At 44.5% G+C, this 115,343-nt stretch carries 99 protein-coding genes and 1 riboswitch (2 of these 100 cut by a window edge); of the genes, 18 read left to right on the top strand and 81 right to left on the bottom strand.

The window, feature by feature from the left end; all coding sequences use genetic code 11:
* From ACFP56_RS12560 to ACFP56_RS12530, 7 genes are all read right to left on the bottom strand, one after another.
* Positions 1-1,521, bottom strand: the 5' portion of a protein-coding gene (locus tag ACFP56_RS12560) for a beta-galactosidase (RefSeq protein ID WP_379234946.1). Its footprint begins 495 nt before the window's first position; 1,521 of the gene's 2,016 nt are visible here — the first part of the coding sequence; its start codon is at positions 1,519-1,521; its stop codon lies beyond the left edge, outside the window.
* A 69-nt stretch (positions 1,522-1,590) separates the two neighbouring features.
* Positions 1,591-2,418 (bottom strand): carbohydrate ABC transporter permease, encoded by an 828-nt coding sequence (locus ACFP56_RS12555; RefSeq protein ID WP_379234944.1) that lies wholly within the window; start codon positions 2,416-2,418, stop codon positions 1,591-1,593.
* The gene (locus ACFP56_RS12550) at positions 2,415-3,299 is read right to left on the bottom strand and encodes a carbohydrate ABC transporter permease (RefSeq protein WP_379234942.1); all 885 of its coding nucleotides are present in this window, start codon (positions 3,297-3,299) and stop codon (positions 2,415-2,417) included. The genes ACFP56_RS12555 and ACFP56_RS12550 overlap by 4 nt, the downstream gene beginning before the upstream one ends.
* An 88-nt stretch (positions 3,300-3,387) precedes the next feature.
* The gene (locus ACFP56_RS12545) at positions 3,388-4,686 is read right to left on the bottom strand and encodes an ABC transporter substrate-binding protein (RefSeq protein WP_379234940.1); all 1,299 of its coding nucleotides are present in this window, start codon (positions 4,684-4,686) and stop codon (positions 3,388-3,390) included.
* A 97-nt stretch (positions 4,687-4,783) separates the two neighbouring features.
* The gene (locus tag ACFP56_RS12540; RefSeq protein WP_379234937.1) at positions 4,784-5,812 is read right to left on the bottom strand and encodes a response regulator; all 1,029 of its coding nucleotides are present in this window, start codon (positions 5,810-5,812) and stop codon (positions 4,784-4,786) included.
* Positions 5,809-7,605, bottom strand: coding sequence for a sensor histidine kinase (locus tag ACFP56_RS12535; protein ID WP_379234935.1), 1,797 nt, complete (start codon positions 7,603-7,605; stop codon positions 5,809-5,811). The genes ACFP56_RS12540 and ACFP56_RS12535 overlap by 4 nt, the downstream gene beginning before the upstream one ends.
* 256 nt (positions 7,606-7,861) lie before the next feature.
* The gene (locus ACFP56_RS12530) at positions 7,862-9,205 is read right to left on the bottom strand and encodes a glycoside hydrolase family 30 protein (protein ID WP_379234933.1); all 1,344 of its coding nucleotides are present in this window, start codon (positions 9,203-9,205) and stop codon (positions 7,862-7,864) included.
* 123 nt (positions 9,206-9,328) lie between these two features.
* Between ACFP56_RS12530 and ACFP56_RS12525 the strand changes: the two genes are divergently transcribed.
* Positions 9,329-10,300 (top strand): helix-turn-helix domain-containing protein, encoded by a 972-nt coding sequence (locus ACFP56_RS12525; protein ID WP_379234930.1) that lies wholly within the window; start codon positions 9,329-9,331, stop codon positions 10,298-10,300.
* 881 nt (positions 10,301-11,181) lie between these two features.
* Here the strand turns inward: ACFP56_RS12525 and ACFP56_RS12520 are convergent.
* The 11 genes from ACFP56_RS12520 to ACFP56_RS12470 form a co-directional block, all read right to left on the bottom strand.
* Positions 11,182-12,759: a glycoside hydrolase family 43 protein gene (locus ACFP56_RS12520; RefSeq protein ID WP_379234928.1), complete on the bottom strand. Its 1,578-nt coding sequence runs from the start codon at positions 12,757-12,759 to the stop codon at positions 11,182-11,184.
* 47 nt (positions 12,760-12,806) lie between these two features.
* Complete coding sequence (locus tag ACFP56_RS12515) at positions 12,807-13,796, bottom strand: endo-1,4-beta-xylanase (RefSeq protein WP_379234926.1); 990 nt, start codon at positions 13,794-13,796, stop codon at positions 12,807-12,809.
* Positions 13,797-13,939: 143 nt separating this feature from the next.
* A complete protein-coding gene (locus ACFP56_RS12510) occupies positions 13,940-16,006 on the bottom strand; it encodes an alpha-glucuronidase family glycosyl hydrolase (RefSeq protein WP_379234924.1) in 2,067 nt (688 codons plus the stop codon).
* Positions 16,007-16,417: 411 nt separating this feature from the next.
* Positions 16,418-17,344 (bottom strand): carbohydrate ABC transporter permease, encoded by a 927-nt coding sequence (locus tag ACFP56_RS12505; RefSeq protein ID WP_379234922.1) that lies wholly within the window; start codon positions 17,342-17,344, stop codon positions 16,418-16,420.
* A 24-nt stretch (positions 17,345-17,368) separates the two neighbouring features.
* On the bottom strand, positions 17,369-18,277 hold the full coding sequence (locus tag ACFP56_RS12500; RefSeq protein ID WP_379235889.1) for an ABC transporter permease: 909 nt from the start codon (positions 18,275-18,277) through the stop codon (positions 17,369-17,371).
* Between the two features lie 159 nt (positions 18,278-18,436).
* Positions 18,437-20,128: an ABC transporter substrate-binding protein gene (locus tag ACFP56_RS12495; RefSeq protein ID WP_379234920.1), complete on the bottom strand. Its 1,692-nt coding sequence runs from the start codon at positions 20,126-20,128 to the stop codon at positions 18,437-18,439.
* 162 nt (positions 20,129-20,290) lie between these two features.
* A complete protein-coding gene (locus ACFP56_RS12490; RefSeq protein ID WP_379234918.1) occupies positions 20,291-22,018 on the bottom strand; it encodes a sensor histidine kinase in 1,728 nt (575 codons plus the stop codon).
* Positions 22,019-22,034: 16 nt separating this feature from the next.
* Complete coding sequence (locus ACFP56_RS12485; RefSeq protein WP_379234915.1) at positions 22,035-23,603, bottom strand: response regulator; 1,569 nt, start codon at positions 23,601-23,603, stop codon at positions 22,035-22,037.
* Positions 23,604-23,858: 255 nt separating this feature from the next.
* Entirely contained in the window at positions 23,859-24,866 is a 1,008-nt protein-coding gene (locus tag ACFP56_RS12480; RefSeq protein ID WP_379234913.1) for a phage lytic cycle repressor MrpR family protein, read from the bottom strand.
* A 300-nt stretch (positions 24,867-25,166) separates the two neighbouring features.
* Positions 25,167-26,648 carry a methyl-accepting chemotaxis protein gene (locus ACFP56_RS12475; protein WP_379234911.1) on the bottom strand — a complete coding sequence of 494 codons (1,482 nt, stop codon included), beginning with the start codon at positions 26,646-26,648 and terminating at the stop codon, positions 25,167-25,169.
* 19 nt (positions 26,649-26,667) lie between these two features.
* Complete coding sequence (locus tag ACFP56_RS12470) at positions 26,668-27,225, bottom strand: hypothetical protein (protein WP_379234909.1); 558 nt, start codon at positions 27,223-27,225, stop codon at positions 26,668-26,670.
* 261 nt (positions 27,226-27,486) lie between these two features.
* On the opposite strand from ACFP56_RS12470, the gene ACFP56_RS12465 reads away from it, so the two are divergent.
* Genes ACFP56_RS12465 through ACFP56_RS12455 form a run of 3 tightly spaced genes read left to right on the top strand, consistent with a single transcriptional unit; the run spans position 27,487 to position 30,012 of the window.
* Complete coding sequence (locus ACFP56_RS12465; RefSeq protein ID WP_379234907.1) at positions 27,487-27,918, top strand: MarR family winged helix-turn-helix transcriptional regulator; 432 nt, start codon at positions 27,487-27,489, stop codon at positions 27,916-27,918.
* A 59-nt stretch (positions 27,919-27,977) separates the two neighbouring features.
* A complete protein-coding gene (locus tag ACFP56_RS12460) occupies positions 27,978-28,919 on the top strand; it encodes a VOC family protein (RefSeq protein ID WP_379234905.1) in 942 nt (313 codons plus the stop codon).
* Between the two features lie 10 nt (positions 28,920-28,929).
* Positions 28,930-30,012, top strand: coding sequence for an LLM class flavin-dependent oxidoreductase (locus ACFP56_RS12455; RefSeq protein WP_379234903.1), 1,083 nt, complete (start codon positions 28,930-28,932; stop codon positions 30,010-30,012).
* A 68-nt stretch (positions 30,013-30,080) separates the two neighbouring features.
* Here the strand turns inward: ACFP56_RS12455 and ACFP56_RS12450 are convergent, their stop codons facing one another.
* The 5 genes from ACFP56_RS12450 to ACFP56_RS12430 form a co-directional block, all read right to left on the bottom strand.
* Entirely contained in the window at positions 30,081-31,190 is a 1,110-nt protein-coding gene (locus ACFP56_RS12450) for a M24 family metallopeptidase (RefSeq protein ID WP_379234901.1), read from the bottom strand.
* 51 nt (positions 31,191-31,241) lie between these two features.
* Positions 31,242-32,114, bottom strand: a complete 873-nt coding sequence (locus ACFP56_RS12445; RefSeq protein ID WP_379234899.1) for a DUF3298 and DUF4163 domain-containing protein — start codon at positions 32,112-32,114, stop codon at positions 31,242-31,244.
* On the bottom strand, positions 32,114-32,623 hold the full coding sequence (locus ACFP56_RS12440) for an RNA polymerase sigma factor (RefSeq protein ID WP_379234896.1): 510 nt from the start codon (positions 32,621-32,623) through the stop codon (positions 32,114-32,116). Before ACFP56_RS12440 ends, ACFP56_RS12445 begins: the two co-directional genes overlap by 1 nt.
* A gap of 255 nt (positions 32,624-32,878) precedes the next feature.
* Complete coding sequence (locus tag ACFP56_RS12435) at positions 32,879-33,934, bottom strand: anthranilate phosphoribosyltransferase (RefSeq protein ID WP_379235887.1); 1,056 nt, start codon at positions 33,932-33,934, stop codon at positions 32,879-32,881.
* A gap of 13 nt (positions 33,935-33,947) precedes the next feature.
* A complete protein-coding gene (locus ACFP56_RS12430; protein ID WP_379234894.1) occupies positions 33,948-34,541 on the bottom strand; it encodes an ANTAR domain-containing response regulator in 594 nt (197 codons plus the stop codon).
* Positions 34,542-34,885: 344 nt separating this feature from the next.
* On the opposite strand from ACFP56_RS12430, the gene nirB reads away from it, so the two are divergent.
* The 4 genes from nirB to ACFP56_RS12410 all read left to right on the top strand — a co-directional run bounded on the left by nirB (position 34,886) and on the right by ACFP56_RS12410 (position 41,114).
* Positions 34,886-37,324 carry a nitrite reductase large subunit NirB gene (gene nirB, locus ACFP56_RS12425; RefSeq protein ID WP_379234892.1) on the top strand — a complete coding sequence of 813 codons (2,439 nt, stop codon included), beginning with the start codon at positions 34,886-34,888 and terminating at the stop codon, positions 37,322-37,324.
* 12 nt (positions 37,325-37,336) lie between these two features.
* On the top strand, positions 37,337-37,651 hold the full coding sequence (gene nirD / locus ACFP56_RS12420) for a nitrite reductase small subunit NirD (protein ID WP_379234890.1): 315 nt from the start codon (positions 37,337-37,339) through the stop codon (positions 37,649-37,651).
* Positions 37,652-37,815: 164 nt separating this feature from the next.
* Positions 37,816-38,601, top strand: coding sequence for a uroporphyrinogen-III C-methyltransferase (gene cobA / locus ACFP56_RS12415; RefSeq protein WP_379235885.1), 786 nt, complete (start codon positions 37,816-37,818; stop codon positions 38,599-38,601).
* A 269-nt stretch (positions 38,602-38,870) separates the two neighbouring features.
* Positions 38,871-41,114, top strand: coding sequence for a cellulase family glycosylhydrolase (locus ACFP56_RS12410; protein ID WP_379234888.1), 2,244 nt, complete (start codon positions 38,871-38,873; stop codon positions 41,112-41,114).
* Positions 41,115-41,213: 99 nt separating this feature from the next.
* On the opposite strand, the gene ACFP56_RS12405 is transcribed toward ACFP56_RS12410, so the two are convergent.
* The 21 genes from ACFP56_RS12405 to ACFP56_RS12305 form a co-directional block, all read right to left on the bottom strand.
* Positions 41,214-43,085 carry a beta-L-arabinofuranosidase domain-containing protein gene (locus ACFP56_RS12405; RefSeq protein WP_379234886.1) on the bottom strand — a complete coding sequence of 624 codons (1,872 nt, stop codon included), beginning with the start codon at positions 43,083-43,085 and terminating at the stop codon, positions 41,214-41,216.
* Positions 43,086-43,325: 240 nt separating this feature from the next.
* Complete coding sequence (locus tag ACFP56_RS12400; protein WP_379234884.1) at positions 43,326-43,634, bottom strand: MTH1187 family thiamine-binding protein; 309 nt, start codon at positions 43,632-43,634, stop codon at positions 43,326-43,328.
* Between the two features lie 143 nt (positions 43,635-43,777).
* A complete protein-coding gene (locus tag ACFP56_RS12395) occupies positions 43,778-45,112 on the bottom strand; it encodes a hemolysin family protein (RefSeq protein ID WP_379234882.1) in 1,335 nt (444 codons plus the stop codon).
* Between the two features lie 488 nt (positions 45,113-45,600).
* Positions 45,601-48,021 (bottom strand): heavy metal translocating P-type ATPase, encoded by a 2,421-nt coding sequence (locus ACFP56_RS12390; RefSeq protein ID WP_379234880.1) that lies wholly within the window; start codon positions 48,019-48,021, stop codon positions 45,601-45,603.
* Positions 48,022-48,134: 113 nt separating this feature from the next.
* Positions 48,135-48,341: a copper chaperone CopZ gene (gene copZ, locus ACFP56_RS12385; protein WP_379234878.1), complete on the bottom strand. Its 207-nt coding sequence runs from the start codon at positions 48,339-48,341 to the stop codon at positions 48,135-48,137.
* Between the two features lie 51 nt (positions 48,342-48,392).
* Complete coding sequence (locus tag ACFP56_RS12380; RefSeq protein ID WP_379234876.1) at positions 48,393-48,758, bottom strand: metal-sensitive transcriptional regulator; 366 nt, start codon at positions 48,756-48,758, stop codon at positions 48,393-48,395.
* A 148-nt stretch (positions 48,759-48,906) separates the two neighbouring features.
* Positions 48,907-49,689, bottom strand: coding sequence for an ABC transporter permease (locus ACFP56_RS12375; RefSeq protein ID WP_379234874.1), 783 nt, complete (start codon positions 49,687-49,689; stop codon positions 48,907-48,909).
* Entirely contained in the window at positions 49,661-50,578 is a 918-nt protein-coding gene (locus tag ACFP56_RS12370; protein WP_379234872.1) for an ABC transporter ATP-binding protein, read from the bottom strand. Before ACFP56_RS12370 ends, ACFP56_RS12375 begins: the two co-directional genes overlap by 29 nt.
* Positions 50,575-50,775: a PLD nuclease N-terminal domain-containing protein gene (locus ACFP56_RS12365; RefSeq protein ID WP_379234870.1), complete on the bottom strand. Its 201-nt coding sequence runs from the start codon at positions 50,773-50,775 to the stop codon at positions 50,575-50,577. Before ACFP56_RS12365 ends, ACFP56_RS12370 begins: the two co-directional genes overlap by 4 nt.
* A gap of 1 nt (position 50,776) precedes the next feature.
* Entirely contained in the window at positions 50,777-51,895 is a 1,119-nt protein-coding gene (locus ACFP56_RS12360) for a helix-turn-helix domain-containing protein (RefSeq protein ID WP_379234868.1), read from the bottom strand.
* A gap of 724 nt (positions 51,896-52,619) precedes the next feature.
* A complete protein-coding gene (locus ACFP56_RS12355) occupies positions 52,620-54,794 on the bottom strand; it encodes a heavy metal translocating P-type ATPase (RefSeq protein ID WP_379234866.1) in 2,175 nt (724 codons plus the stop codon).
* Positions 54,778-55,146, bottom strand: coding sequence for an ArsR/SmtB family transcription factor (locus ACFP56_RS12350; RefSeq protein WP_379234864.1), 369 nt, complete (start codon positions 55,144-55,146; stop codon positions 54,778-54,780). The genes ACFP56_RS12355 and ACFP56_RS12350 overlap by 17 nt, the downstream gene beginning before the upstream one ends.
* A 272-nt stretch (positions 55,147-55,418) precedes the next feature.
* Positions 55,419-56,444, bottom strand: a complete 1,026-nt coding sequence (locus tag ACFP56_RS12345; protein WP_379235883.1) for a LacI family DNA-binding transcriptional regulator — start codon at positions 56,442-56,444, stop codon at positions 55,419-55,421.
* A gap of 204 nt (positions 56,445-56,648) precedes the next feature.
* Positions 56,649-57,380: an ABC transporter permease gene (locus ACFP56_RS12340; RefSeq protein ID WP_379234862.1), complete on the bottom strand. Its 732-nt coding sequence runs from the start codon at positions 57,378-57,380 to the stop codon at positions 56,649-56,651.
* Complete coding sequence (locus tag ACFP56_RS12335) at positions 57,380-58,090, bottom strand: ABC transporter permease (RefSeq protein ID WP_379234860.1); 711 nt, start codon at positions 58,088-58,090, stop codon at positions 57,380-57,382. The genes ACFP56_RS12340 and ACFP56_RS12335 overlap by 1 nt, the downstream gene beginning before the upstream one ends.
* Positions 58,090-58,998, bottom strand: coding sequence for an ABC transporter ATP-binding protein (locus ACFP56_RS12330; protein ID WP_379234858.1), 909 nt, complete (start codon positions 58,996-58,998; stop codon positions 58,090-58,092). Before ACFP56_RS12330 ends, ACFP56_RS12335 begins: the two co-directional genes overlap by 1 nt.
* A 242-nt stretch (positions 58,999-59,240) precedes the next feature.
* On the bottom strand, positions 59,241-60,614 hold the full coding sequence (locus tag ACFP56_RS12325) for a HAMP domain-containing sensor histidine kinase (protein ID WP_379234856.1): 1,374 nt from the start codon (positions 60,612-60,614) through the stop codon (positions 59,241-59,243).
* Positions 60,611-61,279 (bottom strand): response regulator transcription factor, encoded by a 669-nt coding sequence (locus ACFP56_RS12320; protein WP_379234853.1) that lies wholly within the window; start codon positions 61,277-61,279, stop codon positions 60,611-60,613. Before ACFP56_RS12320 ends, ACFP56_RS12325 begins: the two co-directional genes overlap by 4 nt.
* Before the next feature lie 177 nt (positions 61,280-61,456).
* Positions 61,457-62,116 (bottom strand): MBL fold metallo-hydrolase, encoded by a 660-nt coding sequence (locus ACFP56_RS12315; protein ID WP_379234851.1) that lies wholly within the window; start codon positions 62,114-62,116, stop codon positions 61,457-61,459.
* Positions 62,117-62,149: 33 nt separating this feature from the next.
* Positions 62,150-62,593: a MerR family transcriptional regulator gene (locus ACFP56_RS12310; RefSeq protein ID WP_379234849.1), complete on the bottom strand. Its 444-nt coding sequence runs from the start codon at positions 62,591-62,593 to the stop codon at positions 62,150-62,152.
* Positions 62,594-62,784: 191 nt separating this feature from the next.
* A complete protein-coding gene (locus tag ACFP56_RS12305) occupies positions 62,785-63,561 on the bottom strand; it encodes an alpha/beta fold hydrolase (RefSeq protein ID WP_379234847.1) in 777 nt (258 codons plus the stop codon).
* 291 nt (positions 63,562-63,852) lie between these two features.
* On the opposite strand from ACFP56_RS12305, the gene ACFP56_RS12300 reads away from it, so the two are divergent.
* A complete protein-coding gene (locus ACFP56_RS12300; protein WP_379234845.1) occupies positions 63,853-65,442 on the top strand; it encodes an alkaline phosphatase family protein in 1,590 nt (529 codons plus the stop codon).
* Between the two features lie 139 nt (positions 65,443-65,581).
* Here ACFP56_RS12300 and ACFP56_RS12295 read toward each other — a convergent pair whose 3' ends face one another.
* Complete coding sequence (locus ACFP56_RS12295; protein WP_379234843.1) at positions 65,582-66,067, bottom strand: DinB family protein; 486 nt, start codon at positions 66,065-66,067, stop codon at positions 65,582-65,584.
* 129 nt (positions 66,068-66,196) lie between these two features.
* On the opposite strand from ACFP56_RS12295, the gene ACFP56_RS12290 reads away from it, so the two are divergent.
* Complete coding sequence (locus ACFP56_RS12290; protein WP_379234841.1) at positions 66,197-66,787, top strand: CGNR zinc finger domain-containing protein; 591 nt, start codon at positions 66,197-66,199, stop codon at positions 66,785-66,787.
* Positions 66,788-67,017: 230 nt separating this feature from the next.
* Here ACFP56_RS12290 and ACFP56_RS12285 read toward each other — a convergent pair whose 3' ends face one another.
* The 17 genes from ACFP56_RS12285 to ACFP56_RS12205 all read right to left on the bottom strand — a co-directional run bounded on the left by ACFP56_RS12285 (position 67,018) and on the right by ACFP56_RS12205 (position 89,075).
* The gene (locus tag ACFP56_RS12285; RefSeq protein WP_379234839.1) at positions 67,018-68,367 is read right to left on the bottom strand and encodes a glycoside hydrolase family 30 protein; all 1,350 of its coding nucleotides are present in this window, start codon (positions 68,365-68,367) and stop codon (positions 67,018-67,020) included.
* A gap of 34 nt (positions 68,368-68,401) precedes the next feature.
* On the bottom strand, positions 68,402-70,039 hold the full coding sequence (locus tag ACFP56_RS12280) for a sugar ABC transporter substrate-binding protein (protein ID WP_379234837.1): 1,638 nt from the start codon (positions 70,037-70,039) through the stop codon (positions 68,402-68,404).
* A gap of 85 nt (positions 70,040-70,124) precedes the next feature.
* Positions 70,125-70,997, bottom strand: a complete 873-nt coding sequence (locus tag ACFP56_RS12275; RefSeq protein ID WP_379235881.1) for a carbohydrate ABC transporter permease — start codon at positions 70,995-70,997, stop codon at positions 70,125-70,127.
* Positions 70,998-71,032: 35 nt separating this feature from the next.
* Positions 71,033-71,995, bottom strand: coding sequence for an ABC transporter permease (locus ACFP56_RS12270; RefSeq protein ID WP_379234835.1), 963 nt, complete (start codon positions 71,993-71,995; stop codon positions 71,033-71,035).
* Positions 71,996-72,086: 91 nt separating this feature from the next.
* Positions 72,087-73,088 (bottom strand): LacI family DNA-binding transcriptional regulator, encoded by a 1,002-nt coding sequence (locus tag ACFP56_RS12265; protein WP_379234833.1) that lies wholly within the window; start codon positions 73,086-73,088, stop codon positions 72,087-72,089.
* Positions 73,089-73,303: 215 nt separating this feature from the next.
* Entirely contained in the window at positions 73,304-73,750 is a 447-nt protein-coding gene (locus ACFP56_RS12260; protein WP_379234831.1) for a GNAT family N-acetyltransferase, read from the bottom strand.
* A gap of 257 nt (positions 73,751-74,007) precedes the next feature.
* Positions 74,008-75,114 carry a UDP-galactopyranose mutase gene (gene glf, locus ACFP56_RS12255; protein WP_379234829.1) on the bottom strand — a complete coding sequence of 369 codons (1,107 nt, stop codon included), beginning with the start codon at positions 75,112-75,114 and terminating at the stop codon, positions 74,008-74,010.
* Between the two features lie 15 nt (positions 75,115-75,129).
* Complete coding sequence (locus ACFP56_RS12250) at positions 75,130-76,146, bottom strand: glycosyltransferase family 2 protein (protein WP_379234827.1); 1,017 nt, start codon at positions 76,144-76,146, stop codon at positions 75,130-75,132.
* 189 nt (positions 76,147-76,335) lie between these two features.
* Positions 76,336-79,035: a beta-glucosidase gene (locus tag ACFP56_RS12245; RefSeq protein WP_379234825.1), complete on the bottom strand. Its 2,700-nt coding sequence runs from the start codon at positions 79,033-79,035 to the stop codon at positions 76,336-76,338.
* A 37-nt stretch (positions 79,036-79,072) separates the two neighbouring features.
* Positions 79,073-79,699, bottom strand: a complete 627-nt coding sequence (locus ACFP56_RS12240; RefSeq protein WP_379234823.1) for a hypothetical protein — start codon at positions 79,697-79,699, stop codon at positions 79,073-79,075.
* A 12-nt stretch (positions 79,700-79,711) separates the two neighbouring features.
* The gene (locus ACFP56_RS12235) at positions 79,712-82,132 is read right to left on the bottom strand and encodes a beta-glucosidase (protein ID WP_379234821.1); all 2,421 of its coding nucleotides are present in this window, start codon (positions 82,130-82,132) and stop codon (positions 79,712-79,714) included.
* A gap of 189 nt (positions 82,133-82,321) precedes the next feature.
* A complete protein-coding gene (locus ACFP56_RS12230) occupies positions 82,322-83,857 on the bottom strand; it encodes a methyl-accepting chemotaxis protein (RefSeq protein ID WP_379234819.1) in 1,536 nt (511 codons plus the stop codon).
* 192 nt (positions 83,858-84,049) lie between these two features.
* Entirely contained in the window at positions 84,050-85,351 is a 1,302-nt protein-coding gene (locus tag ACFP56_RS12225; protein ID WP_379234817.1) for a GHKL domain-containing protein, read from the bottom strand.
* Complete coding sequence (locus tag ACFP56_RS12220) at positions 85,348-86,058, bottom strand: LytR/AlgR family response regulator transcription factor (protein WP_379234815.1); 711 nt, start codon at positions 86,056-86,058, stop codon at positions 85,348-85,350. The genes ACFP56_RS12225 and ACFP56_RS12220 overlap by 4 nt, the downstream gene beginning before the upstream one ends.
* Positions 86,059-86,180: 122 nt before the next feature.
* Complete coding sequence (locus ACFP56_RS12215; protein ID WP_379234813.1) at positions 86,181-86,618, bottom strand: Hsp20/alpha crystallin family protein; 438 nt, start codon at positions 86,616-86,618, stop codon at positions 86,181-86,183.
* A 147-nt stretch (positions 86,619-86,765) separates the two neighbouring features.
* Positions 86,766-88,241 carry an MFS transporter gene (locus tag ACFP56_RS12210; protein WP_379234811.1) on the bottom strand — a complete coding sequence of 492 codons (1,476 nt, stop codon included), beginning with the start codon at positions 88,239-88,241 and terminating at the stop codon, positions 86,766-86,768.
* 114 nt (positions 88,242-88,355) lie between these two features.
* The gene (locus ACFP56_RS12205) at positions 88,356-89,075 is read right to left on the bottom strand and encodes a hypothetical protein (protein ID WP_379234809.1); all 720 of its coding nucleotides are present in this window, start codon (positions 89,073-89,075) and stop codon (positions 88,356-88,358) included.
* Between the two features lie 463 nt (positions 89,076-89,538).
* Here ACFP56_RS12205 and ACFP56_RS12200 point away from each other — a divergent pair, with 463 nt between their 5' ends.
* Both ACFP56_RS12200 and ACFP56_RS12195 read left to right on the top strand, forming a co-directional pair.
* Positions 89,539-91,020: a catalase gene (locus ACFP56_RS12200; protein WP_379234807.1), complete on the top strand. Its 1,482-nt coding sequence runs from the start codon at positions 89,539-89,541 to the stop codon at positions 91,018-91,020.
* Positions 91,021-91,496: 476 nt separating this feature from the next.
* Positions 91,497-92,228 carry a hypothetical protein gene (locus ACFP56_RS12195; protein WP_379234805.1) on the top strand — a complete coding sequence of 244 codons (732 nt, stop codon included), beginning with the start codon at positions 91,497-91,499 and terminating at the stop codon, positions 92,226-92,228.
* Positions 92,229-92,386: 158 nt separating this feature from the next.
* On the opposite strand, the gene ACFP56_RS12190 is transcribed toward ACFP56_RS12195, so the two are convergent.
* A complete protein-coding gene (locus ACFP56_RS12190; RefSeq protein ID WP_379234803.1) occupies positions 92,387-93,286 on the bottom strand; it encodes a helix-turn-helix transcriptional regulator in 900 nt (299 codons plus the stop codon).
* Positions 93,287-93,369: 83 nt separating this feature from the next.
* Between ACFP56_RS12190 and ACFP56_RS12185 the strand changes: the two genes are divergently transcribed.
* The gene (locus ACFP56_RS12185) at positions 93,370-93,591 is read left to right on the top strand and encodes a hypothetical protein (RefSeq protein WP_379234801.1); all 222 of its coding nucleotides are present in this window, start codon (positions 93,370-93,372) and stop codon (positions 93,589-93,591) included.
* A gap of 23 nt (positions 93,592-93,614) precedes the next feature.
* Here ACFP56_RS12185 and ACFP56_RS12180 read toward each other — a convergent pair whose 3' ends face one another.
* The 7 genes from ACFP56_RS12180 to ACFP56_RS12150 all read right to left on the bottom strand — a co-directional run bounded on the left by ACFP56_RS12180 (position 93,615) and on the right by ACFP56_RS12150 (position 100,219).
* Positions 93,615-93,860, bottom strand: a complete 246-nt coding sequence (locus ACFP56_RS12180) for a hypothetical protein (protein ID WP_379234799.1) — start codon at positions 93,858-93,860, stop codon at positions 93,615-93,617.
* A gap of 212 nt (positions 93,861-94,072) precedes the next feature.
* Positions 94,073-94,669 (bottom strand): helix-turn-helix domain-containing protein, encoded by a 597-nt coding sequence (locus ACFP56_RS12175; RefSeq protein ID WP_379234797.1) that lies wholly within the window; start codon positions 94,667-94,669, stop codon positions 94,073-94,075.
* Positions 94,670-94,817: 148 nt separating this feature from the next.
* On the bottom strand, positions 94,818-95,759 hold the full coding sequence (locus ACFP56_RS12170) for a ring-cleaving dioxygenase (RefSeq protein WP_379234795.1): 942 nt from the start codon (positions 95,757-95,759) through the stop codon (positions 94,818-94,820).
* Positions 95,760-95,795: 36 nt separating this feature from the next.
* Positions 95,796-96,779 carry a ring-cleaving dioxygenase gene (locus ACFP56_RS12165; protein ID WP_379234793.1) on the bottom strand — a complete coding sequence of 328 codons (984 nt, stop codon included), beginning with the start codon at positions 96,777-96,779 and terminating at the stop codon, positions 95,796-95,798.
* A gap of 193 nt (positions 96,780-96,972) precedes the next feature.
* A complete protein-coding gene (locus ACFP56_RS12160; RefSeq protein WP_379234791.1) occupies positions 96,973-97,710 on the bottom strand; it encodes a CPBP family intramembrane glutamic endopeptidase in 738 nt (245 codons plus the stop codon).
* A gap of 54 nt (positions 97,711-97,764) precedes the next feature.
* On the bottom strand, positions 97,765-99,480 hold the full coding sequence (locus tag ACFP56_RS12155; RefSeq protein WP_379234789.1) for an ABC transporter ATP-binding protein: 1,716 nt from the start codon (positions 99,478-99,480) through the stop codon (positions 97,765-97,767).
* On the bottom strand, positions 99,464-100,219 hold the full coding sequence (locus tag ACFP56_RS12150; RefSeq protein WP_379234787.1) for a MerR family transcriptional regulator: 756 nt from the start codon (positions 100,217-100,219) through the stop codon (positions 99,464-99,466). The genes ACFP56_RS12155 and ACFP56_RS12150 overlap by 17 nt, the downstream gene beginning before the upstream one ends.
* Before the next feature lie 227 nt (positions 100,220-100,446).
* Between ACFP56_RS12150 and ACFP56_RS12145 the strand changes: the two genes are divergently transcribed.
* Both ACFP56_RS12145 and ACFP56_RS12140 read left to right on the top strand, forming a co-directional pair.
* Positions 100,447-100,773 (top strand): antibiotic biosynthesis monooxygenase family protein, encoded by a 327-nt coding sequence (locus tag ACFP56_RS12145; RefSeq protein WP_379234785.1) that lies wholly within the window; start codon positions 100,447-100,449, stop codon positions 100,771-100,773.
* A 179-nt stretch (positions 100,774-100,952) separates the two neighbouring features.
* Positions 100,953-101,098: riboswitch (cyclic di-AMP (ydaO/yuaA leader) on the top strand.
* Between the two features lie 97 nt (positions 101,099-101,195).
* Positions 101,196-101,873, top strand: a complete 678-nt coding sequence (locus tag ACFP56_RS12140; protein ID WP_379234783.1) for a potassium channel family protein — start codon at positions 101,196-101,198, stop codon at positions 101,871-101,873.
* Positions 101,874-101,971: 98 nt separating this feature from the next.
* Here the strand turns inward: ACFP56_RS12140 and ACFP56_RS12135 are convergent, their stop codons facing one another.
* From ACFP56_RS12135 to ACFP56_RS12120, 4 genes are all read right to left on the bottom strand, one after another.
* Positions 101,972-103,018, bottom strand: a complete 1,047-nt coding sequence (locus ACFP56_RS12135; protein WP_379234781.1) for a siderophore ABC transporter substrate-binding protein — start codon at positions 103,016-103,018, stop codon at positions 101,972-101,974.
* A gap of 247 nt (positions 103,019-103,265) precedes the next feature.
* Positions 103,266-104,033, bottom strand: a complete 768-nt coding sequence (locus ACFP56_RS12130; RefSeq protein ID WP_379234779.1) for an iron ABC transporter ATP-binding protein — start codon at positions 104,031-104,033, stop codon at positions 103,266-103,268.
* Positions 104,030-104,986: an iron chelate uptake ABC transporter family permease subunit gene (locus ACFP56_RS12125; RefSeq protein ID WP_379234777.1), complete on the bottom strand. Its 957-nt coding sequence runs from the start codon at positions 104,984-104,986 to the stop codon at positions 104,030-104,032. The genes ACFP56_RS12130 and ACFP56_RS12125 overlap by 4 nt, the downstream gene beginning before the upstream one ends.
* Positions 104,973-105,929, bottom strand: a complete 957-nt coding sequence (locus ACFP56_RS12120; RefSeq protein ID WP_379234775.1) for an ABC transporter permease — start codon at positions 105,927-105,929, stop codon at positions 104,973-104,975. Before ACFP56_RS12120 ends, ACFP56_RS12125 begins: the two co-directional genes overlap by 14 nt.
* A gap of 299 nt (positions 105,930-106,228) precedes the next feature.
* On the opposite strand from ACFP56_RS12120, the gene ACFP56_RS12115 reads away from it, so the two are divergent.
* Both ACFP56_RS12115 and ACFP56_RS12110 read left to right on the top strand, forming a co-directional pair.
* Positions 106,229-106,405 carry a hypothetical protein gene (locus ACFP56_RS12115; protein WP_379234773.1) on the top strand — a complete coding sequence of 59 codons (177 nt, stop codon included), beginning with the start codon at positions 106,229-106,231 and terminating at the stop codon, positions 106,403-106,405.
* A 133-nt stretch (positions 106,406-106,538) separates the two neighbouring features.
* Positions 106,539-107,324: a glucose 1-dehydrogenase gene (locus ACFP56_RS12110; RefSeq protein WP_379234771.1), complete on the top strand. Its 786-nt coding sequence runs from the start codon at positions 106,539-106,541 to the stop codon at positions 107,322-107,324.
* 56 nt (positions 107,325-107,380) lie between these two features.
* Here ACFP56_RS12110 and ACFP56_RS12105 read toward each other — a convergent pair whose 3' ends face one another.
* From ACFP56_RS12105 to ACFP56_RS12090, 4 genes are all read right to left on the bottom strand, one after another.
* Positions 107,381-108,274 carry an aldo/keto reductase gene (locus tag ACFP56_RS12105; RefSeq protein ID WP_379234769.1) on the bottom strand — a complete coding sequence of 298 codons (894 nt, stop codon included), beginning with the start codon at positions 108,272-108,274 and terminating at the stop codon, positions 107,381-107,383.
* A gap of 44 nt (positions 108,275-108,318) precedes the next feature.
* Positions 108,319-109,770 (bottom strand): cardiolipin synthase, encoded by a 1,452-nt coding sequence (cls, locus tag ACFP56_RS12100; RefSeq protein ID WP_379234767.1) that lies wholly within the window; start codon positions 109,768-109,770, stop codon positions 108,319-108,321.
* Between the two features lie 60 nt (positions 109,771-109,830).
* Entirely contained in the window at positions 109,831-110,295 is a 465-nt protein-coding gene (locus tag ACFP56_RS12095; RefSeq protein WP_379234765.1) for a heme-degrading domain-containing protein, read from the bottom strand.
* Positions 110,296-110,372: 77 nt separating this feature from the next.
* Positions 110,373-110,825, bottom strand: coding sequence for a MerR family transcriptional regulator (locus tag ACFP56_RS12090; protein ID WP_379234763.1), 453 nt, complete (start codon positions 110,823-110,825; stop codon positions 110,373-110,375).
* A gap of 177 nt (positions 110,826-111,002) precedes the next feature.
* Here ACFP56_RS12090 and ACFP56_RS12085 point away from each other — a divergent pair, with 177 nt between their 5' ends.
* Entirely contained in the window at positions 111,003-111,854 is an 852-nt protein-coding gene (locus ACFP56_RS12085) for an aldo/keto reductase (protein ID WP_379234761.1), read from the top strand.
* A 104-nt stretch (positions 111,855-111,958) separates the two neighbouring features.
* On the opposite strand, the gene ACFP56_RS12080 is transcribed toward ACFP56_RS12085, so the two are convergent.
* The 3 genes from ACFP56_RS12080 to ACFP56_RS12070 all read right to left on the bottom strand — a co-directional run.
* Positions 111,959-112,906: a carbohydrate ABC transporter permease gene (locus ACFP56_RS12080; RefSeq protein WP_379235879.1), complete on the bottom strand. Its 948-nt coding sequence runs from the start codon at positions 112,904-112,906 to the stop codon at positions 111,959-111,961.
* 73 nt (positions 112,907-112,979) lie between these two features.
* Positions 112,980-113,879 carry a carbohydrate ABC transporter permease gene (locus tag ACFP56_RS12075; protein WP_379234759.1) on the bottom strand — a complete coding sequence of 300 codons (900 nt, stop codon included), beginning with the start codon at positions 113,877-113,879 and terminating at the stop codon, positions 112,980-112,982.
* Positions 113,879-115,343: the 3' portion of a DUF5696 domain-containing protein gene (locus ACFP56_RS12070; protein WP_379234757.1), read on the bottom strand. It continues 1,103 nt past the right edge of the window; the window shows 1,465 of its 2,568 coding nt (coding positions 1,104-2,568); its start codon lies off the right edge, out of view — the gene reads right to left on this strand; it ends in the stop codon at positions 113,879-113,881. The genes ACFP56_RS12075 and ACFP56_RS12070 overlap by 1 nt, the downstream gene beginning before the upstream one ends.

Below are 115,343 nucleotides of genomic sequence, written 5' to 3'. Positions count from 1 at the left end.
ATAGTTAACACCGCACGCCTTCTCAATAATGCCCGGCTGCGCAGTCGTGCGCACCTTAACCGCTTCGCTCGCAAAGCCGCTCTTAAAGGAGTACACAACATGTCCGCCCTTTTCAACATACGTGTTAAGCATATGCAGCAGCGAATCACTCGCCGCATATAAGCCAGGGACGACAATGACATCGTAGCGCTCAAGCTCCTGCTCTGTCACATATGGCGATAGCATATCACATTCCACATTCAGCCTGAATAACTCATCATACATCCAGCGTACAATATCGTTGTAATTGCTGCCATCAGGAAACTTGAACCATTCAATCGCCGTTAGCGCTTCGTTGCTCACCAGCATGGCCACTTTGTTACGCTTATGCAAATCAACCAGCTCATTGGACAGACGAGCAAAATCAGCTCCAACTGTTTTCGCTTCATTATAGACGGGATTGGGTTGCAAATCATGCGACAGCAGACCCTTCCAATACGTTTCAAATGAGTTATGAATTGAATGCCAGTGCCAGTAGGAAACCATATTGGCGCCCGAAGCGATATGACTGAAAGCCAGCAACCGCAGCTGTCCAGGATAAGGCGTCCAATGTGGAAAGGCTTGTGCCTGAGTTTCCAATACGAGATAGTTGCTTCCTTTCAATGATCGTGTTACATCGCCGCCGAAGGAAATTTCAATGCCAGTCAGCTCATCCTGAGATGGATGGTAGATGTCCACTCCCGCAATATCAAACGGTGCAGCAGCAGCAAAATGGTCAACTGAAGGCTGTACACCAAAGGAATAGCCGCGCCATTCAAAATCAAAGTTTTGCGTCACAAACTGTCCTTCACCTTTATATTCATTAACGATTGCCACCTGCCAAGCCAGAAACTCGGTAACAAGCTGACGTTGAAACCGTTCAAATTCAGCGCCCAAGCTGCCATTAATCGTTCCGACAACGGAGGGAAAGTCTTCCCAGCTATTGATGCGATTACTCCAATAATCCAAGCCTAGCGCATCGTTCAACGCTTCAATGCTTCCATACTTATGTCGCATATGCTTAATAAAGCGATGCTGCACATTATCGCCAGCCGTTCCGTAATGCTTCGTCTCATTATCAACTTGATAGCCAATGACCGCTGGATGACGGCTTACACGACCAATCAGCTTGCGAATGATACGTTCTGCATAAAACAAATAAACCGGATGAGTGATGTCCATAATTTGCCGCGCACCGTATTTCCCTTGCCCTTGCTTCGTCGTTGCAAGCACATCGGGATGCTCCTTGACCATCCATGTCGGAATAGCATAGGTAGGTGTACCTACAATAACGGAAATGCCCGCTTCATACATCGCATCAAGGACACGGTCAACCGAGCTAAAGTCGAATACGCCGTTTTGCGGCTCATGCGTGCTCCAGGTTGATTCGGCAATACGCACGACATTGATGCCAGCCTCTTTCATCAGTCGAATATCCTCGTGCAACCGTTCATAAGGCATATATTCATCATAGTAGGCTACGCCATAATAAAGCTTCTTCATCTATTTCACCTTCTCTTTTACATTTCAAGTGCTAATCACGTATAGCCTGAGCTTGCTACAAGCACTACACTACCCCTTCACCGCGCCTTCTGTAATCCCTTCCATAATGTATCGCTGGAAAAACGCGTAAATAACTAGAACTGGAATAGCCGTCAGCACAAGTGAAGCTAATATAAGCGCCCACTCCTTGTTATACTCGCCGAACAGCACATTCGTTGACAAAATCAACGTATATTGACTCGTATCTGTAATCATAATGAGCGGCAGCAAAAAGTCATTCCATATCCATAGAAAATCAAGAATTGCGATGGTGACCGTAATGGGAAGCAGCAGCGGAAAAATGATTTTGAAATACATTTTGACCTCTCCGCAGCCATCCATATACGCCGCCTCCTCCAGCTCACGCGGAATTGATTTGACAAAGCCGTGATATAGAAACACCGCCATATTGACGCCCAGCCCAATATAAATGAGCGACAAGCCATAGATGCTGCCCGATGCGTGCAGCAACTTCGCCATGCGCGTAAGCGGAATCATAATCGAGTGAAACGGGACGAGCATGGAGGCAATAAACAATACAAACAAAAATCCGCTCAATCGCCCTGGCGTGCGCGACAGCTTATAGCCTGCCAGCGATGCGCAAAACAGGATGCCAAGTATACCGAGAATCGAAACCGTCGCTGAATTCAGCGAGCTGCTTAGCATGTTAAGTCGAGTGAAAGCTTCAACATAATTGGCAAAGCTGATTGACTGAGGCAGCGCGATAAACGAGCGGAACATCTCTCCGTCGCTCTTAAAGGAGTTGAGCACTGCCATATAGATTGGAAACAGTGAAATGAGCGAGCCAAGTGTTAAAAATAAGTTGACGCCCCAAGAAACCAGTCGTTTCCTTCTCATGATTCAATCTCCTTTCGCTTCGTCAATCTTAGCTGAATCATTGTAAATACAAGCACAATGATAAACAATATGACAGATTTTGCACTCGCATAACCATAACGATAGTTGTTCGAGAATGCTTCCTCGAATATGTTCATCGTAATCACCTGCGTGCTGCGGCCTGGTCCGCCGCCTGTCAAGCCGTAAACAACTTCATATACCTTAAATGCGCCATTTAGCGTCAAAAACATGCAAATGGTTATAGCATGAGTAATCATTGGAAGGGTAACATGCCAAAATTGCTGATATATGTTGGCGCCATCGATGACAGCAGCCTCCTTCAAATGCTGCGGCACGCCCTGCAAGCCTGCCAAATAAATAATCATCATATAGCCGACGCCATTCCACAGTGACACAATCAATATAGCAAGGAATGAAAACTTCGGATCGCCAATCCACGCCTGGCCTAAAAAAGTGAGGATCGTTCGCTCGGCAAGCTGTGGAAACACTTGGGTGAAAATAAACGTCCACATGAACGCGCTAATAATTAAGCTGAGCATATTCGGCATAAAAAACAATGTGCGAAACAGCCCTTTGCTTTTGCTGCGTGATTCGATCAATACAGCGATAAGCAATGCAATAACATTTTGAAAAATAACCATGCACACAACATACTTCAGCGTGAACCAGATAGAATCAAGGAAATAAGGGTCCTCTGTAAAAAGCTCAACAAAATTGTCCAGTCCAACAAATGAATAGCTGGTGTTCAAACCATTCCAGTTCGTCAAGCTGTAATACAAGCCGTTAATTGTTGGAATTAACAAAAATAGAGCATACAATATAAATGCAGGCGCGACAAACGCGAGTAATGAAACATATTTTCTATAGCCTTTCTGTACCATCTGCCTGCTCCTTTCCTATTCGTTCTCAAAAACTTGAGAGTAAGAAAGCCAAAGAAGCATGTTCTCTGGCTTTCTTTCAAAGAATAATTTATTGATTGACTTTATTGAATGACTTCCACGCTTTGTCCAGCGCGTCAAGCACTTCATCCTGCGTCATTTGACCCGCGAAATAGGATTGCAAGCCTTTGCCTACCTCATCCTTCACGGCTTGCGGAATTGAAGGGTCCTGATACGCCTTGCCCGCTTTAACGTATACGGTCGCATCATCTACCCACGGATAGCTTTTATACGTATGAACCGTAGCAGTCGGGTTAAACATTAATGATTCGAACAAGCCGCTGGAATACTCCTCACTCATAACAAAGTTCAGAAACGCTTTGGCTACATCCTTGTTTTTACTACTTTGAGACACAGCAAGAGTAGTAGAAGCACTTAAATTAATTAGCGTTGCATTCGGGTCATCATTAATTGGAAGCGGCGCAACACCGAAATTCATATCAGGATTGGATTTCAGAATCGTCTCCGCATACCAAGGGCCTTGCAGCCACATTGCCGCCTCGCCAGCAGCAAACTTGGCTGCCCCGTCGTCTCCACCAACCTCAAGTGCGCGATCCGTGCCGTATTCATTAATCAAATCCATGACTGTGAACATTTCCTTCATTTCCTGAAAAGAGCCCTCGTCCTTGTTCATGCGATCAATAAAGTCCTCATTTCCTGTTTTCATCAACGCTCCTACTGCAAGCGGCAGAACAAGCTGTGGAATCCATGATTCTTTATAGGATAGCAAAAACGGTGTAACGTCATGTGATTGCAATTGCTCAGCAATCTCTCTTAGCTCTGTAACGGTGTTAGGTACTTCAAGATTGTACTGCTCGAATATATCCTTGTTGTACAGATACCCCCATGACATCGTCTCCAGTGGTACGCCAACCACTTTGCCATCTGTTGTCGTTACGGATTTTCTAACATCCTCCAGCAAGCTGTCAACAAACGGCTGATCAGACAAATCCTCCAAGTATCCTGCCTTGTGGAAGGTTGGCAGCTCATTAATCGCATGCAGCGAGAATACGTCTGGCGCATCGTTTGAAGCCAAGCGCGTTTTCAAAATCTGTGCCGCATTGTCAGTATTTGGAAGTTCTAGCTGTATCGTCACATCCCTATTTTGTTCCTTCATCATGGCAGTAAAATCGGCTGCCAGCTTATCGTATTGCTCCTTAAAGCGCGGCTGAGCAATAAATACCTTTAACGTAACGCTTTTGCCAGTTGATCCTACATTGCTGCCCGTAGGATCGGAATTGCTGCTTGTTCCGCTATTGCTTGTTCCGCAGCCTGCCAATAATGCGGCAACGAGTGTCAGAGACATCATAAGGCTTGTTGTTTTTTTCATTTTTATTGACCTCCCAAATGATTTGGTTACGCTTTCATTATAAGATTGCGCTTACATTTTGGAATTGGACAGAATTAATCACTTGGATTGGATTATTTTAAACCTCGTGCTGCTTTCTCATTTCACCAGGTGCAATCCCAAAGTATTTGCGAAAAACTCGATAGAAATAAGAAATGTCCTCATAGCCAATGGACTCCGCTATTTCCTTGATCGATAGCTTGCCTTCTTCGATTTTCAGTCTCGCCTCTTCCATTCTGAGCTGCATAATATAGTCAGTCACGCTTATGCCAAGCTCCTGCTTGAACTGTTTGCTCAAATACTCCTTGCTAACAAAAAATACGCCCGCAAGCTCCTCAAGCATCAGCGGCTCTTTTGCATGCTGCTCAATATAGCTCTTTACATCGAGCAAATTAAGCTTGGTTTTGTACTTGCGCTGCTCAATCAATTGCTGGAGCAGCTGCATGAAGAACGCTGTCAGCTCATCCCATTCCAGCCTTAGCAAAGCATCTGTCTTGGGCTGTACCGCCAGTGCAAGATTATGCTTCTCGCTCAGCTCCTGTGCAAAGCGCAGCAGTTCGTCCATGAGCTGCTGCCGCAGACTGGCAGGAAGCTGCTGCTTCACCCATTTGGCCTCCATTTGGATAAAAAGCTGCTCTAATTGCTCCGCTTGCAGCTTTTGAAAAGTCTGTTCTATGCTTCGCTTATACGCATCCATGACATAAACAAGCGATACATCGACAACCGCCTGCTGTTGCTGCAGCACCTCACGGCATTTGCGCAGCGCTTCATTCAAGGCGGCACCGTCGATTGGCTTGAGCATATATTCAACAGCATTGCAGCGCAGTGCTTTTCTCGCGTATTCAAAATCATCATAGCCGCTAATAACAATCAACTGCATGTCAGGATAATGCTCTCTAATATATTCCATCAGCTTGCCGCCATCAACGCCCGGCATTTTCATATCTGTTATAACAAGCTGCAGTGAATGCTGCTGTAAATAGGCTATAGCCTCAGCCCCATCATCTGCTTCGCATACGATTTTCATATTAAGCTCTTCCCATGCGCCAAAGCGCTTGACGATTTCACGGTTCCACGGCTCATCATCAACCAGCATGACTGAAATCATTGTAAATCCCCCTTAGCTGATGCAGGTATTTTAACGATCACTTCTGTTCCGTACTGCTCAACGCTGTTCACTTCAATGCCATAGCGGCTGCCAAATTGAATATGAATTCTTGAAGCAATATTGGCGAGTCCGATTTGCTTCCCGCTTGTCCACAGCCCCTTATCGTTGAACACTAAGCGTGCACGCAATTGCGCAAGCTGCTGACTATCCATCCCAATTCCGTTGTCACGTATAGAAATACAAAGCACATCGACTTCAAGCCGCGTGGAAATGTGAAGCTGCCAGCTCCCTTGCTTCGGCTCTAGTCCATGAAAAAATGCATTTTCTACAATCGGCTGCAGCGTTAGCTTGGGCAAGCGAACCTGCAAAAAGCGTTCATCGCATTCCACGCTTATTTTGAGCCGCTCGCCAAATCGCTGCTCCTGGATCATGACATAATTTTGCAAATGCTTCAGCTCAGCCTCCAGCGTCGTCAGCTCATCGGGCTCCCGCAGCACATAACGGAACATGTCACTCAGCGAACGAATCATTTGGTAGCTTTGCTCTGGTGAGCTGCTGTACACCATACTGCCGATCATTTGCATCGTATTTTGAATAAAATGCGGATTAATTTGTGCTTGCAGGGCGCGCAGCTCGGCATTTTTTTTATCCAGCTCCATCTGGTATTCATTCAATATATGCTCTTGAATGCGCGTTTGCATATTATACAGCTTGACCTCCAGCAGTCCGATTTCATCAACTCTTGTGCTGACGGGCTGCTCCTGTCTGCGCATGAAGCTTAAGCCTCGCATGGATTGTGCCAACCGCACAATCGGCTTGGAAATTTGCCAGCCGAGAAATGCTGCGATAACCATCGAAAGCGCTGCGGAGACGAGGCCAACAATAAGTCCGTACTTCATCGTTTGAATCGAGCTTTGGTGAACAAAGCTTTTTGGAATGACCTTTATAAGCGTCAGCTTGATCGCCGAGCTTGTATAGTGAAAAATATAGGCGTCATCCGCTGCAAAATAGAATGGCCCGCCTGTGGACTTCTGCACCTGCTGCACCTGTCTCCATATGTCAGCCGACAGCTCCTCGCCAGTTGACTGATAGAGCAGCTCGCCGCTCTCATTCACGAGCAAAACCGGGTGATTGCTGCCCTGATTAAGCAAATCAAGTGTTTGATCCATCATACTCCAGCGTACATCTAGTGAAAAATAGCCTAGCTTCTGCCGATTTTCAAATCGGTTGATGCTGCGGATCATGCGAAACTTGCCTGAATCCTCCTCATCGGTGTTCAGCATAAAGTCCTTGTCCTGCTCAACAAGCTCGGTGAATACTTCTGGAGCAGTCGTCAGCGAATTGACAGATGCTTCATAAGAATTGTAGCGATACAGCTTTTTCCGTTCATCGACATAGATATCTACTCCAACCATATAATTTCCTGCTGAATAGTACATATTCGTTATCAGGTTCGTAATATTGCGCTGATCATTGTATTGCTCTGAAAGCGACTGATTGTCATAATTCGATAAATAAGCTGACATATCAGGATGAATCAATGCAGAATAAACTAAGCTATTGAGCTGGTCAAACTGCTGATCCAAATAAATACCCGTCCATTTCATATTCGAGAGATTCGTTTGGATCACCTGATCCTCCATTGCCTGCCGCGAATTGTTGGTCGCTAGCAACGTTACGGCTATCGTTGGCGGAATGACAAGACATACCATCGTAATAATAAGCCGTGTCCTGATGCTGCGCTTAAATGGCTGCAACAGGCTTTGGATTATAGCGTGTAACCGCTGTCTCACCACATTACACCCACCCTCCTGTGCGACTTTGACTTTAGTAAAGCAACTATAGCAGACGATGCTCCGCAAGTACATATGTATGCAGCAGCCAGTACATGTAAAATGCTTCCTGGTATAATTCACATTAAAACGTTAAATACAACAAAAAATCCTCCAAATGCCTACTTTACGATGTGCCTCTCTTGTTATCCAAGGCGAGACAAGCTCTAATGTAGAGCGGTTTGAAGGATTAAAAACAGCTGTGCTAGACGTTGTCTTAGGAAAGCACAATCGTATGGAAGGATTCTGGCTCCATCGTACGCTGCAGCAGTCTGCCATTGCCCAGCTCAATTGAAATGATACGTTCATCTTTAAACGGATTGGTTAGCACAATGACGTGAGCACCCTGCTCATTACGGAATGCAAGCGCGTTGCCTGACCAAGACCCCTGCAAGCCTAAGCGTGCTGCACCCGCTCCGACATAATGTGCAAAGTGCTTCATCACATAATATTCCGGATTGAGGCTATATTGCTGATGCTGCGGATCGATTGTGACCATGCTGTTTTGCTTCCAGCCCCATGTGCTCATCCCCGATGGCTCCAGCGCCATATTCCAGTAAATATAGCCGTTTACGCCATTAATAAAGTAATGATGATACAGGTTAAAGACATAGCGAGCATAAAACCACGTGTTTTCTCCATCACCACATTCATTTTCCGTTTGCATGTATTGCAGCTCAGGATAGCTCATTTGCGTACGCTGAATAGCGTACTTGCCTGCCCATTGATAACCGACACCCTTCACGTACTGATAGGCTTCAGGATCGCTTAATACAATATTGGCGTATCCGTTAAAATCCGTTTCCTTCTTCTTCAGCCATTCATCCCAAGCCTCTGGTGCATTGATCGTGCCCAGCCATATCTCACTTGCAATGCTATGCTGCTTAAACGCTGGACCCAAGTAGTCGCGAATAAACACTTTAAGCTGCTCGCCTGTCCAGACGCAGGATGGAAACTTCTGATCGGCGACAACCTCGTTTTGCACATGAATTTGGTGAATCGTAATCCCTTCTGCGGCATAGGCCTGTACGAACCGCACAAAATATAGTGCGTAGGCCTGCAGCACCTCGGGCTCGAAGCGAAGCGTGCCATAGTTGTAAGCTCTCGGAAACTTCATCCACGTTGGCGGGCTCCACGGAGAAGCAAACAGCTTAAGCTGCGGATTGCGCTTTAGTGCCTCCTTAATATATGGAATCAAATACTGCTTGTCCCGTTCAATTGAAAAATGCTCCATCGCATAATCCTCATCCGTCTCATTCAAGCTGTACCAATCAAGCGCATAATCGCTTGCTCCAATCGGAAGACGGCATATGTCAAAACGCTGATCGCTTGTTGGCAAGAACAGCCGATCAAGCAGCTTCTCGCGCTCCTCTTCCGGCAGCTTTTGCAGGGCGATGTAACCCAGCTCATTGAAGCAGCCGCCAAAGCCCAAAAGCTTTTGGTGCTCAATGTCGGTCAAACGGAGCGCGCTGCTTTCTCCCTGTACTACTTGAAAGTCATGCTTTTCCTGCCATTGCTGTTGCTCTGTGCTTGTAATCCATACCACATTATCCATAAACATGATCCTCCTATAATGTTTGAGTAGATTGCCTTAATATAAAATTAGCTATAGTATAATAGAAAGCGCTCTCCAGCAAGAGGGAGTAACTCAAGTAGAATTTACCCAAATCCGAGGTGAATCATAATGGACTCTGCTATAAATGACTATCCCAATCCGTTCAGCCACGCCAGTCCTGCCGCTTACAACAAGCGACCTGTCAATAAAACCAGCAGCGAACAGTCAGCTTACCAGTGGCTGCCAAGCATTGATTGGAACATTAAATTTTACGGTGGGCATGTGCAGCAGGTTGGCAAGGGCTGGTCTGCGCCGTTGGAAGCGCATATTGGCTTTGAAATCTTGCTTGTACTTGCTGGCCGGCAAGCTACAACGATTTACGGCAGGCAGTTCGAGCTTACACAAGGGGACATTATAATCATTCCGTCAGGCATCGAGCACCTGAACCACTGTGAGCATAATGATGGCTTGACCTATTTCTGCGCCCATTTCCATATTGATGATCCACTGTTCCGTATCCAGCTGCTCCGCCAGCAGCAGCTTATTTATCGCAACGGCACAGAGCCGAACAAGCAATTGCAGCTCATCATCAACAAATGGCTGGAGATGTTCAAGACCGAGCATGCTTATACAAGCACTGATCATTTTCAGATGCAGATGGTGCTGTTCGAGCTATGCGTTGCCCTTACTCGTTTAGTCGAGCAGTCCGAAACAAGCACAAGCGGCGGCACACGCTATCTTGCTCCTACAGCGATCCATTATGCGAAAATGATCGCCGAGCGGCTAAAGCTGTATTTCAATCAGCATGCGGCTAGCCAAAACGAGATCAGCCTAGCAGATTTAAAGGTGGAGGCTCTCATCGAATCAATTGGCATTAGCAGCGGCTATGGGCTTGAGGTATTCCGAAGTGTATACGGTATTTCACCACGTAAATATTTATCAGAGCTAAAGCTTCAAGAAGCTAAGGCGTTAATCCAGCAAGCACATTTATCTCTGACAGACATTGCCGAGCGATTAGGCTACAGCCATCTGTCACATTTTAGCCGCCAGTTCAAACGCTGGACCGGAATCAGTCCGCTGGAGTACCGCGAGCAGCTCTAACCGAATCTTATGACTCTACTATTGACAACTGAAATATCGCTTATCAGCAATGATAGGATTACGATAATTAAAAAAACGGGGTGCTCCAAAAGATAAATGGATGCATCCCGTTTTTTGCTGTCTAATTGATAAAATAACAGCACTCCAGCATTTTTACTTTTCGATATGATTTTCACCTGCTGAGCGTTCAGCACGATTAAAATTGTTCATTCATTAAAAAGTTCCCATATAAATCCTTCATTCATTTTAAATAACGTGCCTAGTACACCAAGTGTCCTCAAGCTTATTCTTTCACCGCTTTCGAGCTTATAATTTATTTGATAGGTAGCAAATATTGCTGCATTCGTAAAGTGAGAAGACCTAGATAAGATTCTCTCTCCGTCCTTATAGCATATATTTAATAACTCAACATCAAACTCACAAGTAATTGTATACTCCTGAGAAATCCAGTCGTCAAATTTATCACGTGAAGGTGTCGTTATCAATAGCATTATGAGTATAGAAATTACACCGAACACAATAATCCGTATACCTCGATTAATTCGAATCCCCCCTTACAATGCTACTTTAGAAATTAACCAATAGATCAAAGAATAATCGATACCTTTATTGCCTATCATTTTAACTCTTCAACGCATCCACCATTCCATTCAGTTTCCTCTATTAGAACCACAACACATCTTCTTCCCATTATACCTAAAATTACCAAAAATATGAATAATAGAACCCACTATTCTTGTAAGCCTATAATTGAAATTAGTGCGTTTATTTTAAGCTGCAAACGCAAAAAGCTAGACGAATTTGGTTCGTCTAGCTTCATATCGTATTCTTGTACGCCTATTTAAAAGTATCTAGAGCATCACAGGAATTGGCCTCTACCCCTACATCGCTTCATACTTGAAATATGAAAATTGTGCAGGCGCTGAATTGCCGCTTGCCGTGCCGTGCGCAAACATGCCCAGCGTCACTCCCGTAAAGGAGCCGCCTGAATCTGGGGTGATGTCATTGGCAGGTGCTGTTGCAAGCGTATGCCAGTTCTCTCCATCAACCGTATACAGCAGACTGTATTCCTGCAGAGTTGATTGAATAGCGAATTTAATGCTGCCATTAGTGTTATAGGCTTCGGCATCAATGGCTGCAACAGCAGTTTGCTCCTCTTGTTGATTTCTCATCAACGTCGCTTGAACTGCGAGCTTGCCATCTTGCTTCGTCAAAGCAATGGCATAATAGCTATGATCGCTTAGACGTGCGGCAATACCTGCTGCTTCGCCTTCCTGCTCTGGCTGATAGGAGAGCGCAGTTTCGAATCTCATCTCATGATCCAGCTGTCTGCGGCTTACATAGACCGTATCTTGCCCATCATGAAGCGCTTTCTCATTACCTACCAACGTCAAATACCCATCATTTGAGCTCGTGCTAACTGCGCCTGCTTTAGGCAGCACACGTGAATAGATCCAGTCCATGCTGAGCGGTTCAGACGCTGAGAACGAGATAACTAGCTGCTTTGGCTGCTCCTGCTGTTGAATCAATACATCAGCATCCTGCTTAGTCGGCACGGTTACCTTCATCTCAAGTCCTACATGCCCTTCATTGTTGTCAACCATCGGCCAGCCATCCACCCAAGTAACAGGTGCAAGGAACGTCTCTCGTCCAAGTACGCTTCCACGTTCATTGAACAGGCGTACCCCTAAAAACAGGACCCACCAATTGCCGTCTACATCATCTAGCAGCTCGGCATGACCCGTATACTGAATCGGATGATCCTTAAGCGCATTGTGCGTAAGAATAGGATGCTCCAGCATTTCAAAAGGACCATACGGATTGCTGCTGCGTCCGATAATTTCACGATGCATAGGCCCTGTGCCGCCTGATGCTGTCATCATATAGTACATGCCGTTAATTTTATACAAGTGAGGACCCTCTACCCACGGCCCCTCGTCTCCTTCAAACACTACGACTGGCTCTGTCAGCGCTTCACCCGTTTTCGGATTGATTTCATATTGAATCACATGAGACGTTTCGGCAAAGCCTGACTGCACAGATACATATACCTTCCCATCATCATCGAAAAACAGCGATGGATCAATGCCGCCATGCGGAATACGAATCGGATCACTCCATGGACCTGCTGGATTAGCTGCAGTCACGAAGAAGTTGCCGATCCCATATACGTCGGTTGTAATCATATAAAATAGTCCGTCATGATAACGAAGTACTGGCGCATAGATCCCTTGAGAGCTTTTGCGGCTCAACAAGTTCACTTGACTTTCGCGATGAAGCACATGCCCAATTTGCTCCCAGTTGACTAAGTCCTTACTGTGAAAAATCGGTACGCCAGGGAAATATTCAAACGTGCTTGTTACCATATAGAAGTCCTCACCGACGCGAATTGCGCTCGGATCCGGATAAAAGCCTGACAGCACCGGGTTGCGATACTGCACAGTTTTCGTGTTCGTCATCGTAAACTGCCTCCTATTCAATATGCCTATCCATCTACGCAGCCGATTTACTTTGCGAAATCCGTAATACGATAGAATGATTCCTTCGGCTCATGCTTTTCATCGAACACAAACGGCCAGTTTTTGCGCCCTCTAACCGGGAAATCATCCAGCCAAGTGTAATCCTCTGCTACTCCCCAGAACGTTACCGCTGTAATAACATCCTTGTATTCGCGGAACAACTGGAAAATTTGATCGTAGCGTTCTGCTTGCTTTTCAAGCATTTCCGCAGTTGGTGCCGTTAAATCTGTACGGCGGTCCTCATGATCAAACACCGAAATATCAAGCTCTGTCACTTGAAGCTGCAAGCCTGTTGCTGCATACTTCTCGATTGCTTCACGAATATCTTCGATTGAAGGTCCTTTCAAACTCCAGTGACCTTGCAGACCGATGCCGTGAATCGGAACATCCTGGGCTTGCAGCGATTGAACAAGCTTAATGATCTTGTCGCGCTTGATCGGGTTGCACTCATTGTAATCGTTGTAGAACAGAACCGCATTCGGATCTGCTTCATGCGCGAATTGGAACGCCTTCGCGATAAAGTCCTCGCCTACTTGCTGCAGCCAGCGTGAATCGCGCAGCCAGATGTCGCTCTTGTCTTCAATCACCTCATTGACAACATCCCAGCCATAAATCTTACCTTTATAACGTCCAACAACAGTATCGATATGCGATTTCATACGAGCGAGCAGCTGCTCACGTGTAGCTGGCTGACCATTCGCCCCTTCAAACACCCAATCCGTTGTTTGGTTATGCCAAACAAGGGTATGACCACGCATTTTCTTGCCATTAGCCGTTGCAAAATCCATAAGCTTATCAGCTGCTTCAAATGTGTAGCGGTTCTCCTCTGGATGTACGCTAACAAACTTCATATCGTTTTCCGCCGTAATGCTGTTGAAATGCGTTTGCAGCAGCTTTTCAGAGCCCTTAATGGTAGCTAGGTTTACAGCTGCCCCAATATCAAAATAATCCTTATACACTTCCCATAATCGTTTCATGCAACTTGCTCCTCTCCATAATAAAATAATGATCGCGCGTACATTATAAGGGGGAGCCATCTAGCTGCGAGCTACCCCCTATGATGTTATGAGTTATATGACGGGCTAGAATCTAGCTCGACGATTGCCTAAGCCTTGTGCATTTAATAAATCGTTCGGCCTTGCTCATCTGCAATACCGGATTTGCGATAGAAGTACGTATTGATGATATCTCGCCAATCCTTGCTGTTTTCAAGCTGATGCTGCAAGCGACCAAGAATGTGGTTATAACGCTCCGCATCGACTTCACCTTCTAATTGCTGCCAACGTGAAATCCAGTACTCCACGCGCTCCACACCTTGGAAGTGCGTGTCATAAATATGCTGAATAACCGTTTTGCCTGAGTGCAGCACGTGGGTATATGGCACATGGTGGAAGAACAGCAACAGCTCATCCGGGCAGGTTTCTAAATTTTCATAGACCGCCGCAATGTCGGGCTGATACTGACTTGTATAGCCTGTGCCGCTTGCAACCGTACGATTAACACCGATGCCTTTATGGTCGGCAAAGTGGTATGTTCCCCATTTTGAATACTCATAGCCGTCAATATCCGGACCGTAGTGATAATGCGGTGTTACCATCCAGCCTACACCTAACGGTGAGGTATAGCTTTCATAGATTGACCAAGATTCCATTAGAAAATCTACTAGCATCTGTTGAACGACAGCGGACTCAGAGAATGTCAAACGCGCCCATTCAGCTGCAATATCCTCACTGCTTAGATCAGGATTCCACAGCAGGCGGCCATAGCCATATAGATTCGATTGTGCCAGATGATGTCCTGTCCAGTTAGCATCATCCCCGATATTCGTCACCGCAGTAATGCCTGAGTGCGTATACGGATGAATGTTGCCAGCAGCAATTTCCTTCACCGTACTGCCTTCGCCCTTCACCTTAGTATCAAACTCTAGAACTTCCTTCCATTGCGGAATGAGATAGCATACATGACGCTGCTGACCGGTGTATTCCTGTGTAATCTGGAATTCCATTACCGCATTGGTATTCGGCATCGCGCCAAACAGCGGCGATACAGGCTCACGTACCTGGAAATCCATCGGACCGTTTTTGATCTGCAGGATAACATTATCCAGGAAGCGTCCATCTAGCGGTTTAAAGTGATCGTAAGCTGCACGCGCACGATCCGTAGAACGATCTCGCCAATCCTGATGGCAGTTGTAAACGAAGCAGCGCCAAAACACAAGTCCGCCAAACGGCTTAAGCGCCTCACCCAGCATGTTGGCACCATCTGCATGATCACGGCCATACGTGAATGGACCCGGACGGTTTTCTGAATCGGCCTTCACTACAAATCCTCCGAAATCTGGGATTGCAGCATACACTTCCTTAGCCTTCTGTTTCCACCATTCCTTCACACGCGCATCAAGCGGATCTGCTGTTTCCACCTCTCCAAGCTCAATCGTTGCCGCATAGTTCACACATAAAAACAGCTTAATGCCGTAGCTGCGGAATACAGCAGCAAATTTTGCTACCTGTGGTAGCAGCTTCTCTGTAATGAGAAAGGTTTCAGGACGATGAACATTAACGTTATTAATGGTCATTCCGTTAATCCCGATTGAAGCCATTAATCTTGCATAATCCACGATGCGGGGGCTATCTGCTAGCAGCTCATTCTTGTTGAAGAATATCGAGCGTCCTGCATAGCCGCGCTCAATACTACCGTCCATATTGTCCCAGTGATTGATCATGCGCAGATTGTATTTGGGCTGCTCGGATAGTGATATCGCATCAATCGATTCGCCTTGTGCCATCAATCGCAGCAAGTGAAATACACCATACAGTACCGCTTGCTCGCTAGCTCCCGCAATTGCCAAATAAGACTGTTCATCCTTCGTAATCGTTTTCAAAACATAACCTTCATTATGGCTTAACGCTGCCATAGGGCCAATTAACGATTCATCCAGGTAAGCAGAGCTTCCAACTACGCCAATAGCCAAGAACTGCTTTACTGATGGCTCTATAACCACTTGAGGTGTTATCCCAATCAGCTTCGGCAAAGCAAGCTGCAGTTCATTGATTGCAGATGCAATCGGACTAGCCTGCTTATAACTGCCAGCTGCAATCGTTGCCGTCCATGCCTGATATTGCGCGGCAAGCTGATCATCCTTTACCTTATCATACCTTAACCATGCTTCATACCCGCTTAATTTCATGTCTTTCTTCATCCTCTCTAGCATTAAAAGCTGTGCCGCCCAAACTTCGAACGGACACAGCCTTTAATTAATTTTCGATGAAACTATTCATGCTAATTCAACATTCGATGCCGAATTAACAATTCCTGCTGCTTCTTGATCAAAGTTGTGTTTTGAGCACTGGAAACCTCGCCTGAGTTCAAAACTCGATGCCGAATTGACATTCAGTCATACTTCGTGATCAAAGGTTGAGTCCAGCTTTCAGCACCGAGAAGGTTGGACGAAGCTAGAGCTTGAGAAGCGCAGCGTACGTAATTGGTACGTGAGCTACAATGTTTTCGCAGAAAACATTCCTCGGAAGCACAACCCCTAGCTGAATTCAAAATTCGATGCCGAATAAACTAGCAGTACTACTTCGTGATCAAAGCTGGACTAGCCTTTAACACCACCGACAGTCATCCCCTGCACAAAATACTTCTGCAAGAACGGATACACTATAATGATCGGCAAGCTGGCAACAATCGTCATCGTCGCACGAATCGATGTTGGTGTTACGCTTGTTACATTACCCTGTGCACCTGCAAAGGCATCAGCTGCTGTAGCACCAGAGCTGGCAGCGGTATTCGATGTTGATAATATTTTCATCAATTCATATTGTAATGTGCTTAGCTCTAAACGTGAAGAGTTATATAGAAAAACATCAAACCATGAATTCCATTGTGATACTGCTACGAACAAGGATACCGTTGCAAGTGCTGGAACCGTAAGCGGAAGTACGATTCTCATAAATGTCGTAAATTCGCCCGCACCGTCAATTCTGGCAGATTCCATAATACCTTCCGGCAACCCCTCAATGAAGGAACGAACTACGATCATATTGAACACTCCGATAATACCAGGAATGATATATACCCAGAAGTTGTTTAATAGACCAAGCTCTTTTGTCAGCAAGTAGTTCGGAATAAGTCCACCGTTAAAGTACATCGTAAAGATAAAGGCAATCGTTACAAATTTTCTTAACACATAATCCTGTCTGCTAATCGTGTATGCGAGCATCGCCGTACAAAACACAGACACGAGCGTACCGATGATGGTACGAGCAGCAGAAATGTACGTGGCATGGAAGATTGATGATTCATTAAAAATATATTGATAGTTCGCCCACGTCCACTCTCGTGGCCAAATATAGATACTGCCTCGAATAGAATCATTCGCATCGTTAAAGGAAAGAGCGAACATATTCAAGAACGGATATAATGTAACAATCATTAAGCAAATCATGAAAATGATGTTGAACACATCAAACAATTTATCAGGAACTGACGAATACAATTTACGAGATGATTTGGCTCCACTCATGTTGTTAGCCTCCTTACATGATGATTAGTACAGTCTGCTTTCTCCCAAGCGCTTGGCTACATTATTCGCAACCATTAGGAAGATGAAGCTGACAACGGTCTTAAACATACCAGCAGCTGTCGCTAAACCATAGTTGCCCATGTTCATCCCGTACTTTAAGACAAATATATCAAGGTTCTCGGAGTAATCCACGTTCATACCGTTACCTAGCAGATACTGTGGCTCAAACCCAGACTCCAGAATATGCCCAAGGTTCATGATCAACAGAATTACAATTACAGATTTCATCCCTGGAAGTGTAATGTGTAGAATACGTTGGAAGCGACTTGCGCCATCAATTTCAGCTGCTTCATATTGAGAAGGATCAATCGTTGTAATAGCAGCTAGGTAAATAATCGTATTCCAACCGACGTTCTTCCATACTTCTGTTGCCCCTAGAATACCCCAGAAGTATTCACCCTTACCAAGCCACAGAACAGGTTGATCAATTAGATTAAGCTTTAACATTAATACATTTATAATTCCCTCTGGTGCTAATGCAGTTTGTACAATGTTGGCCGCAACGACCCAAGAAATAAAGTGTGGCAAATAACTAATTGTTTGAACGGTTCTTTTGAATAAAATACTTCGCAATTCATTAAGCAACAGTGCAAGCACAATTGCCGTTACAAAACCAAGCACAAGGTTTATTGAGCTCATGACAAGCGTATTTCTCAATACGCGATAAAACGCTTCTTCCTGAAATAGCATCTTAAAGTTTGCAAGCCCAACCCACTCTTGGTTGAACAAGTCTCTTGCTGGTCTAAACTTTTGAAACGCGATTGTCCAGCCCCATAGCGGAACGTATTTAAACACAAACACCCATAATAGAAACGGCAGAGACATAAGCATAAGCATTTTTTGCTTAGATAACTGTTTGAAAAATGTACCGATACGTGAATTGCCAGTAGTAGCAGCTGCAGTTACGGTTTGTCCTGTATGTTTCCCCACCTTGAAAATCTCCCTTCCGGCAAAAAATGCGTGCTTCTCTCCATTGGTTAGAAGGGAAAAGCGAAGGTTCTCTTCGCTTTTCCTTTACTCTTTATTTACTTCTTACCAGTTACCCGCAACACGCTCTTTTACATGTTTAGTCATGAACTCTTCATAGCCAGCAACATCCAGCTTACTGAATTCTGCAACATATTCATTCCATACTTTATCGAACTCAGACGGAGTTGCGAATACTAATCTTGGATAGTACTTTTGCTGTAGATCGCTAGCTTTTTGTGCATAGATCTGCTCAGGAGAACCTTGAGCTTTGTTGATGCTCCAAGCAGGGTACCAAGGACGCTCATCTGGCTCAGAGAACATGCCTGCAAAAGTTTGAGAACCGTATGCATCAAGAATTGCACGGTCTCCTTCCGTATAACCAGCGTAAGCTACTTCAGGCTGGTTACCTACCGCATAAGAGTTGCCATTTTCAAATACTGAGTTGTTACCATAACGAGGCCAGCTGTACTCGAAGTACTGGAAGCCATAAGAACGCTTGAAGTCATTGTCGTTACGATTAGCAATTTGCTCATCGCTCATCACATAACGGCCATTCTCATCAACAGAGTAAGTTACGCCTTCTTCACCCCATTGAACAAGAACTTGGTTTTCTTCTGTTAGCAGGTTATCCCAGTACTTAATGATACGAACTGGATCCTTTGCACTTACAGAGATACCGATACCGCGGTTGTTAACGAATGCTGGTGGATCGATATATTGGTCTTTTGTATTTTCATCAAATACAACTGGTAGTCCTACATAACGGAAATCATCATTTCCTGCTGTTTTCAAGTTATTCGTAGCATCGCCTACTTGCCAGCCGTAGTTAAAGTAACCTAGTACGCGGCCAGAAGTTAGCTTAGCAAGATATTGGTCCTTGTTCGCTGTAAATGTCTCAGGATCGAATAGACCTTTGCTGTTCAACTCATTAAGAGATTGAAGCCACTGCTTTTCATAGTCCGTTGTTGCATAAACTTTTGCTTCATGTGTGTCCATGTCGACGATGATATCACCATCGTTTGGATAACCAGCAAGGTGCATTGGTGCGTTCGTAATGGTGAAGAAGTTATCTTGAACACCTGCAAATGTAATAAATCCGATTGTATCTTTACCATCTACAGAAGGATATTTCGCTTGATATTGCTCAATGAGATCAAAGTATTGATCAAGCGTTTTCACTTCTGGATAACCGAATTCTTTAAGAACGCGGCGTTGCACCCAGAATGCGCCTTGAGAAACGTTAGGATCGCTAATGTATCCTTGGTTAGCAGAGAAAGGCAGGATGTAGATGTTGCCATCTTCTGCTGTAAACTTGTCAAAATAATCGCCATAAACGCGCTTGATGTTAGGTGCATGCTGTTCAATCAGATCGTTCAATGGAATAAATGCTTCTGCATCTAGCAGCTTTTCGATTTCGCCCTCAGGAACGATAACATCTGGATATTCGCCGCCAGCGATCATTACCCCAGATTTTGTTGCTACATCCCCTACTGCAAACTCCATCTTCCAGTCTACGCCTGTTTGCTCCTGAAGAATTTTACCGATTGTCGTATCACTTGCAAGTACATCCTTACCACTGCCAAAACCAAAGTAAGTAAATGTTACAGGATCCGTGCTAACCTCTGCATCGTTGCCAGAGTTTGCAGCGTTTTTATTTTTCTCTTTTCCTGCATCGTTATTACCACAGCCTGTGATAAGTAATACAGACGCCATCGTTAATGCCAGACTCGTCTTTAACCATTTTTTTGTGGTCATTGCTGTGTCCCCTTCCTAACAATCATTAATTTGTAAGCACTTTCAGTATAAGAGATACAAGGTCTTATCGTTACCCATAAAACTTTAGTTCATTCTTTGTAAAATATAGATGTTTAATTTTTTTAGTCATTAATCTTTACTTTTTTAACGATTCCACTCTAATTACTCATCTCTAATAGGCAATCGCAACGTGATTCGCGTCCCTTGTCCAAGCTCACTGTCAATCTTGTACGTAAAGGCGTCACCATAAACGATTTTTAGACGGGTGTAGACATTTTTCATGCCAACCGACTCTCCCATTGACTCATCCTCAGTAAAATAATGATGGAGTTCGTCAAGCTGCTCCTTACTCATGCCCATTCCGTTATCTGCAATAATAAATACAATCTGATTGGCCTCGCTTGCAATTTGAATCGTTATAAAGCCGATACCTGGATTGTCCTCGATGCCGTGAATACTCGCATTTTCTACAAACGGCAAAAAGGTCATCTTCGGAATAAGCTTCTCCTTCAAGGATTCCTCAACCGTAATTTGGTATTGCAGTTTATTCGCAAAGCGATATTTCTGAATTTCCAAGAAGCTTTCAATGAGATCAATTTCTTCTCGGATCGTAACAAAGCTGCGCTTCCAAGATATCGACTTTCGGAAAATTTTCGCCATATTCTGAATCGTCTTAGCTGTTTCTGTTTCGCCCTTCATCAAGCTGCGCATGCGAATCGTCTCCAGCGCATTAAACAAGAAGTGCGGGTTGATTTGACTATGAAGCGCATGAAGCTGCGCTTGACGCTGTCTGATTTCCAGGTCTTTTTTCTGAATATCTGCAACGTACACATCGTTAATTAAATTTTCAATACGTTCAATCATTCGATTAAATTCGACAGAAAGCTCTCCAATCTCGTCACGCTCTGAATGATACGGAACGGGCTTGAAGTTCTTGCCCTTCACCTTCTTCATATGCTTTAAAATATGCTTGATTCGGGAAGTGATCGAGCGAGATATTAAGAGAATAATAAGGGTGGGAATGAAAAAATTGATCGCTGCAAGCCATACGATGAATTGTCCGGACTGTCTTACCTCGGACAAAATCTTTGCTTCGTCTAAAACACCATACAGCGACCATCCTCCCAGATAGCGATTGTTTTGATATATTTGTTCAAATGTAATCGCCAGTGCTGGCTGTTTAATGCTTTCCTTTTCAAGCGGTTGAGCCGCTTGCTGCGCTGATGAATTATTGCTGTAGCGTACTTGTCCATCTGGGCTTAAAAAATAAATATCCCCATCAAAGGTTGTTATGCTCATCAATTGATTAACATACTCCATATTGAGGTCAATCTTGATAAGATGCTCGTATTTTTGAATGCGCTTGTCCGACAGCTTTTGGATCACGCTAATACTGGACGGGGTAACGTAAAGATTGGGATAGGAATTGTTTAAATGTTCAATACTGCGATACCAGTCCGTTTCATAGATCGACTGATCCAAATTCAAGATATTGCCCGAAGCCAAGATTGTTGGATTGTCGGTCATAATGTGAGCAGAGCTAATTGTTTTATATTCTTTATCAGAACGAATAAATATATTTTTAATGGAGTTTAATGATTCGATATAGCGATCATAGGAAGCATATTCCGTTTCCAAATGCTCCTCAAGCGACTTGTCAATAGAATACAGATAGGAAATGCTCGCAGCATCGTCAATCAACATGCCTAGTTCATTTTTTAGCTGAGTTAATGCTTGCTCGGCATCGACTGTCTTTTGTCGTTTAATATTGTTCGTTGTGACGTTATAGAACACGATATTAGTCAATATGATAGGAATGAACACACATACAATATAAATAAATGTGAGCTTGCCGTTTAGTTTTAAATGATTAAAATGAAATCTGTGCATTGCCTGGATCACCTCTTTATTTTTTACCAAGCATTTTATTTCGGTAATCGGTAGGCGTCATTTTTTCGAGCTTTTCAAACTGCGTCACGAAATAATCCGCATTCTGGAAGCCAACCTTCTCCGCCACCTCATACATGCGCAGGTCCTTCTGCCTTAACAACCGTTTGGCTTCTTCAATTCTGAGCGAAAGTAGATATTCATTAAAATAAACACCATATGTTTTTCGGAACAGCTGACCCAAATACACCGAATTCAAGTAGAACTTTGAAGCTATGCTCTTTAGATTGATATTTTCTGTAAAGTTGGCATCGATATACTTTTTTATCTTTTCAATATTTCCCTTTTTCTGTTCACTGCGCACTTCAGCCAGATAGGCTGCTGCTTCATGAACAAATTGCAGATAGATATGCTGCAGCTGTGAAAGACTGCGATATTTTCGCTGCCATGATAATAGCTCGTCGAGCAGCTTCAGCTCCTCCTCGCTGCCTTCCATCTGTCGTATGATATTAATGATTCCAATCAAGCTGCGTGTAATCGTGTTGGCAACCGCACTGGGAGCGAATCGTTTATCTTGGAACTGGGCGAATATTGCAGCAACCGTGGCTTCATATGCTTCGCTCTGGTTCTCCTCGATTTCATTGATAAGCTTGCTGTGTAACTCCTCATCCACATCAAAATAATATAGAGAGGTTGTCAGCACTTCCTCTGCAAAAATGACCTGTTTGCTTTTCTCAGTGAATTTATAATTCAAACTTTCGTTTGCACTTCGGAAAGAGTGGGCAATATCCTTCAAATGATCGACTGGCTTCCCAACAAATACAGCAACATCGGTTCCTAAATCCTTTACAAGCAAGCCGCGTAAACGAACAAACTGCTCCTGCATGTTTCCACTTGACACATACTGCAGCAAAAATATCGGCAACAAGAGACCATATTGATTTTGGTCACGCACATGAACAGGCAGCGTATGTACATGCTCACCAAAATAATTGGCAACAAACGCTTTCAAAATTGGTGCATAATCGATTGTGCCATCTGTCTGAATATCCTGAACCTCAATCAAAACATACGAATATTCCGCTTCCGCAGGAATTAAGAGAACGCTTGCTAAATGCTCGATATCGAGATCACTATGCTCTGATTGCAGCAGAGTTTGAATAATCGTTTCCTTAATCGGCTTTTCTAAGGTTATCGTGCTGATTCGTTTCTGATTCAACGTCACTGCCAGCTTTTTCAAAGTAGTCTCCAGTTCTTCCTCATCAATTGGCTTCAGAATATAATCCTGAACATTGTAGCGAAGCGCTTTCTGTGCATAGGTAAAATCATGATATCCACTGACAATGATAAAAAGCGGTGGATCCTCGCGCTCCTCCTTAACTCGTTTAATTAATTCCAACCCATCAAGAATTGGCATTCGAATATCTGCAATGACTAGATCCGGCTGCAGCTTATCAATCATTTCGATTGCTTGCTCGCCATTTTCAGCTTCACCGCATATTTCATATTGCAGTGAATTCCAGTCCATTAAATTAATTAGCCCTCTTCTTACAAAAATTTCATCATCAACAATCAAAACCTTGTACATCATTCGGCCTCCCTTGTGCTGACTTAGAACTAACTCAATAGCTACTTACATTGTAGCGATACGATCGACATGATACAAATAATCTGAATCGCTTGCATTGACTGTTACAACAAAATATAACAAAAACTTTCGAATCCTATGCCAGTCTTCGCTACTATAGGGTAAGCAAAACCTTCTGTCAATAATCGTGTCACCGTATAAAAAAAAGAAACTCTCGCCAGCGGCCTCAGAGCTTCTTTTGTAAGATTCTATTCATTATCTAGCCTTCTTCTGGAATAGCAATTCTGGATACAGTCTCATGATCATCTCAATATTGAGAAAATCCTTCATCGACCATTTGAACCTTGCATTAAATCGAGCGCAAACCTCTTCAATCTGAGATCTGCCCAGGAGCCGATCACGTAAATAAATCTGCTTAGCCCAATAAATCATCCCACTGCGCACGATATTTTTTGTAACGAGTACATTCGAAAACTGCTGCAGCTCATTAAGGCTTCGAAACATTTCAATTCGATTATACACAGTGTAGTGCGTCGTATAAGCACGATTGCCTCGATGCTTCGTATTGGAATGCTTAATAATATAATCAGAATTAACTAGATCAGCATGTTCTGAAATCGTGTTTTCGCTGCATTGACCATTCTTTTTAACATACAAGCGCTGTTCATTGGCCATTAATGCTAGATCGCAAAGCTGTTCATCAAACGCGATAACTTCTCGCTTTACACGATTTTGATCATCGGTAATAACCACTTTATTCAAGGTCGGATTAACATGCTCCATCTTTAACGTAATGAGCTCTATCAATTTATCACCCTGAATACCATTCCACAACGCTTCTACTATAAATTTATCCTGAGCATTCACAAGCGTTTTCAATACATATTGCTTTTCTTGAAAAGACATATAGTTTTTAACAGGGATTACTAAGCTATAAATATAGTCTGTGCTGCGCTTATGCCATGGGTTTTCTTCATGGGACGATATCCCTTCCTGAATGGCCCAATCTATATAGGAAGATATGGTTGAATAGATAGATCGTGAGCTTTCCTTCGTTTTAGGCTGCAAAATATCGATAACAAATTGCTTTAGCTGCTCTTCCGTAAAATTACAAAGATCCTTTTGATGTTTGTACTCCAATAAGGCAGATTTTTTGAAAATACGTCCATATACCTCTTTCGTATCCTTATTGCGGTAACGCTCTAAATATCGAGTTTTAGCAGATTCATTATACATTAAAGCATCCATACTATGCCGATGCATCTGATGTCTCCCTTCTAAAGCTGGATATTAATAGACAATAAGAAAAACTAAATTCATTGTATTATAACCATAAAATTACATAAATACAACCATTTATTTCTAGTATAATTACGCATTTATCCTTCTATATATATGAGAGTAATTATAAAAATGTGATTAATTGCTAATTAAAATAATGAATTGTCAAGTTGCTAACAAAAAATATCATTATTATTCGACAATCTCCCACATTTAAAAAAGGAGCGAGATCGAGGATGCATTCATCTCTCAATCTCGCTCCTTTTATTGTATTCAAGCCTTTCACCTACGCTCTACGAGCTGTTTCAGCTCGCTCACAAGCCGATCCAATTGTTCAAATTGACGACTTATTTCGACCATTTGTCCATACTGCTGCTCCATATTCGCATTCACTTCTTGCACAGCCCCCATATTTTGCTGTGTGGCAGCAGAAATACTATTCATTCGATCCGCAAGCATCGCTGATTGCTCGGCAAGACTTTCAGTCGAGATAGCCGCACGCTGCGTATGCTCAGACGCTTGAAGAGAATTGGATTGGGCCTGAATCAGTGCTCCAGACGTTTCCTCTAACGAGGTGCTGCTTCGTATAACGGACTCATTGCCCTGCTCAACGTATTGATAGGCTGTATCAATGCTGCGGTGGATCGCAGCCAGCAGATCACTGATTTGCTCGACAGAACCGCGAGTGTGCTCAGCCAGCTTGCTGACTTCCCCTGAAACAACTGCGAAGCCCCTGCCATGCTCTCCTGCTCGAGCCGCTTCAATTGCAGCATTCAGCGCAAGCAAATGAATTTGAGCCGCGATATCGTTAATTGTCGTTGCAATCTCACGCACATTCTCATTGTTGTGCTTGAGTCGCTCCATCTCTTCCAGCGCCTGCTTGGTAGACTGCTTCAGCTGTTCCATCTCCTCGCTCATACGCCGAATTTGCTCGGTATTCATCGTGCTGAGCACTGAATTTTTCTCGGCGTATTCACCTACAAGCTGGAAGCTGTCGGTTAGCTCTTTTATACTGATATCCATCGTCTGGGTCGCATCATTAACCGCAATAATATGATTGGTCTGCTGTTCAACCGCAGAAGTCATTTCATTAAAGGTGGATGTCACTTCATGTGAAATCGTTGTCGTTGACATCACTTGTTCTTTTTGCTTTGCACTAAATTCGTTCAGAATCAAGATCGACTCCTTCAGTTTATCAAGCAGCTTGTCAGACAGCTCCTTAGATTCGAGCGCTTCCTGTTCTCGCAGCTGAATATTACGCTGCAGACGTTGTGCAAAATAAGAGGAAACACTTAACGCAATTGTTGCAAACAATAGATACATATACAGATACATCAATGAATCATGGGGGAAAATTCTAGTTTGTATCGTTTCATCCATGTACACGTATGTAGTCAAAATTCCACCAAGCACACCAGTAAGAATAATTGGACGATAATCGGAGTAAAGCGTTACTATAGCCATATTTACATAAACTAAAAAATATGTGCTGATGACAGGTTCAGGATCGGACAGCATCAGCACCGCCGTAATACTGATTAGTCCAAAAGGAACGACATATTTCACATAGGGCGCCAGTTTAGAGATGAACGTCATCACGGTCGCTACACCTGTAATGAGTCCGCCAACAATAATAAGCAATAAAATCATAGCCCAAGGCAAACCAATGCTGATATCAGTAATAATACCTAAAGCAAGCAATCCCCAAATAATCCAAAGCAATAATCGATTTCTTCTGTCCAGTTCTGTTAACGTTTTTGTCATTCTTGTTCCGCCTTTTCGTTTATTTGCTAGTTGCGTATACGGTCGTTTTATACCATGGAAATTGTTCAGTATGGCCATTGATGTAACCTACATCCATGACAGCCGGAACAACGTAATCTCCTTTATAAAACATTTTTTTGCCCAATTGCTGCATTGGAACTTTGTACACAATTCGCAATGCTCGCATAAATACAGGCTCAAGCAGCGAAACCATGCAGGTGATGCCATGCTTTGCTGCACTGGCACAAATTGAGGATAGCACCTCATCCGTATACGATCCCTTTCCTCTAAAAGAGCTTAACAAGGCAATCTTATCGCTTTCACCGACATATCCATTTGCCTGAAGCACCCAAGGATGGGTCGCAAAATCGGCGAATTCGTTAATGACGCTGCGCGCATCAGCATAGTACGGCTTTAATTCAGAGGTTCCAATCACCTCATCCTGTTCAGTGAACACGATGTTCCGCTCTATTGCATCGTCACAAAACTCCAGCTCGTATCCCTTCTCACGCCACACCGTTGTCCAGACTCCATTAAATAATGCTAGTTCTACTTCATTTTCGACTGATTTGTACATATTAGCTGCGATCACTCCTACTTAAAACCTAAATAATTGGAAAATTTATTATAATTATGTAACAACAGCCTTATATTTTAAAGAGGCCCGCCGTCCTATTTTCGCATATTTTGACAAGTCCAGAACGTATTTTACACTTTTTTAACAATTTTTCTGCTGATTTTAGTCGATAACGCTTTCATTTTAGTGAATATTTATTTGCTTTTTTATGACTTGAGTAGTAAAGTGATAAAAAAGTTGCAATTACGAAAGAGGTAATGAATGAATAGGATCACACGCGGCTCATTAACCTGGACGAGATTGATGAGATTCAGCAATCAAAGCAATGCTTTATCGAATGACTTTCTCAAAAAATTTCAGCTGACAACGGCACAATTCGATGTACTCGCGCAAATTTATACGCATCAGCCGCTTACACAAAGCGAGCTCGCCGAAAAAACATTGATCACGCAGGGCGGCATCTCGCGCATGCTGGTAAGATTGGAGCAGGAAGGATATATTATTCGAGAAAAGGATTGGAAGACAAAAACGATCAAGCTGAGCGCAAAGGGCGCTGCTGTCATGGAACAGGCGATGCCTGCACAGCTTGCCTTTCAGTCGTCTATCTTCGAAGAAGCTCTTACAGAGGAAGAGCATAAAACACTCTATCGTTTATTAACAAAGCTCCATAAACACAGCTTGGATAAGCTGTGACGGAATGTTTCAACCTAACTCTCGACTAATTAATTGATTAATAGGAGGAGGAAGACACGATGCCACAAATATTAGGTCATCATCATATCTCGATGTTTGCAAAAAACGCGCGGCAAAACAAGCAGTTCTATACAGAGCTGCTTGGCTTAAGGCTTGTCAAAAAAACCGTCAATCAGGATACACCTTCGATGTATCATCTATTTTATGGCGATGAGGTCGGCACGCCTGGAACAGAGCTGACTTTCTTCGAGCTTCCCCAAGCAGGACATACTGTAAGAGGGACTAATGCGATCGACACAATCGGCTTGCTTGTGCCCTCCTCTGATAGTCTCAGCTTCTGGGCAGCTCGTCTATCAGATCATGGCTTACAGCATAGCGGCATTATAGCCTATGGCCCTTACGAAGCCATAAAGTTTGAGGATCCTGACCATCTAACGCTTGTGCTGCTCAGCAATGAGGGTAAAGCAACACCTGAGAGATGGACGCCATGGAACCAATCTCCTGTCCCGAGAGAGCACGCGATACTAGGCATGGGCGCGATCAATATTACCGTTCGCAGCATGGCACTGTCCGTACAGCTGCTGACAGGACTGCTTGGCTATACGATTATTCATCAAACAGAATCACAAACAACGCTGCAGGCGGTAAAAGGAGAGCATTGGGGCGAGATTATCGTAACAGAGCAGCAAGGCGAAGCCGCACGCCCCGGAAAAGGCAGCGTGCATCATCTGGCACTAACGGTTGCCGATAAAGAGGAACTGAACAAGTGGGATAATCTGCTCAAGCATTATGGTATTAGAACAACTGGCGTCATTGATCGCTACTACTTTGCCAGCCTGTATTTCCACGACCCTAATGATATTTTATACGAGTTAGCTACAGATGGCCCTGGCTTTACGATTGACTGCGATTCTTCAGAGCTTGGCACAAGACTTGATCTACCGCCGTTTCTTGAGCAGGATCGCGCAGCTATCGAAGCTAATCTGCAGCCGCTTGATTAAGGAGGCTGCGATGCAACACTATCGAATTGATCCGTCTAAAGGAATGGAATTCGGTCTGTATTCCCTTGGCGACCATATGGTTCATTCTATGATTAGCACACCGATATCGGCGGAACAACGCATTAAGGAACTAATTGATGCAAGCAAGCTTGCCGAAGCTGCGGGCATTGATGTATTTGCACTGGGTGAGAGCCATGAGCTGTATTTCACAACACAAGCTCATACCGTAATTCTAGGTGCTATCGCACAGGCAACAACGAGCATTAAGCTATCCAGCTCCGCGACCGTTCTAAGTGTACATGATCCGGTTAGAGTATATGAGGATTTTGCGACGCTGGATCTAATCTCACATGGACGCGCAGAGATCGTCGCAGGACGCGGCTCGCGCATCGGGGCGCATGAGCTGTTCGGCTTGGATTTGAACGATTACGAGGATATATTTGAAGAAAAGCTGGACCTGCTGCTGAAGCTGAATAACGCAGATCGTCCAGTAAACTGGCACGGAAACTTCCGTCCTCCGCTGCTTCGGGCTCACATATTGCCACAGCCTAAGCACGGTCATCTCCCGATATGGAGAGCAGTTGGCGGTCCGCCTGCCAGTGCAATTAAAGCTGGAAGTGCTGGAATTCCAATGGTGCTCACTACTTTAGGAGGACCTGCCGTCCATTTCCAGCAGTCTGCTATTGCCTACCGCGAAGCAGCAGCGCTAAATGGTCATTCGCCAGAGCAGCTGCCGATTGCGACAGCCAGCTTATTTCATGTTGCTCCAACAACCGAACAGGCTTTTCGCGACTACTACCCATACTTGAATGCAGGCTTTACTGCGATACGGCGCACCGGATATCCGAGACAGCAATTCGAAGCGGCAGTAGATTACAAGGATGCACTCATGATCGGCAGCCCGCAACTCATAATCGAAAAGCTGCTTTATCAATACGAGCTGTATGGACAGCAGCGTTTTATGGCACAAATCGACTTTGGCGGCGTCCCCTTCAAGATGATCATGAATATGATTGAGCTGATTGGGCGGGACATTATTCCCGCTATCAAAAAACATACTCGTCAGTCAAGCAAGGAGGACAGTGATCACTGAACGCATACCAAAAAGAGATTGTTCAGAAAGCCAGTAAAAACTAACGATCTGAACAATCTCTTCTCTAATTAGCCCAATGATATAAGCTGCTTGGGATAACTGGTTAGCACTCTCGCTGTCCCTGCATCAGTAATATACACATCGTCCTCGATACGTACCCCGCCAAGCTCCGGATGATAGATGCCTGGCTCTATCGTATACAGCAGCCCTGCCTGAACAAATGTCTCATTACCCGCTGCTACAGATGGCTGCTCATGCACCTCCATGCCGAGGCCATGCCCAAGTCGATGGGTAAACAACTCGCCGTAGCCTGCTTCTGCAATAATATCCCTTGCAATGCGATCCAGCTCAGCCAGCGATACACCTACACGGCTTGCTGTAATTGCAGCTTCATTGGCAGCAAGCACTGCACTGTAGATGCGCCGCTGCTCTGATGAAGGATCGCCCATTATAAAGGTGCGTGTAATATCCGAGCAGTAACCATCTGCTTGAACACCCATATCGATCAGCACAAAGTCTCCCTGCTTCAGCTTGGCGCTGCTTGCCCTTCCATGCGGAAGCGCCGATCTGGCGCCGAACAGCACCATCGTTTCAAAGGCAGGACGATCCGCACCCAGCTTGCGCATCTGATAGTCAAGCTCTGCTGCCAGCTCGATCTCACTCATTCCAACAGCAGCCAGCTTTGCCGCATGTGCCACAACCTGCTCGACGAGCTGCACCGCATGCTGAACCTTGGCGATTTCATACTCGCTTTTGAACATTCTAAGCGCAGCTATCCCATCCTCAATATCTACACAAGCTGGATGCTGCAGCACCTCGAGCAAGCGCTCATAACGAGCCGCACTAATCACATTTTTCTCCAGACCAAGTTGCGCGGGACGCTGACACGAAGCCTTCAACACCTCATACGGATTCTCGCCATCTGAGATCGGGATGATCATCTCGATCTTGGCCGCTAATTTTGCTGCCTGCTCATCAAGCAGCGGTACAAACAGCAGCTCCTGCTCTGTCTCTGCCTCCATATAAAACGCCATAAAACGCTCATGTGGCTCGGCATAAAAATCTGTAAAGTAATAAATGCTTGAAGGCGAAGTCAGCAGCACCGCCTCAATCTGATGCCGCTTCATATACTGCTTCAGCTTCTCTTTTCGATCTCTCCACAACACATCGTTGTTCACTAAGATCCCTCTTTCCTCTATTCGGTCCTCCGGATCAGTGTTAGCTTAGCGCTACTTAATATATGCATCGCTAACGAGCACATCCGCCAGCACCTCTGAAGGTATTGTAAATTCAACAATCCCCATGTAGCCAGGAGCTACTTCATATTCATTGAATACGATAACCAGCTGCTGCTGATCATTGATATAAAAAGTCTGATCCGCAGAAATATGCTGGAAGGCATCTGTCATCGCTTCATCGTCAGCTTGTTCAATCCAATAAATAAGCGATTCATCCTGCTCCATGCGTGAAATCATCTGCTGCTTAATATTATCGCTGATGACCGCAATATAATCATCATGTTTAAATAAGCTTGGCAATGTAATCAGCCATTCATTCTGCTTGTCAATCGTGTCGATGTGATAGCTCTCAGCGGAAGAACCTGCTGTTTCTACAACGTAACGCGCTAGCGATAGAATTTGCTCATTATTCGTTTTGATTTCATAGCCGCTATCTATGCTGAAATGACCGCCTTTTACATCCTGAAGCTTCGTTTCAGTCAAAAACTGCTCATACAGCGCCTTGCTTTCTGCTGCATATTTTTCATTAAGCGAAGCTTGAAGCTCTGTATTGTTCATATCCTCTAGCGATGGAACCTCGATATGTGCTGAATTCCCACCGTCCTCCACCTTGTACGAGGTGAAGGAGACCACCCTCACGACCTGACCAAGTACTGGCAATTGCTCCATCGATCTCGCAAGCGCAGGGCTCGCATTCACACAACCTACAAACAACAATGCAGCAGCGGCTGCTCCTATAGCTGTTTTCTTCATCACAGAAATCCCTCTATTCTTTTTTAACGCTTGTCTTACGACAAAGTCCAGCTCTGCAGGAACCGGAATTTGATTGTACTCCTTTTTCAACTCATCCAGCTTCTTATCCATTATGAATGACCCCCCGTATATGTTGTTTCCTTCATCATGCCGCGCAGCAGGTCAAGCGCACGATACAATCTCGTTTTCACTGTGTTTTCACTAATGCCAAGCACTTCGGCAATGTCACGCAGCGTCAAATCCTCAAAATATTTAAGTATAATAACGATTCGATACTTGGCAGACAGCTTATGCAGCACCTGCTGGAGATCGATATTAGCGTAGCTGTCTTGACTGCTAGGCATGACACCCTCCAGCATCGATTGATCAAGCAGCAGCTCCCGCTTCTGCTTGCGCAGCCTATCGATGGCTGTATTAATAACAATGCGAATATACCAATTTCTCATATTAGAAGCATCATCCAATCGATGTACCGATCGCAGTGCCTTGTGAATAGAATCCTGAACCACATCAAGCGCATCCTGTTGATTCTTCACATAGCTGTATGCCAACCGATAAAAATGCTCCTTTTCCTGTAAAATTAATGCTGTTAAAGCTTCCTCCCGGGTCTTGCGACTCAATGTATGTCACCTCCTATAGCTGCTTTTCTTTTGCCACGCGGTACTATGAAAGCTAGTGGAAAACGTGCCTTGTTCCGTCCTTCGTATATATAACGTACAGCCGTATGAAAATAGTTTTTGTCATATCCACACTTATTTTTAGTGTTAATATGCTGCAAGATGAACAAAAAAACTCCGCCTACAGCCCAAGCATCAACCAGAACGGTTACATGCGGACTAAAGACAGAGCTCCCTATTGTCTATTTTTTCTATTCATTAATGCTTCGGCTCCAGCTTCGGCTCTTCATTCAAGAGCGCTTGCTTCCACTTCTCATAAAGCTTCCATGCCGACCCATTTTCGATAATTGGCTTGCACACATACAAGCCCTGCTCAATCGAATCGACTCGCTTCGCTGCATAAAGGCGCATTGCTGCATTCAACAGCACTTGATTGGAATAAGCAGCATGCCCTGCGCCCTGCAGCACTTCCTCAGTAACGCGTACCTGTTCTTCAGCCGTCCAACAACCCTGCTCAGGCAGAGCGGTTTCCAGCCCATACAGTTCAGGATCAATCACGTTAAGCTCCGCCTTTCCTGGCTCTACCGCGAAGACACGCGTCGGACGATCAATAAACAAATCCTCTGACCCTTCCACACCTTGCACGATTAGCGCTTGCTTATAGTCCAAATGCTGCAGAAGCTCACTCATGCGGTTGAATACCGTATTGTGAAAAACGCCAAATACAAGATAGGGCGAGCAGCTATAGTCCATCAGTTTTTCCACTGTATTTAATATGGTGCGCATATCAAGCTCCTCGCGAATGCTGCGCAAATTAGCGAGCGGCGGGAACCAGCTTTCGGCTGGTACAACCAGCACCCCCGTAAGCCGCGCAAGCTCGATTACTCGTTCTTTGGGCAGTCGCTCTAAATCCGCCCCCATCGCCAGCAGCATATCATGTAGTGTAATTCCGCGTTTTGGCGGCAAAGTCGCCGAGCCATGAAGGGTAACAGGCAAGCCAGCTTCAGCCAGCACAAATGCCGTAGCTAATGAAGCGTAAAACGACTTCTTCCTGCCATCATATGGCCCGCTGCAATCGATTCCCTGCTGGATTGGAGCGCGATAAGCAAGAGCGCGGCTCGCATCTACAAAAGCTTTAAGCTCAGAAACACTCTCCATTTTGATGCGCTGCGCTACAAAAAATGCACCGATCTGAACGGGAGTTGCTTTTCCTGACAGTATCCAATCCGCTGCTTCGAGCGCTTCCTCATATGTCAAATCACGCGCGCCTCGCTTGCCGCGCCCAACCTCTTTTAATAGTTTTATAAACATGATGGCACCCCTTTCGTCATTTCTCCAGCAGCTGATAAACCTTAACTATAGAAGACGCCACATCAACCAGCCGCTTCCGCTCATTCATGGCTTGTTTTCGCAATAAATCATACGCATCAGCCTCAGAAATTCGTTTTGTTTTGCACAAAATGCCCTTTGCTAGCTCGATCCACTTTCTTTCTTCGATTTTTCCCTCTAGCATTTTCCGTTCTGTAAGCCATTGTTGCCGTTCGAAGCACTGTTTGGAAGCAAAATACAACGCCCAATGCAGCTCCTGTTCATTCATCGCGGGTGTCAGTAAGCCGTCGAGGAGGATATCACTATCACAAAATGCCTTGGAAAGCTCACTCGTATATGCACTGCACCACCACAGCAAAGGTAGCCGCTTCCATTGCATAAGCGGATGAACCCATCGTTTCGTGTCCTCTAAGGGCATATTCAACACGACTGCATCTGCGTCCTGAATGCCTGTTTTCACCTGATCCATTCGCTTGGCACAGCTGACGATATAACCAACTGTTTCTAATGTTTCCTTCGGAAGGATCGGATCGCAAGTAGCTTCATGCTCAGCTTGAATCGGCAAACCAGAGATCAATAAAATCGAACGCATATGGTAGCTCTCCCCCCTCCTGCTCAGCGCTTAACAGTCGCGCCTCAATGTTTATGTCATTATATATAACATATATCTCGTAGTTTTGTCGATAATGACAAAAATCCTATTTTTTACGTTAGATATATTTACATAAACTCGTTTATATAGTATAGTGTGTGTCATAGAAGTTCTCATTTTCTATAACCCTATAATAACGACTCGAATACAATGGCGTATTCGAATGAAGTGGCGATGAAGCCTGCTTCGCATGATGAATTTAGATTACACATGACCTGTGTGTCTGGTTCGCTATGTGAAGCAGGCTTTTCTAGTTTTAGCGTACTGGAGAGGAGAGAGATATAATGAATAACCGAAAGAAGTTAGTGTTAATTGGAAACGGTATGGCAGGTGTTCGGACAATCGAACATTTGCTCAAGATAGCACCCGAAGCATACGACATAACGATTATTGGCGAGGAACCTCATCCAAACTATAACCGCATCATGCTTTCCTCAGTTTTGGCTGGAGGCACAGAGATGAGCGAAATTGTCATAAACGACTGGGAGTGGTACAGAGAGAATCACATTTCGCTCGCCGTAGGCCAAAAAGCAACCACTATTGATACGAAGCAGCGAGTCATCACAACGGATGCAGGGAAGCAATTTTCCTACGACAGCGTCATTCTCGCAACCGGTTCTCATCCGTTTATTCTGCCTATTCCAGGAGCAGATAAAGAAGGTGTCATTGCTTTCCGCAATATTCGTGATTGTGAAATGATGCTGGAGGCATCCAAGCAATGTAAAAAGGCAGTCGTAATCGGCGGAGGCTTGCTTGGACTCGAAGCGGCTAGAGGACTTATTCATCTCGGTATGGAAACGACAGTTGTTCACATCCATGACTATTTGATGGAACGACAGCTGGATGAGCCTGCAGCCAAAATGCTGCAGCGCGAGCTCGAAGCACAAGGCATGACATTTTTACTGAACAAGCATACTGCGGGAATTACAGGACGCAAACGCGTCAAAGGGCTGCAATTTATCGACGGCAGCGAAGTGCAAGCTGATCTTATCGTCATGGCAGTCGGGATTAGACCGAATGTAGAGTTGGCTAAAGCATCAGGCATCGATATCAATCGCGGGATCATCGTCAACGACTTCATGGAAACAAGCATCCCTAATATATACGCAGTAGGCGAATGCGCAGAGCATCGCGGCATCGCTTATGGTCTAGTGGCGCCGCTTTATGAACAAGGTGCAGTATTAGCGAAGCGTCTGGCAGGCGTCGAAACGCAAGGCTATCAGGGCTCCGTTACCTCAACCAAGCTAAAGGTGTCTGGCGTAGATGTGTTCTCTGCTGGCAACTTCACAGAAAACGCTGGCAACAAGGCGCTGCGCATTCAGGATGATCTTGGCAGCACCTATAAAAAAATCGTTATCGAGCAGGGCAAGCTGGTAGGAGCTGTGCTGTTCGGCGATACAACAGATGGAACTGAGCTATTCTCCCTTATCAAGCGAGGAGAAAACGTCGAAGGACGAGAAAAGGAGCTTCTGCTGGGCTTCTCCCTCGATCAAATGAATGGCGGCGACCCACTCGCCAAATACGAAGCAATGCCAGCCGATGAAATTGTATGTGGTTGCAACGGTGTCTCAAAAGCAACGATTGTAGACGCGATTCATACGAAAGGCTGCAGCAGCGTTTCCAGTATTAAAGCATGTACGAAGGCTTCCGCCTCCTGCGGAGGGTGTAAACCGATTGTTGAAGGTTTGCTCAAGGTGTATGCAGGAGATGCAGCTGCTGAGCCTGTTAAGGAAGGCATCTGCGGCTGCACAACCTTGTCTCGCGATGAAATCGTAGCTGAAATCGAGCGCATGAAGCTGCTTTCCATTAAAGAAGCTATGAATGTGCTTGGTTGGGAAGAACCGGAGGGCTGCTCAAAATGCCGTCCTGCATTGAACTATTATATTGGTATGCTGTTCCCGGAGGATTACGTGGACGAGAAAGAATCACGTATTACCAATGAGCGCTTCCATGCGAACATTCAAAAGGACGGAACATTCTCCGTTGTCCCTCGTGTATATGGCGGGGTCACGACACCATCTGATCTTAAAAAGATTGCCGAGGTAGCAGAGAAGTTCAATGTGCCAATGGTGAAATTCACAGGCGGTCAGCGTCTCGATCTATTAGGCGTCAAAAAAGAAGATTTGCCACAAATGTGGGAAGAGCTTGATATGCCTTCCGGTCATGCTTACGGCAAAACGCTTCGTACCGTAAAAACCTGTGTCGGCTCTACCTTCTGCCGATTCGGTACACAGGATTCTATCTCAATGGGTATTCAAATGGAAAAGGCTTTCGAGCGACTAAACACGCCATCTAAGGTAAAGCTTGCCGTGTCTGGATGTCCGCGCAACTGTGCGGAAGCGACGATTAAGGACCTTGGCGTAGTAGCGATTGACGGCGGCTGGGAGATCCATATTGGTGGAAATGGCGGAGTAAAAGTCAGAGCTACCGATCTGCTTTGCGTGGTGAAAACCGAGGATGAAGTAATGGAATGGTCCTCTGCTTTCCTTCAATTGTATCGTGAGCAAGCGGTATGGAATGAACGGACAGCACAATGGATTGAGCGTGTCGGACTGGACTACGTGAAAAAGGCACTCGAGAAAAAAGAAGACCGAATCGCACTTGTAGCACGTATCGAAAAAACATTAAGTCTTACAAGAGATCCTTGGAAGGAAATTATCCATGATAAAGAGCTTCGCAAAAATTTTGAACAGCTTACCGAAATCGAATCGGTTACACGTTAGGAGGTACAGGAGATGGCTACAAAAATTTTCGTTGGAAAACGCTCAGAAATTGATGTAAAGAGCTCACGCAAGCTGCGGATTGAAAATATCGACATCGCCCTCTTTCACCTCTCTGACGGTAGTGTACTAGCGGTTGAAAATAAATGTCCGCATAAGGGCGGATTGCTATCAGAAGGAATGGTTTGCGGCGGAAAGGTGCATTGTCCGCTGCATGACTGGAAAGTTGATCTACGAAGCGGCAAGGTGCAGGAACCAGATGAGGGCTGTGTAACAACATTCACGACAGAGGTCGATGAACAAAGCGGTGATATTTACATTACAATATAACCCGATTCATGATAGATAAAATCACTGCAGTAAATTGTAATTTTCTTCTTCAGTGAGAGTGAATCCCTACAAGAAAAGAGTGAAGTACTATGAAACCAACGATTCGGACCGTACATCGGTCACGCCTAGCGAACGATAGTCTTCATACAGAAGCTGCCGGCGGTATGAAGAGCAGCGGGTCTTCAGGACATGTGTCAATTATCGGAGCAGGACCAGGGGATCCCGAGCTGCTTACGGTGAAAGCGATGCGTGCCATTGAAGCTGCGGATGTCATTATGTATGACCGACTCGTGAACAAGGAGGTGCTGCAATATGCCAAGCCTGACGTTGAGCTTGTCTATTGCGGCAAAGCACCTAGCAAGCACGCTATGACTCAGACCGATATCAATGCTGCGCTTGTTCAGTATGCGTTTCAAGGGAAAAGGATTGTTCGGCTTAAGGGCGGTGATCCCTTTATTTTTGGGCGTGGTGGTGAGGAAGCTTTAGAGCTTGCAGCGGCAGGTATTGCTTATACGATTATTCCCGGCATAACCTCAGCTATTGGAGCAGCAGCGGCAGCTGGCATACCAATGACGCATCGCCATGTTGCGACGTCCTTTGCATGTGTAACTGGCTATCGCAGTCCTGACAATCACAAGCCAGTACGCTGGGATTTGCTTGCACACAGCGTCGATACACTTGCTATATATATGGGCGTTAGCCAGCTTGCTAGTATTCAACAAGAACTGCTGCAAGCTGGCAAAGCTGCCTCCACTCCAATTGCATTCATTGAACAAGGAACGTTGCCTGAGCAACGCATTATAATTGGAACATTAGGGGGAATGAACGAGCTTGCGAATACTAGCAAGCTGATCAACCCCTCGCTTATTATTATTGGTGATGTTGTTCGCATTCGCGAGCAGCTCCATGCAGCGATACTACATGCGCAAGAGCTTCGTCATATTGGCTAGTGCTTATCATACGGGCACATGAATTCGAAACAGGCCCCCACATGCAGCTTGATCAAGCATGTGGGGGCCTGTTCATATCGTTCATTTTGTTTAATATGCTTCACCGCGTTCTTATAGCTAGTTTTTATATGAATTCCCCACTAATTTAGTATGTATTACCAATATTGTGTCTATGGTAAATTTTTATGCAAGCGCTAACAAAGAACCGATCACAGCAGACATCCTTGTATATTCGTAATGCGCTTACGACTATTTAAGGGGGTATAATCTTGAAACATGTAAAGAAATTCATGCTGCTTACCGTTATGCTGCTAGCACTCACAGTACCTGCTGTTAGCTATGCATCTGAAGCTAATGAGGAGCCAGCACCCATTCAGCAATATGTGAACGACATGCAGCCTGGCTGGAATCTTGGCAATACGTTCGATGCTGTAGGTGCAGATGAGACAGCATGGGGCAATCCACGCGTCACACAGCAATTTATTGAAAATCTGGCGGATCAAGGCTTTAAGAGCATCCGCATCCCTGTGACCTTTGATCAAAGAATGTCTACTGCTTCAGACTTTACGATTGACGAGCAGTTTTTAAGCCGTCTGGATCAAGCCATTCAATGGTCGCTTGATGAAGGACTTTATGTCATGATTAATGTCCACCACGATTCCTGGATTTGGCTGGAGTCTGGCATGCAGCAAAATCATGATGAATCACTTGCTCGCTTTGAAGCTATCTGGACGCAGCTGGCAGATCGTTATAAGGACTATACGACAAAGCTCATGTTCGAAAGCATCAATGAGCCGCGCTTCTGGGGCTCCGAAGAAGAAAAGCAAACGTATTTGGATGAGCTGAACACCGCCTTCTATGAAATTGTCAGAAATTCTGGCGGAAATAACGCTGTTCGTCCAATCGTCCTGCCTACACTTGATACAGGAAGTGAGCAGCATAAAATCGACGCATTGTATGATTTCATCGTGAAACTTGATGATCCTAATGTGATTGCGACCATTCATTACTACGGCTTCTGGCCATTCAGCGTGAATATCGCTGGAGTTACAACATTTAATGAAGAGACAAAAAATGATGTCATCACTACCTTCAACAGAGCGTACGACAACTTCGTAGCGAAGGGGATTCCTGTCGTCATCGGCGAATTTGGTTTGCTTGGCTTTGATACGGATCTATATGCTATTCAACAAGGGGAAAAGCTGAAGTTTTTCGAATTCATGATCCATTACGCACAAGAAAAACAATTGACTCATATGCTTTGGGACAATGGTCAACATTTTGGTCGTCAGTCCTACCAGTGGTCTGATCAAGAGCTTTATGACATGATGAAAGCGAGCTGGGCAGGTCGTTCAGCTACAGCTGAAACCGACTCTGTCTTTATTAAAGGCAACAGCGCTATTGAGGATGTAGAGATCGAGCTTCAGCTTCATGGCAATCAGTTTAGCGCATTAACCCACCAAGGCAATGCACTCATTGCTAACGAGAATTATGTGCTAAATAGCAGCGTTCTGACATTGAAAGCAAGCCTGCTTGAGGAGCTTACATCTCAAGGTGAGCTAGGCAGAAATGCAGAGCTGACGATTGAGTTCAACCAAGGTAAAGACTGGAAGCTGTTTATCATTACGTATGACACACCTGTACTAGGCAGCGCAAGCGGCACAACAGAGCAATTCCATATTCCTGTTGCATACAATGGCGATCAGCTGGCTACGATGGAAGCGCTATACGAGGATGGCAGCAATGCAGGCCCGCAGAACTGGACCTCCTTCAAGGAGTTTGCGTATACGTTTAAGCCTGATTACACCAACAACACCTTAACGTTAACGAGCAACTTCTTTAACGAGGTTAATGATGGCAACGTTAAGCTTAAGCTGCATTTCTGGAGCGGAGAGCTGCTTGAATACACGATTACGAAAAATGGAACAGCTGTTATAGGCTCCATAACCCCGCCATATCGCGATATCGCTTCTCACTGGAGCTTTGCGGGTGTCGCTCGCGCAGCTGAGCTAGGCATTGTGACTGGCAATACGGATGGCTCATTCCATCCTGATCAGGCGCTAAGCCGTGCTGATCTCGCAGTTATGATTGGACGCGCACTGCAGCTGCGAGCAGACACTACCAACGAGACATTGTTTGCAGATGAGGCTTCGATCCCAGCCTATGCCAAGTCCTTTATTACACAGCTTGCTCAGCTGCAGATTATTAACGGCTACACGGATGGCTCATTCCGTCCGAAGCAGCACGTTACACGTGCGGAGCTTGCCGTTATTATTGCTCGTGCACTGAAGCTGGAAGGCCCAGCAGCAGCGAGCTATCCGGATCAAGCCAGTATTCCGTCATGGGCTCAAAACGAAATCGCACTGGTTACTGATCTGAAGCTGATGAATGGCAAGGCAAATGGTCATTTTGATGCTACCGCTTCTACAACTCGAGCTGAGGCTGCTACCGTCATGGTTCGCGTCGTTGACTATTTAGCAGCAGCTAGCAATCAACAGGATTCTCAACAATAAGCGGTTGCGCATTAATATTGGGACTATTTAATATAGACTAAAATAATAAGGTTGGACCCGTTTCTCGGTCCAACCTTTTTACGTCCTGCCTATCGACTATTATTGCAGTCTTTTCTTAACTTTAAAGTAGATCTGATAGGGTTCATAGCCAATGTCCCGAATTCGTTTGAAATGGATACCCGGGTCCTGATTGACGGTTTTAAAGAAGTATCGCCAACTCCCCCATTCGCGCTCATTTTCCATTTCAATCTCTGAAGCAATATTATCGCTCTCTGTATAGAGTATTCTTTCCTTCTCACACACACCTGCAAGCACTTCCGGCCCGTAGCGAAAAGCCCCCATGCTTTCATCGTCTGGAAGTGAAATAAACCGAATGCCAATTGGCAAAAGGATACTGATCTTGTCTCCGTCCTTCCATGTTCGCTTCAGCTCATAAAATGTGCTACTATCGGTTATTTTGCCTTGCTGCTCCTCATTGACATAGATCACTGCCTCAGACATAATCCATTCAGGGATTCTTAAGTTCAGCGAAAATGTTATCGGTGATTGAGTACGTACAACGACATCATATTTACGATAGGACGGCATATTTTCATGAGAAGCCGTAATATCATTAATCTCTTGATAGCCTGCTGTATTGGATGAGTTAAGCAAGCTTCCGCTCATCCGATCCTGAGTCTGGATAATTCGAATTTCCTCACCGTCTACTTTGGTTGTCAACTCAGAGTCTACATATTGACAGAGAAATAGTTGATCTTCCGATTGATAGTAAATCCCTCTATTCCATGCAGCATTGGCCTGCACCATCGAACCATGACAGCAAAAAAAGCTATCGGTCTCTGAGCTCCAATCCTTGCTCAGTCCAGCCTTCATCGGCAGGAAATACGTTAGCAGACCTTGTCCTGGATGACCGTGCTTGTTGCCCGTCAAGTAGTATTCCTGATAGTAGGCCTGCGCCATTAAACCATTGTAATTGTTATATTCGATATATTGCATGTAAGCAGGATCGCCTGTATGACGAAATAAAAACTCAGCCGTTCGAATCATATTGTATACTGTACAATGCTCTTGATTTTTGTCACCAAGCCGAGCCTTCATTTTCATTTTAGGCATCCAAACCTCTCCTGCAGTTTGACCTCCTGTAGCTAGATAGCCTCTCTCTGTTACCGCACAGTTCCAGTACGCTTTCACGATGTCCAGCCACCTTGACTCTCCGGTTACCTCGTATGCTCTGGCGCAGCCAAGCACCTCTGGAATAGTTGTATTCGCATGCATATTCGTCAGAGGGTCCTTGCCTTCGAGCAGCGGCTTAAACAATCTGCTTCGATAATAACGTTCAAGCAAAATTTTATATTTCTCGTGACCTGTAATATGCAGCAAGTCTGCCCATACCTCAAGCATCCCGCCTGTTTCGACATCTAATATATCGTCAAATTTTTCTCTGGAAAATTTACCGCTCCATTCAAAAAACCAATCAGCAAATCGATCCGCGATTTCTAGAGCCTTTTGATTTTCTGCATACACGTAGGCATCTACTAGACCCATCAATATTTTATGGAGGTTATATTGCGGTGCCCATATCCATTTTCCAGATGCAATCCAATGCAAATATTTTTCCGGGATCGGACCGATCCATTCTCCCCCGTTATCCTTTTGACATTCAACTAGCTCGTCAATTATAACATCGAGCTTTACCTTTAGCTCCTTATCTCCTGTTTCGAAATAATGAAAGGCCGCCGCACTCATCCAATGCCCTAGAAAGTGTCCTCGTAGCTGGCACACAGGCGATTCCCAGCCGCCATGCGCCCCTTTCGGTATTCCTCTTCCAGAAAACCTTCCAGCCTCTACCTTATAATTAAACAACAAATGCTCACTTTCCAGCTTCATCAAATATGAACGGTTTGCAGCTTCCCTGCGCTTTAATTCTCCCTCTCGAATAGCAACCTGTTTCCCTTTCAGCTCTTGTAACAAAACTATTCCCCCCTCCATCAACTCATACTCATACTCATACTCATACTCATACATCACATTGTAAGAAAACGTAAGCATGAGATAAACCTTAGTAATTATTGTTATGTACGAGAGCTGCAGTCATTAAAAAATGCACCTCATTCATTAGCCTTAGGCTAACGAATGAGGTGCATGAAGAAATCATTATTTGTTTATAGCTTGTTTATAGCTAGCCTGTTGCCACGGTACATGCATGCTGCATTAACGATCCGCCAGCTTTTCCATAACAGAGCGCAGCTTTTGCTCGGACGAGCTTTCCTTGTCGCGGCGGTCATCAATTTTCACCGATGTAGACACCCGCTGTGCACCTGATAGGAACGGTGCTTCGTGAAGTGCAGCAATCGCCTTCCATACATGCTCCAGCGGTCCTTCAATAATCGTACTCATCGATGTTAACGTGTATTGAATTCCTTCTTGCTTTTGAAGTACCCGTTGCAGCTCGGCTACATAAGGACTAAGGCTCGTGCTGCCTGTACCGATCGGGATAATGGTCACTTCAGCAATTGCCATACTATATCGCCTCCTACACCCTCTACTTTAACGCTACAACATACGAAAGTAAAGAACTCAAAAAAGCCCGTTATCGTTTGTTATACAAACGATAACGGGCTTGCTCACATCGAGATTCACGATCAACATAGATTGCGAAACCATTATGCTTCAATAGCCAGTTTAACAACTTCAGCAGGCTGCTTTTTCACCTCGATAAATTGCAGCACTAAGCCTTTTTTCTGCTTAATTGTAAAAATAAATCCTTCGTGGTTAATCACTTTATTGACATCCAGATCGGTATTCTGTGCGAAGATCCAACCGCCTAACGTATCAACGTTTTCATTTTCCAAAGGAATCTGAAGCAGCTCTGATACCTCTTCCAGCAATACCTTAGCATCAATAATATAATGGCCTTCACTTACCGCTCGTATATGTGCAACTTCATCACCGTCAAACTCGTCTCGAATCTCTCCGACAAGCTCTTCAATAATGTCCTCCGCTGTAACGAGACCTGAGGTTCCGCCATATTCATCGACCAGTATTGCCATATGAATGCGTTCCTTCTGCATTTTTTGCAATACTTCCTTGATCGGTGTCGTTTCGATTACACTAATAACCGGCTTAATAAACTTGGTTAGGTCGAAGGATGATCTCGCTCTGTCCGGGTTCTCAAGCCCGCGAATCAAAAAGTCTTTAATGTTGAAAAAGCCGATAATATTGTCTCGGTCCCCATCATAAATCGGGTAGCGCGTGTATTTTTCCTGAGATACACGCTTCAAAATTTGCTCATACGGTGTATCTATATCAAAAGCAACCATCTCTGTTCGCGGAATCATAATTTCACGAGCAAGACGATCGTCAAATTCAAACACATTGTTTACAAATTTCATCTCGCTATTGTTAATTTCACCTGATTTATTGCTTTCAGCAATCAGGAGGCGAATTTCTTCCTGTGTATGCGTCACTTCATGCTCGCTTACTTGCTTCAAGCCAAACATGCCGACAAGTATACGTGCTGAACCATTTAAAAACCAAATGAACGGGAATAATAACTTATAGAACAGCATGATCGGTTTAGCAAAAAGCAGCGTAACCGTCTCTGCCTTCTGAATAGCGACTGTTTTCGGAGCAAGCTCACCTACTACAACATGCAAAAATGTTGCAATTAGAAACGCTGCACCAATCGTAAATACCGAAATCAGACTCGTCGGCAAGCCTACCGCTTCGAACATCGGATGCAAAATGAACTCAAATGTTTTTTCGCCGACCATACCAATCCCTAGAGCTGTTACGGTAATCCCTAACTGACAGGCAGATAAATACTCATCCAAATGAGAGGTTACATGCCTAGCAGCTTTTGAGCCCTTGCGGCCTTCAGCGACAAGCTGATCAATTCGTGAGCTGCGCACCTTAACGATCGCAAACTCTGTCGCTACGAAAAATGCAGTTAATGCAATTAATATAATAAAAATAATAATGTTAATCGTTGTTCCCAATTAGTTGTCTTACTTTATATAAAGTAAGACTTCACCTCCTACAATATGATTATTTGATCTTACGTACTGACGCAGATCGATCATATTGCAGAGCTGACCGTTACGTTAAGGAAATTGTTAAAGATGGGCTACCTCATTTATCCCGTATTAGCCAGCTGTTGCAAATGATTCGTCTTGCGCCTTCATGCGAACGAAACCTGCAACGACTAGCTTACAGTAATGAAGCTTATCCTTCCCACTGCTCTTCCCCCTCATCTATTAAACTGAATTAAATTGAAACACTTGATTACTTATAGTGACTATTTACGCAGCACAGACTATCTGGTTGCATATTTTTCATCAAGCATAATGATCTGCCATACCCATTCAGTATGACGAACCACTATCTATTCATTATAAATGATATTCGCTTCAAGAACATCAATTCTATAGAATTCATCGATTGAAATTTTCTGTCAATTATCTACATGACTTTTATTTACTCGAACCTATAGCTTCACACGCTGCAAGCGAAGCGCATTGAGTACAACAGAAACTGAACTGAATGCCATCGCAGCGCCAGCCACCCAAGGTGCCAACAAGCCTGCTGCAGCTATTGGAATACCAAGCGTATTGTAGGCAAATGCCCAAAATAGGTTCTGCTTAATATTGCGCATCGTTTTACGGCTCATTACGATTGAATCTGCAATACTCTGCAAATCACCGCGAATCAACGTAACATCAGCTGCTTCAATCGCAATATCAGTGCCCGTGCCAATTGCCATGCCAATATCTGCAGTTGCAAGCGCCGGCGCATCATTGATGCCATCGCCAACCATCGCTACCTTTTTTCCCTGCTGCTGAAGCTTTTTAATTTCTTCAGCTTTTCCTTCTGGCAGCACACCTGCAATTGTATGATCAACTCCAACCTGAGTGCTAATCGCTTCGGCTGTTCGAATATTATCACCAGTAAGCATTATAACCTCCAGGCCCATTGCCTTAAGACGCTGGACAGCAGCCCTTGAAGTCTCCTTAACCGTATCAGCAACTGCAATCAATCCAGCATAGCTGCCATTCAAGCCGATCAGCATCGCTGTTTTCCCTTCGTATTCAAGTGCGGTCATCGCTTCCTCCGCTGCTGCATAATTGACGTTGTGCTTCTCCATAAGCGAGCGCGTCCCTACTAGCAGCTGCTGTCCCTGAACAACCGCTTCAATCCCATACCCGGGAATCGCTTGAAACTGCTCTGATTGAGCTGGTTGTATCCCTCTTGCAGCCAATCCTTCGACAATCGCTTGCGCAAGCGGATGCTCGGATCGCTGCTCAGCACCCGCTACTAATGCCAGCAGCTGATCTTCCGCAAGTCCTCCTTGAGGCAATAGCTGAATATCAGTCAGCTCAGGTCGTCCATTCGTAACGGTTCCTGTCTTATCCAATACAATCGTGTCAATCTGACCGGTTGTTTCCAGGAAAGCGCCGCCCTTGAATAGAATACCAAGCTCTGCTGCTCGTCCAGACCCTGCCATTATCGAGGTTGGCGTAGCCAACCCAAGCGCACAAGGACAAGCAATAACGAGCACCGTAATAAATACCTCAAGCGCCTGCGTAAACTCACCAGGCTTTATCATTGTAATCCAGACGATGAACGCAACTACTGCAATTGCTACAACAATTGGTACAAATATGCCGGATATTCGGTCAGCAAGCCGCTGAATCGGCGCTTTGGAGCCTTGCGCTTCTTCAACAACTTTAATAATTTGCGCCAGAACGGTGTCTTTGCCAACGCGAGTCGCTTTCATCTTGATAAAACCGTTTCGATTCAGTGTAGAGCCGTATACCTGGTCATCTACCGTCTTATCGACAGGTATGCTTTCCCCCGTCAGCATCGATTCATCAATCGCAGTGCTGCCTTCTACAACAATCCCGTCAACCGGAATCTTTTCACCCGGTTTTACAATCAGCCAATCGCCTTGCCTTACATGCTCCAGCGGAACGACAAGCTCAATCCCATCTCGCACGATTGTCGCATGCTTCGCCTGCAGACCAAGCAGTTTTTTAATCGCTTCCGTTGATCTGCCCTTTGCCTTTGCTTCGAACAGCTTGCCCAGCAAAATTAATGTAATAATTACAGCGCTCGTCTCAAAGTAAAGCTGCGGTGCATGGTGCGCGCCATTCGATATGATAGCCTGATAGACGCTATAGCCGTATGCCGCTGAGGTCCCCATTGCAACGAGTACATCCATATTGGCGCTGCGATTGCGCAGTGCACGATAAGCACTGACATAAAACGGCCAACCAATAATAAATTGTACAGGCGTTGCAAGCGCCATCTGTACCCACGGATTCATAAGCATATCTGGCACATACAAAAACGAAGTAAATGAAAAATGTCCAATCATCGTCCATAGCAATGGCAGTGACAACATTGCCGAGAGTATAAATTTGCGCTGCTGAAGCTTGATCGCCTGATTGCGGTGATCTTCATTCTGACCTTCCTCCTGCCGAAGCTGCGCTTTATAGCCAAGCTTCTCTACTGCTGCAATAAGCTGAGCAGGATCAAGCTCGCTGCTAGAATACTCAATGCTTGCTCGCTCCAGTGCCAGATTCACATGAGCAGAAGCGACACCATCAAGCTTATTAAGTCCTTTCTCGATACGGGCTGAGCATGCCGCACATGTCATGCCTGTTATATCTAGCTCAACATGCTGCTTGGCTACACCGTATCCAAGTGATGTGATGCGCTGCTCCAGCTCGTGAGCTGTAATGTGTTCAGGGTTGTAGGAAACCGTAGATGTTTCCAGTGCCAGATTCACAGCTGCTTCAGACACACCCTCAAGACGATTCAAGCCCTTTTCAATTCGCAGCGCACAAGCCGCACAGGTCATCCCTGTAATGTGAAACGTTAGCTCCTTCTCCTGCTGACTACTCAAGGTCTTCATCTCCTCATACCACATGGGGGTATATTGATATGCAAAATATAGAGTGCACAAGGCACTCTACGTTATGTTCTTCTCATCTTGGATTAGTGATATTCGCTTATTGTCTATACGACAGTATAGCCTTGATCATCGATAACAGCTTCAATCTGAGCGCGAGATACCTTCGCTTCATCATATACAACGTCAACCTTGCCATCTGCAAGACTTACCTTCACTTGATCAACACCTGCAATCGCTCCAACATTGCGCTCAATTGATTGTACGCAGTGATTGCAGCTCATTCCTTGTACCTTCAATGTTACCTCTGCCATTTGTTATTCCTCCCTTATCGTAGCGTATCTTATTTCAACTATGACTATACGTTATTTTTTCATTAGCTTTTGAATGGTGATGAGCAGCTCATCAAGCACCGCTTCATCGCCTTCACCAAGACGATCAACGACACAGCCCTTGATATGACCTTCAAGCAAAATTTTAGCTACACTATTCAAAGCAGATTGCGTAGCCGCAAGCTGAGTAATCACATCATCGCAATAAACATCTTTTTCGATCATGCCCTTAATGCCGCGAATTTGACCTTCCACTCGATTAAGCCGCGTAATCATATCCTTTTTTACTTTATCTGGATGATGGCTCTTTCGACATGCTGCATCATCGCCATGATGCCCGTGATGATCGTGATGATTTATTGCTTCTGCTTCATGTACCGACTTTTGCTCGTTATGCATCTTGATCGACCTCCTAACTTAATAGTAAGTATACTATACCCATGTAGGGTATGTAAAGAGGTGATATTATTCTTTTTCTATACACAAAAACGCCGCATGCCGACTGTATTCCAGCTCATATCGACAAGTGACGCTTTATATTACGCTCTTACACTTTCGTTAATGAACGATTAACTCGAGCGGACCATATGCCTAAAGCAAGTATAACAACCGTTATAGCAATGGTTATACTTAATGTCTTCCAATAGTAATCGTTTAGTTGATCATTGGCCGTCAGCATAACGCCATAGTTGACAAGCTTCCATGGAGAGATGTGCCAGTAGCTTCCTAGCAAAGAGTCAATCATACCTCCGATCGGAATAAGGATGATCGCGATTGTTGCAGCAACACCTGTACTAAAAGCTGCGCTCAAGGCAACCGTTACTGCCATGACAAACAATAGCCATACAAAGTATGTCCCAATAATCGTTGCACCAGCCTGAAGCGATATGCCTCCATATAGAATGCTCGTATAATACATGCTCCCAGCGTAGCCTAATAATGCGCTAACACCTGCAACCAGCGTTGAAACTAGCCACTTGCTCATTACAATCGCAGTTGCAGATACTGGCCTTATATAGATTAGCGTAGCCGTTCCATTGCTTCGCTCTCGACTAATTGACCCAATAAATACAGCAATAATCACAATAACTCCAGTCAGCTGAAACTGACCAGTCGAAGCCATCAGCACATCCAGCGGCTGAAGCGCCAGACCTACAATTTCAATGCCCTCGGGCATATTGCCGACAGCCTGCAAAATATCTTCCATATAATAATTCATTAACGGATCACTAACACCAAGCAATATAAAAACAATTGGAATCCATATCAGCTTAAAGCTGCGCCAGCTTTCTCTTAATTCCTTAACGAGCAATATCTGCAGCGAATTCATGCGCACCAGCCACCTTCTTGAATATTTGATCTAATGAAGCGCTCTCTCGTTCTACTTTCAAAATATCGAACGACGTTTTCGACAGCAGGCTCATCAACGTATTCAATGTCGGCAGTTCCTCGGTAATTGGCATGGTTACCCTGCTGCCATCTCTTTTTCCTTGGGCACCATGAAGCTCAACAAACGATTCTGCTTCCTGCTCGCTTGCAAATACGATCATGTACTGAGGATCTGCATAGCGCTGCTGAACCTCGAGCAGCGTGCCTTGCTCTACAAGCTTGCCTTCTTTCATAAACAATACTTGATCGGTCATTTTCTCAGCATCATGTAAAATATGTGTGGAATACAGAATCGTCGTTTGCTGCTGGAGCTCCTTCAGCAGCTCCATGATCTCTGCACGTCCAAGTGGATCAAGTGCAGATACGGGCTCATCAAGCAGTAACAGCTTGGGCTCATGAATAATCGCCTGTGCAATACCAAGCCGTTGCTTCATTCCTCCTGAGAAGGTTGACGTCTGCCGCTTCATGTCCTTGCCTAGGCCTACATATTCTAGTATTTTCTCACTGCGTTTTCTTGCTTCTCTTGCAGGTATGCCGCTTAGTCCCGCAGCCATCTCAACATATTCTATCGCTGTCAGCCATGAGTAGAACGTTGGATATTGCGGCAAAAAACCGATATGCTTGCGAATATCACCACTTCCATTCAGCTGCACCGAGCCGCTTGTTGGGGTTAACAAGCCTGTTATCATGGACATAGTCGTTGTTTTGCCCGCTCCGTTGGGCCCAATTAATGCTGTAGCTGTGTTAGGCTCAAGTGAAAAGCTTAGTTGATCTACACTTGTTTTGCTTCCATACTTTTTCGTAAGTGCTTCTACACGCAATAGAGTCATGATTGTTTTCTCCCCACAATAAAGTAAATGATCGAGCCAAACATGCCGCTTACTAATATAATGACTAGCCACATCCACTTGGGACCTCGTGTTTCTTGGGAACGCACAAGATCAATAATCGCGATAAGCATGAGTATAAATTGAATCACGATAACGGGAAGCAGTAAATCCCAGCGAATCGTTGCAAGCTCGCTCATGTTATTTCTCCTCCTTCAATTGAAGCACATGCTTCAAATTCGTAATAATCGCTTGAAATGCAGGCTCCTCTTGCAAGTCCGCAAAACCAGGATCGTAGAGCAAATTGTTTACTATCCCCTGCTTGATGGAATGTTCATCGCGCGGAGCCTGAGAGCCCAGTTGAATATGCTTTGCAATCCAATCATCAATCAAATAAAAATACGAATCGCCACGAAGCTGAAATGGCAGCTCCAGCTTGCAGCATGTACGGTAATACTGCTCCAGCATGTGCAGCGCCTCTTTTTTTCGATGCTGCTTCATGTATCCAGATGCTGCTTTATAATAAAATACGAGACTAAGATTGACGTTCAGCGCTTCAATCCCGAATAGCTGCAGCAGCCCCTCAATACGGTGAATCGAAGCATCAAAATGCTCCTTATGATCAACCTCAAGCATCAAATTTTCAGTGGCAGTCGAAACAAGAATAATCATATATTGATACATGCTTGCTTGGACAACAACCTTCGCCCTTTCTTGATCACCTAGCGCCACATGGGCATGAGCAATTAACAGCTCGGAGCCATACTGAATCGGGACATCCTCTCCCAAAAAGGTCAGCAGCTCCTGAGGTTTGCCCGTTAACAGTAAAACATATGCCTGAATCATCCTCGCCTCATTCGTTAACCGGTAGTCATCACCATGATCAATAGCTCGATCACACAGCTCAACAACGCGTTCCAGCACCTGATTTGGCTCAGGCGCCTTCACATAATAATTCAGATAGAGCTGAGCGATCATAACGAGAAACGGATAACAGGCATAATATTCATGAACCATAGCCTCAATATCTGTCTGCACTTGCTCAAATGACTCCGAGCCAAGTCGCTTGGCAAATTCGGCATACAGCTTGTTCATAGCTTCCCTCGTCAATTGCGGATTATAGCCGAGTAAATCATCTATCGTAATGTTCAGCAAGGTCGCAAGTCTCGGCAGCAGCGTCAGCTCGGGATAGCTTACACCTTGCTCCCATTTTGAAACAGCCGCGCTGGATACCCCGACAAAAGCGGCAACATCAGCCTGTGTCATGCCGAGCTGCTTACGGCGACTACTGAATATCTCTGCAAATTTTAATCGATGCATAAGATTCGCTCCCTTCTTTATAAGCATAATTCGATTCCGTTGAATACGCTATCGATTATTTGTTATCTTTTGTCCGAACATTCAACCATTGGTTGAATCGAGCACAAAAAATCACCGCCTTTTCTTGCGACATGTCATTATGAAGCGTGTACTTCTGACAAGTCTAACAAATCGAGCGGTGATTTTGATGCTGTACATCCTGTACAGATACCTAACGATTATTTCCTTTTAGAATAAATGTGCTTAAATCAGCTTGAAGCTGCTGTGACATATGTAGTAATTGCTGCATCTCATCAAAACAACAATATCTTAGAAAACAGGCAACAAAAAAACACCTTTTCAGGTGCTTCACATTAACAGCCTGCTCAATAGGTTAAACATAAACTTTAAAACCTTCAGTACATATCCTAGCCCGCCAAGCCACCATAGTATAGTAAACAGGAGCAGAACGACTAGACATGTGCCACACCCAAAGCTTTCAGATGTAAAAGCGCCCCATATTAAAAGGAATAATATCACGATCACGATGATCCATATCATACCGCTTCCACCTCCACCACTGACATCATACATTATTTTCCAACCACTTACAACTACATAAAAAAGCTTGCAGAGCAGCGGCTCTACTATCCGCTAAATCTGCAAGCCTTGCAGCATGCTTATCGAAATGATAGTTATTGCTCGTTCAGTGATGGCATCTAACGCATCGGCTCGTTGAAGCTGACTACGACTTCATACGCATGAGACGCATGCTATTCAAGGTTACAGCGAGCGTTGCCCCAATGTCCGCAGCTATCGCGATCCACAGCGTCAGCCAGCCCGGTATCACTAGCAGCAACGCCAGCAGCTTAATACTAATAGAAAATGCTATGTTGCTTTTAATAACACGCAGCGCCTTGCGGCTGAGCTTTACGGCAAATGGAAGCTTGCTTAGATCATCTGCCATTAACGCAACATCCGCTGTTTCCATCGCCGTATCTGTGCCAGCGCCTCCCATTGCAATTCCTACTGTAGACGCAGCTAATGCAGGCGCATCATTCACCCCGTCTCCGACCATTGCGACTTTGCCATACTGGTCCTTCAGCTGCTTCACAATACGAAGCTTATCCTCTGGCATCAATTCGGCTTCAACAGCGGATACGCCTGCTTGCTGTCCAATCGCATGTGCCGTGCTGCGAGCATCGCCTGTCAGCATGACGGTATGCGCTATCCCTAGCTCACGAAGCTCATCAAGCACTTGCTTGCTTGAGGTACGAAGTTGATCAGCTACGGCGATTAATCCAAGCACTCTATTCTCAATTCCGGCAAGCATTACTGTTTTCCCTTGCAACTGGAGCGCATCAATTTTCTGCTGAAGCGCTGACGGCAGCTGCACAGCCAAATCCTCTGCGAACCACTTGGGACTGCCTACATAAAACCACTTATCATAGACGTGTCCACGGATCCCTTTGCCCGTTACCGCTGAAAACGCTGTGATCTCCAGATCATGGTGAAGTGCATGCATGTCATGCGCCTTGCCTATTATCGCAGCAGCAAGCGGATGCTGGGAACGATGCTCCAGTGCAGCTATAACAGCTAGCAGCTGCTTGGGATCAGTATCCTCATCTACGACCTCATACTCCGTTACTTGGGGATGACCTTCCGTGAGCGTTCCCGTTTTATCGAATGCAACAGCACGAAGCGCCCCGATCTCTTCTAAATATATGCCGCCTTTTATCAGCACTCCCTGCTTTGCTGCATTGCCAATCGCAGAAACAATAGATATAGGGGTCGAAATGACGAGCGCACAAGGGCAGCCTACAACAAGCACCGCGAGCCCTTGATAAACCCAAGTCGACCACGCCCCATCAAATAATAGCGGCGGCACGATTGCGACCAATGCCGCAATCACAATAATAGCCGGCGTATAGACCCGAGCAAAACGGTCGATAAAGGCTTGTGCCGGCGCCCGATCTGCCTGTGCATCCTCAACAAGATGAATGATGCGTGAAATCGTCGTATCCTCAGCGCGCTTCGTAATACGAACCTCAAGCCAGCCTTCGCCATTCAAGGTTCCTGCATAAACCTCATCGCCAGACGCTTTTGCTGCTGGAAGCGACTCTCCTGTAATAGCGGCCTGATTCACGGCAGATTGGCCATGAATGACGATACCATCCATTGCAATCTTCTGCCCTGGCTTAACGAGCATAATATCACCGATTTCAATATCCTCTACTGGAATTGTCAGCTCCTGCTGACCGCGTCTAATTTGCGCTTCCTTAGGTGCAATATCCATTAGCTCGCGAATCGATTGTCTGGCGCGTTCCATTGAATAGCGCTCCAGCGCCTCACTGACAGCAAACAAGATGACAACAACGGCTACTTCAGCCCACTCGCCAATGATGGCACCCCCAATAACCGCAACAGTCATCAGCGTCCGCATATCAAAATCTAGACGAAGCAAATTGGCAATCCCTGTTCTAAGCAGCGGTAAGCCGCTAATGAGCGTTGCAGATAAAAATAATAAGATCGTAATCAGATTGTGCTCGCCGTTTGTGCCGTATGAGATATAACCGAGCACAATAAGCAGCACCGAATATAGCAGTACGTGATAGGTTTGCCAAAATGGCTTCTTTCTCAGTTCTTCGCCTTGGTCGGAGGATACCTTGGCGGATCGGCGCATGTGTGCTGGTTCATCAGCTTTAATTTTTAACGATTCAAAGGCTCCCGCCTGCTCAAGCTGAGCAATCGACACCTCTCCTGCGACTGAAATTTTTGAAGCACCAAAATTAACTTTGGCATCCTGAACACCTTCAATCTGCTTAACATTGCGTTCAAATTTGCCTGCACAATTCGCGCATGTAAAGCCTTCTACCCGATAAGATCGGTAAGTTGCCTCATGCTCATTCAACTTGCTCATGCTGCTTCAACTCCTTGTTGTGCTCTAAAGCAATTGTCATCAAAGAACGAATATGCTCATCATCAAGTGCATAAAACGCAAGCTTGCCCTCCTTGCGAAACTTTACGAGCCCTCTTTTGTTCATAGCACGCAAATGATGTGAGGTGGTCGCTACAGAAGCACCAATAATATTAGCCAAATCGCAGACGCATAGCTCCTCGCTTTGGCACAGCGCATATATGATTTTAGAACGATTGACGTCTGATAGCGCCTTAAACAGCTGGGCAACCATTTCCAGCTCCTCAAGTCGCATGGACGATTGAACCTCTTGTACCTTTTCCTCGTTATAGCAATAAATCTCGCACTGACTCATCCCATTCCCCTTGTCATTCAAATGTGTATTTGAATATAAATATAGCCTTCTTCATTTATATATTCAAGTGATGATTAGAATGATAGTTGTCTATTTCCTCTCTTTTTCCAACATAGGTAGGCTTTCCTAATTTATCAGGTTCATACTGTGATGCTGGTCAATCGTATCGCAGGCATAAAAAAAGACCTCCTCACGTGACGATTCGGCTTCACCTTACAGCAAGCCAAATGTTCACCTGGAGAGATCTCATTTCGCGTTATCCAATACCATCTTCACCTAAACGGTGCTGAGCTTTTTCTTAGCATTAGCTTCGGTTCAATCACCGTATGTTTTTTTACTTTTTCCCGATTCATTAATTTTTGCAGCACTCGAATCGCTGTCCGCCCGAGCTCGTTGGCCTCTTGCGATACGGTCGTAATTTCAGGAATAAAATGATGAGCTAGCGGGATATCGTCAAAACCAACGATTGACATATCATCGGGGATAAACAAGCCATGGTCAACTGCTGTTTTAATTGCACCAATTGCAACGAAATCATTGATACACATTACAGCTGTTGGCTTTTTTCTCAGCTCCAGCAGCTTATGCATCAGCCCACGGCCTGAATCAATAGAGAAGCTGTCCGGCAAAATCCATTCCTCGCGTACCTGGAGACCTGCGTCCTTTAACGTTTTCTTAAACGCGCGCAGCTTATTGGAGGTCGTGCTCATATGCATCTCTCCGCCCAGAAAAGCGATATGCTCATGCCCGTTATCAATCAGATGCTGGACTGCCATGCATGTTCCCGCATATTCATCTGTCGCCACCCGCGTGATGGCATTGCCTTTTACCGTTCCGTTGATTAAAACTGTAGGAATCGTATTGGCGTGCTGAATCAACTCCTGATCAAGCGTCTCATTCCCATTTCTCAAGTTGATTCGCCCGCCAAGAAAAATCATTCCGTCTACACGCTTTTCACGCATAATACTCAAATATTGAGATTCTTTCTGATAATCACCAACCGAGTTTGTCAATAAGAAGGTATGGCCGGTCGTCAATGCTTCCTGCTCTGCACCAGACAGAACCTCAGTATAAAAAGGATTGGTTAGATCGGGAACGATAATTCCGATAATGCCAGTTTCTTTTTTTAACAAGCTGCGCGCCATTGCGTTAGGCTGAAATTGATACTGCTGAATCAGTGCTTCAATTCTCTCGCGTGTAGAGTGCTTTACTGGGGCCGTTCCATTGATGACTCTTGATACAGTAGCTACTGATACATTAGCGAGCCTGGCGATATCGTATATCGTGATTTGCTTCATCATTCATAGCTCCTCTGTACATAGTTCCTATTCTTATAGAAATTATAGCAAAGAGTGCTATACAACAACATCACTATTGATTCAAGTTCAGAATTAATGTTAGGCTCGTGCCTATATGCAGCCTCATCCAACATTAATACGGCTAATAAGTTAGCATGCGAATGATTAACCAGTCTAGTTTTGAGGTTAAAAGAATACGATCTTCTACACTTCCTTGCGCTGCAAATAAATAAAGCCGATTGCAAAAAACAGCACGAAGCTTCCACCGACTACTGTTAGCAGTTGCTGCCACGGAACATAGAATAGATCAACTTCATCGCCCGTCACGTACATCATAAGAAACGGCTGACCCCACGGATAATAAGGCGCAACTTTTTCTGAGTTCAGCACAAGCATCGTCGGTATTGTAAAAATAACATTGACTGCAAATGGAGCTGCCAATGATTGAAACAGCGTTGACAGCCAGAGCATCAAGGCAATAAGTGGAAGCGTCGCTACCCAGCCGCCAATAATGCCGCGCAGCAGCAGCTCGGTCGGAAAAGGCTCTCCATATTGCTTCAGGTAACCAACAAGCAACAAGGCAAGCAATACGAGCAGCTGCATACATAGCGTCAGCATGCTGACAACGGTAAACTTCGCGACATAAACACGGCCTCGAGTCGTTGGCAGGGCAAACAGCTGCTTCCAGCCGCCAGATTGATGCTCATAGCGGCAAATCAAGGTTGCCAGCACGCCCGTCATAAGCGGCAAAAACATCACAGCATAGGCCATATTGGCATACATTGCAGCATAAAGATACTTCGATCCGCTCAATTCTTCTGTATCTATATTAGTATTCCAAGCTACCATAAACACAATAGCTGGAGCCAATAGAATAAAAGGAATTATATTGGTTTTCCATAGCTTAAACCATTCCACACGCAGCAATGCTCCCATCAGCTCACGTCCTTTCTGCAGAAGTGCAGCATGCCCGCCATAAATAGCAGCAAGCCACCGCTTATGCCAAGTGCTACGTTAATGAAAGGGTTCTCCCATTCATTGGCTAGCGTTGGCCATTTCCAAATCATCCAATCCGGCAATAATACGGGCACCATTGATAAAATGACACCGACGACTCCAATACTTACGGTAATACCTTGGTTGCTGTTTGCTACCGCAATCCACAAATGGAAAGCGATTAGAGCTTGAGAAGCAAGCCACGGATAAAGACTCGTCTGTAAAATGCTCAGCCATGGAATATCGTCGCCTAAGCCGAGCGTCAAGCCATAGACAAGCGTTCCTATCGCTAATACGATGGAGGAAACAAGCAGCAAGCAGGAGGCGATTAAGTATTTGGACAAGTAGACCGCCGATCTACGCACCGGCAACGCCAGCCACTGCTTCCAAGCGTTCGTGTAGCCTTCTATGCTTGCCATCATTGAGGTCAAAATAACAATCCCTAGTGTCAGTGCCATTGAGCTTAAGATAAGCACACTGTCTAGGTACAGCTGCCAATCATCATCCGTAAGCGATAATAGATAGTCTTTACGCAATTCAAAATTGACCATCGTCAAGCCAATCACGCCGATCGGACCTAGAAAGGCAAGAAACCACAATCCTTTTCGTTTAATTTTCATCCATTCTGAACGAAGCAGTTTGTTAAGCATTACAAACTCACCCCATCCGTCATGCCTAAAAAGATCTGCTCCAGCGTTTGTTTTCTTTCTTCTACACGGTAGATCTCATGTCCCTGATGAACGAGCAGCGATACTGCATCCGATACACTTCGATTCGAGCAATTGCCTAGTGAGATATACTCCTCCTCTACAGTAGCAGCAAGCTCAAGCTGCTTAAGCTTAATCGCGGCCTGTTCTAAGTCGCTGCACTGAATATTAATGGTGGATTCCGCCAGCTTACGAAGATTGGACATTCTATCCTGATAAATAAGCTTGCCTTTGGAGACCACGCCGACAGCTGTAGCGATTTGATCAATTTCAGACAATAGGTGACTGGATATAAGCACCGTCATGCCGTATTGCTTCGGCAAGCTTTTGATTAGCTCGCGAATTTCAATAATGCCGGAAGGATCGAGCCCATTCGTAGGTTCATCCAATATGAGCAGCCTCGGCTTATGAAGCAATGCTGCCGCGATGCCTAATCGCTGCTTCATACCAAGAGAGAAGCCCTTGACCTTGCGGTGTGCAGCCTCGGTAAGTCGTACCGTTTCCAGCACCTCAGTTATCCGTTTTTGCGGTACGCCGACAAGCTGGCGGATGACATTCAAGTTTTCATAGGCAGTTAGATGCGGATAGTAGGACGGATTCTCAACAAGCGAACCTACCTGCCGCAATATATCAAGCTTATGCTTATTCAGCTGCTTGTCAAAAATGCGAACACTGCCGCTAGTCGGCTTCATTAAGCCAAGCAGCATGCGGATCGTTGTCGTTTTACCCGCTCCATTCGGTCCTAAAAATCCGTAAATCTCCCCTTCTTGAATCGACATATTGATATGGTCTACTGCATGCTGCTTCTGAAAAGTTTTCGTTAATTGTTCCGTTTGTATAATCATACTCATCGTTTTCCTCACCTCGAAAGTCAGTATAAAGGCGCAAGGTTAAAGTACGGTGCGAGGCAAGGTTAAATTTTGTTTAAATTGCAGACTGCAGCATGTGCTCGAAGAATAGATATCTCCATTAGCAATAAGGTTGATAAAACGTCAATAAATAAGAGGTCGTTCAGAAAGTCAAATTACATCGACTTTCGAACGACCTCTTTTCTTTTGTGATCATTCTATCGCTCGAAAACGATCGTCGCTTTCTAGCTACTCGTGCTTAACCCATAGGGATGGCGAAGCTCGACAACAAACTGACGATCCCGATGATAGCTCGTCCACGTTAAGCCCATTCCTTCCACCATCATATCTACAATTGACAGGCCTATGCCTGCACCTTTTTGAGCCGTATTGCCGTCCATTCCAGCACCGCGATCCACAATACGTATGACATCAAAGCCGCTGAAGGCCTCCGTTTCAATCGCTACATATCGTCCTTCCTTGGCGTGTCGGAGTACATTTTGCAGCAAATTATCGATGATGCGCTTCATCCAGATCGGATCGACCTGCCAGCTCGCCTGATCAAGTGGCTCCAGCTTCATCTCGATCTCAAAGCCCTCCTGCTCAAACACTGCATACCATGCTGCTACATGCTCCCGCAGAAAGCGATGCATATGCAGTTCCTGCGGCTCGTAACGATATTGCTCGCTCGAAAGCAGTGTATAGGCAAGCAGGTTATCGACTAATTCATCAATATGGCGAACGGAGCTGTCGAGTGCTGTGAGGGCCGAGCTCCCTTCAGCAGGCAGCTCGAATTTGCTGACGGTATAGGCATTGGCTCGCAGCTTCGTTAACGGCGTGCGTATATCATGCGACAAATTCGCAATCAGCTCACGGCGAATTCGCTCTTCATCCAGCTCACGTCTACGGCTTTCGCTTAGTTCTCCTACCATGCGGTTAAAAGCGTGCTCTAGCTGCCCAATTTCATCCGATTTTTTTACCGTAATCGGCACTGGCAATTCATCATTATTTCTTGTGCTCATAGCACGCTGCAAGCGCAGCAGTCGCTTGCGAATTTGACGAAAAAATAAATAGGAGATTACAATGAACCACACTACGACGATGGTAACTCCAATCAGCATCCAGATTCCAAACCGATCTATCATATCTATCGCTGGCGGCTGAAATACATAACGTGGCAGCTCAATGACAGCAAACCCCTTATCCACTTCACCGCTAATGAAGGCCACTACTGTATAGGGATCATTCCCATAGCTTTCTTTCATATAGGATATGGTATAGGTCGATGTCCACTGTTCAGGCAGCTCACGCTCGATGCCGAGTGTATCCATTAGCTGTCCTTGACCATTAACCCAAAACATTGCGGCTTCGGGATATTTTTTCTTCCAAGTGCTGAATACTAGATCAATTTCCTCTGGCTGGTCTGAGACGATCCTTAACGAACCATGCCAGCTCTGCTCGACATCTACGTACTTCGGTATATCACTATTCTCTTGCTGATTCGATATGCCTGTAAATACAATTACAACTAAAAGGTACGAAAGCTGAAATAAAACGAGCGCGACGAGTATAATCAGCATGTACTTGGACTGCAGGGAGCTAAACCACTTTCTTCTCATAGCTTCACCCGATAGCCAATCCCGCGTATCGTTTCAATGATCGTTGGCTGTGATGGATCAAGCTCAATCTTTTCGCGCAGGTAGCGAATATGCACCATAAGCGTTTTGTCTCCCTCGATGTAGCTCTCGCCCCACACCTGCTCATACAGCTGCTCCTTGGTCAAGATTTGATTCAGGTGGCGTAAAAAGCATTGAAACAGGTGAAACTGCTTGCCTGTCAGCAGCACTTCTTCATTTGTTATTATATTGACGATATGCAGCTCCTTCGGATGAATACGCAAATGCTGCAGCTCTATCATTTGCTCATGCTTCTGAAAACGACGCAGCAGCACTTCAATACGCGCAGCAAGCTCATCAGGGTGAAACGGCTTAGTCACATAATCATCAGCAAAGCTTAATCCTTCCAGCTTATCCTCAACCGCTGTGCGAGCGGATAACATAAGGATCGGTAACGTGCTGTTTTCCCGCTTTAGCCGTTTGCCTACGGAAAAGCCGTCCAAGCCTGGCAGCATCACGTCTAATATCGCAAGATCAGCTTGATTCGCGTGTGCTTCTGCTCCTTCTCCTGACTTAAGCCATGTCACCTGATAGCCTTTGCTTTCTAGCTCATTCGACAGCCATGTGCCGATTTCCTGATCATCCTCTATGTACAACAAGTGTGGCATAGTATTCATCAACTCCGTTCTTATCCGATAGAGTCATTATAGCCTACACCTTTTCCATCCAGCAATGAGACTCTAGCGTTCATCGCTGCGGAGCAAAACATTCCTCCAGTCGCTTTACTCACGTCCGTTTTTCGGAATTGCTTTGCTCCATTGCTGTTGTTTTTATAGTTTTCAGGATCAGGCATTGGCCTGAATGTAATGATCAATCTGCATATGCGCATCCGCTACGTCATGGCTATGAGCGATGCTCACAAGAGCAGGCTTTAATTCACGCACAATGCTTCCGCTTCTAACCGCTTCTGCCATGTTGGCCGTAAACATTTTCATCGGCTTTTGCAGACGTCCTCTTTTCGATGTGAATAAATCTCCACTAATCAGCACATTGTCCTTCGTATGATAGTAAACGACATGACCCGGTGAATGTCCTGGCGTATGGTAGGGCACCAAATCTTGAATAACAGACAAGTGACCTTGCTCATCAGTTGGAAGGGGCTGAATGATGCCCTCTGGCAAAAGCTTTTCCCGCGCCTTTCTGCCAGGGAACGGCTCCTTCCCTTCAATATACACATGCTCTAGTGAGTGGGCATATACAGGTATATCCTTCTGAGCTAGTATCGGCTGAACCCCTCCAATATGATCAGAATGACCGTGAGTAAGCAGAATTGCCTTCACTTCACCGAGCTTCTCTGCCTCCTGCAATATACGCTTGCCCATATGCGCCATTCCTGAATCGATAATATAAACACCATCATGACATTGAACAAGCCATGCGCTCATTTTGAATATCGCCCATGTCTCAAGCTTTGTAATGTGTGGTGATAGTTTTCGTACTTTCATAGACATTCTCTCCATTCCTCTTTAAGCGAAGCCTTATTCTGTTCGCCCTGTATCATCGCTGATGTCAACTAAGCTGTTGTACATCTCATCAACGAGCTCATCGATTTTCGTTTGATTCTCAGCGTATTTGCCATCTCGCATATAGTCGCTTGTCAGTCGCAGCGCTTGCAAGGCTGACTGATAAAATTGTATTTTTCGTTCCACTTCTTCTATTTTGTGTTGAAACACTGAGACGGAAGCGATATTGCACTCCTGTGATACCGGAAGCTGCTCCAGCGTCAGCAGCAATTTAATTTCTTGCAGTGAAAATCCAACCTGCTTTAATACGAGAATGTACTTGATCGTTTTTTCACAGCGCTCGTCGTACACTCGATAGCCGTTCCCTAGACGGACAGGTGCAAGCAGCCCCTCAGACTCATAGTATCTGGCAGTATCGCTTGAGATCCGATATTTTTCAGTAAATTGCTTGATTTTCATGTAGGCGGCCTCCTTTTAATGACAGCGTATCATTGGAGTATACTCCAAGGTCAATAGTTAACTATGCGATTACGAATCAATGACAATCGAATATGAAAAAACCAGCTGCCTGATTCCGGCAACTGGTTAACTCCATGTATATTTTACACCACTAATGATAGAATACACTCACTAATGATAGAATACACTCACTAATTAGCGATGCGGGTGGCTTTATCTATTGGCAGCTTATCCTCCTCGATCCATGCTCTCAGCATTTGATTGAAGCGAGCTGGCTCCGCGAGCGATATTCCATGCCCAATCTGCTGCAGTACGACACCAACCGAATAACGATTGCTCGCGACGAGGCTTCGTGCAGATTGCTGCATCAATCCTTTTTCTTTTTCTCCAACGGTAACAAGTATTCGCGTGTCCGCTTGGGAAAAGGAGGCTGGCACTTGGTAAGACATATTTTCTGTGAGTACTCGAATGAGCCCTTCCTGCGTCATCTTCTTGCTTTCCTCAAAATAAAGCTCAAAATCCGCTTCGCTGACATATAGCGTTTTTGCCTGCAGCTTTGCGAAGGTACGGTTTCTTACAAGCGGAAACATCAGCTTAATCGCTGGCGCCAGCCACTTAACCATTTGCAGCTGCGGCACAACCAATGCGCTATTAATCATCGCGTAGTCAATTCGTTCCGGTCTTCTGCTGAGCATCTCAACTAGAACCTGCGCACCTAAAGAGAACCCAACGACAATAACCGGCTGATCGCCCGCAAGTGCATCAATAAGCTCCAGTACGGACTCTGCACATGATTCCATGGCAAAAACATCCGACTGGCTTCGACCATGCTCTGGTAGATCAGGTACAACGCAATAATAATCTGAAAAATGTTCAATCTGCTTATTCCACATCCAGCCGCTTACGCCGCCCCCATGCAAAAATACCAGCATAGGTCGATCCTTATCTCCATATTCCTCATAAACCATCGTGCTCACCTCATCTTCTTGTGACTAGACTTGCGTAATTAGCTCAATCTACATGATGTATATATATTTCTGCAGCTGGAAGCCTTATCCTGCTTTATCGACCTAAATGTTCTCAATAGAATGAACAGTTCTGCACGTCAAGCAGATGCAAATGAACATATGCACAAAATAGCGGTTAGCACTATCAATGGCGGAAAACAACCGAGCTTTTTCCTTTTATTCATGAATAAATTATGGTACCAAATGGCAGGGTAATAGATAACTAATTACGATCATCATAAAGGAGCGGCTATGAAAAAACCTACTGTACGAATTGTTTCGTTCGTTAGCGCACTGCTGATCTTACTCGTTAGTACCACAGCTTGGCTCATTATCTCGCTTTCTATTACGAAGGAACGGATAATTGCTGCACCGATAGAACAAAGCAGCAAGCCCGTCATTATGCTGCTGTATGATTCGCTTATGCATGAACCGTTGCAGCAAGCTATACAGTCGGGAGATGCGCCTGCATTTTCCTATCTCATTAAACATGGCACTTATTATTCGGAGGTTGTCAGCTCTTATCCCACTATGTCCGTTGCGATTGACAGCACGATTCTGACAGGCACGTATGCTGATAAGCATCATGTTCCTGGACTGCTCTGGTTTAATGAGCAGGAACAGAAATTGGTCAGCTATGGCAGTGGACCGCATGAAATACGAGACAATAGCATAAAGGAAGTGTTGCAAAACGGTGTGCTTAAGCTGAACAGCGAGCACCTGAGCCGTGATGTAAATACGATCTATGAGCGCTTGGATGAGCTCGGCATACAAAGCGCCTCAATTAACGGCATTATTTATCGCGGCAACACGCCGCATGAGCTGCATATTCCCGGACTGCTTACGCGCAGTCAGATGATGCCTCATGAAGTGACGATGAATGGCCCCACTCTTCTGTCGCTGGGGGTGATGTCGCAATACAACAAAGGCAATGATCAATACAATTATGCATGGAACAGGCTTGGCATCAACAACGAGTTCACGATTAATGAGTTGGCCTATTTCATACAAGAGGACAAGCTTCCTCCGTTCACCCTTGCTTACTTGCCTGATGCAGATGCCAAGCTGCATCGAAAAGGCCCGAGTGATCTGGAAGCGATCAAGCAAGCTGATGAAGCTTTGCAGAAGGCGCTTAATCTATACCCCTCTTGGCAGGAGGCACTGGATGAAGCAATCTGGATCGTACTGGGAGATAGCGGACAATCTCTGGTCGAATCAGACAAGAAGCAAGCGTTGATTGATATGAATGAAGTACTGAGCGGCTATAGCTTATGGAGTCATAAGAAGCAGAATGGACAGCTCGCATTTGCACTAAATGAGCGTATGGGCTATATCCATATTCGCGACAACAAGCTGTCGCGTGATGAGATTGTTCAGAAGCTTAAGCAGGAGAAGCGCCTTCAATTTATAGCTTGGCAGGAAGACGGTAAAAACTATGTCGCCGGTCCAGAATCTGAGCAGCTGCTCGTATATAGCCGCGGAGGATCGTATCGTGATGAATATGGTCAGACGTGGCAGCTTGAGGGGGATTTATCTCTACTTGATCTGTATATCGCCGATCACCAGGTTCAATATAACGACTACCCTGATGCACTCGCCAGGCTGCATGGCGCACTGCATGCCCAGCAAGGCAATATCATCGTGATCGATGCGAAGCCTTCGTATGAAATTGTGGAGCATAACAGCTACAACCACGTGGGCGGCGGCTCACACGGCTCGCTTCATAAGGCAGACTCTCTCGTACCGCTTATTGTAACAGGCACAGATACGCCACTTGAAGATCAGAGACTTGTCGCCCTGCAAGAATGGCTGATGTCACTATTGCTTCAGCAGAGACCGTAATTCGGTAGTATTGCTAAGTGACGGTAGGCTGCTTTAGCAGCAGCCATAATCAGGGGTGGGCAGCTCTAGCTAACAACGAACAGGCACAGCTTATCGCTTACTATGTGCGATTCGCTGCGCCTGTTTCCTGTACTAACCATTACTGATTCGCGTATTGTACCAATCTCGCGATGCTTTTAATTGCTGCGAAATGCATTGCCTCGTGATAGATGCAGAAATTCAAGCTTTCCTGCACCGTGCTCATATGCAGCCCTGTTGAGGTTGTATAGCTTTCTGTTAGCGGCCTGCTAAGCTGCTCGACATTGCTTGCGCTCTCGCTTATTCTGTGCAGCTGCTGCTGAAGCAAGCTTATTAGCTCATTAAGCATTGGCGGCTCACTCGTCCAGCCTCTTGGAGAAGTGCCCGACGCGAACCACTCCAGGAACTGCTCAGTCGTATTCGTCTCTCCACCCGTCAAAGCAAAGCCGAACTTCTCCGTTACAACATAAATATGACCAAGATTCCACTTCACATTGTTGTTGAGCCCCTCAGGGATAATTGCCGATTCTGCATCTGTCAGCCGACTGGCTGCAAGCAAGGTTTGATTGCGTGAAAAATTGACCTGGTTCACGATCCAATTACTCATTCGATACAACCCCTTCTCCGATTCATATTAACCGTTTAGTTAACCATTTAATGGTTAATACTATACACCTTGAGCATTAACCTGTCAATCGTGTTATAATAGGTTAAAATTCACTAGGATGATGACACCATGCATATAGATGTAAAATTCCCGCTGCTATCTGGAGATATTTCAATCGATCTGATCAATACAGAAGTCGTTCGCCACAACCAGCGTCACGATCTGCTGACCGAGCCAGGCCATTTGGTCGCATGGTTTCATGCGATTAAGTCATCCGGCTATATTGAGGATGCTCAATTTTCGGCCGAGGTCGAGAAGTGGGCAGAGGAAGCGCTACCTGCCTTGCGACAGATCCGAGCATTGCTGCGCCAGCAATTCGAGCAGCTTGCGGACGGGCAGGGGTTCGAGCAGCATACCGTTTCCGTTATGGAGCGTTTAATCGGACTAGCACCATTCGCCTATCAATTGCGCAATAATCGACTGCTTCCCGTTCCATCTGGTTCACCAAAGGATGCCTTACTAGCGCTTATTGCATTTAATCTGCTTCAACTGAAAGCAGATGATCGTTTGCAGCATGTGCATCGATGTGACAACAAGGAATGTGTACTGTTATTCATTGATAACAACCCTCGTCGCAAATGGTGCTCGATGAAAATATGCGGCAACCGCATGAAGGTAACTCGGCATCAGCAGCAGAAAAAGCATGAATCAAGTACATAGAACACAGCTTCTTATTATGCAGCGCAGCTAGCTCCACACAATCAGCAGTACGATTCTACTGCTCAGCACCAGCATAACGGGCAGCAAAAAGGAGCATGGCACCAGTTGAACTGGAAGCCATGCTCCTTTCTATGCTATATAGTTGATCTAGTTAATCATTCGCGTCAATTAAGCATATAAGCCTTACACAGGCTGCTTTACTCTGTTCAGAGCGACGAGCCTGCTGCCGCTTACACGTTTTTCACGTGAACCGTAACTGCGCTTTTTGCTTCAAGATGAAGAACAAGCGGCTGATGATTCGGCAGCTCAATCGAGATATCCTGTGCCTGCTCGTAATCATTGAAGGCAATGACAGCAATTGATTGATCCACATTGCGCAGTGCAACTGCGCGAATCGCTTCATCCGCAGAGGCCGTCTCCAGGCGTACTGCCTTTGGACGGACACATTTGCTAAAATGTGCAAGCGCGTAATAATCCAGTGTATATTCAAGCTCTTTTGTTTGCTGATTTACCTTCAAAATGCCGCGACATGTGCTTTTGCCGAAGCCTGGCACAAACGGGCCATTCTCCTCATCCAGCGCCATATTCCACAGCACCAAGCTTTTGCTGTAGTTGCGAATAATATCGATACCTGTGCGCATAACGTTAGAGAATGCCGGCTCGAAAGCAGGAATCCACTCGCCGCCCGAGCCCTCCGTGAAGTGTACCTCCTTGCTTGGATCGGCAAGGAACACCTCGCTTTGCGCGCTTGCTCTGCCGCCATACCAATGCCATGCTACACCATCAATCGCATCTCTAGCTTCTTCAAGCATATGAAGCGGATATTCAGGTTTATCCCAGTTGTGGTCGTAGCACAGTATTTTTGTCGTGATGCCATTCGCTTCAAATGCAGGCTTCAAATGATGCTTAACAAACTCGCTCTGCACCTCTGGCAGCATCAGCATGCCTGGGTAATGATTCGGGCAATAAAGCGGCTCATTCTGTGGTGTGACAGCATAAATATGAAGGCCTTGCGCTGCATAGGCTTGAATGTACTTTACAAAGTAAGCTGCATACGACGCATAGTATTCCGGCTTCAGCTCTCCGCCAATCATCGAGCCGCTCGTTTTCATCCAGCCCGGCGCACTCCACGGCGAGCCCATCAGCTTTAACTGCGGATTAAGCGCTTGTGCCTGCTTCGTCAGCGGAATAATGTCAGCTGTATCATGTTGAATCGAAAAGCGCAATTGCTCCGGATCAGTCTCGCCAGCTGGAAGATCGTTATAGCTGTAAAAGTCACGCGCATAGTCGGAAGCACCCATCGGATTGCGAATGACCGATAAGCCAATACCCTCGATTGGATCAAACAGCTTCACCATTGCTTCCTGACGCTGCTTCTCGGTTAACACCTGATTGATCAAATAAGCTGCTGAATCGGTAAATGAAGCACCAAATCCGTCAACCTCCTGATAGCTCTGCTCAGGATCAATCGTAACCTTTACTGCTGATTGCTCTTCCTGCGGCTGCAGCTGCTCCAGAGTTTTCTCTGCAAACAGTTCTTGCTCTCCGCTTGAATAATAGATCATTACGTTGCTTGCCATTATTCCCACTCCTTTTCTCTAAGCTGTCTTCGTATTACAATCCTAGCTTTTCTTTGTTTCTAGCCATCTTCTCATTGTAGATCTCGATAATCGCATCAAAGTTGTTGTCGTTAAGGAAGGCTTTATATTGCTCCAGTGTGCTATTGAACGTTGCATCATCCTTCGAACGCACCAAGCTTACTAGTGTCGTATTCCATTGTGTATCAATTGCACTTAATGAGCGTGCTTCAGGAGTACCCTGCTCAGGGTTTCTGTTCTCAAGAATAAAGTGAGGAACCAGCTTGCCCTTGCCCCACTCCTGCATTTGCTTAATAGAGTCTGGGAATGCATCATCACTTAACGTTTTATGGCGGTCATGGCCGAAGAACATAAATTCTCCGAAGCGATATTCACGCTTGAATTGGTCTGCGTTGTTTATCTGCATATCTTTTACTTCAGGCATGAGCTCAACCTTGCCTTCTGCATTGATTTGATACGTTTCGCCTTCGATACCATAGTTCATCAGCATTTGCCCTTCTTCACTCAGCAAATACGTGAACAACTGAATTGATTTTGCAGGCTCTGCATTGTATTTCGTAATAAAGCTGATCATCCAGCCTGTAATACCGGATTGATTTAATTTCGGAGCGTTGCCTACTGTGCTTTGCGGGCCATCAATCGCAATATACTCCTTGCCTGGGTTGCTTGTCGCGAACATTTGCAGGTTACCGCCTTGCTGAGGTGTACCGTCGAGCATAATCGTTGCATAGCGACCCGACTTCACTTTTTCTTCAAATGCCGTTCCGTCATCAGCGAAGCTGTCATCGCTAATTAGACCACCACGGTAAGCTTCATTCAACGTAGCAAGCCATGTTACATAGTCTTCATCCAAATTGCGATTGTAGAAGGTGCCGTCTTCATTCGTCAGAGGCACACCGATAAAGTCCTGGAACACATCGCCTAGAGAGCCTGTGCCTGTTCCGATCGCGTTAAAGCCGAATGGCAGCAAATCAGGGAATTTTGATTTAATATCTTGAAGCGCGGCAACAAACTGCTCAGGTGTTCCAAAATCCGGCTGACCGATTGCATCATAGACATCTTTGCGAATGATAAATGCCGTTTTCGCTGGAATTGTGCCCTTTTCATAGTCTTCCTGAGTGTTGGAATAGTTCGGATAGCCATACGTTTTACCGTCTTCAAGCTGGAACCAGTTCAACGTATCCTGCGCAGCAACCTCAAAAAAATGAGGATCGTATTTCTCTGCCAAATCGTTCAGAGGGAGTGCCCATGTATCCGCTTTCTGTACGATCGAGGAATTGGAATCAAAAACTGTAATCAGATCCGGCATTTCATCTCCGGCAAAGAATGTATTCAGCTTCGTGTCATCACCTGTTATAAAGGTAATGTCGAGGTTCAAGTCTTCTTTAATTTTCTTCGTTACGACATCATTGCCGTAGTCGGTATTCCACCAGTCCGCATTCACATACCATGTCAACGAGGTTGTTTCTTCTTTCGCATCAAGCTTCCAAGCCGGCGTGCTTGCATCAGGCGTATAACGATCCTCAAGTGAAATCTCTACGTTTTCGGTGCGACCTTTATCCTTGCCGCACGCTGATACAATAAGCGCAACAACCATTAACAGTGACAATACGACAAAGCCTTTATTTGTCTTCTTCTCTCTTGCAGTTGCCATTAAAAAAACCTCCCTTTAATAAAAACGTTTTAATTTTTGGGTGCACATTCTCTGATGTCATCTTGCTGCAAGCTTCCATATTGGTCTATTCCTTCACCGCCCCCAGCATCATTCCAGAAATGAAATAACGTTGTAATAGTGGATAAATAACAACAATCGGCAAGGTTGTAATGACAATTGTTGCTAGTTGCACCCCTTTGGTTGCTGTTTCAATGACAACAGAGCCGCCTATGTTCTGCATAGATTGTGTCTGTGACTGGACGATGATCTCGTACAGCTTCATCTGCAGCGGATAGAGCGCTTCATTCGTGACATATAGCTTGGTTGTCATGAAGTCGTTCCACTGGCTCACACCATTAAACATCGCAATCGTAGCCATTGCTGGCATCGAAAGAGGAATAAAGATGCTTAAAAATACGCGCCAATCGCCAGCCCCATCGATTTTGGCCGATTCCTCCAATGATCCCGGCACATTTCTGAAGAAATTCATCAAAATGATGACATCGTAAAAGCTCAAAAGAGCTGGAATAATATAAACCCAAAAGCTGTTGAGCAAGCCAAGTGATTTGATAAGCAAGTAGGTTGGAATCATCCCGCCCGAGAAGAACATCGTAATGACACCCATCGTCACATAAAACTTGCGGCCTCTTACATTGCTTTTGCTTAAACCATATCCAACCATTGCACAAAAAAACACGTGCGTGACAACCCCAATCACTGTTTTGGCAACGGAGATAAAGAACGACTGACCAATCGAATCATCACGGAATACGGCACGGTAGTTTTCTAGTGAAAGCTCAGAAGGCCAAAATATGAAACCGCCTTCAGCAAGGGCTCTACTGGAGCTAAAGGACGAGATTACAACATTCCATAGCGGCACTAATATGACAACCATGAATAGCATTAACAACGTAATATTGAATGTATCGAATAGACGACTGTCCCAGTCACGGCGCATTGTTCTTGATTTCACGACCATTTCCTCCTCTGCATTTACAATACCGACTGATTATCGTTCAGTCTCTTGGTTATCGCGTTAGCTGATACAAGCAAGATCACAGATACGATCGAAACACCCAAGCCAACTGCTGTTGCATAAGAGAAGTCGCCCTGCGTCATACCCATTCGATATACGTAAGAATTGATAACCTCTGCCTTTTCACGGTTTTGCGAGTTCATGAGCACCAACGTCTGATCGAGATTGGAGCCAAGCAGTCCGCTAATCGTCAGGATCAGGTTCAAGCTGATCATCAGCTTCAAGTTCGGAACTGTAATATGCCAAATCTGCTTGAGACGATTGGCACCGTCTATTTTCGCTGCCTCATAATAGGTTGGATCGATTTTAGCCATAACCGCCAAGTACAAGATCGTTCCCCAGCCAGCTTCCTTCCAAATATCAGACAGCGTTGCAATCCACCAATACTTGTCTGGATCGAGCAATATGTTGCGCGGCTCCTTAATGACGCCTAACGTCAGCAGCAGCTCGTTGAACAAGCCAGTTGTCGCAAACCAGTTAATCAGCATCCCGCCGAGTACGATCCACGATAAAAAGTGAGGTAAGTACGATATCGTTTGAACGAATTTTTTAAAGCCGCTTAAGCTGACCTCGTAAATCATAATGGCGAGAATAATCGGCACGACAAAGCCTATCGCCAGCTTCAAAAAGCTGATACCGAGCGTATTGACAACCGACTCCCAAAAAAATTTGTCACTCAATATAATTTGAAAGTTTTCAAGCCCTACCCATGGTGCCGAATCAATACGGTCTATCACGGTATAGCGCTTGAAGGCTATCGTTAGGCCGTAAATTGGTATATAGCAAAAAATAAACATAAAGATGACACCAGGCCAAATCATCGATTGAATTTCCCATTGCCGAACGAAATCAGCGAAGAAATGCTTTGTCCTCTGCACGACTGTTGGCTTTTCGGTTGCATAGCCTACTGCTTTGCCCATCTTTCAGCCTCCTCCATTTAGGAAAATGTTATAAACCACCGCTTCAATAAAAACGTTTTTATTTTTCCGTAAAAAAATAATATAAAACTTGCTAGTATCGGATTTGTGTTGAATTTCGAACGATCATTTCCCCAGGCAATTTATCTATACGACCTTGCTCTTTCTGTTGAATCATATTAATAAGATGCTCAATGACCATAACCCCTTGTTTTTTGATCGGGTTGCGTACCGTTGTTAGCGGAGGATTGAAGTATGGGGCTATATCGATATCGTCAAAGCCCAGTACACTAAAATCTTTCGGCACATCATAGCCTTCTGACTTCAATGCTCTAATACAGCCAATTGCGCTTAAGTCATTCCCTGCTAAAAATGCAGTAGGAAGCTTGTCGGCATGCGTATACATAAAGTACTTGACCGCATTATAGGAACCTTCCTCCTCGAAATACCCCTGCAAAATATAATCTGGATCAATCGGATAGTTAAATTCCTTTAGCGCAGCCAGGTAACCGTTTTTACGCTGAACGCTATCGAACATCGATTCGACACCCGATATATAAGCAATCTGCTTATGGCCTAGATTAATCAAATATTTCGTTGCTTCATAGCCTGCTACATACGAATCAAATATAATGCTTCCCATCGTCGTATTCTGATACATACGATCCAGAAACACTGCTTTAATATTGTTTTTTTCCATCGCTGCCAGCTCTTTTTCAGAAATCCGTTCCTCTTCAAATATGATGACGCCATCGACTCTTCCGCCGAGAATATTGCTCATAATCGTCTTTTTATCCTTGGTGACGAATACATTCAAGCCATATCCACGCTTTTCGCATTCTCTGGACATCGTATCTACTAAAATATAAAAATAAGGGCCGGATACACTCGTCGTAAAGAAGCCAAGCATTTTCGTTTTACCAGACTTCAACAGCTTGCCATTCAAATTCGGAACATAATTCAAGCGCTTGGCAACATCAAGAACGTGCTTCTTCGTTACAGGATTCAGCACATCGACATCGTTTAACGCATTTGAAACGGTAGAGATTGAAACCCCCGCTTCTTTTGCCACATCTTTGATAGTAACTTTTTTCATCTGTTTCTTCCTTTTCAAATAAAAACGTTTTTATACTTATGAAATTAACATAAAACCGCTTTCATTACAATAGTTTTTTCTGCTCATGCAACATTTTAATTTGTTTTTATTTCATTGGCATTTAGTCGGGCTATATATGTATGATCAAAAGGTCAGGCTTGATTTACGATACTATAAGAAGACTGCCGGCAGTTGCCGACAGTCCGTAATACAGGCTAAATAATTTGAAGGAGACGGATTATCTCCTCTTCTATTACCTCTTCACTGATCCTATGAAAACCTAACGATTCATACAGCTTTCCTGCAATTACATTATTAGGACGATGTCCGATCATGATTCTTGTACAATGTGATTGGCTCATCATTTGAATCAGTTCTTTTAAAGCTGCCTTACCATAGCCTTTGCCTTGATGTTTCTCATCAATCATTATGGCAGGAATCCAATAGTTATCATCCTGATCTGGTCTTGTACAATATACAAGAAATCCGACCAGGCTTTCATTCGAGTAAATCGCCCGTAATTCAAATTCTTCGACGTATTTTGATTCTGCTATCCAATAAACAACAGGTGCAGGAAAGACACTTAGCTGCTCTGGCTTCACGTTTAGCTGACTACATTGATACCAGTTTTCAATTGAAACTGACTTTAATACAACCGTCACACGTAATTCCTCCCATCATTCGCAGAGGAATTCATCCTCTACGATTAATTCGTAACCTTCCTTCTAAAACCTGCAATATGAATATTCTTCATACCACATCACTCCCCTCAATAATTAAAGCTCTAACTTAGGTTATTCGCTCCTTATTTTACATATCCTTCTTTATTAGAGAGGTTAAGGACGTGTTAGAACAACATTTCAGCAAAACAAAAAAAAGAGAAGGAGGATATCCTTCTCGTCTCGTCATGCCGTCACTTTTAAGTCAATACCTCATGGGCTCTTTGCAGCGCTGCAGCAATGACCTTGTCCATATCATAATATTTGTATTCACCGAGTCGTCCGCCAAAAATTACATGAGGCTCGGCTTCAGCTAATTGCTTGTATTGGTCGTAAAGCTTGCTGTTTTGTTCATCATTAATGGGGTAGTAAGGCTCGTCGCCCAGCTTCCATTCCACACTATACTCTCGCGTTATAATCGTACGAGGCTGCGTGCCAAGCTCAAAATGCTTATGCTCGATAATTCGCGTATACGGAGTTTCGAGGTCCGTGTAATTCACAACCGCATTGCCTTGATAGTTGTCTGTATCAAGCAATTCCGTATCAAAGTTCAGACTGCGGTATGCTAACACGCCGAACGTATAATCAAAATAAGCATCGATTGGCCCGGTGTATACAATGCGATCGGCCTTACTGTCCCAATAAGCTTTGTCTGCAAGATAATCGGTATCAAGCTGCACCTCGATACCTTCTATCATCTTCTCAACCATCGCGGTATAACCGCCAATCGGTATGCCTTGGTATGGGTCATTGAAATAATTGTTGTCATACGTAAACCGTACAGGCAGCCTGCGAATGATAAAGGCCGGGAGTTCATGACAAGGTCGTCCCCATTGCTTTTCTGTATAGCCGCGAATCAGCTTCTCATAAATGTCGCGCCCAACCAAATTAATCGCCTGCTCCTCTAACGTGCGAGGATTTTCAACATAGCTGTCTCTACGCTGCTGTTCAATTTTTTGCTTGGCTTCTTGAGGAGTGTTCACTCCCCACATTTTGTTAAACGTATTCATATTAAACGGCAGATTATACAGCTCACCTTTATAGTTAGCTATTGGGCTGTTTGTATAGCGGTTAAATTCAGCAAACTGGTTCACATACTGCCATATTTCCTTACTGCTCGTATGAAAAATATGTGCGCCATATCGATGAACTTGAATATCCTCAACCTTCTCTGTATACACATTGCCGCCTATATGATTCCGCTTATCAATGATCAAGCAGGTCTTGCCTGCCTTCTTCGCTTCATGTGCGAATACCGCACCATAGAGCCCGGCTCCAACAATCAGGAAATCGTATTTTGTATGCATATGCCTGCCTCCATACTAGTTAAAGCCGACAACCTTCTGCGTAATCTTGTAAACGCCGACCGAAATACTGCGTCCGATTCGTCCTGGCAGGCTGAGCAGCCGCCCCATCATACCGTAACGCAAATGATGATATAGCTCAACGTCATATTCCTTAATAAAGCACCAAAATGCTTTCTTTTTTAGTAAATTTTCTTTAGAGCCTGAGCGAATCAGCAATATAGTCGAAATCATCGTGACAATTTCCAAATGATTGAATAGATAAAGGCGCAGCTTGCAGCTTCTAATCCGTTCCAGATCAATCTGCTCAATCATCAGCTTATTTACTTTTAATTGCTGATCAATTCGGCTTATCATAACCTTCTCATTGACGGATTGATCAGCACGTCCAATGAAATAGTTATAGAAATCAACATTAAGATAATACATGCTGTTTACGTAAGGCAAAGGAGTCGTCACATATAAGTTATCTACATAAAACGTATGCTTAGGCAGCACGAGACCACATTCCCGCAGCAGCTCCGTTCGATAAATGAGCGAGTGCATCATCAAGTATTGGCCTTTTCTAAAGCGGCCAATCTCGTCCCAAGTAAATACTTTATTTTCGGGCAATACGTTTTTATATTTCATTACTTTTTTGTACTTTGCGCCCTCTTTTTCATAGACAAAATTGCTGATCAGCAAATCTACCGGCTGTTGATCTTCAACAAACTGCTGCAGCGTGCTTAATATATTCAAATAAGCTTTCGTATCGACCCAATCGTCACTATCTACTACTTTTATATAAAACCCGTGAGCATGTCTGATCCCGGTATTGACTGCTTCGCCATGGCCTCCATTGGCCTGATGAATAGCTTTAATGATCGTCGGATACTTGGCTGCATACTCATCTGCAAGCTGAGCAGTTTTGTCGCTTGAACCGTCATTTACTATCAGTATTTCTACGTTTTCCCCGCCAGGCAGTAAAGACTCTATGCAAGCTCTCATATAATCTTGTGAATTGTAGCAAGGAATGATGACTGATAATAGCTTCACGTTCACACAACCTTTACTTATTCTGTATTATTACATTCGTTTTTGTATTACGGCATAAGATACCGAAAGTATAGCACACTTCCTATCATTCTAGTGCCGATGATAAGAAGGGTAATTTCACCAAAAGTCTCACCAACTGAAAACTAGCGGCACTCCAGGAAGGAGTACCGCTCAACAGCGTTTTCTATCTTATTCGGTTACTTTCCATGAGCGTGAAACAGCAAACAATACATGCTTGCTCACCTCATACAAGCTCTTTGTTGCACCGATTTGTGTAGCAGGGTCCTTAGCTGCTGCGAGCATCACTTTGTTGTGATTATCGCCACCCTGCCATACTGCCATCACATCGAGCGATACGTCACCGCCTGCATAGATCATTTTCACTGGGTCCATGTGCGGATACATATTAGCATCGGTAATGACTAGTCCTTCAAAGCCCCATTCATTGCGAAGAACCTCTGTTAGCAAGCCTTGATGTGCACCTGCCCAGCTCAAGCCGATGAAGTTAAAGGATGACATCACGCCCAAGCTTCCGCCTTCCTTAACAGCCAGCTCAAACGGCTTCAAGTAGATTTCGCGAATTGCCTGTTCGTTCGCCCATACGAAAAATTGATTACGGGCATCCTTCTCCTTATCATTCACCGCGAAATGCTTGATGTAGGTAATAACGCCTTTTTCACGCGCTGCCTTCACAACCTGTGCGGCAATTTTACCAGATAGCACTCCGTCTTCACTATAGTACTCGAAGTTTCTGCCGTTGAATGGCGTACGGTGAATGCTCATCGCTGGAGAGTACCAGCCGTTATAGCCAAATGCTTGCGCTTCCTGTCCAATGCTTGTTCCCATCAGGAAGGCAGCATCTGTATTCCATGTTGCTGCAAGCACACTTGGTGCTGCATACGTTACGCCAACCCCTTCTGTTCCCATAATCGGACCAGAATAAATGTTGGACGCTATTGCCATCGAGCCATCTGGCTGAAGCGTTTTTGGTACACCCAAACGATCAATCGCTAGTAGTTGATACGCACCCATTCCTGCGATATTCGCCATTTCATCAAGCGTTAGCTGTGACAGGAATTCATCCCAGCGTGGATCGTCATATGGTACGTCCTTCATATCTGCGAGCATAATCGTTTGCTCTAACGTCTTCCCAAACTCAGGAAGATCAGCCTCGCTATAGCCTAGCTCCGCATCTGTCGGTACTTGTGCAGTTAATGCATCAAGCACGTCTTGGTTTGCAGTGAAATCTGCTTGCTGTGGTCCAGTAAAGGCACGGCTCTCAGCATTCCATTCACGTTTCAAATAGTCATCCACTCCGAATGCATCGTCGAATTGATTCGTTGCTGTTTGGTGATCGGAAGGACGTTTGCCGTCATGTTCTTCATTATAGATAATCGTATCTCGAACCTTATATGTCTCAGTATCAAGCTTATCATGTGCATTTTCCATAAGCATGAGCTCATAATCGCCTGCTTCAAGCACATACGCCTTATGCTCTTTATAGTCGTAAGAAGCTAGCTCCTCTAAACTAAATGATAACGAATAATAATCGGTTTGCCCTGGCTCAATCATATTTGTTTTCTTGAAAGTCACTAGGTTGACGGAAGCTTTTTCAATTGCACCTGTGTACGGAGGATTCGCATAAATTTGAACGACATCCTTACCCGCTACATTTCCTGTGTTCTCTACGGAGACACGCAGTGTAATCGTGCCATCCTCTTCCTTCATATCGACAATATCCTTATTGAAGCTCGTATAGCTAAGTCCATGACCGAACGGGAACAGCACTTCCTCATCGTAGTTATAGCTGTCGTCCGTTGCATGACGTGTCTCATAATATTTGTAGCCTACATAAATGCCTTCTGCATAATGACTGAAATATCCTGAGTTGCCTTCGATGTTGTTGTATTTATTGGAAGCCCCCGTCATAATGCCATCATTATCTAGCGCATTATAGTTGTTGGCTGCCGGATTATTCATCAAGTTAGTTGGCCATGTATCCACTAGACGACCTGATGGATTAACAGTACCATTCAAGATTTTAGCCAATGATTTTGTTCCTGTTTCACCAGGATAGCTAATCCAGATCACGCTTTTAATCGCTGGATAATTGTTAAGAAAATCAAGCTGCATCACATTGGCAGAGTTAATCACTAAAATAACATTGGCAAATTCGCTTGCAACAACATCAAGCATCGCTGCTTCTTCATCAGTTAACGCTAGCTGTGCTGGTGTTAGGTCATTATCCTCACCACCACCTCTTCCCAGTACGACTAGAGCCGTATCAGAGAATTCCTTCGCTTGTTCAAGCAATGTTGACCCATCGCTGTAGAGCGAACTGTCCGTATAAGCGGTTACCGGTACTTCAGGTAATGCCAGATTAGTTACTTCTCCTAAAATTTCTGAGTCACTGCGGTTTTTAGGTGCAGCTGTTTCGTTGATCGATACCTTGCCGCTTTTATAAAAATTGTAATGCAAGTAAAGCAAATCCTGATTCAATTCGTAATGACCGACATCACGTAATGCATCCTCAAGCTTAACAGCCTTCGTAACATCCGTTGCAGTCGAACCACCAGAGTTGAATAGTGTCACGACAGAACGTGTGCCGAATACATTCAGCTTCGTTTTATTCTCTTCCGATGTAGCGAGTGGCAGGAAATTATCGTTATTCTGCATTAACACAAAGCCTTCATCGGTTATTTGCTCAATTGTTTCTGTTGCAGTGGTGTAGGAAAGACGTTGCTCCTCCGTATCTGGCTTAAACTTGGCAAGCAGCCAGTTGCCTGCAGATGTAACGACAAACGCATAATAAAGTACGCCAATTATAATAACAATTAGTGCTCCTAGTGCAATTAGCCAGTTTCGCTTTTTCTTGCTCATTGAACTCATTTTACTATCCCCTTTCTAGTGTTACAGTGCTCTCTCTTTATCTATCCAATAGCTCGCCATCTTCTTTAGGCTGTTGCTTGAAAATAATTTTGAATATCGGGAAAAACACCCAGAATGAAATCGCACTGTTAATAATCATCGTAATCACATCAGCCGTTGTTTCTCCAGCACTGCCCATTCCCCAGGTATTCATTAGCAAATCGTAAATTGGTGCTTTATATAGTCCTTGAAGTGCAGCAGCGCCTATTGAAATGACAATGTACGCAAGGATGTACCAAAAGGCTGCTTTCCATATATTGCTGTTCGACTTGAACGTAATATTTCGTTGGGCAAAGAAGTTAATGATTTGCGCAATGGCAATGGACAGCTGAACAGCGAGAAAATAGGCAAGACCACCGCCGCCTCCAGCTGATAGAGCACCTGCCGCATAGTCAAACACAAAGTATGGACTGCCATCAAAGTTGCTGCCGAGCTGCAATACTTGAAAGCTGGTATCAACCAGTGTTGTTTTGCCGAACAAGGATTTGAACAGCGGCATGACGACTATCTGCAATACGGTTACGCCATTGCTCAGCAGAAAAAACATAAGAAACTGAGCAAGATTAGGATGCTTCTCTGTGTAGGTATTCCATAAGCTGATTAATCCTCTAGATTGTTGTTTCATTAGCTGCTCTCCTTATTTTGATTTCGCCGTCTGCATGAGCTTCTTTCTTTCCTTAAGCAGATGACGCAACCCTTTAAAGAAGCTGCCATTGGCCATCATCAGTATGCCATCAAGCATCGGCATATTCACGATACCGCCTGTCATTCTTGCAATACCTCGAAACGGCATATGGTAAACAGACATCATAATCAAGTTAGCAGTACTTCTTTTTCCAATTTTCTGTAAAAACCAATGTGCAAAGGTAATCCCATGAAACGCGAGTCTCGCAATCCACCCCTTCGCATACTGGCACTGTGCAATCGTATCATTGTAGCCAAGTGGCTGCGAGCGATCCCACGTTGCTGTTGGCACTGCATGGCCAAGCAGCTGTTCGAATTCAGCCTGTGAGACGTTGCTTGCCTGACCACTGTAATAGGAAGGAAGCTGCTCCTTCTCATATGGCACAGGAGCACCGCTGCCTGCAACATGCAGACTCGCCTGCAAACGAATATCCGCGCTTGAAGCCCCTATCATAATCGTATAATTCGCTTCTTCCACTTCCCAGCGATTGGTTTTAACGTTAAAGTAGCGGAAGGTTTTGTCATCAAAAGGAATATGAACCGTTTTGCTTTCTCCTGCTCGCAAAAATAGTTTCGTAAAGCCTTTTAGCTCCTTGCTTGCTCGAAAGATGCTACTTGTCGCACATCCAACATATAGCTGAGCGATTTCCATGCCATCAAGCTTGCCACTGTTCGTTATCGTGAACTCCGCGCCAGTCTCATTGACAGTCAGATCAGAATAATCGAAGGATGTGTAGCTTAATCCATAACCAAACGGATAGAGCACCTGCACATTAGCGGTATCATAGTAGCGGTAACCAATAAATAGCCCCTCACGATACTCGACGCTAACTTCCTTGCCAGGAAAATTACGAGAGGCTGGCGTGTCCTCATAACGAAGTGGATACGATTCAGCCAGCTTACCTGAAGGGTTGACCTCACCGGTCAAGACGCGAAGAACTGCTAGAGCACCTGCCTGACCGCTTAAATAGCCATGCACCAAGCCTTTCACCTGATGAATCCACGGCATTTCGATTGCCGAGCCGCATGATAGTACAGCAATGATGTTCGGATTAGCTTGATAGAGAGCATCCAGCAATGCGATCTGATTAGCTGGAAGCTTCATATTTTGCCGATCCAGCCCTTCGGCCTCCGTTGCTTCATCCAGCCCGATATACAGCAAAACAACATCAGCCTGCTTGGCAAGTGCACAAGCTCTAGCTAGTTTTGCGCTGTTTTTGTTGCCATAACGATCATAGCCTGGCTCGTAGCCGATGCTGTTGATGTTAACGTGCTTCAGTGCATTCAATGTATTATCCAGCATCGTTGGATTAACAATTGACGAACCTGCTCCCTGATAACGAGGCTGATCCGCGAAGTCACCGATAATAGCTACCTTGCTTTGCGGGTTCAGCGGCAAAATACTGTCTTCATTTTTCAGCAATACAATAGATTCTTCCGCAGCCTGCTGCGCTGCAGCATGATGCTCCTTAACATCAATAACCGGCTTATGCTCACCAGCAAACGCCTGCTCCGTCGTAAAAATGAGATCCAATAGACGGTCCACGCACTGATCCAGCACGTCTTCATCCAGCTCGCCGCTCTTGATCGCTTCTACGATCTCAGCATTCGTTTCGCCTGCAGTTGTAGGCATCTCCAGTTCATTTCCTGCAATTAGCCCTGCAACACGGTCGTTGCTACCACCCCAGTCGGTTACAACTACGCCATCATAGCCCCACTCCTCTCGCAAAATATCCTGCATGAGATGGAGGTTTTCATTGGTGTATGCGCCATTTACCTTGTTGTAGGAGGACATAACCGTTAACGGCTTGCTCTCCGTGATTGCGATTTCAAAGGCGGTCAGATAGATTTCACGCAATGTTCGTTCATCGACAATCGTGTCAATCGACATTCTACGTTCTTCCTGATTGTTAGCTGCAAAATGCTTCACGCATGCAGAAATGCCATGCTCCTGAATGCCTTTAATATAGCCAGCTGCCAGCTTTCCCGCGAGATAAGGGTCCTCGCTAAAGTACTCAAAATTCCGGCCACATAAAGGATCACGCTTCATGTTAATACCTGGACCGAGCAAAACATTAAGCTTTTGCGAAACGGCTTCCTTGCCGAGATAATGTCCAATTTTTTCTCCAAGCTCTACATTCCAGCTATTTGCTACTGTTGCAGCCGTTGGAAAACAGGTAGCAGGAATACTTGGATTCAACCCAAGATGATCGGCTGCCGCCGCTTGCTTACGAATACCGTGCGGTCCATCAGCTAGAAAAATACTTTTAACGCCAAGCCGTTCAATCTCTTGTGTCTGCCAAAAATCTTTGCCGGACATTAAAGATGCTTTTTCTTCCAACGTCATATGTTTGATTAAATCTCTATATTTCATACAGGCTCTCCACTTAATCCACTTATTTTGAAAATTAATGCTTCATTGATCTATCCGTTCTTTGTCGTTGCTAATCTATTTGTTGTCATTTGCTTCAAAAAAATAAAGCGTATTCATTTATTTCCTGTTGATCGTACTCCCTCACCACCCTGCTTTAGTTCGATTATGCCGCATATACATTTGGAGCTATCATGGAAAGATTCTAGCATGTATTTTTTTTATCTCCGTAAATCCGCACAAACTGTATTGTTTTTTGCATGAACTGTATCGTACTCTTTGTCTTTTTGCTATAACTTCCAGGTTTTTAATAAGCCGATCAAGTTCTCTAAAGCTCGCGACAATATGACTAACCTTCTCTCGTTGCTCCTCCATATTGACTAATATTTGCTCAACTGATGCGGTGGATTGCTGCGTGATGCTGGATATATCAGAAACCTCATCCACTATAGATTCCGAGGAATGCTGTATGCGTACTGTGTTCTCATTAACCTCAGTCGCTTGCTTAACCACCTCATAGGTATTTTCAGCAATTTGCTGAAACAGCTGCTGTGAGGTTAAGACGGACAGCTGACTTTGATCAATCGAGCTTTTACTTGCTTCTACTTGATCTGTTAACGAGTGACATGTTCGCTGAATGTCTGTTAGTACAACGCCTATTTGCTCCGTTACCGTCTGAGAGCTCGCCGCAAGCTTACGTACCTCGTTGGATACAACAGCAAAGCCTCGTCCCTGCTCGCCAGCTCTTGCTGCTTCAATTGCAGCATTCAGGGAAAGAAGCTGTGTCTGCTCTGCAATGTCCTTAATGGCAGACAGCATGCCGACAATTTGCTCACTTTGCTGATTTAGAATAGCCATAGATGAGACTATATTGCCCATATCTGCATCCACCCTAAGCATTTGCTTATTAAGCTGTTCAACCTGCTCACGTCCTCGATCTGTTGTGGAAGCTGTATGTACCGAAAGCTCCTTCATCATCGTTGCACTTTCTGCTACCCTTGTGATTTGCTCGCTGTTCCTTGAAATCGTGGTGTTGATACTTGCAACTCTGCTAGCCTGCATCCCTACTCCACTGGCCACTTCACTGAATGCCTGAGTTACTTCGTTCGATAGCTTCCCAGTAATATCAACATTTTCACGAAGCAGCTCACTATATTGTGTAAGCGTTGTTGCAGTATTTCGAATTTCATCGATAATGTTCTCTATTTTGCTCCCTGCCTCAATTGCTTCTGTTGTGCGCTTCTCCGCCTCCAAAAACAGTCGTTCGTTCAAAATGCTCACAAGCAGAAACAATGCATAGATGAGAATGTCTGTCGTTCGATTCGTTAAAAGCTCAGCTAGACTCCTTCCAACCGACATATCAATTCTTAGCAACAATGCTACGACGACTACACTATAAATCAATGTCAGTCGGTAGTTGGGATACAGCATAAGCGGTGCAAGCCATAAAATAGAGCTTGCAAAATAAGCTTCGGGCGATATCAGACTCATCATGCCTGAGATTAAAATTAAAAGAACGAGTAAAATATAAGGTATCTTTCGGATTAATATTCGCATATAAACTGAGATCGTTATAAACAAACTCATTGCAAATATTCCAACCGCAATCCCGATCAGCGGCATACTTGCACTTGCGAGCAATATGCATCCTATAAAAACAAACAACAGCCAGCTAAACAGCATGATCACTTTATTACGCTTCAAATACACCTCATCGATACGACCCATCTCTATTTCTCCTTTCTAGCTTCACTCTGTTATTTCATTTTTTGGCACATATTTGAATCTATCATATGTTCTCTCTAGCTCTTGATCCCTTGCATAAACTGTCATGATTTCTGCATGAACTGTTGTGACACAAAAAAACAGTCAGTTAACTTAACTGACTGTTTCACAAAAATGCCTATAACCAGATGCCCGTTACATCGGAATTAAGATTTTCAACTCGAACCAATTATCCTGCTGTCCTACACTTACGACACCACCGTATTTTTCTACGGAATAGCGAATACTTTTCAAGCCGTAGCCATGATTAAACGTATCCAGCTTTGTCGTTACAGGCAGGTCGCCCTCCAGCTTAAGCTCTCCCTCAAAATAGTTTTCGAAGCGAATCATAATAAATCCTTTTTGTGCGAACACCGAAACATGAATTAGGCGTTTTTCTTCCTCTTCAATACGCTGCTCATATTCAATGGCGTTGTCCAGCGCATTGCCGAATATCGTACAGATATCAATGACGTCTATATGATTCAGCAGACTGCCGTCTGCTACGCAGGTGAGCGTAATTCCATTTTTAATGCAGAACATATTTTTGCTGGCAAGCAGTGTATCGAGCACATGATTCCCCGTCTTGTTTTGCGCTTCGAAAAACTTGATCTCCTCCTCCATCTTCTTCAGATATGCGTTTCGTTTCTCCGCATCCTCTTCTGCACGCAGCGCAATAATTTGATTTTTCAAGTCATGATACTTATAGTTAATCAGCTCCATACTTTCCTTGGACTGCTGATATTGCGAGTATTGATGATGAAGAATGTTTTGTACCGCCTTTAGCTCATGGCGAGTTCGCAGCTCATTTAACTGAATATGATAGGCATACAGAATCGCAAAGCCTCCAAGATCAACGAGAGTCCGAATATTTATAATTTCCTGTGCATATTGTCCGCTAAATGGGGTTTGCGAGCTAACAAAGCTTAAATTGCTGATACCAAATACAGCAGCGCCAATAAATACAGTTGACAAAAGCTCGCGATGTCTAATATTCAGCTTGCCATCCTCGGGGATATGCCGTTTTTCCAGCAGCCAAATCATTGCAAATGCAGCCCCATAGATTACAATTAGCAGCAAGGCTTCCTGCCAAACTGGAGCCTGCTTGCCCTGCCAAATAAACACATGCACCTGCCATTCCAAAGAAGCTACAAACTCAGCGGCTACAAATGCTCTGACGCTAAAATAGCCCGCTTCCTGCACGCTAATATTACAGCTCGTATAAATGAAATAAAACATAATGCCGATTGCTGCAATCATACAAGGGATCCAGAAGTAAATGGGAAGATTCTTCGTTAGCACCAAAAACAAAGACTGTACGACTAGAAATCCACCTGAAAAAGCAATCAGCCCCCAGCCTTTAAGACGCTTTCTCAATGGCAATATATAGATCATGCATGCAAGCCATTCCGCTAATGCCGTATACAATCGAGGTATTTCCGGGAGCACCGTGTTCATTTGATCACTTCTCCCCAATAATTCGATAAGGCTTCCATGAAGGCTTTGCGCTTGGGACGACTAATGAGCAGCTGATTGCCTTTCACAATGGCGAATATATCGTCCATCCCTTCTACATGCTCCAAATTAATAAAGTAGCCTTTATTGCCGCGGAAAAAATGATACCCTTCCAGCTGCTCCTCCAGCTCCTTCATCGTCCCTGAAGTTTCCACTTCTCCTGTTTTCGTATAGAAAATAAGCTTATGACCCTGACTCTCAATATAATAAATATCCGAAATCTGGAAGCGCTTTACCCCGCCTTTTATTTTTATCGTAATAAAATGCTCCTCACGCCTTTTCATCCGTTCAATCGCACGATTTAAGCGCTGTGAAAATTGGAAATATGAGATCGGCTTCAAAACATAATCAAGCGCATCGACTGCGTATCCTTTAATTGCATATTGCGCCATATTTGTAATAAAGATGATGACAACTTCTGAGTCGACCTTTCTAATTTCCTCTGCTGCCGACATGCCATCCATAAATCGCATTTGCACATCCATTAAAATGATGTCAAATTGGGCCTTATAATCCTCTACAAATTCATCTCCATCTGCATATGTCGCGATCTCGATATGCTCGCCCAGCTCTTGTTCGAATTTATGTAAATACTCCATCAGCTGATCCTTGTAATGGGCTTCATCTTCGACAATAGCAATACGTATCATCTATGTCCCTCCTTTTCATCATGTTGGTTAAATGATAGGGGCTCGATCATTGTTAGATTGTTCATGGATGAAACAAAAATACCACCCTTGATCGGGTGGTGTCAAAATTAATTGCGAATTGCTTAATCAAACTCTACCTCAATGCGATTGCTCGTGCTGTCCTGCGACTTCGGCATCCTTACTTCCAGCACACCGTTTTTGTATACGGCCTTGATATCATCCTGCGACACAGCACAAGGCAAGGTTACTGATCGCTGGAAGCTGCCTACAAACCGCTCCTGTCGATGAATCTGCTCATCCTGTATGTCATTGAATCGTTTCACTGTACCAGCGATATGAAGAACATTGCGATCAATTTTAATCGTAATGTCGTCCTTACTTACAATGCCAGGCAGGTCGCAGCTTGCGACCACTTCATTCGCTGTTTCATAGACATCGATGCGAACACCGCCGAAAAATTGGTCGCGTCCCAGTGAGAGCGGCATCTCTTGAAACCAGCTATCGATTTCCTTTCTGAATTTGCTTAATTGCCGAAACGGATCATATGGCCCTAGTGCCATGCAAAGTCCTCCTCCAATGTGTTTTATTCTTCATGATCAATATATGTGCATAGCTCCGCTTGCGGTTATTAAAATAGGCAAATAAACAACGAGGAATTTCCACTAAAAAGGCAAAGGTCGCGGACCCTTGCCTTATGGATGGTATCGTTATGAAGGACTGGACATGTGCATGCCGCGATCACGCGTACGTTTCAGCAACAGCATGGAAAGCGTGCCGAATAGCAATAGTCCGCTTGTGACGATAAACAATGTCTCGATTGTCGTCTGCAGCAGACCTAGTCCAGATGAGCCTGCAACTACACCAAGCGAGAAAAAGGCATAGAAATAGCCATATGCTTTACCGCGATTTTCCTTCGTTGTCCCGCGCATCAGCAATACATTGATGGAAGGGAATAAGAAAGCAAAGCCAATGCCATATAGGGCCATAATGCCATAGTAAATGCGTACATCATCAATAAGTCCAAGCAAAAGCTGACTCACACCTAGCAGAAGCAGGCCAATCATCAGTCCTGTCTGTGGTGCAATACGGTCAAACAGGTTCTTTGTGCGAAGCACAAAAATACATACGACAACAAGGCCAAATACGCTGAGCAGCGTACCGCTAAAGGAGGAATCATAGCCGAACTTTCCTACTCTCAGCGGCAGAAGATAAGCCAGTGCCCCTTGAGAGAACATTAGCAGAAACGCGCCTGCGAACGAAAGTCCAACCTGATTGTTCCATACAAAAGGCAAGGACTTCTGCTCGGCATCCTTCTTAAACACAAGCTTGCGCATGAAGATGAACGTAATGACCGTCAATACTGCTCCAGCTGCGGCTACAATTAGAAAAACCGTTGGTGCTGAAGTTCGTGCCGCCACAATTCCGCTAAATGCAGGCCCAACGATCGCCGCAACGCCAACAAATGCTCCTGTAACCGCATTTTGACTGCCTTCCTTATTCTTTTTGCTCTGATTCGCTACAAATGTAAAGGCAGCCGGCACGATAAAGCCGCCAATAAAGCCGTGAACAAACCGTACAACGAGCAGCATGGCTGGCGAATCCACTAAGCTGTAGGAGACGAGCAGCAGGCATGTCCCAATCAAGCCCGCAGCGAGCACCTTGAAGGCGCCGATGCGATCTGTAAGGTTACCCGCTAATATATTCCCGCCTGTGTTAGCCAGAGAGTAAGCTCCTACAATAAAGCCGGCTACCGTTAAAGAAGCGCCTAGCGATTCAGCATACGTGCTCATCACAGGAAGTTGTGTAAACAGATCAATAAAGGTAAAGAAGATGATGCTGTACACGAGCCATAGCAAAGGGATGGGCTTAGCCAAGAAAGAGTCCTCTCGCTTTTTCAAATATCGATCCAGCACAAAGTTGCCAAACGGAATAAAGGCAACTGCGACAGCGAGCACACTCCAATAAAGCTTCCATTGAATAAAGAGCTGCGCCGCTGCAATGGACAAGGCATACAGTGTAAAAATAAGTCCGTGAATTGCACCAACAATCGTAACCGCAAGAGGCATGCCCGCCCAATACTTCAGCGGCATCGCGATAAACAGCAGCACGAGCAGTGATATCCCGTCCAGCAAACCTAGCACTCGCAGGCATTGTATCGGTAGTTTTTGTTTTCTTATACTCATATGTGCATGTTCCTTATCTATTGTTTTCTCTTCATTATACATGAAACGCTGCACTGCACATGTAGAAGAAATGCAACAAAAATCTGTCAATTTTGTTTCGACTACTGACCTTGATCAATTCAACCATTGCCGAATCGAGTCATCAACGATTCGTGTAGCAGATGAATAAAATGCGATCTGCAAGCCATCATCAACAAGGGAATAAGATGTTGCAATCGGCTCTCCAGTATCAATGACCAGTTCATAATATATCGGATCGCCAAATGAACGGCTAGGCGTAAAGCTCGTTTGGACCACGCCAGCATCCAGTATATCCGTTAAAGTCTGGCTCTCCTCTGCGTCAAGTGCCGCTACTTCAACAGGCATACCTTGCTCATCCCTATAAAGATAAACATGCTTGATCGCTTGCTTATCGAGCTTATCGTAGGATGTATGGAATTGTGCTCGTGCATCTTCAGCGGCATACAGCTTATAGCCATATGGATGCGTCGAACTTTCAACGGCAAGCAGTTCGTCAGGATCGTAGCCCTCAACCTGGTATAGCTTCGTGCCTTTGCTCAAATAAGCAGCGTCTCCCGATTGTATGCGATAGCTTGGGTTGGTCACATTATCTGCAACATGGAAGCGGACCTCTCCTGCGGCCTCCTCTGATACTCGCTCAGGCTCAAGCAGTACAACACTGAACAAGCCTGAGTACTGTACGCTGCCAAGCTTTACAAAATCAACCCAGTCAATGCTTGACTGAGCAGGGTTGAGTGTTTTCTTAGGATTTATCGAACAGCCGCTCAGCAACAATAAACTGATGACAATCAGGATGCTTATCGCTTTATTCATGTCTGCACGCCCCTTCCTTCTTTCTTTCTTTCTTTTAATAACGCTCACAGACTAGCTGATGTTACAGGTAGAGCACGTTGCTTTAGCAATTTTATTTCCAGGACGAAGCTTGTCACATTTACGCTATAAATATATGAGAGATTCTACAATTCTCTACATTATCTCTGCTAGAACAGTCTATTTATTTCGTTTATGATAGACATATGCTCTACTCCTCATGAATAGCAATAGCGCTACATAACCTTCATAGCTCTGCAATCCTATACATAATTACAATTATGCTTCAGCTATATATTCCATCTTATGCCGCTAGTTCTTCTCACACGTTTATTGTTTTATATATCTCCTGTGCCTATGACCGTCTATTAGAAAATTATCATCAGATTTTCATTTTACTTTTAGACTAAATATAATTTATACTTAGTATAAGTTCATATTCAAATTATTTTTAGGAGGGATTAGCGTGTCTGATATTAACAAAAAATTACACACAGCATTTGGTGCTCCAGTAGCTAACGATGATGATTCATTAACAGCAGGTCCTCGCGGACCCGTCCTACTTCAAGATGTATGGCTTCTTGAAAAATTGGCTCATTTTGACCGTGAAGTCATTCCTGAACGACGTATGCATGCTAAAGGCTCCGGTGCTTTTGGTACATTTACCGTTACGAATGATATTACTTCATATACAAAAGCTAAATTATTCTCTGAAATAGGCAAGCAAACAGAAGTGTTTATCCGCTTCTCTACCGTTGCGGGAGAGCGTGGCGCTGCCGATGCAGAACGTGATATTCGCGGTACTGCAATCAAGTTTTATACAGAGGAAGGCAACTGGGATATTGTAGGAAACAATACGCCTGTATTCTTCTTCCGTGATCCAAAACGTTTCCCTGATCTTAACCATGTCGTGAAGCGTGATCCTAAAACGAACATGCACAACCCGCAAGCGAACTGGGATTTCTGGACTAGCCTGCCTGAGGCGCTGCACCAGGTTACAATCGTGATGAGCGACCGGGGGCTTCCAGCTTCCTACCGGCAAATGCATATGTTCGGCAGCCATACATTCAGCATGTACAATGCGGACAACGAGCGCGTATGGGTGAAATTCCACTTCTACAGCGAGCAGGGCATTAAAAACCTTACGAATGAAGAGGCAGCTAAAGTTGTCGGTGCAGATCGTGAATCACACCAAAGAGATCTGTTCCAAGCGATTGAGGACGGCAACTTCCCGCGCTGGAAAATGTACATTCAGGTTATGACGGAAGAGCAAGCAAACAACATGAGATACAATCCTTTTGATCTAACGAAGGTGTGGTATAAGAAGGACTTCCCTCTTATCGAGGTTGGAGTGCTGGAACTGAACCGCAACCCTGAAAACTACTTTATCGACGTTGAGCAAGCTGCATTCTCACCTGCAAGCATCGTTCCAGGTATCGGCTTCTCTCCAGATAAAATGCTGCAAGGCCGTCTATTCTCATACGGTGATGCACAGCGCTACCGCCTTGGTGTCAACCACTGGCAGATTCCGGTCAACTACCCGAAAAACGTTGAAAACTTCTGCCCATTCCATCGTGACGGTGCGGGTCGCGTCTATAACAACAGCCCTAGCGTTCCGTATGCGCCTAACAGCTATGGACACAATGAAAGCAGCAAGGAGCATCAAGAGCCAGCGCTTGATCTATTCGGTGCAGCAGATCATTGGAACTTCCGTGACGATGATGACAATTACTATGAGCAGCCTGGCAAGTTGTTCAATCTGTTCTCAGACGATGAGAAGCAGCGACTATTCTCCAATACGGCAGCTGCGATGCAAGGAACAACGAAAGAGGTTCAATTGCGCCATATCAACAACTGCTACAAGGCTGATCCTGCATACGGCGAAGGCGTTGCTAGAGCGCTTGGCGTTGATCTTAGCGAGGTTGAAGCTGCAGCAGGCAACAGCTAATGCTCATTAGCCCGTAAACGGCCTAAGCATGTGCCGCTTTATATAGATAAAAAGGATGAAACGTTCGTCACTTCCGAGCTGACGATAACGTTTCATCCTTTTTTATTCTTAAAATAATCATAAATTATTCTTATTAACTATAAAATAAGGTTGTATTCATCGTGTATAATTAATATTTACGTTACATTTTCAAGAAAAAATAGATAGTCCAGTTATTAATTTTCACATGTCTACATGTGCGGCTATACGAATAGATGGCATTCTTTGCTAAAAGCTTTGTAAAATGTATCAATCTCGTAATACAATGATCAAGAGGATTTTTCACTAGTCGTGTTGAATGATATGTCATATCTACTTTTATCAGCTTTCCCTTTTCATTATCCACTTTTTGCAACATATCAAAACATTTGGTAGTCTTAGTAATGGACATCATCTGATTTAGTGAAAAAACTATACCCTAGAAAGGAGAAATCTCCTTGACCAAGCTTACGAAAACCTTTATTCTGCTTGGCCTATTAGGCATCGTCTTATTAAGCTGTGCAAGCATGACGAATCAAAATAATGCAAACAAAGAGCAAGTCCAGCCGTCTAATGAACCAGTCATGGTTGAACAGCTCTCATCCGATATATTGCTAGCAGAGCATGAAGCTGCTCGTGTTTCTATTACCGGTGTTCAGCAGGACACTGAAACTATTGCACCTATTACCGTTCATATTGACGGGGAACAAAAAACCTATCAGTGGCAAAACGTTGCTGATGTGGAGTATTATCCAGAGCTTGTCGTAACCGATCTGAATGCGGATGGACAGGATGAAATCTATTTGTTCTTAACAAAGGGCTATGGAACTGGCGTCGTGGATACACAGATTCACATTTTGCGCAAAAATTTTACTGAATTCACTCCACCGAACCCTTTTGTTGATTTGAAAGGAAAGCTTACTTCGACCGTTGATGAGAACGACAGCGAGCAAATTTATACACTGCAATTAAATAAACGAGCGTACACTTATACCTACCAGCATGATGAAGCTGCGATGTGGTTCGAAGAAATCGTAGTAGGCAAGTCTACGACGTATCGTATTGAGCAAAATGAGCTTATTCTTTCGCTTTCGCTTCAGGTTGCGCCAACGATTACGGTAGGAACCTTGGAAATGAACTATAAGCTGATCGATAATCAGTTCAAGCTAAGCTCGATGAGGCTTGTATAATACGGGCTAATGCATTGTTTTGCAGCTGGAACAGCGGCAAAACAACTTGGCAGCCACGCATTCGGTCAAATTCGTAAAAAGCAGAGGGTGCAATTTCTCATTAGCACACCCTCTGCTTTGTCGTGTCTTTTTTTTCATTAGCCTTGCAGCAATCTATGCTATTCGCTAAAATCAAGATTCAGCGGCTGCTTGGGCAGCTGAATCTGATCCAGCATATTTGTTACTGGGGTTTTATGGTCAACCACTTCGAAGCGGAACCCATCAGCCCAAACCTTCCCTTTTCCAATTAGCAGTACTCCGAAATGAATGGACTCGCTACCCTCGGGCACATCCAGCACGATCGTGTAGTAATTCCAATCGGTAGTCCCTGTAATTAATCGATTATGCATATTGTCAAATTGGATAGAATCGCCTGCTGCATTGTCTACCCGGCACCAAGCCGCGCATTTATAAGCGTCCTCTGACTTTATGTAGCAGGACATTTTAAGTCGTTTACCCAAGTAGTCGTCAGCTTGAAAGCTCTGCATCATCGTTCCAAATTGCTCCGTATCCTCTACCTCTTGTGATGAAGATTGCAGAACGCCTGACTTGGCTCCAGAATGAAATACTTTTTCATCTATCCCAATCGTATACTGCCACGGATGCGATCCGCTTAAAAACCATCCTTTGATTGGCGATTGCTCAGACGCCATGCTTTCATTATTCATATTTTCTTCCTCCATTCCGATTAACGTTTTCATCATTTTTCGATATTTCCCTGGCGGCATCGCATAGCTTTCTCTGAATGAGCGTGTAAATGCCTCCTGCGACTGAAACTGCAGTTCCAGGGCAATCATCAATATGGATTCCTCGCTATGCATGAGCAGCATCGCGGCCACAGCCAATCGCCGCATGCGAATGTATTCGCTAATGGCCATACCTACCTCTTGCTTAAACACGCGTGTTAAATGAAATTTGGAATAGCCGACAATTTGCGCAAAATCGTCTAAAACCATCTTGCTTGTTAGATGCTGTTCGATATAGTGAATGGTTCGCTGCGTAACGTTACTATATTTCATTCGCTCACCTCATGTTTATTGTACCGCAGCGATTCGACTTATTTTTGATAAAAATTGCGAAAATGGGAGCGAATAAGGATAGCATGGCTGTCAACAATAACGATATCTTATTAGAATGTGAGGGACGAACAGTGAGAGAAGACTATACGTTTGCCAATTTGGAGGACAAGCCGGAGCTATTAAAGGAATTGCAAAATTTAGAGGAAAAAATCGAGCAGCAGCTGGGGGTTTCTGTGAATCTTATTGCTTATACGCCAGATAAGGAGCAGCTGGAGATTTATGAGGAGCTGGATTCTCAAGGGTAATTGCACGGTGGCTGTGCCAGGTGCTACCAATAAGTAATGAGCTGCACGTGATCGTAGCCGCAGCTTGCACATACGATCAAATGCGGACAAGCCGGCTCGTCTGCAGTATGAGGAAAGCCATCCCCCATCTTTACTGTTTCATCGTCATTATAATGTCCATACGGATCAAGATAGTCAGATACCTTGCCGGCATCCTCCATGTTATGACGACAGCGAGGACATGAGCCGCTGAATTCCTGCAAGGCATTGCATAACGGACATACACCCATTCCAAGCGCTCCTTCCATTCGGATTGTTTGGCATTAGTATGTCCGCGCTTGATCAGTGCATGCATGTTTTCATAAGCAAAACTAGTCCAAAACGCAAAACTGCTCCTCTTATGGTAGAAGAGGGAATCTAAAGTCTCTTAACCATAGGGGAGCCGTTCATACATGTGCGATAACTAAGCTTTGTTGTCATGCTCGAGTAGTAGTGCGTCTGCTTAATAGCTCGGTATGCGATCAAGCTTGAACAATCCATGCTGCGTACAGTATACATAAAGTGCGCCGCGATTCAGAAGCGGCAAGCGAAATTCTGCATTCTGCTCTGGGTAGAGCTTAATCAGATGCACGCGATCATACGTAACGAGCGCGGCGAATGATAAATAATGCTTCTTGCTCATCTCATGCTTCAACGTAACGTAGAATTCATGATCGATTCTTTCTACCTTCATCTCATGCTCTCCTGCAGCAGACTGCGCCTTTAAAGGCTCCAGCACTCTCCCGCAGCAGGACAGGCTGCCTTGGCCTGTGCTCGTCATTACATTTCCACATGTGTGGCAACCGTAAAATTTGATTGATTTCATATTCCCTCTATCCTGTTCATTTGGATTCAATTCTCCATCCAGCAGCTTATCAATATCTACACCGAGTATCGCACTTAGTTCCCCAAGTAAAGATACATCAGGGCAGCCTGAACCTCGCTCCCATTTGGAAATTGTTTTATCGCTTATATTCATCTGATCTGCCAGCTGCTTTTGCGTCATACCCTTTTCCTTGCGCAGCTGGTGAATGAGCTTGCCAACTTTTAAGCAATCCATTCCCGTATCACCTCCAGCCTCTCCATCATAAACCTTTTACATGCTTTGTCTCAATCAACGCTCCGTAGAGTAGCAACATTCGCTTGCAAAAAAACGGAAGCTTTGCAAGCTTCCGTTTACTGCTGGTTACGTTTTCAGTTGCTATGCGTTATTGCTCCAGCTGACGTACCTCGATTGGAATCAACATCTGCTCCAGCTGCTTGCGATGCTGCTCATATTGTGCAGGCAGCATCAGCTTGCTGCCCATGCTCTCGTAAGACTCGTCATGAGCAAAGCCTGGTGGATCTGTCGCGATCTCAAATAGAATATTGCCAGGCTCACGGAAATAGATCGCGTTAAAATAGTTACGGTCACGCACATCAGTCACATGCAGTCCTCGCTCTGCAACATGCTGCTGCCAGCTTAGCTGATCCTCGTTGTCTACCGCTCTCCAGGCTAGATGATGCACCGTTCCCGGCCCCATAATGCCACGTTGTCCAGTCGTCAGCTTCACGTCAACAATATTGCCAATATCAGACGAAGCGCGGTATCTGGCATAATCGCCTTCTGTACCTACAAGCTCCAGTCCCATCACATCTGTCAGTACTTCTGCTGTACGCTCAGGGCTACTTGAGAACAGCACCGCGCCGCCAAAGCCTTTGATCGCGACATCCTTCGTAACCCCTCCAAAGGACCACCTATTGAGCGCTCCCGCCTCTCGTTCAACGAGTTCAAGCTGCAAGCCATGCGGATCTTCGAATTGAATGTACGCCTCGCCAAAGCGCTCTGAGAGCACATAAGGAATATGGAAGGCTGTGAGACGCTGCTTCCAATATTCAAGCGCTCCTGATGGAACGGCATACGTAGTTACACCAACCTGACCATCGCCAATTTTCCCAGGATGTGCTTGAGCCCAAGGAAAAAATGTAATGATCGTACCCGGTCTGCCTTGATCATCTCCAAAATATAAGTGATAGGTTCCAGGATCGTCAAAATTAACCGTTCGCTTTACTAGACGAAGGCCTAATACACCTGCATAAAAATCAACGTTCTCCTGCGGATGGCCGACGATAGCGGTAATATGATGAATTCCTGCTGTATGCTTTGTCATCACTGTAATCCACTCCTACTCGTTTCAACATTTAAGTTACAATACTTCCTTTTCCAGCTTCAACGTGCTTCGAACTGTATCAATTGGCCGAACCATCCGTTCGATCTGTGCTCGTTTTGATTCCAAGAACGGTGGCAGACTCAGCTTCTCACCCAACGTTTCATAGGGCTCATCGCCCATAAAGCCCGGTCCGTCTGTCGCCCATTCAAATAGTATGCCTGGGGCAACACGTACATATAACGATTCGAAGAAGAAACGATCTACATAACCGGAGGTCATGAAGCCGAAGCTTTCCATTTGTTTAATCCATTCCTTCAGCGCATCGGTGTCTGCTACTCGAAATGCAGCATGATGGACAGTACCATAACCTTGCTGTCCTTGCGGAAGCAGTATATTGTGCTCGACAATGACTTGAGCGCCATTTCCGCCTTCGCCAACCTCAAACAAATACAACGAGCCTTCCTTGGCAATCTGGCGCATTAGCATGGTTTTCTCAAGCACTTCCTTGATATAGTCTATCTGCGCCACACGAATATGAATTGGCCCTAGCCCTGTAATCGCGTAATCAAGCGGTGCAGGTCCCTGTTGCCACGGTGTCCCTGAAGCAACCCCCTCATTCAGCTCATCGGAAATCAGCATATATTGCTGGTCGTCAAAGTCAGAAAAGGATATCGTCTTTTTGCCGAACAGCTCCTTAATGCCTGTGTGCTTTACATCGTATTTGTCGAAACGCTTCACCCAATATGCCAGTGCGGCGTCTGAAGGAACACGAAACGCGGTTTTGTATATTTCGTTCGTACCATGTGTTCCTTTTCGAATGCCGGGGAAGTCAAAAAACGTCATATCTGTTCCTGGTGCGCCTGTATCATCGGCAAAAAATAAGTGATAGGTTTGAATATCATCCTGATTGACTGTTTTTTTCACAAGTCTCATGCCCAGCACATACGTAAAAAATTGATAGTTTTTCTCTGCACTGCTCGTGATTGCAGTAACGTGGTGAATACCTCTTAACTGATTCATCGTAAACCCTCCAATGTTAAATGTCTTAAATTTAAGATATATCTCTAAAAAAATAGTTGCAGCTTCTGTAATAAGTGAAATACAAAAATCTTTAATTTAAGATAATTGTAGCATACGATGCTTTTGAAAGTCAACCAAGAGGCAAAGTGAGCCTCTTGGCTGTTTTCATAAATACGTATGAATATGTCAACTGTTATTGATTTTTCAATTCTTTTTCTCCTAATTTCGCAAAATAATCTATTAAGAAATGAAAAACAATAAGCGGTAAAATTGACCCTAAGCCAATATAAAGGATAGAAAATAACATTCCAAAAATTGTTGTTCTTACTACTCCCGTTAAAAAGCCTTGATAAGTGTGAGCGAGACCAAACAATAATGAGGCTAACATAATATTTATCCAAATTGGAAAATTAGGAAATAAGAACCCTAAAGCGAAAATTAAAAATCCTCTATATATAATTTCCTCAGTTACCCCTGCGGTAATTGAAACGTAGCTCCACAAGGTTTTCTCTTTTTTTGTTGCTGGAAGTATTTCTGAAAATTCTACTTTATCCCATTCTTTTTCTTTTGCTTGCAAAAATTTGTTTCTAATCTTACTGCTATAATGATAACCAATTAAATAGTATAAGATACCGAGTAAATATAATAAAGCAACACCAAATGTAGCGTAGGTAATGATTGGACCAAGTTCTTCAGTGTTAATCATTGGCATTGTTAATCCAATATTCGTGAACGTTAGGTCTGTAAATGCAACTAAGAGCAGTATAAAAATGGTGGGGATCCATAGACCTATCATTGAATGGATATAATAGTTGATCCTTGCTTTATCTTTCGTTTTAACATCTATCTTGAATTTTTGAAAATCAAAATAACCAACAATAGGTTCATACAACACGATAAATATGATGACTAGCCAAAATGCAATTTCCACTTTTTCACCCCCATCTCGTTTACAAAACAGCGACGTCGTCTAATTATTAATTTGTTAGATCGCTTCGGCTGATCGTTTCACAAGCTTTTGATAGTAGTCATGTCCATGCATCAGCTCTTGATGCGTGCCTCTGCCGGTTATGACGCCATTCTCCAGCACAATAAGCTGGTCGGCATGGGTCACCGTCGATAAACGGTGTGCAATAATGATCGTCGTTCTTCCCTTCATTGCTTCCTTCAATGCTTCTTGTACATACGCCTCCGATTCATTGTCCAGATTCGACGTCGCTTCATCCAGCAGTAAAATTTTCGGATCTCGAAGCAAGGCTCGCGCAATCGCAATTCGTTGACGCTGTCCACCTGATAGCTTAATGCCCGCCTCGCCTACTTGCGTATCGATGCCATGCTCCAAGCGGCTGATGAATTCCCAAGCATTTGCCTTCTTCAGCGCTTCTATGATATCTTGCTCACTTGCCGCTACATCGCCATAAGCTACATTATCTCGAATCGTCCCGCTCGTAAGTGGACTCTCCTGCGATACATAACCAAACAAGCTGCGCCATTCGTGAAGCTTAATCTGCTCGATTGGTTGATCCCCGTAACGAATTGTACCGCCGTGATTGTCATAGAACCTTTCAATTAAAGAGAAAATCGTTGTTTTGCCGCCCCCACTAGTTCCAACAAGTGCAGTTGTTTTTCCATGTGGAATTGCCAAGGACAGTTTATTGAAAATTTGCTTTTCCTCGTAACGGAAGTCCACTTGATCGAATACGAGCTCCGACTGTTTTGCTTTCAGCACAGTCTCTCCTCCGCCTTCTACTGGCTGCTCAAGCATCTCATGCAAGCGTTCGGTTGCCCCAAGCGCTTTTTGAACGGATGTGAAAAAAGTAGCCATCTGCGTAAACGGCACAACAATTTGCACCAAATAAAACATAATCGCGACTAGTGCGCCTGCTGTAATCGCTCCTGAGGCAACCTGAGCTCCGCCATAGCCGAAAATCGCAATAAGCACAATCATTATGACCAGCGTCATTACTGGAGACAGGATCGATAAGATTTTTGCTTCTTTAAGACCTATGCGATACAGACTTCTAATTTGCGATTGTCCGCGCTCGTCTTCAACCTTTTCAGCCTGATATGCCTTCACTAGTCGAATATTCGTCAGTACGCGTCCCAGATGGCCGTTAAAGTGAGCGAGCGCATCTTGATGAGCGAGGGAAATTTGATTCATGCGACTGCCAAGCGGCAGCAATACCGCAATCGACAGCGGCACAGCGATTAGCATCAACAACGTCATTTTCCAGTCAATCCACAGTAGAATCGCAACAGAGCCTACAACCGTCAGCAGCCCCGTGAAGAATGAAATAAAATGCTGCGTAATCAGCTCCTTAATGACATTCGTATCCTGCGTAATGCGGCTCATCGTCTCCCCAGACTCATGCTTGTCAAAATAAGCAACCCGTAATCGCAGCACATGACTCCATACACGCTCCCGTATACCAGCGACAATTTTCCCACCAATCGCGGACATAAGATAGAAGGCAATACCTGATATCGCGGTTTGCACAAGCAAAGCCAATCCTACCAGCAGCAGCGCTGACCACGACATGCCTTGATCCTGAAAGGAGTTGATGACCTCCATCGTTAATAGGGGTACAGCTAGGCCCATTGTTGTTTCAACAATACCGAGCAGAACAGCTACTACCATCATCCACTTTGGGGGCTTCGTATCCTTTATCAATGCTAGTAGTTTTTTAAGTTGATGATTCATTAGACATCTCTCCCCACAGGCTAAGTTTTTCTATCATTGGCTCCAGCCACTTTTCCTCTTCCTTCGTAAACGGCATATTAAAAAGTGCTGAATCAAGTTGCAGCTTCTGTTCATCAATCTGTAAGGAAACCTCAACGATACGATCCATAATATGCTGAGGTATAACAGCGAATAGCTCCTCAAGAAGCGGCAGTACCTCCTCCTCTGTCAGCTGCAAGCGATAAGCCTCCTTGATTTTCAAACCAACCGCCATGAAATGCTTGTTTAATAAGATCAGCTCTTCATTCGAAAAATCATACAAGTCCTCAACCAAATCCTCTGGTAAAAACGTCTTCAAATATGACTTCTGTTCATCACCACGAATCAAATCATGTATCAATGCAAGAAAAATGTCAGTATGAACCTGTTCTTGCTTTTCAGAAAGCGCAATAGCATGATCGAGTGTCTCGATCGTTTTTTCAAGCTGCGCTTTTTTAATGAGCATTTCCTGCTTCTGCTGCAGCAATGAATCATGAAGATTGTGCGTACTGCTCATCAGCATGCCTTGAATATCCTCCAGTGCATATCCGAGATACTTAAAGATTAATATTCTTTGAAGGGTTACAAGGTCCTGATCCTCGTAATACCGCCTGCCTGCTGGCGAGATATAAGCCGGCTTAAGTAAATTTTTTTCATCGTAATATCGCAAGGCGCGTATCGTGACCCCGGTCTTCTTCGAGAACTGTCCAATGGTATACATCTCATATCCCTCCCTGTTGGCTTTATTATAAATGCTGACGTAACGTTAGAATCAAGCTAATATTTGTAACCTTTTCCTTTTAGAACAATAATCATGGTCTACGCCATATCCGCTATTACGTTACGGTCAAATTTAAGGTATACTGGTTGTATTGGGATTGATTCTCATTATTATTTACTGAAAAATATTGAGTAAGAAAATACTCTATCCGATAAGGAGGCAATTATATGTTTGTACAAATGCGAAAATGGGTCGTAACCGAAGGAAATTCAGATAAAATTTTAAAGCGATTTAAGAAAAAGCCAGAGGATGGTCCGTCGCTTATTGAACAGCGTGAAGGATTTCTCGGTCGTGAGCTGCTAGTCAAAAAGACACGCCGCGGCGATGAAGAAGTCATTATGATGGTCCGTTGGGAGTCAGAAGAGGCCTGGAAGGCGTGGGAGAAAAGCCCCGAGCATATTGCAGGGCATCGTGCAAAGCTGAAGGATGGAAAACCACCACAGCCAGAATATATCGTTAGCATGGAGCACGGCGGATACATTGTTGTCGACTAAGACAAGACCTGTAATAGCTTGCTTGCAAAAACGATAGCAAGCGCAAGCTAGACACTGGAATGAACTGATTATCGTGTTAAGCTGATTGCTAACCTCTCAAAATCAAGCTTAATCGTATTCCTGCGAGCTTTACTTCAACTATGAATGGGAGTATGATTCATCCATATACGATGCAAACTATAATCTGATCGCTGAACTTCCTGTTAGGGGAACCGGGGGAACCAATTTTCGGGGTGAATCCTTTAGTCACGGTATGGCTTAAGGTAGGGCAACTCTCAATCGTCCGAATCCGTCAGCTAACCTCGTAAGCGTATTGAGAGGGTGTTGAAGCTTGTGCTCATAAGCAATCTATGACCACAGGGGAGTCCCCTGTGGTTTTTTGCGTTTTTATATCGAACGATCACTGTGTAGGAGAGGATACTGTGAAGCAATTTATCGTAGTTGGATTGGGCCGTTTTGGATTAAGTGTAACGAAAACCTTACTATCGATGGGATATGAGGTTCTAGCTATAGATAAGGATCCTAAAAAAGTGCAGGAATGTGCTTCCTTTGCTACCGATGTATACCGTGCTGAAGCTACAGACGAGAAAACACTGCTTGAGCTAGGTGTCCATAATATGGATCATGCGATTGTTGCTATTGGAGATGATCTGCAGGCAAATATTTTAGCAACCATTCAATTAAAAAATTTAGGCGTAAAAACGATCACTGCAAAGGCTGTTAGTGACCTGCACCACAAGGTGCTTGAGAAACTCGGCGTCGATCACATTATTCATCCTGAGCGCGATACTGGAGTGAGGGTTGCGCATCAGATTACGTCACAGCATTTGATTGAATTTTTGGAGGTAGCGCCTGAGTATAGTCTGGTCGAGATCTATGCGCCGCCCTCCATGTGTGGTAAATCATTAAAACAGCTTAAAATGCGCGCCAGCTATGGCTGCAATATTATTGCGATCCGAACAAAGGATAACCAAATGAATATATCGCCGACTGCTGATGATCAGATATCTCATGGAGATATTCTTGTCATTATTGGCAGCAACAAAGGTATTGCGCATTTGGAGAAAAGATACGTTCGAACTAAAGAAATGCTCAAGTAGAAGAATAAAAGCCGTCAGGCTCTGGTCTTCACTCCATCCAATGAAGGTTGGAGCTGCAATCAGTGCCTGACGGCTTTACTTTACATACATGCAATTATTTATTTCAATTCAGCCAAAATTTCATCAATTTTAGCAAGCTCAGATTGCAAGCCGCCACCGCTTAGGTACCATAGCGGACCATCCAGGTATACGATGCGGTTGTTTTGGTATGCAGTCGTTTTCTTAATAATATCATTTTCCATATCTGCTTGGATATTGGACTCTCCACCAGTAGCAGCTGTGCGGTCAATGACGAACAGCACTTCTGGGTTGAATTCAAGAATTGCTTCAAAGCCAAAGTTAGAGCCGTGAGAAGAAGATTGAATATCTTCCGTTACTGGCTTGAAGCCGTAAATGTCATACATATAGCCGAAACGAGAATTGGTAGCGAAGCCAGACAGCTTGCCCTCGTTGTACATCGTTACTAATGTATTTTCAAAATTGCCTGCCAGTGCTTTGATTTCTTCCAATTTGGAATCGAATTGAGCCAAATACTCTTCAGCTTCAGCTTCTTTGCCGAACATTTTCGCTGCTACATCCACAGATGACAGGAATGTATTCCAGTAATCGTCTTGTGTTGCACCTACGAATACGACAGGCGCAATTTCTTGGAACTCTTCATAGAACGTAGATTGACGACCAGAGATGAAAATAACGTCTGGTTTGATTTCTGCAATATCTTCAAGCAAAGGCGTCTTCAAGTTTCCGATGCTTACATATTCGTCAGCAGAATATTTAGAAAGATGAGCTGGAAGCGTTGAATCCTTGGCTACCCCAATAATTCCTTCAACGCCTAGCGCATCCAATGTATCAAGGAAGCCATAATCGAATACTACGATTTTTTCTGGCATCGTTTCAAATGTAACATCTTCAAACGCAATTGTGCCTTTATCTTCTGTTTCAGCTGAAGCTACAGTAGAGGAAATGGTTAACGGGTAAACTGCAGAGCCTTGTGCCGCAACAGCTGGTTCCTCTGTATCATTGCCCTGTGCTGCTGTATTTCCAGCGGTCGTTTGATTTACTGCTTCTTCCTTCTCTGTACCGCAACCAACCAGTGCTAGAGAAATGGCTAAAACTGCACCTGCTACCTTCCACATCTTTTTCATGTACGCTCTCCCCTTATTTCTATGTTATATTACAATTCTATACAATGATAATCATTATCACTGACAACGATTCTCATTATAGATGTAATTTGCGATAACGTCAATACTATTTTGCAAAATTAATCACTTTGTCGCACATGTATACACGGTAGTGGATAACGGAATGACGAGCGTCCTGCATTCCAAACCATTGCGGCTGCACCAGAACTTTACAAAAAAACTGCCTGGATCACTCCAGACAGTTATCTTACGTATGAGAATTAAAATATACGCAAATTCGGCAGCCATTCTGTTCTTGAATCGGGATTTCCATATCGTAGATATCGCGCAAGGCGTCCGAATTAATAATTTCATGGGTAGGACCGTTTTTCACCAGCTTGCCATCCTTCAGCGCAACAATGCGATCGGAATATACGGAAGCAAAGTTAATGTCATGCAGCACGATAATAACCGTTTTGCCCAGCTCATCAACTAGTCTGCGCAATATTTTCATAATTTGCACCGAATGCTTCATATCCAAATTGTTAAGCGGCTCATCCAGCAAAATATATTCTGTATCCTGTGCGATGACCATCGCAATAAACGCGCGCTGCTTCTGACCGCCAGACAGCTCATCCAAAAACTTATCCTGCATATCCGCCAGATTCATATACTCAATTGCTTGATCGACAAACTGCTCATCCTCCGGCGTTAGACGACCTTTTGAATACGGATAGCGCCCAAACGCCACCAGCTCGCGTACTGTTAACCGTACGCTAATATGATTAGACTGCTTTAGAATCGAGACGCGCTTGGCAAATTCGCCTGATTTCCACTTCTTCACGTTGTTTTGATCAAGCAGCACCTCGCCCGTATCTGCTTCAAGCAGTCGGCTGACCATAGAAAGCAGCGTAGATTTACCGGCACCGTTCGGTCCGATAAATGACGTAATCGTTTTGGGCTCAATCGTAATGGATACATCCTCTACAACCGGCTTTTTGCCGAATCGTTTCGTTAGTCCTTTGATTTCAATCATCCCGCTGCCCTACTTTCTTTGAGTAATAAGTAAATAAAGTACACGCCGCCTACAAAGTTAATAATGACGCTAAGCGTTGTACGCAATTCAAAAATATGCTCGACGAGGAACTGACCTCCTACAATGGCGATAATCGCAATCAGGCTTGCGCCTAAAATCAACACCGAATGCTTGTAGGTCACTAAAAATTGATATGCCAAATTCGCTACAATTAAGCCTAAAAACGTTATCGGCCCTACTAATGCCGTGGAAGTCGCAATAAGCACAGCTGATAAAATCAGCATATTCATCGTCACGCGATCGTAATTGATTCCCAAATTCATTGCATTCTCACGACCAAGTGACATGACATCGAGCTTATGCAGCATGCGATAGCCTACTATAAAGGCTAGCACCAAAATCGCAGCAGCAATTACCAGCAAATCCTTCTTCACATTGGTAAAGTTAGCAAACAAACGATTCTGCAGGCTTAAATATTCAACAGGATCGATAATGACCTGCAGGAATGTCACCAAGCTGCCAAGCAGCGTCCCGATAATCATCCCGATCAACAGCAATAAATAGATCGGATGCTTATCGGCTCGGAACAGAAACCTATATAATACAAGCGCGAACAATACCATCGCGAAAATAGCTGCTCCAAAATTGAGATACTTATTCAATACCCAGATCGATACCGATCCTGCAAAAAAGTAAATCAGCGTTTGCACGACCTCATACATCGAGTCGAGCCCCATAACGGAAGGCGTTAAAATTCGATTATGCGTAATCGTCTGAAATATAACCGTTGAATACGCAATCGCGATGCCTGTAATGACCATTGCTGCTACTCGAATCATACGGCGTGGAAATGCGTAATCGAAACCGCCCTTAATATCGTATAACCCATAAAATAATATACATATAATAGCCAGTATTCCTAGTCCAATCAGCTTCGTACTATTTTTTCGCATAGGCTCTCCCCCTAAACAGCATAATTAAGAAGATCGCACTACCGATTACTGCAACGGTTACGTTGACTGGAATCTCATATGGATGAATGATAACACGTCCAATAATGTCACATAATAATAGGAACGCAATTCCTAGCGCTGCTGTATGTGGAATCGTTTTGCGTAAATTATCTCCCAAATACAGAGAAACGATATTAGGTACAATTAATCCTAAAAACGGAATAACCCCAACCGTAAGTACGACAGTTGTAGCAATTATTGCAACAAGAATAAGTCCAATATTCAAAACGACTTTATAGCTTAAGCCCAAATTTTTCGCAAAGTCCTCACCCATACCAGCAACCGTAAATTTGTTCGCATATAGATAAGCGAGAATGACAGCAGGAATACTGAGGTACAGCAGCTCATATCGCCCAGATATAATCAGTGTGAAACTGCCCATTAGCCATGAGGAAATATTTTGTATGAGATCGTTCTCATACGCAAAAAACGTCGTGATCGATGACAAAATATTGCCGTACATAATTCCGATCAGTGGAACAAAGATAACATCCTTGAATTTGATGCGGTCCAGAATTTGCATAAACAACAAGGTGCCGAAGAGCGCGAATACAAAGCTGAATATGATTTGCTGGGTGTACGTTACATTCGTAAAAAACAGCATGGAGATTAGAATTCCAAGCTTTGCTGCATCCAACGTACCTGCAGTTGTTGGCGATACAAATTTGTTGCGGCTTAAAGACTGCATAATTAAACCGGCAATACTCATGCCTGCGCCTGCCAATATGATCGCCATTAAGCGTGGAACTCGACTGATAAGGAAAATTTCGATTTTATCGGTGTTTCCGTTGATCAAATCACTAATTCTAATATCAATTGCTCCTATAAACAGCGAAACGCATGACAGGACTACAATGGCAATTATTAACATCCATAGTCTCATGTGGCATCCTCATCATGTTTTATTTCAGTATGAAAGTTGAAAACGATTATCATTCTGAGTGTACGATTTCAATTATAGTAAAACCATGCCTTAAAATCAATGACGTAATTTATCGCAATCTTGCATACTATGTCGCTACTTCGGCTTTAACAAGCAGCAATAACTCGCTTTATTCTCAACCTTCCACTTGGCCTTTGTATTATGTTCGCCGCTTGTGAATTCTCTTTTGAAGAGTTTGCATATTTCGCTGCACAATAAACCATGCTACATCTTAGATCGACAGAAAAGGAGCAAATACGATGAGCGAAAGGGACTTTATCCATAATAAGCATGAACGCACTGACAACAATGACCAACGTAAAAACAAGGTTCATGGCGGCGAATACCGCAATGGTCGTCTCAGCCAAATGAAAAACAATAATCCTGATGGCGATGATGTACCTAATGAGTTCATTAGCCACCGCGACCACAGTTAACATACAAAATCGACTGCCTGAAATGGCAGTCGATTTTGTATGTTAACCATTGGTTATAACTTGGATTAAAAGCTAAATAAAATAGCAAATCGAATTTACCAATGCATATGAATATAGAAAGGACGAACATATCATGAGTCATCGCTTCGAAGGTAAGGTAGCATTAATTACAGGTGGAGGTTCTGGCCTTGGACAAGCCACTGCCCTGCAGCTCGCAAAGGAGGGCGCCAAGCTCTCATTAGTAGACCTAAATCAGGAAGGCTTAGAGGCCACTAAGCAACTAATCCAACAAGCTGCACCACAGGCTGAAGTACTGTTAATTACTGCTGATGTTTCAAACGAGCAGGCTGTTTCTGACTACGTCAATCAAACCATCCAAGCATTCAACCGAATTGATAGCTTCTTTAACAATGCAGGCATTGAAGGCAAGCAAAACCTAACAGAAGACTATGGGATCGAGGAGTTTCGTAAAGTCGTCACTATTAATTTAAATGGTGTGTTTTATGGCTTAAAGTACGTGCTTGAAGTGATGAAGAAGCAAGGTTCTGGGGCGATAGTCAATACCGCTTCCGTCGGAGGGATTCGCGGAGTAGGCAATCAATCAGGCTATGCAGCTAGTAAGCATGGCGTTGTTGGTCTAACACGCAACTCCGGTATTGAGTATGGCGAGTATGGAATCACAATTAATGCGATTGCGCCAGGCGCCATTATGACACCAATGGTCGAAGGTTCATTGAAGCAATTGGACCCGGTTAATTGGGAGGAGGCAGGAAAACAATTCGTACAATCAAACCCGATGAAGCGCTTTGGCAAGCCAGAGGAAGTCGCCTACTTAGTCGCTTTTCTTTTATCAGAGCAAGCTTCCTTTATTAACGCAACCGTTATTCCAATTGATGGCGGTCAATCGTATAAGTATTAGTGTTTATGCAAACAGCAGCAGCCTCTTTTGACTGCTGTTGTTTGCATGTATAACATTTATCGATGTGCTGTATAGACATTCGCTTTGCTTATCGCACGAATAAAGGCAATCTGATCGCTAGTTAACGGCGGCATAGCAGCTGCTGCTGCATTTTGCTTCAGTTGTTCCAATGTACGCGCTCCCGGGATCGCTGCTGCTACGGCAGGATGGCTCAAGGAATAACGAATCGCAAGCTGGGTAAGATTCTGATCGATCTGCTCCAGCTGCTCACGAAGCGAAGCGAGGTCCTCCAGCTCATAATCCAGCGCTCCTTTAACGGGCTGACGACCAGTAGCTAATGCGCCACTCGCTAGAGGTCCGCGTGCAATTACACTTACTTGAGCCTGCTCAAGCAGCGGCAGCACCTCTTCCTCTGCTCGACGATCAACGATGCTGTATTGATTCATGACGCTTGCGATAGAGGAACGAGAAACATATTCACGAATAACATTGGGACGAATCGATGAAATGCCGTATGCCCGAATAACGCCTTCCTGCTTTAACTGCTCGAACGCTTCAATCGTTTCATCAATATTGTCCTCGATCATTCCGCCATGAAGCTGATACAGATCGATATAATCAGTGCCAAGTCGCTTTAAGCTCCCTTTAACAGCCTCTACTATGTATGCTTTAGAAGCATCCCACACCCAGCCCTCTTGCCCGGGAATACGTCGATTGCCAACCTTAGTTGCTAAAATTACTTGATCGCGCTTGCCTGCAATTGCCTTTCCAACGATCTCCTCATTACGACCGTTGTCGTACAAATCCGCCGTATCCAGAAAATTCACTCCTAAATCAAGCGCTGCATCGATGATTGCAGCAGCTTGCCGCTCATCTGTACCCAGCGACATGCAGCCAAGCCCGATTTCACTTACGAAAAGCTCTGATTGCCCTAATTGATTTTTCTTCACAACTTTCAGCCTCCTGTCTCCTGCTCCGTATAGACGAAGCCCATTTATAATATCGGTGAAAGCAATCGCGAAAAGCCTTCTTTTAATTTTATGATGAGTGATCGCTCTTTATAGCGCTCGAGTGTAAGCTCAGTGCTCGACTCACTATCTTGAAGAAACATCGCATGCAGTTGCTTCGCGATCTTCTCATCGTACACAATCGCATTGACCTCGAAATTCAATCTGAAGCTGCGTGGGTCAATATTCATCGTACCAACGGATGCCACTTCTTGATCAACTACAATCGTTTTGGCATGCAAAAACCCTTTTTCATAGGTCAGAAATTTCGCGCCATACTTTAACAGCTCACCAGCATAAGCCCAGGTTGCCCAATATACAAACGGATGATCAGGCTTGTTCGGAATCATAATTCGCAAGTCAACGCCTGACAATAGCGCGATTCTGCACGCGTCCATGAAGCTTGGGTCAGGAATAAAGTACGGTGTTTGAATATAGACGCTTTGCTTGGCAGACATAATGAGCTTTATGTACATATACTTAAGACGCTCGGTTTCCGAGTTAGGACCGCTGGAAATAATTTGAACAGGACTTGTGCCATGATGCTTTTCCGTTCGATATGAGAATTCGAAAGGACTTTCGTTCCGCTTTCCAGCCTGATGCCAATCGAGAATGAAACGTCCCTGTATATCATTAACTGCACTGCCCCGAATACGAAAATGTGTATCGCGCCAGTAGCCGAATCGCTTATTGTTTCCCAGATATTCATTCCCTACGTTAAAGCCGCCTATGTAGGCGATGTCACCGTCAATGATGCACAGCTTACGATGGTTTCGGTTGTTGATGCGAAAATTGATCGGTCTTAATAAAGAAGGAAAGAATACCTCCACTTCACCGCCTGCCTGACGCAACTCCTGAAAGAACTTCGGTGAAACCCTTCTCGAACCGACCTCGTCATACAGAAGTCGTACTTTCACGCCTTCCTGCGCTTTAACTGTTAGCTCATCTCGTAATTGCTTTCCTAAGGAATCGTTCTGGATGATGTAATATTGGATATTAATTTCGTGCTTGGCAGCGCGAATATCAGCGAACAGCGTATCGAATTTCTGCTGACCATCATTGAGAATTTCGATTTCGTTGTCATCCGACATCAATGCATGCGCTGCCTCAAGATTCATACTAATTAGATCAGAGTATCGGTTCAGCACAGGAGATGAACGCTTGCCTGGCTCTTTGAACTCGACGAGCTGCTTGTCAACCTCCGCTTGAAGAAAGTCTCGTTCTTCAGATGACAGCCCATAGAAATTTTCCTTAACCAGCTTTCGTCCTAAAAATATGTATATCAAAAACCCCAGTATCGGTATGAAAAATAAAACGAGCAGCCACGCCCATGTATAGCCAATATCTCTTCTTTCGAAAAACAGCACCCCTGCCGAAAGAATAATATTGACGACCGTTATAAGCGATACAATTAATGTAATTAGATTTCCTGCTTCCATCACATAATCCTTTCCTTGGACTTATTAATTACGCAGCTTGTATCATACATTATGTGCTTGCTATTGCTTGTTTAGAAAACGACTCAAAGCAGAGACTAATAGATCATGATCCTCCTGATCGGGCAGTCCTGATACAGTAATCGTACCAACTTGGCCTTCACCTTCCACCATAATCGGGAAAGCTCCACCTGCTCCGACATAATCGGATAGCGGCAGCCCATCCCTCTCTTCAAGCGTTGTTCCTTCTTGACGGGCCAGTAAAGCTACATGCCATGAGCTTTTTCCAAAATGCTGAACCACATTATTTTTACGACGGATCCAGTCCTCATTTTCCACTGAAGTACCCGCCATAGCATGAGCGAACAGACGCTGACCATCTCGATAAATTTCTACCGTAATGCTTTTGCCAAGGCTTCTCGCTTCTTCGATAATGGTGAGTCCTACTTGCAGCGCGGTTTCATTAGTAAATGTGTGGAACCGTAGCTCTTGTTCCTCTTTCTCCATCTTAAGCAATTGATTGTTCACGCCTTTTCCTCCTGTTAGGTCATTTCAATTTCACCAAATATTTATGATCGATTTCACGATACCGTCATCATGATTACTTACGCCTTACGAGATTCGGAGGGAGAGTAAAATACATCACAATGCATATGCTGAATGGCTTCCCAGTTGCCGGGATTGGTAGTGTCTGGAGAACGGTTCTCCAGAATGGCTTGATATAGAGCGATTTTTTGTTCCAAATGTGCAACGTGAAGTTTTGCTTCTTCGAGCTTAACAAGCGCCGCTTCCTTATGCTCCATCATCAATGTACAGCGTTGCTGAATCGTAGCATCCCCTTCGAGACAGTAATCGACGTACATTTTAATGTCTTCAATCGGCATTCCAGACTGCTTGAGGCATTTGATGCCATGCAGCCAGTTAATCGATTGTTCGTCGAACAGCCGAATATTATTCTCATTGCGTTGTACACTTGGCACCAACCCTTTATCGGTATAAAAGCGTACAGCGTGCTCGGTCAGACCCGTTATCCGAGCCGCATCTTTGACCGTATACATGCATGGTTCCCCCTTCAAAAAAAATAATATAAGACCTCTTGACTTCGTGTAACACGAAGGCGCTAGGCTTATTATAAAGCAAATCGGCCGTAAGCGAAATCCTCGCTGTGGTGCCCCTATTTTTCGGGGAGACTCGACCGATTGCCATCATATATATGAACAATGGGAGGAATGACAATGCATACTGTAACATTGAACAACGGAGTGAAAATGCCGATTCTCGGCTTCGGTGTCTATCAGATTCCCGATGCTGAGCAATGTGAGAACGCGGTGTATGAAGCATTGATAGCCGGTTACCGCCTGATTGACACCGCTGCTGGATATCTGAATGAGGAAGCGGTCGGACGCGCGATCAAGCGCAGCGGCGTACCGCGTGAGGAGCTGTTCATCACGACCAAGCTTTGGATTCAGGATGCCGGCTATGAAAGCACCAAGCTGGCATTCGAAAAATCCTTGAAAAAGCTGCAGCTTGACTATCTTGATCTGTACCTTATTCACCAGCCGTTTGGTGATTACTACGGCGCTTGGCGAGCGATGGAAGACCTGTACCGTCAAGGCAAGATCAAGGCAATCGGTGTCAGCAACTTCCTGCCCGACCGTCTGATGGATCTCATCGTGCACAATGACATCGTGCCAGCCGTCAACCAGATCGAAACGCACCCGTTCTACCAGCAGTTCGACAGTGCTGCTTTTATGAAGGGGCAGGGCGTACAGCACCAGTCGTGGGCACCGTTCGCTGAAGGGCAAGGCAACATGTTCAGCAACGAGGTGCTGGCTTCGATCGGGGAAAAATACAACAAGTCTGTCGCTCAGGTTGTGCTGCGCTGGCTCGTTCAGCGTGGAGTCGTTGCAATTCCAAAATCGGTGCACAAGGAGCGGATCATCGAAAACTTCAATATTTTTGATTTTGAGCTAAGTGCCGACGATATTGAGAAGATTACTGCACTCGATACAGGAAAAACACTATTTCTATCGTATCACGATCCGAAATTCGCCAAGATGCTGGGCACATTGAGAGTCGATCTATAACGTTTATTGAGCTGTAATAAAAAGCCGAGAATCTCCAGAATATCGTTCTGGAGATTCTCGGCTTAAGTACATAACTATTATGGCTTAGCGATATCATTTCGCTATTAACCAACAATACCCGATCGTTCAATACTTTCCACAAAGTAACGCTGCACGACAAGATACAACGCTAGCAATGGGATAATGGCTAGCAATATCCCTGTATCCACAACCATTGCAACATGATTGGGATCAGCTTTAAACCCGGAGCTATGACTATACCCCATTAATACCGGTATATATTGATCTGCTTGTGTCGGCAGTGTAGCAACCTTCAATGACATCAAATCCATACCACTCATAAATAGCGTCGTATAAAATGTATCGTTATATTGCCATACGAAGCAGAACAAAACAACGGTTATAATGGGCGGCATTGCGTTAGGCAGCATTATTCTAAAAAATGTTGCAATCCCACCTGCCCCATCAATTAGAGAAGCCTCCTCAATCTCCTTAGGCAGCCCTTTAAAGAACTGACGGAAAATATAGATGAATAGTCCCGCCTTCAACCCAATCGCTGTTGCCGAAGTAATGATAGACGGCCAGTACGTATTCAGGAGATTGACCCCGGACTTTCCAGTAAACAGTTGTATTAAGCCAAAAACGTCAAAATTTTTGAAATGAATATAGTACGGGAGCATTAATGTTGTCGTTGGAATAAGTATCGTTACAACGACAAGGCCGAAAAATAGACCATTTCCCGGAAAGTCAAATCTAGCAAATCCATACCCTGCAAGTGCGCAGCTTGCTGCCGTTAATACCGTTACAACCATTACAAAAAGCAGAGTTTTACCGAGCATAGGGAAATAATCTAGAATACCCATTGCGAGTTGAACATTCTCCCAAGTAAAGTTTACAGGAATCATATAAATCGTAGGATTGTATATGTCACTCTTATCTTTAAATGCGACTGCAATCTTTTGTATAATCGGATAAATAATAATAAAGGATATCCCGATTACGAGTAAGGTTCGAAACAGAACGTATAGCTTGTCAAACACGTTTTGCTGCATCTTCTTATTTCGATAATAGCGTGCGTCATTTTGAATTTTATCCACTTGATAGCCTCCTTCCCCAAAATCATTCTTAGTTATAATGAATACGTTTCGCCAACACTAGACCAATGACAGCAAGGAACACACAGACAACTAGAGAGTAAATCCAAGACATTGCAGCACTCAAGCCGAAATTTTGTGTAGTGAAGGCTGTATCATAGATAAGTGTCGTAATCCTGCTTCCACTAAATGAATCAATGACCGTATAAATAATATTCGTCAGGATTAATGGACTCACCATCGGAAACGTAATTTTCCAGAACGATTCATAAGCGGTTGCTCCTTCCATCTTGGCAACCTCATACATGGAGCTTGGGACAGATTGCAAGGCTGCTAAGAAGATAAGAATCTGTACACCTGAGCTTGTAATAATGCTGTAGATCGATAAGATCGCGGTCACGATATAATCGGCAAATGATGCCGGTATCCCAACATCTAACAACATGTAAACCATCGACATGACATTGAAACTAGACGTTGAGGTTTGCATTTCATCGAGGTATGCACCTGTCCCGATCAAGTTAATGAGCCCGCTTCTTTCAGCTGATTCAATCGCATTAGACGCTAATATAACCGGCAAGAAAAAGATCGCTCTCGTTAACGAACGGCCGCGAAACTTTTGATTAAGAAGCGTTGCCGAAAATAAGCTGAAAAACAAAATCATCGGCACGGAGTAAACCATTTCAACAATCGAATCTACAAGGACACGATTGAAATTTAGATCAACAAAAAGCGCATTGTAAAAGTTATTCCATCCTACTGAGATAAGATCATAACCATCAGGCTGAATCGCCAATTTCGTAAAACTAAATCTCAACGATTGAATCAGCGGCGTCAAGTAAAGAAACAGAAATCCAATCAGCCAAGGTGCGATGAAGACAAAGCCTAGTAGAGACCGTTTGCGATGTAAGGATATGCCCTTGATCTTCATTAACGTACACCTCCTATAAAGTAGTGTTGAGGTGCAATAACTTGACCACGAACTACAGCCTCTTTATCGCTATAATTTACAATAATAGATTGACCATTATCATACTTCATTTCGATAAGCTCAGGATGATGAACCACTCGCTCTACCATAGCTGCACCGCTAACTTTCGAAAGCACGTCATTCACTTCGTTGTACATCTTAACCGCATCATCCAACCAGATTTGATACTGTGTGGAGAAATATTGATCATATCTCGTGAACTTTAATTGTGCCGAGTCGTCATAGCTCCATACAAAATGCGGGGATGCCCCCAGTTCTAAGCTTTTTAACAAATGCTTGTTAACATCTTGCTCATCGGATAAATTAATCGCACTTCCGCTATAAGGAATGAATCCATGCAATACCATTTGATAGAAAGGCACAGACTCATCAGTAAGACTAAAGCCGCTAGAGCTTGTTGGCGCATCCACGATATGATCAGCGTAAGCCCAGGCATAGGCATGACCACCGACAACGATTGTTTCATAGTTTTGATTGATGCCCTCAAGCACCTGCTGCGTGATTTGCTTAGCTGGATCACGATGTATAACCCTTGATGTTCGATAGTCAGAACCGACAACATTTCCAAGATCACGCAAGGAAAGGCCCGTCATATTATAAGTTGAATATTTTTTCAAAAATTGATCGACAAAGTAATTCAGCTTGGACGGCGATAACAAATAATAGCTGCCTAGATCTGAGCTCATCCGGCTTAGTGCACGATTGTAAGGATAGAGCTCTGCGACCTCTCTCGTTACAAATCGAGCAGCATCTGAAGATGGAGTAAATGCCTGATCATGCGCGTACATATACTGAAACGCTACATCAGGATATAAATTACCGCCTAAATTTTTCAGCTTCTGCGATAGTTGCTGCAGCTCCTTTTTGCTGCCTACAACGGAATCCAGTTTAATTTTAGAAGGAGTACGATGGGTAATCCCTTTATTAAACCAGCCCAAATATCTCATATTAATATTTTGGACACCGCGATTAGCTAGTTCATCTACGATAGCGGCAGCCTCATGATAAGTCGTTAGTGACTGGATATCACGATAAGGAACACCTAGAAAGGAATCTCTTGTATCATATGAACCTAGCATATCCAAGTAAAACGGAATGGACGAGGAAGCCTGTATCGGCTGAAGCACGCCAGACTCTACCAAATGTGTACGATACACTTGTGCCATACCGCTATACGAAGCCTGCTCCTTGCTTAATGGCGTATATCTGATCTCAAGATTCCCGTTATAACGCTCTTCATTAAGAATTTGAATGTCTTGATATACACTTCCTGTATACATTTCCAGCCAATCCTCACCACGAAGTCGGAACGATGCGTATACATTATTGTAGCTATTTCTCATCCCGCTAACGGAGCCTGTTATGCTACTACTGGCTTCACTAGACGTAATTTCGGCAAGCCAT

It is taken from the genome of Paenibacillus septentrionalis, from assembly GCF_042659865.1.
Taxonomy (GTDB): domain Bacteria; phylum Bacillota; class Bacilli; order Paenibacillales; family Paenibacillaceae; genus Pristimantibacillus; species Pristimantibacillus septentrionalis.
The sequence above is the reverse complement of the archived record's forward strand: the minus strand, read 5'-3'. Positions and strand labels throughout refer to the sequence as shown.

What these genes read in the sequence shown, in the direction of transcription:
- ACFP56_RS12555 (WP_379234944.1), bottom strand. Translation starts at nt 2,418, where the DNA reads ATGAGAAGGAAACGACTGGTTTCTTGGGGCGTCAACTTATTTTTAACA.
- ACFP56_RS12550 (WP_379234942.1), bottom strand. Translation starts at nt 3,299, where the DNA reads ATGGTACAGAAAGGCTATAGAAAATATGTTTCATTACTCGCGTTTGTC.
- ACFP56_RS12545 (WP_379234940.1), bottom strand. Translation starts at nt 4,686, where the DNA reads ATGAAAAAAACAACAAGCCTTATGATGTCTCTGACACTCGTTGCCGCA.
- ACFP56_RS12540 (WP_379234937.1), bottom strand. Translation starts at nt 5,812, where the DNA reads ATGATTTCAGTCATGCTGGTTGATGATGAGCCGTGGAACCGTGAAATC.
- ACFP56_RS12530 (WP_379234933.1), bottom strand. Translation starts at nt 9,205, where the DNA reads ATGTTTATGGATAATGTGGTATGGATTACAAGCACAGAGCAACAGCAA.
- ACFP56_RS12525 (WP_379234930.1), top strand. Translation starts at nt 9,329, where the DNA reads ATGGACTCTGCTATAAATGACTATCCCAATCCGTTCAGCCACGCCAGT.
- ACFP56_RS12520 (WP_379234928.1), bottom strand. Translation starts at nt 12,759, where the DNA reads ATGACGAACACGAAAACTGTGCAGTATCGCAACCCGGTGCTGTCAGGC.
- ACFP56_RS12515 (WP_379234926.1), bottom strand. Translation starts at nt 13,796, where the DNA reads ATGAAACGATTATGGGAAGTGTATAAGGATTATTTTGATATTGGGGCA.
- ACFP56_RS12510 (WP_379234924.1), bottom strand. Translation starts at nt 16,006, where the DNA reads ATGAAATTAAGCGGGTATGAAGCATGGTTAAGGTATGATAAGGTAAAG.
- ACFP56_RS12505 (WP_379234922.1), bottom strand. Translation starts at nt 17,344, where the DNA reads ATGAGTGGAGCCAAATCATCTCGTAAATTGTATTCGTCAGTTCCTGAT.
- ACFP56_RS12495 (WP_379234920.1), bottom strand. Translation starts at nt 20,128, where the DNA reads ATGACCACAAAAAAATGGTTAAAGACGAGTCTGGCATTAACGATGGCG.
- ACFP56_RS12490 (WP_379234918.1), bottom strand. Translation starts at nt 22,018, where the DNA reads ATGCACAGATTTCATTTTAATCATTTAAAACTAAACGGCAAGCTCACA.
- ACFP56_RS12485 (WP_379234915.1), bottom strand. Translation starts at nt 23,603, where the DNA reads ATGTACAAGGTTTTGATTGTTGATGATGAAATTTTTGTAAGAAGAGGG.
- ACFP56_RS12480 (WP_379234913.1), bottom strand. Translation starts at nt 24,866, where the DNA reads ATGCATCGGCATAGTATGGATGCTTTAATGTATAATGAATCTGCTAAA.
- ACFP56_RS12475 (WP_379234911.1), bottom strand. Translation starts at nt 26,648, where the DNA reads ATGACAAAAACGTTAACAGAACTGGACAGAAGAAATCGATTATTGCTT.
- ACFP56_RS12470 (WP_379234909.1), bottom strand. Translation starts at nt 27,225, where the DNA reads ATGTACAAATCAGTCGAAAATGAAGTAGAACTAGCATTATTTAATGGA.
- ACFP56_RS12465 (WP_379234907.1), top strand. Translation starts at nt 27,487, where the DNA reads ATGAATAGGATCACACGCGGCTCATTAACCTGGACGAGATTGATGAGA.
- ACFP56_RS12460 (WP_379234905.1), top strand. Translation starts at nt 27,978, where the DNA reads ATGCCACAAATATTAGGTCATCATCATATCTCGATGTTTGCAAAAAAC.
- ACFP56_RS12455 (WP_379234903.1), top strand. Translation starts at nt 28,930, where the DNA reads ATGCAACACTATCGAATTGATCCGTCTAAAGGAATGGAATTCGGTCTG.
- ACFP56_RS12445 (WP_379234899.1), bottom strand. Translation starts at nt 32,114, where the DNA reads ATGGATAAGAAGCTGGATGAGTTGAAAAAGGAGTACAATCAAATTCCG.
- ACFP56_RS12430 (WP_379234894.1), bottom strand. Translation starts at nt 34,541, where the DNA reads ATGCGTTCGATTTTATTGATCTCTGGTTTGCCGATTCAAGCTGAGCAT.
- nirB (WP_379234892.1), top strand. Translation starts at nt 34,886, where the DNA reads ATGAATAACCGAAAGAAGTTAGTGTTAATTGGAAACGGTATGGCAGGT.
- nirD (WP_379234890.1), top strand. Translation starts at nt 37,337, where the DNA reads ATGGCTACAAAAATTTTCGTTGGAAAACGCTCAGAAATTGATGTAAAG.
- cobA (WP_379235885.1), top strand. Translation starts at nt 37,816, where the DNA reads ATGAAGAGCAGCGGGTCTTCAGGACATGTGTCAATTATCGGAGCAGGA.
- ACFP56_RS12400 (WP_379234884.1), bottom strand. Translation starts at nt 43,634, where the DNA reads ATGGCAATTGCTGAAGTGACCATTATCCCGATCGGTACAGGCAGCACG.
- copZ (WP_379234878.1), bottom strand. Translation starts at nt 48,341, where the DNA reads ATGGCAGAGGTAACATTGAAGGTACAAGGAATGAGCTGCAATCACTGC.
- ACFP56_RS12380 (WP_379234876.1), bottom strand. Translation starts at nt 48,758, where the DNA reads ATGCATAACGAGCAAAAGTCGGTACATGAAGCAGAAGCAATAAATCAT.
- ACFP56_RS12375 (WP_379234874.1), bottom strand. Translation starts at nt 49,689, where the DNA reads ATGAATTCGCTGCAGATATTGCTCGTTAAGGAATTAAGAGAAAGCTGG.
- ACFP56_RS12370 (WP_379234872.1), bottom strand. Translation starts at nt 50,578, where the DNA reads ATGACTCTATTGCGTGTAGAAGCACTTACGAAAAAGTATGGAAGCAAA.
- ACFP56_RS12365 (WP_379234870.1), bottom strand. Translation starts at nt 50,775, where the DNA reads ATGAGCGAGCTTGCAACGATTCGCTGGGATTTACTGCTTCCCGTTATC.
- ACFP56_RS12360 (WP_379234868.1), bottom strand. Translation starts at nt 51,895, where the DNA reads ATGCATCGATTAAAATTTGCAGAGATATTCAGTAGTCGCCGTAAGCAG.
- ACFP56_RS12355 (WP_379234866.1), bottom strand. Translation starts at nt 54,794, where the DNA reads ATGAGCAAGTTGAATGAGCATGAGGCAACTTACCGATCTTATCGGGTA.
- ACFP56_RS12350 (WP_379234864.1), bottom strand. Translation starts at nt 55,146, where the DNA reads ATGAGTCAGTGCGAGATTTATTGCTATAACGAGGAAAAGGTACAAGAG.
- ACFP56_RS12345 (WP_379235883.1), bottom strand. Translation starts at nt 56,444, where the DNA reads ATGAAGCAAATCACGATATACGATATCGCCAGGCTCGCTAATGTATCA.
- ACFP56_RS12340 (WP_379234862.1), bottom strand. Translation starts at nt 57,380, where the DNA reads ATGGGAGCATTGCTGCGTGTGGAATGGTTTAAGCTATGGAAAACCAAT.
- ACFP56_RS12335 (WP_379234860.1), bottom strand. Translation starts at nt 58,090, where the DNA reads ATGCTTAACAAACTGCTTCGTTCAGAATGGATGAAAATTAAACGAAAA.
- ACFP56_RS12330 (WP_379234858.1), bottom strand. Translation starts at nt 58,998, where the DNA reads ATGAGTATGATTATACAAACGGAACAATTAACGAAAACTTTTCAGAAG.
- ACFP56_RS12325 (WP_379234856.1), bottom strand. Translation starts at nt 60,614, where the DNA reads ATGAGAAGAAAGTGGTTTAGCTCCCTGCAGTCCAAGTACATGCTGATT.
- ACFP56_RS12320 (WP_379234853.1), bottom strand. Translation starts at nt 61,279, where the DNA reads ATGCCACACTTGTTGTACATAGAGGATGATCAGGAAATCGGCACATGG.
- ACFP56_RS12315 (WP_379234851.1), bottom strand. Translation starts at nt 62,116, where the DNA reads ATGAAAGTACGAAAACTATCACCACACATTACAAAGCTTGAGACATGG.
- ACFP56_RS12310 (WP_379234849.1), bottom strand. Translation starts at nt 62,593, where the DNA reads ATGAAAATCAAGCAATTTACTGAAAAATATCGGATCTCAAGCGATACT.
- ACFP56_RS12305 (WP_379234847.1), bottom strand. Translation starts at nt 63,561, where the DNA reads ATGGTTTATGAGGAATATGGAGATAAGGATCGACCTATGCTGGTATTT.
- ACFP56_RS12300 (WP_379234845.1), top strand. Translation starts at nt 63,853, where the DNA reads ATGAAAAAACCTACTGTACGAATTGTTTCGTTCGTTAGCGCACTGCTG.
- ACFP56_RS12295 (WP_379234843.1), bottom strand. Translation starts at nt 66,067, where the DNA reads ATGAGTAATTGGATCGTGAACCAGGTCAATTTTTCACGCAATCAAACC.
- ACFP56_RS12290 (WP_379234841.1), top strand. Translation starts at nt 66,197, where the DNA reads ATGCATATAGATGTAAAATTCCCGCTGCTATCTGGAGATATTTCAATC.
- ACFP56_RS12285 (WP_379234839.1), bottom strand. Translation starts at nt 68,367, where the DNA reads ATGGCAAGCAACGTAATGATCTATTATTCAAGCGGAGAGCAAGAACTG.
- ACFP56_RS12280 (WP_379234837.1), bottom strand. Translation starts at nt 70,039, where the DNA reads ATGGCAACTGCAAGAGAGAAGAAGACAAATAAAGGCTTTGTCGTATTG.
- ACFP56_RS12275 (WP_379235881.1), bottom strand. Translation starts at nt 70,997, where the DNA reads ATGCGCCGTGACTGGGACAGTCGTCTATTCGATACATTCAATATTACG.
- ACFP56_RS12270 (WP_379234835.1), bottom strand. Translation starts at nt 71,995, where the DNA reads ATGGGCAAAGCAGTAGGCTATGCAACCGAAAAGCCAACAGTCGTGCAG.
- ACFP56_RS12265 (WP_379234833.1), bottom strand. Translation starts at nt 73,088, where the DNA reads ATGAAAAAAGTTACTATCAAAGATGTGGCAAAAGAAGCGGGGGTTTCA.
- glf (WP_379234829.1), bottom strand. Translation starts at nt 75,114, where the DNA reads ATGCATACAAAATACGATTTCCTGATTGTTGGAGCCGGGCTCTATGGT.
- ACFP56_RS12245 (WP_379234825.1), bottom strand. Translation starts at nt 79,035, where the DNA reads ATGAGTTCAATGAGCAAGAAAAAGCGAAACTGGCTAATTGCACTAGGA.
- ACFP56_RS12240 (WP_379234823.1), bottom strand. Translation starts at nt 79,699, where the DNA reads ATGAAACAACAATCTAGAGGATTAATCAGCTTATGGAATACCTACACA.
- ACFP56_RS12235 (WP_379234821.1), bottom strand. Translation starts at nt 82,132, where the DNA reads ATGAAATATAGAGATTTAATCAAACATATGACGTTGGAAGAAAAAGCA.
- ACFP56_RS12230 (WP_379234819.1), bottom strand. Translation starts at nt 83,857, where the DNA reads ATGGGTCGTATCGATGAGGTGTATTTGAAGCGTAATAAAGTGATCATG.
- ACFP56_RS12225 (WP_379234817.1), bottom strand. Translation starts at nt 85,351, where the DNA reads ATGAACACGGTGCTCCCGGAAATACCTCGATTGTATACGGCATTAGCG.
- ACFP56_RS12220 (WP_379234815.1), bottom strand. Translation starts at nt 86,058, where the DNA reads ATGATACGTATTGCTATTGTCGAAGATGAAGCCCATTACAAGGATCAG.
- ACFP56_RS12215 (WP_379234813.1), bottom strand. Translation starts at nt 86,618, where the DNA reads ATGGCACTAGGGCCATATGATCCGTTTCGGCAATTAAGCAAATTCAGA.
- ACFP56_RS12210 (WP_379234811.1), bottom strand. Translation starts at nt 88,241, where the DNA reads ATGAGTATAAGAAAACAAAAACTACCGATACAATGCCTGCGAGTGCTA.
- ACFP56_RS12205 (WP_379234809.1), bottom strand. Translation starts at nt 89,075, where the DNA reads ATGAATAAAGCGATAAGCATCCTGATTGTCATCAGTTTATTGTTGCTG.
- ACFP56_RS12190 (WP_379234803.1), bottom strand. Translation starts at nt 93,286, where the DNA reads ATGAAATATAGTAACGTTACGCAGCGAACCATTCACTATATCGAACAG.
- ACFP56_RS12185 (WP_379234801.1), top strand. Translation starts at nt 93,370, where the DNA reads ATGGCTGTCAACAATAACGATATCTTATTAGAATGTGAGGGACGAACA.
- ACFP56_RS12180 (WP_379234799.1), bottom strand. Translation starts at nt 93,860, where the DNA reads ATGGGTGTATGTCCGTTATGCAATGCCTTGCAGGAATTCAGCGGCTCA.
- ACFP56_RS12175 (WP_379234797.1), bottom strand. Translation starts at nt 94,669, where the DNA reads ATGGATTGCTTAAAAGTTGGCAAGCTCATTCACCAGCTGCGCAAGGAA.
- ACFP56_RS12170 (WP_379234795.1), bottom strand. Translation starts at nt 95,759, where the DNA reads ATGACAAAGCATACAGCAGGAATTCATCATATTACCGCTATCGTCGGC.
- ACFP56_RS12165 (WP_379234793.1), bottom strand. Translation starts at nt 96,779, where the DNA reads ATGAATCAGTTAAGAGGTATTCACCACGTTACTGCAATCACGAGCAGT.
- ACFP56_RS12155 (WP_379234789.1), bottom strand. Translation starts at nt 99,480, where the DNA reads ATGAATCATCAACTTAAAAAACTACTAGCATTGATAAAGGATACGAAG.
- ACFP56_RS12150 (WP_379234787.1), bottom strand. Translation starts at nt 100,219, where the DNA reads ATGTATACCATTGGACAGTTCTCGAAGAAGACCGGGGTCACGATACGC.
- ACFP56_RS12145 (WP_379234785.1), top strand. Translation starts at nt 100,447, where the DNA reads ATGTTTGTACAAATGCGAAAATGGGTCGTAACCGAAGGAAATTCAGAT.
- ACFP56_RS12135 (WP_379234781.1), bottom strand. Translation starts at nt 103,018, where the DNA reads ATGAAAAAGATGTGGAAGGTAGCAGGTGCAGTTTTAGCCATTTCTCTA.
- ACFP56_RS12130 (WP_379234779.1), bottom strand. Translation starts at nt 104,033, where the DNA reads ATGATTGAAATCAAAGGACTAACGAAACGATTCGGCAAAAAGCCGGTT.
- ACFP56_RS12125 (WP_379234777.1), bottom strand. Translation starts at nt 104,986, where the DNA reads ATGCGAAAAAATAGTACGAAGCTGATTGGACTAGGAATACTGGCTATT.
- ACFP56_RS12120 (WP_379234775.1), bottom strand. Translation starts at nt 105,929, where the DNA reads ATGAGACTATGGATGTTAATAATTGCCATTGTAGTCCTGTCATGCGTT.
- ACFP56_RS12115 (WP_379234773.1), top strand. Translation starts at nt 106,229, where the DNA reads ATGAGCGAAAGGGACTTTATCCATAATAAGCATGAACGCACTGACAAC.
- ACFP56_RS12110 (WP_379234771.1), top strand. Translation starts at nt 106,539, where the DNA reads ATGAGTCATCGCTTCGAAGGTAAGGTAGCATTAATTACAGGTGGAGGT.
- cls (WP_379234767.1), bottom strand. Translation starts at nt 109,770, where the DNA reads ATGGAAGCAGGAAATCTAATTACATTAATTGTATCGCTTATAACGGTC.
- ACFP56_RS12090 (WP_379234763.1), bottom strand. Translation starts at nt 110,825, where the DNA reads ATGTATACGGTCAAAGATGCGGCTCGGATAACGGGTCTGACCGAGCAC.
- ACFP56_RS12085 (WP_379234761.1), top strand. Translation starts at nt 111,003, where the DNA reads ATGCATACTGTAACATTGAACAACGGAGTGAAAATGCCGATTCTCGGC.
- ACFP56_RS12080 (WP_379235879.1), bottom strand. Translation starts at nt 112,906, where the DNA reads ATGCAGCAAAACGTGTTTGACAAGCTATACGTTCTGTTTCGAACCTTA.
- ACFP56_RS12075 (WP_379234759.1), bottom strand. Translation starts at nt 113,879, where the DNA reads ATGAAGATCAAGGGCATATCCTTACATCGCAAACGGTCTCTACTAGGC.